At 38.3% G+C, this 113,768-nt stretch carries 123 protein-coding genes, 1 tRNA gene and 1 pseudogene (2 of these 125 only partly in view); 50 read left to right on the top strand and 75 right to left on the bottom strand.

Annotation, left to right across the window (positions count from 1 at the left end; translation table 11 throughout):
- Together hisH and rsmD are read left to right on the top strand one after the other, a co-directional pair.
- A protein-coding gene (gene hisH, locus SOI84_RS02325) for an imidazole glycerol phosphate synthase subunit HisH (protein WP_414153607.1) crosses the window boundary here: on the top strand, positions 1-231 show its final stretch. 405 nt of this gene lie to the left of the window's left edge; the window shows 231 of its 636 coding nt (coding positions 406-636); its start codon lies beyond the left edge, outside the window; its stop codon occupies positions 229-231.
- A pseudogene (rsmD, locus tag SOI84_RS02320) lies at positions 198-788 on the top strand (16S rRNA (guanine(966)-N(2))-methyltransferase RsmD); the annotation flags it as partial. The gene hisH and the pseudogene rsmD, both read left to right, overlap by 34 nt.
- Before the next feature lie 10 nt (positions 789-798).
- On the opposite strand, the gene petG reads toward rsmD, so the two are convergent.
- Positions 799-912, bottom strand: a complete 114-nt coding sequence (petG, locus tag SOI84_RS02315; RefSeq protein WP_320674804.1) for a cytochrome b6-f complex subunit V — start codon at positions 910-912, stop codon at positions 799-801.
- A gap of 56 nt (positions 913-968) precedes the next feature.
- Between petG and SOI84_RS02310 the strand changes: the two genes are divergently transcribed.
- The 11 genes from SOI84_RS02310 to SOI84_RS02260 all read left to right on the top strand — a co-directional run bounded on the left by SOI84_RS02310 (position 969) and on the right by SOI84_RS02260 (position 10,935).
- Entirely contained in the window at positions 969-1,358 is a 390-nt protein-coding gene (locus tag SOI84_RS02310; protein WP_320674802.1) for a cytochrome c, read from the top strand.
- 9 nt (positions 1,359-1,367) lie between these two features.
- On the top strand, positions 1,368-2,102 hold the full coding sequence (locus SOI84_RS02305) for an RNA methyltransferase (protein WP_320674801.1): 735 nt from the start codon (positions 1,368-1,370) through the stop codon (positions 2,100-2,102).
- A 97-nt stretch (positions 2,103-2,199) separates the two neighbouring features.
- Entirely contained in the window at positions 2,200-3,231 is a 1,032-nt protein-coding gene (locus SOI84_RS02300; protein WP_320674800.1) for a serine hydrolase, read from the top strand.
- 748 nt (positions 3,232-3,979) lie between these two features.
- Positions 3,980-5,068 (top strand): magnesium chelatase ATPase subunit I, encoded by a 1,089-nt coding sequence (gene bchI, locus SOI84_RS02295; RefSeq protein WP_320674799.1) that lies wholly within the window; start codon positions 3,980-3,982, stop codon positions 5,066-5,068.
- Positions 5,069-5,072: 4 nt separating this feature from the next.
- Complete coding sequence (ruvC, locus tag SOI84_RS02290) at positions 5,073-5,537, top strand: crossover junction endodeoxyribonuclease RuvC (RefSeq protein ID WP_320674798.1); 465 nt, start codon at positions 5,073-5,075, stop codon at positions 5,535-5,537.
- Positions 5,534-6,118: a 5-formyltetrahydrofolate cyclo-ligase gene (locus SOI84_RS02285; RefSeq protein WP_320674796.1), complete on the top strand. Its 585-nt coding sequence runs from the start codon at positions 5,534-5,536 to the stop codon at positions 6,116-6,118. The genes ruvC and SOI84_RS02285 overlap by 4 nt, the downstream gene beginning before the upstream one ends.
- Complete coding sequence (locus SOI84_RS02280; RefSeq protein ID WP_320674795.1) at positions 6,115-6,567, top strand: SufE family protein; 453 nt, start codon at positions 6,115-6,117, stop codon at positions 6,565-6,567. Before SOI84_RS02285 ends, SOI84_RS02280 begins: the two co-directional genes overlap by 4 nt.
- 55 nt (positions 6,568-6,622) lie before the next feature.
- Entirely contained in the window at positions 6,623-7,939 is a 1,317-nt protein-coding gene (locus SOI84_RS02275; protein ID WP_320674794.1) for a homoserine dehydrogenase, read from the top strand.
- Between the two features lie 112 nt (positions 7,940-8,051).
- Positions 8,052-8,294, top strand: a complete 243-nt coding sequence (locus SOI84_RS02270; RefSeq protein ID WP_320674793.1) for a hypothetical protein — start codon at positions 8,052-8,054, stop codon at positions 8,292-8,294.
- 56 nt (positions 8,295-8,350) lie between these two features.
- Positions 8,351-9,913 (top strand): ABC transporter substrate-binding protein, encoded by a 1,563-nt coding sequence (locus tag SOI84_RS02265; protein WP_320674792.1) that lies wholly within the window; start codon positions 8,351-8,353, stop codon positions 9,911-9,913.
- A gap of 2 nt (positions 9,914-9,915) precedes the next feature.
- Complete coding sequence (locus SOI84_RS02260; RefSeq protein ID WP_320674791.1) at positions 9,916-10,935, top strand: ABC transporter permease; 1,020 nt, start codon at positions 9,916-9,918, stop codon at positions 10,933-10,935.
- Here the strand turns inward: SOI84_RS02260 and SOI84_RS02255 are convergent.
- The gene (locus tag SOI84_RS02255; protein WP_320674790.1) at positions 10,925-12,520 is read right to left on the bottom strand and encodes an alpha/beta hydrolase; all 1,596 of its coding nucleotides are present in this window, start codon (positions 12,518-12,520) and stop codon (positions 10,925-10,927) included. The genes SOI84_RS02260 and SOI84_RS02255 overlap by 11 nt on opposite strands.
- On the opposite strand from SOI84_RS02255, the gene SOI84_RS02250 reads away from it, so the two are divergent.
- A complete protein-coding gene (locus SOI84_RS02250; protein WP_320674789.1) occupies positions 12,514-13,749 on the top strand; it encodes an MFS transporter in 1,236 nt (411 codons plus the stop codon). The two genes, SOI84_RS02255 and SOI84_RS02250, sit on opposite strands and share 7 nt — an antisense overlap.
- 26 nt (positions 13,750-13,775) lie before the next feature.
- On the opposite strand, the gene SOI84_RS02245 is transcribed toward SOI84_RS02250, so the two are convergent.
- Positions 13,776-14,159 (bottom strand): DUF2834 domain-containing protein, encoded by a 384-nt coding sequence (locus SOI84_RS02245; RefSeq protein ID WP_320674788.1) that lies wholly within the window; start codon positions 14,157-14,159, stop codon positions 13,776-13,778.
- Between the two features lie 486 nt (positions 14,160-14,645).
- On the opposite strand from SOI84_RS02245, the gene SOI84_RS02240 reads away from it, so the two are divergent.
- Positions 14,646-14,825, top strand: coding sequence for a hypothetical protein (locus SOI84_RS02240; RefSeq protein ID WP_320674787.1), 180 nt, complete (start codon positions 14,646-14,648; stop codon positions 14,823-14,825).
- A gap of 139 nt (positions 14,826-14,964) precedes the next feature.
- Here the strand turns inward: SOI84_RS02240 and SOI84_RS02235 are convergent, their stop codons facing one another.
- The 4 genes from SOI84_RS02235 to SOI84_RS02220 all read right to left on the bottom strand — a co-directional run bounded on the left by SOI84_RS02235 (position 14,965) and on the right by SOI84_RS02220 (position 18,267).
- The gene (locus tag SOI84_RS02235; protein WP_320674786.1) at positions 14,965-15,528 is read right to left on the bottom strand and encodes a pentapeptide repeat-containing protein; all 564 of its coding nucleotides are present in this window, start codon (positions 15,526-15,528) and stop codon (positions 14,965-14,967) included.
- Positions 15,529-15,686: 158 nt separating this feature from the next.
- Positions 15,687-16,091: a hypothetical protein gene (locus tag SOI84_RS02230; RefSeq protein WP_320674785.1), complete on the bottom strand. Its 405-nt coding sequence runs from the start codon at positions 16,089-16,091 to the stop codon at positions 15,687-15,689.
- A 475-nt stretch (positions 16,092-16,566) separates the two neighbouring features.
- The gene (locus SOI84_RS02225) at positions 16,567-16,890 is read right to left on the bottom strand and encodes a hypothetical protein (RefSeq protein ID WP_320674784.1); all 324 of its coding nucleotides are present in this window, start codon (positions 16,888-16,890) and stop codon (positions 16,567-16,569) included.
- 189 nt (positions 16,891-17,079) lie between these two features.
- The gene (locus tag SOI84_RS02220) at positions 17,080-18,267 is read right to left on the bottom strand and encodes a glycosyl transferase (RefSeq protein ID WP_320674783.1); all 1,188 of its coding nucleotides are present in this window, start codon (positions 18,265-18,267) and stop codon (positions 17,080-17,082) included.
- 77 nt (positions 18,268-18,344) lie between these two features.
- Between SOI84_RS02220 and SOI84_RS02215 the strand changes: the two genes are divergently transcribed.
- The 4 genes from SOI84_RS02215 (at position 18,345) to SOI84_RS02200 (ending at position 22,192) form a co-directional block, all read left to right on the top strand.
- The gene (locus SOI84_RS02215) at positions 18,345-20,093 is read left to right on the top strand and encodes an alpha-amylase family glycosyl hydrolase (protein WP_320674782.1); all 1,749 of its coding nucleotides are present in this window, start codon (positions 18,345-18,347) and stop codon (positions 20,091-20,093) included.
- Complete coding sequence (locus SOI84_RS02210) at positions 20,090-20,887, top strand: HAD-IIB family hydrolase (RefSeq protein ID WP_320674781.1); 798 nt, start codon at positions 20,090-20,092, stop codon at positions 20,885-20,887. Before SOI84_RS02215 ends, SOI84_RS02210 begins: the two co-directional genes overlap by 4 nt.
- A gap of 14 nt (positions 20,888-20,901) precedes the next feature.
- Entirely contained in the window at positions 20,902-21,900 is a 999-nt protein-coding gene (locus SOI84_RS02205; RefSeq protein ID WP_320674780.1) for a uridine kinase, read from the top strand.
- 112 nt (positions 21,901-22,012) lie between these two features.
- The gene (locus SOI84_RS02200) at positions 22,013-22,192 is read left to right on the top strand and encodes a hypothetical protein (RefSeq protein WP_320674779.1); all 180 of its coding nucleotides are present in this window, start codon (positions 22,013-22,015) and stop codon (positions 22,190-22,192) included.
- Positions 22,193-22,244: 52 nt separating this feature from the next.
- Here the strand turns inward: SOI84_RS02200 and SOI84_RS02195 are convergent, their stop codons facing one another.
- From SOI84_RS02195 to SOI84_RS02165, 7 genes are all read right to left on the bottom strand, one after another.
- Positions 22,245-22,457 (bottom strand): hypothetical protein, encoded by a 213-nt coding sequence (locus SOI84_RS02195; protein WP_320674778.1) that lies wholly within the window; start codon positions 22,455-22,457, stop codon positions 22,245-22,247.
- 176 nt (positions 22,458-22,633) lie between these two features.
- Positions 22,634-22,792: a hypothetical protein gene (locus SOI84_RS02190; RefSeq protein WP_320674777.1), complete on the bottom strand. Its 159-nt coding sequence runs from the start codon at positions 22,790-22,792 to the stop codon at positions 22,634-22,636.
- Between the two features lie 94 nt (positions 22,793-22,886).
- Positions 22,887-23,072, bottom strand: a complete 186-nt coding sequence (locus SOI84_RS02185) for a hypothetical protein (protein WP_320674776.1) — start codon at positions 23,070-23,072, stop codon at positions 22,887-22,889.
- Between the two features lie 309 nt (positions 23,073-23,381).
- A complete protein-coding gene (locus SOI84_RS02180) occupies positions 23,382-23,543 on the bottom strand; it encodes a hypothetical protein (protein WP_320674775.1) in 162 nt (53 codons plus the stop codon).
- Between the two features lie 381 nt (positions 23,544-23,924).
- Entirely contained in the window at positions 23,925-24,275 is a 351-nt protein-coding gene (locus SOI84_RS02175; RefSeq protein ID WP_320674774.1) for a hypothetical protein, read from the bottom strand.
- A 172-nt stretch (positions 24,276-24,447) separates the two neighbouring features.
- Positions 24,448-24,630, bottom strand: coding sequence for a hypothetical protein (locus SOI84_RS02170; RefSeq protein WP_320674773.1), 183 nt, complete (start codon positions 24,628-24,630; stop codon positions 24,448-24,450).
- Between the two features lie 749 nt (positions 24,631-25,379).
- Positions 25,380-26,468: a chlorophyll a/b binding light-harvesting protein gene (locus SOI84_RS02165; RefSeq protein ID WP_320674771.1), complete on the bottom strand. Its 1,089-nt coding sequence runs from the start codon at positions 26,466-26,468 to the stop codon at positions 25,380-25,382.
- A 456-nt stretch (positions 26,469-26,924) separates the two neighbouring features.
- Between SOI84_RS02165 and SOI84_RS02160 the strand changes: the two genes are divergently transcribed.
- On the top strand, positions 26,925-27,155 hold the full coding sequence (locus SOI84_RS02160; protein ID WP_320674770.1) for a hypothetical protein: 231 nt from the start codon (positions 26,925-26,927) through the stop codon (positions 27,153-27,155).
- A gap of 136 nt (positions 27,156-27,291) precedes the next feature.
- On the opposite strand, the gene SOI84_RS02155 is transcribed toward SOI84_RS02160, so the two are convergent.
- The 3 genes from SOI84_RS02155 to SOI84_RS02145 all read right to left on the bottom strand — a co-directional run bounded on the left by SOI84_RS02155 (position 27,292) and on the right by SOI84_RS02145 (position 30,980).
- Positions 27,292-28,377 (bottom strand): chlorophyll a/b binding light-harvesting protein, encoded by a 1,086-nt coding sequence (locus SOI84_RS02155; RefSeq protein WP_320674769.1) that lies wholly within the window; start codon positions 28,375-28,377, stop codon positions 27,292-27,294.
- A gap of 231 nt (positions 28,378-28,608) precedes the next feature.
- Entirely contained in the window at positions 28,609-29,661 is a 1,053-nt protein-coding gene (locus tag SOI84_RS02150) for a chlorophyll a/b binding light-harvesting protein (protein ID WP_320674768.1), read from the bottom strand.
- A gap of 269 nt (positions 29,662-29,930) precedes the next feature.
- On the bottom strand, positions 29,931-30,980 hold the full coding sequence (locus SOI84_RS02145) for a chlorophyll a/b binding light-harvesting protein (RefSeq protein WP_320674767.1): 1,050 nt from the start codon (positions 30,978-30,980) through the stop codon (positions 29,931-29,933).
- A gap of 362 nt (positions 30,981-31,342) precedes the next feature.
- Here SOI84_RS02145 and SOI84_RS02140 point away from each other — a divergent pair, with 362 nt between their 5' ends.
- The gene (locus tag SOI84_RS02140) at positions 31,343-31,540 is read left to right on the top strand and encodes a hypothetical protein (protein WP_320674766.1); all 198 of its coding nucleotides are present in this window, start codon (positions 31,343-31,345) and stop codon (positions 31,538-31,540) included.
- A 111-nt stretch (positions 31,541-31,651) separates the two neighbouring features.
- Here the strand turns inward: SOI84_RS02140 and SOI84_RS02135 are convergent, their stop codons facing one another.
- The 9 genes from SOI84_RS02135 to ychF all read right to left on the bottom strand — a co-directional run bounded on the left by SOI84_RS02135 (position 31,652) and on the right by ychF (position 39,943).
- A complete protein-coding gene (locus SOI84_RS02135) occupies positions 31,652-32,074 on the bottom strand; it encodes a DUF1824 family protein (protein ID WP_320674765.1) in 423 nt (140 codons plus the stop codon).
- A 373-nt stretch (positions 32,075-32,447) separates the two neighbouring features.
- Positions 32,448-34,358, bottom strand: a complete 1,911-nt coding sequence (locus tag SOI84_RS02130; RefSeq protein WP_320674764.1) for a sugar phosphate nucleotidyltransferase — start codon at positions 34,356-34,358, stop codon at positions 32,448-32,450.
- 133 nt (positions 34,359-34,491) lie between these two features.
- A complete protein-coding gene (locus SOI84_RS02125; protein ID WP_320674763.1) occupies positions 34,492-35,526 on the bottom strand; it encodes a WavE lipopolysaccharide synthesis family protein in 1,035 nt (344 codons plus the stop codon).
- Positions 35,527-35,624: 98 nt separating this feature from the next.
- Entirely contained in the window at positions 35,625-36,575 is a 951-nt protein-coding gene (locus SOI84_RS02120) for a glycosyltransferase family 2 protein (protein ID WP_320674762.1), read from the bottom strand.
- 181 nt (positions 36,576-36,756) lie between these two features.
- Positions 36,757-36,921, bottom strand: coding sequence for a hypothetical protein (locus SOI84_RS02115; RefSeq protein ID WP_320674761.1), 165 nt, complete (start codon positions 36,919-36,921; stop codon positions 36,757-36,759).
- Between the two features lie 134 nt (positions 36,922-37,055).
- The gene (locus SOI84_RS02110; RefSeq protein ID WP_320674760.1) at positions 37,056-37,379 is read right to left on the bottom strand and encodes a hypothetical protein; all 324 of its coding nucleotides are present in this window, start codon (positions 37,377-37,379) and stop codon (positions 37,056-37,058) included.
- Between the two features lie 533 nt (positions 37,380-37,912).
- A complete protein-coding gene (locus SOI84_RS02105) occupies positions 37,913-38,143 on the bottom strand; it encodes a cytochrome oxidase (protein WP_320674759.1) in 231 nt (76 codons plus the stop codon).
- A 124-nt stretch (positions 38,144-38,267) separates the two neighbouring features.
- The gene (locus tag SOI84_RS02100) at positions 38,268-38,543 is read right to left on the bottom strand and encodes an RNA-binding protein (RefSeq protein WP_320674758.1); all 276 of its coding nucleotides are present in this window, start codon (positions 38,541-38,543) and stop codon (positions 38,268-38,270) included.
- 308 nt (positions 38,544-38,851) lie between these two features.
- Positions 38,852-39,943, bottom strand: a complete 1,092-nt coding sequence (ychF, locus tag SOI84_RS02095; RefSeq protein ID WP_320674757.1) for a redox-regulated ATPase YchF — start codon at positions 39,941-39,943, stop codon at positions 38,852-38,854.
- A gap of 156 nt (positions 39,944-40,099) precedes the next feature.
- Between ychF and SOI84_RS02090 the strand changes: the two genes are divergently transcribed.
- The 3 genes from SOI84_RS02090 to cysS are packed head-to-tail and all read left to right on the top strand — an operon-like array spanning position 40,100 to position 45,776.
- Positions 40,100-41,239, top strand: a complete 1,140-nt coding sequence (locus SOI84_RS02090) for an efflux RND transporter periplasmic adaptor subunit (protein ID WP_320674756.1) — start codon at positions 40,100-40,102, stop codon at positions 41,237-41,239.
- A 19-nt stretch (positions 41,240-41,258) separates the two neighbouring features.
- Positions 41,259-44,225 (top strand): DNA polymerase I, encoded by a 2,967-nt coding sequence (polA, locus tag SOI84_RS02085; RefSeq protein ID WP_320674755.1) that lies wholly within the window; start codon positions 41,259-41,261, stop codon positions 44,223-44,225.
- 12 nt (positions 44,226-44,237) lie between these two features.
- The gene (cysS, locus tag SOI84_RS02080; protein WP_320674754.1) at positions 44,238-45,776 is read left to right on the top strand and encodes a cysteine--tRNA ligase; all 1,539 of its coding nucleotides are present in this window, start codon (positions 44,238-44,240) and stop codon (positions 45,774-45,776) included.
- Positions 45,777-45,790: 14 nt separating this feature from the next.
- Here the strand turns inward: cysS and SOI84_RS02075 are convergent, their stop codons facing one another.
- Positions 45,791-47,116, bottom strand: a complete 1,326-nt coding sequence (locus tag SOI84_RS02075; RefSeq protein ID WP_320674753.1) for a sodium-dependent transporter — start codon at positions 47,114-47,116, stop codon at positions 45,791-45,793.
- 93 nt (positions 47,117-47,209) lie between these two features.
- Here SOI84_RS02075 and SOI84_RS02070 point away from each other — a divergent pair, with 93 nt between their 5' ends.
- A complete protein-coding gene (locus SOI84_RS02070; protein WP_320674752.1) occupies positions 47,210-48,448 on the top strand; it encodes a 1-deoxy-D-xylulose-5-phosphate reductoisomerase in 1,239 nt (412 codons plus the stop codon).
- 117 nt (positions 48,449-48,565) lie between these two features.
- Here SOI84_RS02070 and SOI84_RS02065 read toward each other — a convergent pair whose 3' ends face one another.
- Genes SOI84_RS02065 through SOI84_RS02050 form a run of 4 tightly spaced genes read right to left on the bottom strand, consistent with a single transcriptional unit; the run spans position 48,566 to position 52,536 of the window.
- Positions 48,566-49,669, bottom strand: coding sequence for an alpha/beta hydrolase (locus SOI84_RS02065; protein WP_320674750.1), 1,104 nt, complete (start codon positions 49,667-49,669; stop codon positions 48,566-48,568).
- Positions 49,653-51,095 carry an NAD(P)(+) transhydrogenase (Re/Si-specific) subunit beta gene (locus SOI84_RS02060; protein ID WP_320674749.1) on the bottom strand — a complete coding sequence of 481 codons (1,443 nt, stop codon included), beginning with the start codon at positions 51,093-51,095 and terminating at the stop codon, positions 49,653-49,655. The genes SOI84_RS02065 and SOI84_RS02060 overlap by 17 nt, the downstream gene beginning before the upstream one ends.
- Positions 51,092-51,397 carry an NAD(P) transhydrogenase subunit alpha gene (locus tag SOI84_RS02055; RefSeq protein ID WP_320674748.1) on the bottom strand — a complete coding sequence of 102 codons (306 nt, stop codon included), beginning with the start codon at positions 51,395-51,397 and terminating at the stop codon, positions 51,092-51,094. Before SOI84_RS02055 ends, SOI84_RS02060 begins: the two co-directional genes overlap by 4 nt.
- 5 nt (positions 51,398-51,402) lie before the next feature.
- Positions 51,403-52,536 (bottom strand): Re/Si-specific NAD(P)(+) transhydrogenase subunit alpha, encoded by a 1,134-nt coding sequence (locus tag SOI84_RS02050; RefSeq protein ID WP_320674747.1) that lies wholly within the window; start codon positions 52,534-52,536, stop codon positions 51,403-51,405.
- 123 nt (positions 52,537-52,659) lie between these two features.
- On the opposite strand from SOI84_RS02050, the gene SOI84_RS02045 reads away from it, so the two are divergent.
- On the top strand, positions 52,660-53,238 hold the full coding sequence (locus tag SOI84_RS02045; RefSeq protein WP_320674746.1) for an EF-1 guanine nucleotide exchange domain-containing protein: 579 nt from the start codon (positions 52,660-52,662) through the stop codon (positions 53,236-53,238).
- Between the two features lie 4 nt (positions 53,239-53,242).
- Here SOI84_RS02045 and SOI84_RS02040 read toward each other — a convergent pair whose 3' ends face one another.
- Positions 53,243-53,419, bottom strand: a complete 177-nt coding sequence (locus SOI84_RS02040; RefSeq protein ID WP_320674745.1) for a hypothetical protein — start codon at positions 53,417-53,419, stop codon at positions 53,243-53,245.
- A gap of 181 nt (positions 53,420-53,600) precedes the next feature.
- Here SOI84_RS02040 and SOI84_RS02035 point away from each other — a divergent pair, with 181 nt between their 5' ends.
- Together SOI84_RS02035 and SOI84_RS02030 are read left to right on the top strand one after the other, a co-directional pair.
- Positions 53,601-54,962, top strand: coding sequence for a DEAD/DEAH box helicase (locus SOI84_RS02035; RefSeq protein ID WP_414153615.1), 1,362 nt, complete (start codon positions 53,601-53,603; stop codon positions 54,960-54,962).
- A 100-nt stretch (positions 54,963-55,062) separates the two neighbouring features.
- Positions 55,063-55,305 carry a hypothetical protein gene (locus SOI84_RS02030; protein ID WP_320674744.1) on the top strand — a complete coding sequence of 81 codons (243 nt, stop codon included), beginning with the start codon at positions 55,063-55,065 and terminating at the stop codon, positions 55,303-55,305.
- Positions 55,306-55,497: 192 nt separating this feature from the next.
- On the opposite strand, the gene infA is transcribed toward SOI84_RS02030, so the two are convergent.
- The 4 genes from infA to petM form a co-directional block, all read right to left on the bottom strand.
- On the bottom strand, positions 55,498-55,767 hold the full coding sequence (gene infA, locus SOI84_RS02025) for a translation initiation factor IF-1 (RefSeq protein WP_320674743.1): 270 nt from the start codon (positions 55,765-55,767) through the stop codon (positions 55,498-55,500).
- 159 nt (positions 55,768-55,926) lie between these two features.
- Positions 55,927-56,142: a hypothetical protein gene (locus SOI84_RS02020; protein ID WP_320674742.1), complete on the bottom strand. Its 216-nt coding sequence runs from the start codon at positions 56,140-56,142 to the stop codon at positions 55,927-55,929.
- A 65-nt stretch (positions 56,143-56,207) separates the two neighbouring features.
- Positions 56,208-57,170, bottom strand: a complete 963-nt coding sequence (locus SOI84_RS02015) for an NAD(P)H-binding protein (RefSeq protein ID WP_320675323.1) — start codon at positions 57,168-57,170, stop codon at positions 56,208-56,210.
- 54 nt (positions 57,171-57,224) lie between these two features.
- Positions 57,225-57,323, bottom strand: coding sequence for a cytochrome b6-f complex subunit PetM (gene petM, locus SOI84_RS02010; RefSeq protein ID WP_320674741.1), 99 nt, complete (start codon positions 57,321-57,323; stop codon positions 57,225-57,227).
- Positions 57,324-57,668: 345 nt separating this feature from the next.
- On the opposite strand from petM, the gene SOI84_RS02005 reads away from it, so the two are divergent.
- Positions 57,669-58,625 carry an alpha/beta fold hydrolase gene (locus tag SOI84_RS02005; RefSeq protein WP_320674740.1) on the top strand — a complete coding sequence of 319 codons (957 nt, stop codon included), beginning with the start codon at positions 57,669-57,671 and terminating at the stop codon, positions 58,623-58,625.
- The gene (gene ilvN, locus SOI84_RS02000; RefSeq protein ID WP_320674739.1) at positions 58,622-59,152 is read left to right on the top strand and encodes an acetolactate synthase small subunit; all 531 of its coding nucleotides are present in this window, start codon (positions 58,622-58,624) and stop codon (positions 59,150-59,152) included. Before SOI84_RS02005 ends, ilvN begins: the two co-directional genes overlap by 4 nt.
- Before the next feature lie 36 nt (positions 59,153-59,188).
- Here the strand turns inward: ilvN and SOI84_RS01995 are convergent, their stop codons facing one another.
- On the bottom strand, positions 59,189-59,890 hold the full coding sequence (locus tag SOI84_RS01995) for a peptidylprolyl isomerase (RefSeq protein WP_320674738.1): 702 nt from the start codon (positions 59,888-59,890) through the stop codon (positions 59,189-59,191).
- A complete protein-coding gene (locus SOI84_RS01990; protein ID WP_414153606.1) occupies positions 59,890-60,414 on the bottom strand; it encodes a photosystem I assembly protein Ycf4 in 525 nt (174 codons plus the stop codon). Before SOI84_RS01990 ends, SOI84_RS01995 begins: the two co-directional genes overlap by 1 nt.
- A 234-nt stretch (positions 60,415-60,648) precedes the next feature.
- On the opposite strand from SOI84_RS01990, the gene psbD reads away from it, so the two are divergent.
- Together psbD and psbC are read left to right on the top strand one after the other, a co-directional pair.
- Positions 60,649-61,704 carry a photosystem II D2 protein (photosystem q(a) protein) gene (psbD, locus tag SOI84_RS01985; RefSeq protein WP_320674737.1) on the top strand — a complete coding sequence of 352 codons (1,056 nt, stop codon included), beginning with the start codon at positions 60,649-60,651 and terminating at the stop codon, positions 61,702-61,704.
- Complete coding sequence (psbC, locus tag SOI84_RS01980; protein ID WP_320674736.1) at positions 61,688-63,076, top strand: photosystem II reaction center protein CP43; 1,389 nt, start codon at positions 61,688-61,690, stop codon at positions 63,074-63,076. Before psbD ends, psbC begins: the two co-directional genes overlap by 17 nt.
- A 135-nt stretch (positions 63,077-63,211) precedes the next feature.
- On the opposite strand, the gene SOI84_RS01975 is transcribed toward psbC, so the two are convergent.
- On the bottom strand, positions 63,212-63,829 hold the full coding sequence (locus SOI84_RS01975; RefSeq protein ID WP_320674735.1) for a nucleoside triphosphate pyrophosphatase: 618 nt from the start codon (positions 63,827-63,829) through the stop codon (positions 63,212-63,214).
- Positions 63,830-63,873: 44 nt separating this feature from the next.
- On the opposite strand from SOI84_RS01975, the gene SOI84_RS09995 reads away from it, so the two are divergent.
- The 3 genes from SOI84_RS09995 to SOI84_RS01965 are packed head-to-tail and all read left to right on the top strand — an operon-like array spanning position 63,874 to position 66,032.
- The gene (locus tag SOI84_RS09995) at positions 63,874-64,272 is read left to right on the top strand and encodes an Npun_F0494 family protein (RefSeq protein WP_414153605.1); all 399 of its coding nucleotides are present in this window, start codon (positions 63,874-63,876) and stop codon (positions 64,270-64,272) included.
- Positions 64,273-65,787 carry a cobyric acid synthase gene (locus SOI84_RS01970; RefSeq protein WP_320674734.1) on the top strand — a complete coding sequence of 505 codons (1,515 nt, stop codon included), beginning with the start codon at positions 64,273-64,275 and terminating at the stop codon, positions 65,785-65,787. It abuts the gene before it with no gap.
- On the top strand, positions 65,787-66,032 hold the full coding sequence (locus SOI84_RS01965; RefSeq protein WP_320674733.1) for a 2Fe-2S iron-sulfur cluster binding domain-containing protein: 246 nt from the start codon (positions 65,787-65,789) through the stop codon (positions 66,030-66,032). Before SOI84_RS01970 ends, SOI84_RS01965 begins: the two co-directional genes overlap by 1 nt.
- Positions 66,033-66,535: 503 nt before the next feature.
- Here the strand turns inward: SOI84_RS01965 and SOI84_RS01960 are convergent.
- The 5 genes from SOI84_RS01960 to SOI84_RS01940 all read right to left on the bottom strand — a co-directional run bounded on the left by SOI84_RS01960 (position 66,536) and on the right by SOI84_RS01940 (position 72,253).
- Positions 66,536-67,291: an MBL fold metallo-hydrolase gene (locus SOI84_RS01960; RefSeq protein ID WP_320674732.1), complete on the bottom strand. Its 756-nt coding sequence runs from the start codon at positions 67,289-67,291 to the stop codon at positions 66,536-66,538.
- Positions 67,292-68,132: 841 nt separating this feature from the next.
- Positions 68,133-68,849, bottom strand: a complete 717-nt coding sequence (locus tag SOI84_RS01955) for an SDR family NAD(P)-dependent oxidoreductase (RefSeq protein ID WP_320674731.1) — start codon at positions 68,847-68,849, stop codon at positions 68,133-68,135.
- A gap of 81 nt (positions 68,850-68,930) precedes the next feature.
- On the bottom strand, positions 68,931-70,208 hold the full coding sequence (gene crtL / locus SOI84_RS01950; RefSeq protein WP_320674729.1) for a lycopene beta cyclase: 1,278 nt from the start codon (positions 70,206-70,208) through the stop codon (positions 68,931-68,933).
- A 334-nt stretch (positions 70,209-70,542) separates the two neighbouring features.
- The gene (locus tag SOI84_RS01945; protein ID WP_320674728.1) at positions 70,543-71,082 is read right to left on the bottom strand and encodes a hypothetical protein; all 540 of its coding nucleotides are present in this window, start codon (positions 71,080-71,082) and stop codon (positions 70,543-70,545) included.
- Between the two features lie 202 nt (positions 71,083-71,284).
- Positions 71,285-72,253 carry a hypothetical protein gene (locus SOI84_RS01940; RefSeq protein ID WP_320674727.1) on the bottom strand — a complete coding sequence of 323 codons (969 nt, stop codon included), beginning with the start codon at positions 72,251-72,253 and terminating at the stop codon, positions 71,285-71,287.
- A 269-nt stretch (positions 72,254-72,522) separates the two neighbouring features.
- Here SOI84_RS01940 and SOI84_RS01935 point away from each other — a divergent pair, with 269 nt between their 5' ends.
- On the top strand, positions 72,523-72,759 hold the full coding sequence (locus SOI84_RS01935) for a hypothetical protein (RefSeq protein WP_320674726.1): 237 nt from the start codon (positions 72,523-72,525) through the stop codon (positions 72,757-72,759).
- Between the two features lie 7 nt (positions 72,760-72,766).
- Here the strand turns inward: SOI84_RS01935 and SOI84_RS01930 are convergent, their stop codons facing one another.
- The 3 genes from SOI84_RS01930 to SOI84_RS01920 form a co-directional block, all read right to left on the bottom strand.
- Positions 72,767-72,961, bottom strand: a complete 195-nt coding sequence (locus tag SOI84_RS01930; RefSeq protein WP_320674725.1) for a hypothetical protein — start codon at positions 72,959-72,961, stop codon at positions 72,767-72,769.
- A 293-nt stretch (positions 72,962-73,254) separates the two neighbouring features.
- Complete coding sequence (locus SOI84_RS01925) at positions 73,255-73,611, bottom strand: helix-hairpin-helix domain-containing protein (protein WP_320674724.1); 357 nt, start codon at positions 73,609-73,611, stop codon at positions 73,255-73,257.
- A gap of 440 nt (positions 73,612-74,051) precedes the next feature.
- The gene (locus SOI84_RS01920) at positions 74,052-74,468 is read right to left on the bottom strand and encodes a hypothetical protein (protein ID WP_320674723.1); all 417 of its coding nucleotides are present in this window, start codon (positions 74,466-74,468) and stop codon (positions 74,052-74,054) included.
- A gap of 167 nt (positions 74,469-74,635) precedes the next feature.
- Between SOI84_RS01920 and SOI84_RS01915 the strand changes: the two genes are divergently transcribed.
- Entirely contained in the window at positions 74,636-75,070 is a 435-nt protein-coding gene (locus SOI84_RS01915; protein ID WP_320674722.1) for a hypothetical protein, read from the top strand.
- 1,129 nt (positions 75,071-76,199) lie between these two features.
- Here the strand turns inward: SOI84_RS01915 and SOI84_RS01910 are convergent.
- From SOI84_RS01910 to clpS, 3 genes are all read right to left on the bottom strand, one after another.
- Positions 76,200-76,460, bottom strand: coding sequence for a hypothetical protein (locus tag SOI84_RS01910; protein ID WP_320674721.1), 261 nt, complete (start codon positions 76,458-76,460; stop codon positions 76,200-76,202).
- A gap of 382 nt (positions 76,461-76,842) precedes the next feature.
- Positions 76,843-77,070: a DUF2103 domain-containing protein gene (locus SOI84_RS01905; protein ID WP_320675320.1), complete on the bottom strand. Its 228-nt coding sequence runs from the start codon at positions 77,068-77,070 to the stop codon at positions 76,843-76,845.
- A 452-nt stretch (positions 77,071-77,522) separates the two neighbouring features.
- Positions 77,523-77,819, bottom strand: a complete 297-nt coding sequence (clpS, locus tag SOI84_RS01900) for an ATP-dependent Clp protease adapter ClpS (RefSeq protein WP_320674720.1) — start codon at positions 77,817-77,819, stop codon at positions 77,523-77,525.
- A gap of 64 nt (positions 77,820-77,883) precedes the next feature.
- On the opposite strand from clpS, the gene petN reads away from it, so the two are divergent.
- Positions 77,884-77,985, top strand: coding sequence for a cytochrome b6-f complex subunit PetN (gene petN / locus SOI84_RS01895; protein ID WP_320674719.1), 102 nt, complete (start codon positions 77,884-77,886; stop codon positions 77,983-77,985).
- A 188-nt stretch (positions 77,986-78,173) separates the two neighbouring features.
- Here the strand turns inward: petN and psb29 are convergent, their stop codons facing one another.
- Positions 78,174-78,830 (bottom strand): photosystem II biogenesis protein Psp29, encoded by a 657-nt coding sequence (psb29, locus tag SOI84_RS01890; RefSeq protein WP_320674718.1) that lies wholly within the window; start codon positions 78,828-78,830, stop codon positions 78,174-78,176.
- A 79-nt stretch (positions 78,831-78,909) separates the two neighbouring features.
- Here psb29 and clpP point away from each other — a divergent pair, with 79 nt between their 5' ends.
- A complete protein-coding gene (gene clpP / locus SOI84_RS01885; RefSeq protein WP_320674716.1) occupies positions 78,910-79,503 on the top strand; it encodes an ATP-dependent Clp endopeptidase proteolytic subunit ClpP in 594 nt (197 codons plus the stop codon).
- Between the two features lie 31 nt (positions 79,504-79,534).
- Here clpP and ftsH read toward each other — a convergent pair whose 3' ends face one another.
- The 3 genes from ftsH to pyk all read right to left on the bottom strand — a co-directional run bounded on the left by ftsH (position 79,535) and on the right by pyk (position 84,584).
- Positions 79,535-81,445, bottom strand: coding sequence for an ATP-dependent zinc metalloprotease FtsH (gene ftsH / locus SOI84_RS01880; RefSeq protein ID WP_320674715.1), 1,911 nt, complete (start codon positions 81,443-81,445; stop codon positions 79,535-79,537).
- A 121-nt stretch (positions 81,446-81,566) separates the two neighbouring features.
- Positions 81,567-82,796, bottom strand: a complete 1,230-nt coding sequence (locus SOI84_RS01875) for an ABC transporter permease (protein ID WP_320674714.1) — start codon at positions 82,794-82,796, stop codon at positions 81,567-81,569.
- A gap of 9 nt (positions 82,797-82,805) precedes the next feature.
- Positions 82,806-84,584 (bottom strand): pyruvate kinase, encoded by a 1,779-nt coding sequence (gene pyk, locus SOI84_RS01870; RefSeq protein WP_320674713.1) that lies wholly within the window; start codon positions 84,582-84,584, stop codon positions 82,806-82,808.
- Between the two features lie 66 nt (positions 84,585-84,650).
- Here pyk and SOI84_RS01865 point away from each other — a divergent pair, with 66 nt between their 5' ends.
- Positions 84,651-84,980 carry a nucleoside triphosphate pyrophosphohydrolase family protein gene (locus SOI84_RS01865; protein ID WP_320674712.1) on the top strand — a complete coding sequence of 110 codons (330 nt, stop codon included), beginning with the start codon at positions 84,651-84,653 and terminating at the stop codon, positions 84,978-84,980.
- Between the two features lie 90 nt (positions 84,981-85,070).
- On the opposite strand, the gene SOI84_RS01860 is transcribed toward SOI84_RS01865, so the two are convergent.
- Genes SOI84_RS01860 through ilvA form a run of 3 tightly spaced genes read right to left on the bottom strand, consistent with a single transcriptional unit; the run spans position 85,071 to position 87,508 of the window.
- Positions 85,071-85,370 (bottom strand): YggT family protein, encoded by a 300-nt coding sequence (locus SOI84_RS01860; RefSeq protein ID WP_320674711.1) that lies wholly within the window; start codon positions 85,368-85,370, stop codon positions 85,071-85,073.
- Between the two features lie 25 nt (positions 85,371-85,395).
- A complete protein-coding gene (scpB, locus tag SOI84_RS01855) occupies positions 85,396-85,926 on the bottom strand; it encodes an SMC-Scp complex subunit ScpB (protein WP_320674710.1) in 531 nt (176 codons plus the stop codon).
- A gap of 43 nt (positions 85,927-85,969) precedes the next feature.
- On the bottom strand, positions 85,970-87,508 hold the full coding sequence (ilvA, locus tag SOI84_RS01850; RefSeq protein ID WP_320674709.1) for a threonine ammonia-lyase, biosynthetic: 1,539 nt from the start codon (positions 87,506-87,508) through the stop codon (positions 85,970-85,972).
- 120 nt (positions 87,509-87,628) lie between these two features.
- On the opposite strand from ilvA, the gene dxs reads away from it, so the two are divergent.
- Positions 87,629-89,575, top strand: coding sequence for a 1-deoxy-D-xylulose-5-phosphate synthase (dxs, locus tag SOI84_RS01845; RefSeq protein WP_320674708.1), 1,947 nt, complete (start codon positions 87,629-87,631; stop codon positions 89,573-89,575).
- A gap of 181 nt (positions 89,576-89,756) precedes the next feature.
- On the opposite strand, the gene psaK is transcribed toward dxs, so the two are convergent.
- The 3 genes from psaK to SOI84_RS01830 form a co-directional block, all read right to left on the bottom strand.
- Positions 89,757-90,023 carry a photosystem I reaction center subunit PsaK gene (gene psaK, locus SOI84_RS01840; RefSeq protein WP_320674707.1) on the bottom strand — a complete coding sequence of 89 codons (267 nt, stop codon included), beginning with the start codon at positions 90,021-90,023 and terminating at the stop codon, positions 89,757-89,759.
- A gap of 67 nt (positions 90,024-90,090) precedes the next feature.
- Positions 90,091-90,429 (bottom strand): DUF3593 domain-containing protein, encoded by a 339-nt coding sequence (locus SOI84_RS01835; RefSeq protein WP_320674706.1) that lies wholly within the window; start codon positions 90,427-90,429, stop codon positions 90,091-90,093.
- Positions 90,426-90,737 (bottom strand): DUF2499 domain-containing protein, encoded by a 312-nt coding sequence (locus SOI84_RS01830; protein ID WP_320674705.1) that lies wholly within the window; start codon positions 90,735-90,737, stop codon positions 90,426-90,428. Before SOI84_RS01830 ends, SOI84_RS01835 begins: the two co-directional genes overlap by 4 nt.
- 36 nt (positions 90,738-90,773) lie before the next feature.
- Here SOI84_RS01830 and csaB point away from each other — a divergent pair, with 36 nt between their 5' ends.
- Complete coding sequence (gene csaB / locus SOI84_RS01825) at positions 90,774-91,880, top strand: polysaccharide pyruvyl transferase CsaB (protein WP_320674704.1); 1,107 nt, start codon at positions 90,774-90,776, stop codon at positions 91,878-91,880.
- Between the two features lie 26 nt (positions 91,881-91,906).
- Here the strand turns inward: csaB and SOI84_RS01820 are convergent, their stop codons facing one another.
- Together SOI84_RS01820 and SOI84_RS01815 are read right to left on the bottom strand one after the other, a co-directional pair.
- Positions 91,907-92,881 carry an ABC transporter ATP-binding protein gene (locus SOI84_RS01820; protein ID WP_320674703.1) on the bottom strand — a complete coding sequence of 325 codons (975 nt, stop codon included), beginning with the start codon at positions 92,879-92,881 and terminating at the stop codon, positions 91,907-91,909.
- Positions 92,878-93,411, bottom strand: a complete 534-nt coding sequence (locus SOI84_RS01815; protein WP_414153614.1) for a carbohydrate ABC transporter permease — start codon at positions 93,409-93,411, stop codon at positions 92,878-92,880. The genes SOI84_RS01820 and SOI84_RS01815 overlap by 4 nt, the downstream gene beginning before the upstream one ends.
- On the opposite strand from SOI84_RS01815, the gene SOI84_RS01810 reads away from it, so the two are divergent.
- Positions 93,320-93,550, top strand: coding sequence for a hypothetical protein (locus tag SOI84_RS01810; RefSeq protein WP_320675494.1), 231 nt, complete (start codon positions 93,320-93,322; stop codon positions 93,548-93,550). The genes SOI84_RS01815 and SOI84_RS01810 overlap by 92 nt on opposite strands.
- A 142-nt stretch (positions 93,551-93,692) precedes the next feature.
- Here the strand turns inward: SOI84_RS01810 and SOI84_RS01805 are convergent, their stop codons facing one another.
- From SOI84_RS01805 to SOI84_RS01770, 8 genes are all read right to left on the bottom strand, one after another.
- The gene (locus SOI84_RS01805) at positions 93,693-94,556 is read right to left on the bottom strand and encodes a sugar ABC transporter permease (RefSeq protein WP_320674702.1); all 864 of its coding nucleotides are present in this window, start codon (positions 94,554-94,556) and stop codon (positions 93,693-93,695) included.
- Positions 94,553-95,824: an ABC transporter substrate-binding protein gene (locus SOI84_RS01800; RefSeq protein WP_320674700.1), complete on the bottom strand. Its 1,272-nt coding sequence runs from the start codon at positions 95,822-95,824 to the stop codon at positions 94,553-94,555. Before SOI84_RS01800 ends, SOI84_RS01805 begins: the two co-directional genes overlap by 4 nt.
- A gap of 8 nt (positions 95,825-95,832) precedes the next feature.
- Positions 95,833-97,323 (bottom strand): glucosylglycerol-phosphate synthase, encoded by a 1,491-nt coding sequence (gene ggpS / locus SOI84_RS01795; RefSeq protein ID WP_320674698.1) that lies wholly within the window; start codon positions 97,321-97,323, stop codon positions 95,833-95,835.
- A 198-nt stretch (positions 97,324-97,521) separates the two neighbouring features.
- Positions 97,522-97,758, bottom strand: coding sequence for a 50S ribosomal protein L28 (gene rpmB / locus SOI84_RS01790; RefSeq protein WP_320674697.1), 237 nt, complete (start codon positions 97,756-97,758; stop codon positions 97,522-97,524).
- Positions 97,759-97,803: 45 nt separating this feature from the next.
- Entirely contained in the window at positions 97,804-99,690 is a 1,887-nt protein-coding gene (htpG, locus tag SOI84_RS01785) for a molecular chaperone HtpG (RefSeq protein ID WP_320674696.1), read from the bottom strand.
- Positions 99,691-99,774: 84 nt separating this feature from the next.
- Complete coding sequence (locus SOI84_RS01780; RefSeq protein WP_320674695.1) at positions 99,775-100,005, bottom strand: indolepyruvate ferredoxin oxidoreductase subunit alpha; 231 nt, start codon at positions 100,003-100,005, stop codon at positions 99,775-99,777.
- A gap of 22 nt (positions 100,006-100,027) precedes the next feature.
- Positions 100,028-101,206, bottom strand: coding sequence for an ATP phosphoribosyltransferase regulatory subunit (locus tag SOI84_RS01775; protein ID WP_320674694.1), 1,179 nt, complete (start codon positions 101,204-101,206; stop codon positions 100,028-100,030).
- 33 nt (positions 101,207-101,239) lie between these two features.
- Complete coding sequence (locus tag SOI84_RS01770) at positions 101,240-102,115, bottom strand: inositol monophosphatase family protein (protein WP_320674693.1); 876 nt, start codon at positions 102,113-102,115, stop codon at positions 101,240-101,242.
- Between the two features lie 212 nt (positions 102,116-102,327).
- Here SOI84_RS01770 and SOI84_RS01765 point away from each other — a divergent pair.
- Positions 102,328-102,414: transfer RNA gene (locus tag SOI84_RS01765), tRNA-Ser, on the top strand.
- Between the two features lie 77 nt (positions 102,415-102,491).
- On the opposite strand, the gene pstB is transcribed toward SOI84_RS01765, so the two are convergent.
- Genes pstB through pstC form a run of 3 tightly spaced genes read right to left on the bottom strand, consistent with a single transcriptional unit; the run spans position 102,492 to position 105,219 of the window.
- Positions 102,492-103,313, bottom strand: a complete 822-nt coding sequence (gene pstB, locus SOI84_RS01760; RefSeq protein WP_320674692.1) for a phosphate ABC transporter ATP-binding protein PstB — start codon at positions 103,311-103,313, stop codon at positions 102,492-102,494.
- A 41-nt stretch (positions 103,314-103,354) separates the two neighbouring features.
- Positions 103,355-104,266 (bottom strand): phosphate ABC transporter permease PstA, encoded by a 912-nt coding sequence (pstA, locus tag SOI84_RS01755; protein WP_320674691.1) that lies wholly within the window; start codon positions 104,264-104,266, stop codon positions 103,355-103,357.
- 2 nt (positions 104,267-104,268) lie between these two features.
- Positions 104,269-105,219 carry a phosphate ABC transporter permease subunit PstC gene (gene pstC, locus SOI84_RS01750; RefSeq protein ID WP_320674690.1) on the bottom strand — a complete coding sequence of 317 codons (951 nt, stop codon included), beginning with the start codon at positions 105,217-105,219 and terminating at the stop codon, positions 104,269-104,271.
- Positions 105,220-105,361: 142 nt separating this feature from the next.
- Here pstC and dnaK point away from each other — a divergent pair, with 142 nt between their 5' ends.
- From dnaK to SOI84_RS01725, 5 genes are all read left to right on the top strand, one after another.
- Entirely contained in the window at positions 105,362-107,362 is a 2,001-nt protein-coding gene (gene dnaK, locus SOI84_RS01745) for a molecular chaperone DnaK (RefSeq protein ID WP_320674689.1), read from the top strand.
- Entirely contained in the window at positions 107,346-108,275 is a 930-nt protein-coding gene (locus tag SOI84_RS01740) for a DnaJ domain-containing protein (RefSeq protein ID WP_320675318.1), read from the top strand. Before dnaK ends, SOI84_RS01740 begins: the two co-directional genes overlap by 17 nt.
- A gap of 49 nt (positions 108,276-108,324) precedes the next feature.
- Positions 108,325-108,717, top strand: a complete 393-nt coding sequence (locus SOI84_RS01735; RefSeq protein WP_320674688.1) for a DUF3110 domain-containing protein — start codon at positions 108,325-108,327, stop codon at positions 108,715-108,717.
- A gap of 1 nt (position 108,718) precedes the next feature.
- The gene (gene murQ, locus SOI84_RS01730; protein WP_320674687.1) at positions 108,719-109,681 is read left to right on the top strand and encodes an N-acetylmuramic acid 6-phosphate etherase; all 963 of its coding nucleotides are present in this window, start codon (positions 108,719-108,721) and stop codon (positions 109,679-109,681) included.
- 132 nt (positions 109,682-109,813) lie between these two features.
- Positions 109,814-110,239 carry a peptidylprolyl isomerase gene (locus SOI84_RS01725; protein WP_320675317.1) on the top strand — a complete coding sequence of 142 codons (426 nt, stop codon included), beginning with the start codon at positions 109,814-109,816 and terminating at the stop codon, positions 110,237-110,239.
- Between the two features lie 25 nt (positions 110,240-110,264).
- Here SOI84_RS01725 and ribBA read toward each other — a convergent pair whose 3' ends face one another.
- The gene (gene ribBA / locus SOI84_RS01720) at positions 110,265-111,992 is read right to left on the bottom strand and encodes a bifunctional 3,4-dihydroxy-2-butanone-4-phosphate synthase/GTP cyclohydrolase II (protein ID WP_320674685.1); all 1,728 of its coding nucleotides are present in this window, start codon (positions 111,990-111,992) and stop codon (positions 110,265-110,267) included.
- A gap of 39 nt (positions 111,993-112,031) precedes the next feature.
- Between ribBA and argC the strand changes: the two genes are divergently transcribed.
- Positions 112,032-113,138, top strand: a complete 1,107-nt coding sequence (gene argC, locus SOI84_RS01715; RefSeq protein ID WP_320674684.1) for an N-acetyl-gamma-glutamyl-phosphate reductase — start codon at positions 112,032-112,034, stop codon at positions 113,136-113,138.
- A 2-nt stretch (positions 113,139-113,140) separates the two neighbouring features.
- Here argC and purN read toward each other — a convergent pair whose 3' ends face one another.
- Positions 113,141-113,768, bottom strand: partial view of a phosphoribosylglycinamide formyltransferase gene (purN, locus tag SOI84_RS01710; protein WP_320674683.1) — the 3' portion only. It continues 2 nt past the right edge of the window; only the last 628 of its 630 coding nucleotides appear in the window; only part of the start codon is in view: it crosses the right edge, with 1 base visible at position 113,768; its stop codon occupies positions 113,141-113,143.

Genomic DNA, 113,768 nt, shown 5'->3' with positions numbered 1-113,768 from the left:
GAAGGGTCACAAGATTGGATGTATTTTGTACATTCATATGCAGCATTTCCTTCGATTGATCGCGATATTGCTGCAACAACATGCTTTGGACAGAGAAAAGTAACTGCTGTTGTATGGAAGAAGCGCTTGGGGGCCTGTCAATTTCACCCTGAGAAGTCTTCTCTTGCTGGACAGGGTCTCTTGGCCAACTGGTTGAATTGGTTGGATTTAGGGGCTCCTGCTTGGGATTAAAAGGCTATTTAAGAATTTCTGGTGGTAGAAAGCTGCTTAGCCCTGTAGGGGTTGGTACTAGGCCTACAACAGGTCGAGTTAGGGAGGCGGTTATGAATTTAATAGCCGGGAGGCTAAGAGGGGCTATATGGCTAGATCTCTGTAGTGGAAGTGGCGCTGTGAGTTGTGAAGCTATGCAGCGCGGGGCGAAATATGTTGTAGCAGTAGAAAAAAATGTAAAAGTTGCAAAAATCTGTAAGTCAAATCTTTTAGCTACGCAGTCTGGATTAAATCCTCGGCCAGAAGTTGAATGTATTTGTGGTGAGGTCTTGAAATGGCTCAGTAGGAACCCTCAACAAAATTTAGCCGTTGAAACTAAGCAAAAATTTTTTTTTGATTTTGTGTATATAGATCCTCCATACGGATCTGATCTGTATTTTCCTGTATTAAGAAGTCTGTTGAAGGGCTATTGGATAAATAGAGACTCTGTTGTCCTTTGTGAGTACTCTTCTGATCTAGATATGGAAATACCAAGCCCTTGGGTTTTAGTTGATAGAAGGCAGTATGGAGATTCTTCTTTACTTCTGGTTAGCCCACCAGAGAACTATCTCGACGATACTGATTCCAGGCCGCTACGAACAGACCTAGAAGAGTAACGGGTATTAACCCTAGAACTATGCCGCAAAGAAGAGGTTCGATCATGATTTCACGTTTTAGTGGCCGATCAAGCAGAATTGTTTGATGCACATTAATTTATCGTGCCGGGCCCGATTTCAGTAGATCAACCAAAAATCACTAGAGGCATCGGTCTCGTAAGAGCTCTTGTTGTGCTTGCCTCAATCACATGCCTAATTTTGGTTTTTTGGTTTTTACTTATTTCACAGAAAGATCCATATGTGAATGCCGTCCTGGAGATTGAAGGATCAAAAAGAAATGGCGCAAAGCTATATAGGATGAATTGTGCAGGTTGTCACGGTATACAGGCTCAAGGGCTTGTAGGCCCAAGCCTTAACGAAGTGGCGGCTTTACGAACTGATTCTGAACTCATTAAACAAGTTGTGAGTGGTAGGACCCCCCCTATGCCAAGTTTTGAATTAGAGGAGGAGACTATGGCTGATTTGTTGGCTTATCTCCATTCTTTGTCTTGAGTTGGATTCGTGAATGAAAATATAAAAATTGTTTTAGTTGAGCCAGCTGGGGAGATAAATGTTGGCAGCGTTGCAAGGCTTTGTTCCAATTTTGGCCTTAACGAAATTCGTTTTGTTTCTCCTCGTTGCAATGTCGTTTCTACCCAGGCAAAGAGGATGGCCCTAAAGGGAGCAGCTTTGCTCGAAAAATCAAGAAGTTTCTATTCATTGCTTGATGCGGTTTCTGATTGCACAAGAGTAGTCGCAACATGTGCACGTATTGATCATGGGGAGATTCCTCTTGAGGGCCCTTCAAGAGCCCTCCCTTGGTTGCTAGATGGTGTTGATAATGGTTCCGTTGCAATTGTGTTTGGCAGAGAAGATCGAGGCCTTAGCAATGATGAGTTACTTCTAGCGCAAAGAGTTTTAAAGCTGGAAATGAATTCCGAATACCCATCTTTGAATCTTTCGCATGCTGTAGCTATAGCTTTATATGAATTACAAAGGTTTCAATTTGATTTTGCTTCTCATAGCGAGAAGTCTTTTAAAAATATCCTTGCTACACCTCTTCAGTTAGGAGATTGTCTCGAGGATGCTGAAAAGCTGTTGATCGATGTTGGATTTCTTCTTGAACATACTTCTAAAGCGAGAATGTCCAAGGTTAGAGCTCTTTTGAATCGGTCGGAAGTAAGGCCTGAAGAAGTTTCTCTTATTAGAGGAATGATTCGGCAACTTCGCTGGGCTTTAAATAGCTCTCGCTCTTAACCTCAGGTGGCTCTTTAGGAGATTTTGGCTTTTGACTAGAAGTGGCTCTACCTCGACTCCTAAAAATTGGGTATTTTTTTTGAGGTCAACTATAAGATTGGCCATTCTTGGAATTGGGTTTGGTCTAGTTATAGGAAGCGCAATAAAAATGCTAAGGCCATCTTCTGTTAGGGATTTTGAGCTTAAAAATGTGTTTAACAAAGGGGTTGATTCTAGTGATTCTTTGATTTCTCGAATAAGAAAATCCTCCAACAAAAATCAAAGCTACAAATTAGAGTTAGGAAGTTTTAACCCTAAAACTGAAGTTATTGAATTGAGTTCCCGTTGGGCTTCTATAGCAAAACAGCATCCCGATCTAATAGTGAGTGCATATATGCTTATTTTGGATGATGGAAGATACGCAAAATATAATCCAGATATTGAATTACCTGCAGCCAGTTCAATTAAGACAGCAGTTCTTATTGCATTACTTCAACAAGTTGAAACAGGGAAGATTAGATGGAATGAACTGCTTGAATTAAAGGAAGATGTGATTGCGGGTGGAGCAGGTTGGATGGCTCTTAAACCAATAGGGACAGTATTTCCGGTTCATGATACTGCGACAGAAATGATTAGGGTAAGTGATAATACTGCAACAAACCTCTTAATTAAGAGGATTGGTGGCCTAGATTTTTTAAATGCTAATTTTAAAGCTTTAGGATTAAAATCTACAATTATAAATAATTTCCTTCCTGATTTATCAGGAACAAATATTACAAGTGCGAGAGATCTAGCAATGGCTATTGCACTTGTAGATACTGGTAAGGTTCTAGGCACTAGAGCAAGGGACCTTTTTAGAGAAGTAATGAGCACATCTGTGAGCAATCGTTTGATCCCTGCAGGCTTACTTAAAGGCCTTGGAGTTAATGAGGAAGACCCAGATAAGACTCTGCTAATAAAGGGTTATCGTGTCTATAATAAAACAGGAGATATAGGAATTGCATACGCTGATGCAGGTTTAATAGAGCTTCCTGATGGAAGGAGGGCAGTCGCAGGGTTTTTAGTTAAGGGTCCTTTTAATGACCCTAGATCAAGGGAAATGATTAGAGATTTAGTTGCTTCAATGATCCCAACGCTTGTGAGGTTATAATCTTCTCATGAAAAACATTTTTATTAGCGCCTAAAATTATTTTGTAATCTATTTCTGTGTCTAGATGCCCATCTAAAGCTAATCATTTTTAGATAAATGAGTATGGTTCTTAACTCTTATTACTGAATAGAAATAGTCAGTTTTGATGATTTATTTATGTATATAATTTTAGCTAATTGACAGACTGTTGTATAGCGAGAATGAATGATTGAACCTTTTCTCTTTAAGTATTTTTGTTGATTTGTGCAATCTTTCTCTTTTCGTGTGAGATTCTTTCAGTGACCTTCATTTGCAATACTTTTGCCTCTTCTTCTGGAAAATTCTCACGAGCTATTTAACTTTTACGGTGGAAAATTGTTTTGTTGGTTCAATTGCTTGTTTTCTTTTCACATGAAATAAAAATCAAAAAAAACAAAATCTAAAAATTTTTCGTTTTTTTTTGTATCAGGCATACCAAATACATCTGCTGTTTTTTTTGCGAATGCACTCCTTCAGACTTGCTTCATGGCATGTATGAGTGAAGAATTGGCTGATCTGTTTAGCTGCCCATGTTCCTAAGGCCCATTGTGCTGCAGTGACTCTCCGCTTTTGTTTGGCTGGTTTATTTTTGCTTTGTGGTTTTTTTTTGTTCGGGCTAAAAGTTTTTCTAGGAACTATCTCGTATTTTTTCTTGAACGTTTTATTGTTTACAGGATCGCCTGGGGCCCAAGCTTGTGAAACAATCCCTTATGAACATAGAAGTTAGACCGTGAGTTCATCTAGGAAGAGAAGGGTCTTCCCCTTTACAGCTGTTATAGGGCAAGAAGAGATGAAATTAGCTCTTTTGCTCAATGTCATCGACCCACGAATTGGAGGGGTCATGATTATGGGAGATAGGGGTACTGGGAAATCCACAACAATTAGAGCCTTAGCAGATCTCCTGCCAGGTATAAAAGTTGTTGCTGGCGACCCATACAACAGTTCCCCAACAGATCCTGATTTGCAGAGTAGTGATGTTCAGCAAAGACTGGATAATGGAGAACAGCTTCCAGTGGAGCAAAGCCAGGTACCAATGGTTGATTTGCCGCTCGGAGCAACAGAAGATCGACTATGCGGAACTATTGATATTGAAAAAGCACTGAGTGAAGGTGTCAGAGCCTTTGAACCTGGTTTGCTTGCAAAGGCGAATAGGGGATTGCTCTATGTGGATGAGGTGAACCTTCTAGATGATCATCTTGTTGATGTACTTTTGGACTCCGCAGCTTCTGGTTGGAATACTGTTGAACGAGAGGGCGTTTCAGTGCGACATCCCGCCCGGTTTGTCTTAATTGGTTCAGGTAATCCAGAGGAGGGAGAATTAAGGCCACAACTTTTAGACCGTTTCGGGATGAGTGTCGAAGTAAGAACTGTTCGAGAAGCCCAATTACGTGTCCAGGTTGTTGACCAGCGGACTGCTTTCGATGCTGACCCTGATAGTTTCGTGAATGCTGTCAACTCAGATCAGGAGGCTTTGCAGAGAAGAGTCGTTGATGCGCAGGAAAGGCTGGATAATGTCAAAGTAGATGACGATCTTCGCTTGAGAATATCTTCTGTATGTGGTGAGTTAGACGTAGATGGTTTAAGGGGCGATATTGTTACAAATAGGGCAGCTAGGGCGCTTGCTGCTTTTGAAGGTAGGACGGAAGTTTCTGAAGAGGATGTGGCTAGAGTTGTTTCTTGTTCTTTACGCCATCGCCTTAGAAAAGATCCCTTAGAGCAGGTTGACTCTGGTGATCGGGTCGTAAAGGTTTTCTGTAAGGTTTTTGAGAGAAGCGAAGACGCAGATCGATCTGATTTTGAACTTGCCTTAGCGAGCTGATTCCTTGAGAATAATTGGCATTGATCCAGGCTTGGCGCGTGTTGGCTATGGGGTGGTTGATGTAGATAGTCAACAGATGAATATGCTTGATTGCGGAATAATATGTACTGATTCTTCTCATCAAGAGGGAGACAGATTGGTAGAAATAGCTAGAGATCTTCGAAAGTTAATTCGAATTTGGGAGCCAGAGCTCGCTTCCGTTGAGAAGTTCTTTTTTTATCGTTCAAGCACCACCATTAGTGTTGTTCAGGCTAGGGGAGTTTTGATGATGACCTTGGCTAGGTTTTCAATACCTATTGTTGAGTTTCCACCCATGCAAGTGAAACTTGCTCTTACAGGATCTGGAAAAGCTGACAAGAACGAAGTTCTTGACTCGGTAATGCGGGAATTAAAACTAATTAATCCTCCCAGGCCAGACGATGCTGGAGATGCACTTGCAATTGCTTTGACAGCATGGTTTCAGCGATGACTCCAAACCTCACTATTAAAGAACAAAAGAGAAGGTTTTTTCTTAATCTTCGAAAAGATGAGAATGTGGTTACTCAGAAATTAATTTTTCAGGAAGTATCAAAGTATTTAAATCACTTTTTAAGTTATCAGAATTCCGATGGATATATAGGAATTTATTGGCCATTAAGTGGAGAGATTGATTTGCGATCGTTATCTAAATGTTTAAATTTCTCCTTGGCGCTTCCAGCTTCAGATCTTGATGGTGGTCTTTCTTATCATCCTTGGAAAGACTTTCCCCTTGGCAAAGATGTCTACGGGATTCCTGCTCCGATTCACTTACCTAGTCTTTCAGCTAAAGATCTCAAGCTTCTTCTCGTCCCAGCTTTGTCTATAGATAAAGCTGGGATAAGGTTGGGATATGGAGCTGGCTGTTTTGATCGTCTGAGAAGTATTGATCCTTGGCGATCAATTCCAGCCCTTGTTGTCTTGCCACAGGCTTGCGTATCATCCAATCTATTGCCGTGTGATTCCTGGGACGTGCCTTTTAATGGTTGGATTAGTGAAACAGGGATCACTTTTTGCTCATCAAAGAACAGATGAATCAAGACTCAAATGCCACCTTCAAGAGCTTTGGTAGCAAAGCCTTAGACGAGATGGTCTCTAAATTGCAAAGGACCATGGATCCGAAGAGGAAATATGAGTATGTTTTATGGCTTTCAAAGAAACTTCCTGGATTTGACCCTGAGAGGTTCCCTAAATCAGTAAGGGTTAAAGGGTGTGTTTCACAAGTTCATATTTATGCCGAACTTATCAATGAAAAACTTCAGTGGTATGGATATTCAGATGCCCTTATAACAAGAGGTCTGCTTGCTTTATTGATTAATGGTTTATCTGGGTTGTCGCCAGAAGAGGTTTTAGCAATAGATCCAGGCTTCATAGCTGAGACTGGTTTACAGGTCAGTCTTACGCCATCACGAGCGAATGGTTTTATGAATATTCTTTTAACTATGAAGAGTCTTGCTAATGATATTAAGACTGCTCAAGCTTAAGGCCCCTCGAGTTCATAAAGTTGTGAACCTGCTAACAGTTCAGTAAAGCTTAGTTATGAATAAAAGAATTGGCATAGGACTGCTTGGTCTAGGCACAGTTGGCACTGGTGTCATGAACATCATGAGGAATGCTGCCGGGAGGCATCCTCTTGTTCATCAGTTGGACCTGGTTCGTGTAGCGGTAAGAGATTTAAAACGGGAAAGAAATGTTGAGGTTTCTCCTCTTTTACTCACGAGCAATCCCCAAGATGTTGTTGACGACCCAGCTGTTGAAATAGTTGTGGAGGTGATGGGGGGAATTGAACCAGCAAGACAATTAATTTTGAGATCAATTGCTGCAGGGAAATCTGTTGTAACGGCCAATAAGGCTGTTATTGCAAGACATGGTGAAGAGATTGCAATTGCAGCATCTAAATCAGGTGTTTATGTCCTAATTGAGGCAGCTGTAGGTGGGGGGATACCGATTATTGAGCCATTAAAACAATCTCTAGGAGCTAATCGCATTGATCGAGTTAGCGGAATTATTAATGGGACAACTAATTACATACTTAGTCGAATGACAAAAGAGGGAGTTCCTTATCCCAAAGTCCTAAAAGAAGCTCAGCAACTTGGCTTTGCTGAAGCTGATCCTGCTTCAGATGTTGAAGGCCTTGATGCTGCTGATAAGATCTCTATTCTTAGTCGATTGGCTTTTGGAGGACTAATAGATCGTGAGGCTATTCCTACTAGAGGAATCAGCGATTTAAAAGCACTTGATATTGACTATGCTAAACAACTTGGCTATTGCGTAAAACTGCTTGCCGTATCTGAACGTTTTGACAAAGATACTATTCTTGAAAAGTCTTTATCACTCGGTGTTCGTGTTCAACCTACCCTTATCCCAATAGATCATCCATTGGCTGGGGTGAATGATGTGAATAACGCGATACTCGTAGAAGGTGATCCTATTGGAGAGGTTATGTTTTATGGCCCTGGTGCTGGTTCCGGGCCTACTGCTTCAGCTGTTGTTGCTGACATATTAAATATTGCGGGTATTAGTCAGGTTGCTGCAAGGAGAGGTTCAGTTGACCCTCTCCTTGCAGCGGCTAGTTGGCGTAAATGTCATTTGGTGGACCCCAAAAAAATTGTTCAAAGAAATTATGTGCGTCTTAGAGCAGTAGATACTCCTGGTGTTATTGGATCTATAGGAACTTGCTTTGGGAAGGAGGGTGTCTCTATTCAATCAATTGTTCAATTTGATGTGTCTGAAGGTAATGCGGAAATTGTTGTTATAACTCATGCGGTGAGCCATGGTCAGATGACGGATGCTCTGATTGCTATTCAAGCGCTGCCTGAAGTAAAAGGAATTTCAGCTCATTTGGGATGTCTTTAAAGGTTAAGACAAGTTTTTCTGGTCTTTTCTTTAAAAGAGTTGCTATATGTGTAATGGAGATAAGTTTGCAGATGCTGACTTCTCCTGGCCGGCGTTCAAAGAGAACGTTTTTATGATGCCAAAAGTACAACAATTCTCCTTACTCGGAATACAACCTGTTATGGATCTCCATCAGGGCGACTGTGTGCAACTCACAACTAGTGACGACTTGTTTCAAGTGATTGGTGTAGATGATCATCACAACCGATGTTGGCTAAGGAGATGGCCATTACTACCTAAAGGTTCTCCTGTCTTTGAAGTGTCAATGAAGCATATATCAACTTCAAGAACTTTCTCTAAGCTATCCATTAATTAAGTCTATTTGTTTCTTTGACTAGTAAGAAATTCACTTGTTTCAGTTCAAACACATTTTTGAGTTCTTTTATAGCTTATTTTTTATTACTCATAAATTTATTTTTATTTTCTTCATGCAAACCTGACAAGGTTAACTCACGTATTGTTGTAGCTAGTGCAGGTAAAATAACATCTTTAGACCCAGCACAGGCAAGTACTTTTGATGTACTTCAGCTTCTAAGTGGCTTGGGTGACACGCTTTATAAATTTGATCAAAATGGTTCTTTAATCCCGCGCTTGGCATCGGAATTACCAATTTTTAGTGATTTAGGCAAGACAATTACGATTCCACTTCGTAAGGATATTTATTTTCACGACGGCACACCTTTTAATTCTTATGCAATGGCATTTACCTTTAGGAGGTTTATGCGTATTGGCAGGTTGAATTACCTGATAGGAGGAAGAATATCTTCAATTGAAACTCCTTCACCTTACTTAATACGTTTAAGGCTTACAAGAGCTTCAAGTTCAATTGAGGGATTGCTTACATCAATAAACCTTACTCCTGTTTCTCCGACTGCTTATTCTGACCATCAAAATAAATTCCTTAATGATCGCTTCATAGGAACTGGCCCGTATAAATTAACTAGATTTAATAGGCAACAGCAAAGGTTGGATCCTTTTCACTTGTATTGGGGTAAACCTGCTCAAAATAAGGGCATTGATTTTATTAAACTCAGCAATTCAACTGCTCTTTTTGGTGCGATGAAGAGTGGAGAGATAGATGTACTTTTATCAAATGCTTTAGATGAGGATCAGCATCTGGCATTACACAAGATGTCATTAAATGGAAACTTACGAGAAGGTTTGGGTAGAGCTCTTGAAATTGGGTACATTACTTTTAGAAGTAACATTGAGCCTTTAAGTAATCCAATCATTAGGACTGCCCTTTCCTATAGCTTAGATAGGAAACTTATAGTAGATAGGGTTAGTTATGGTTTAAGGAAGCCTTTAAGGTCTTTGCTTCCTCCAACTTTAAAGTCTATTGAAGATAGTCCTTGGCCAAGTTATAATCCAGTAAAAGCATATTCGCTATTTAAGAGTGTTGGTTATTGTGATGATAAAAAGCTAACTATTCCTTTTACTTTTCGCTCAAATGTTCCTGCCGACAAGCTTCTTGCCTTGACATGGAAGGAGCAAATTGATAGAGACCTTTCTGACTGTCTCAAACTTACATTGCAGGGTGTTGAATCTATTACTGTTTACAAGCAACTTGGCCAAGGGGCTTTTGATGCTGTAATGCTTGACTGGCGAGGCTCTTATCCAGGCATTGAGGCGTATTTAACGCCTTTGTTAAGTTGTAGCAAGTTCAGAGACTCATACTGTGAGGAGGGAGAAGCCGCTATTAGTGGAAGCTTTTGGTCTTCTTTCGGATTAGAGGAAAGTTTGCAACTTAGTGATAAAACAGTTGGAGATCAACGTAAAGAGCTTTTGAACTCTGTCGAAAGAATGGCAGCAAAGGGTGGTGCTTATTTGCCGGTTTGGCTAGTCACCCCAAAAGCATGGGCACAGAGTCGTTTAGCTGTCCCTGAATTTGATGGAAGTGGACAACTTTTGCTTGAGCGACTTAGGGAACATTGATTATGACTAAAGACAGATCACTTCTTCGTTATTGCTTATCAAGGTTGGCTCTTGCACCTGTGATGCTTTGGTTGGTTTCATCAATAGTCTTTTTACTTTTAAGGGTTGCCCCAGGAGATCCTGTAGATGCAGTTCTTGGTATTCGTGCCACAGCTTCTGCTCGTGACGCTCTTAGGGCCCAACTTGGTTTAGACCAATCTCTTTGGCATCAATACGTTCACTTTCTAAGAGGTTTATTACATGGTGATTTGGGCCAAGCATTGATCAACCAAGAACCTGTATCAAAGATTATTTACTCTTCTTTACCTGCAAGCATTGAGCTTGCCTTTTTTGCCTTGCTTTTTGCAATCTTTTTGGGTTTTTCAGTTGGCTTTAGCGCTGTAGCTAAACCTGATCAAAAGATAGATCTTATGGGTCGCTTTTATGGGATAGGAACGTATGCTTTGCCTCCATTTTGGGCGGCGATGATGGTCCAACTTCTCTTTGCGGTAATTTTGGGCTGGCTGCCTGTGGGAGGTCGCTTCCCTCCATCATTGTTGATGCCTGAAGGGACAGGATTTCTTGTTTTAGACAGTATTCGTGCAGGTGACCCTATCGCTCTTCAAGGTGCATTAAGGCATTTGTTGTTACCTGCCGGAACTCTTGGGGTATTACTTAGCGGCATTTTTAGCCGAGCATTGAGGCTGAATCTTTCTAGATCTTTGAACTCTGATTATGTAGAAGCTGCTAGAAGTAGAGGACTTAGAGAGAGACGGGTAATTGTTAGACACGCACTTCCAAATGCTTTGCTCCCAGTTCTTACGATTATGGGAATTACCATTGCTTCATTAATAGGTGGTGCATTACTTATAGAGCTAACTTTCTCTTGGCCTGGTATAGCATTGAGACTTCAGGAAGCAATATCTCAGAGAGACTATCCCGTTGTACAGGGAATAGTTGTTGTTGTCGCAGCCCTAGTTGTCTTTGTAAGTGTTGTAGTTGATTTGTTGGTTGCAGCTATAGACCCACGAATTAATTACTGATACTTAGTAGGTTCCGAACAGCCGATTGGCTTAGACGATGCATTCGAATATCACCCATTTTTTTGTGAAAAGAATCTTCTGATTTTGTTGGTTTTTTATTTTCTAAAAACTCAATAAAATTAGCAATTTCTTGAGCTAATAGACGTTGAACTTGTAGAGGTTTTATTCCAACTAGATCTTCCCCAAATCTAAAAAGATCTTCAGAATCTGATTTGAGTGTATTTTTTTCAACTCTTATTGGAGAAAAATGGCTAGCACCTTCTATTATAACGACTCGACTATTTTTATTTATAGGGGTTGCAAGTAATAACCCTAGTTGTTCACTTAGTGGTGGGGTTATCAGATCTAGTGTCCCTCCAGCAATTAGGACAGGAACATTTATTGATGCATCACCATTTTTAGGCCATAGCAAGCTGCCAAAGCTGTTTAGAGCAACGATTGCTTTAAGATCTGAGATCTTTTCTCTATTATTTATATCCACATCATTTAATTGGCATTGCAAGAGTTGTGAGAGATTGGTTAGAGATAAATCTTCAAGTGCTTTTTTGCATCGTCTTTCTAATCCAGGAATAGGAGTTGCACCTCCAGCTATGAAAGCTGTTAGTGCACCAAGAGAATGCCCCATGAGCACCAACTTTTCTTTCCGTATTTTCAACGCACCTGTTTTTTTAGCTAATAGGACTGCCTTTAGATCCTCCATCCTTTCTGGAATAACCTCAGCTCCAGGCGCAGCCTCCCTGCCCTCAAGTAACGCTTTCACAGCTTTACTGTCACTACCAGGGTGTTCAAGAACGACGACAGACCATCCTTTTTGATTTAGATATCTAGCCAGCCATCTAAAATGATTTTGGCTACCGCCCAGTCCTGGCATTAGAAGAACCCAACTTTCTCTCTCTTGATTGCTATTAGAGGAATTCCAGACTTCCAAGACTAAAGGATTAGAGCGATGCTTAACTTCTAAAGAGATCAATTCTTGTTTTAGGCTCTTAGAAGAATTACCGATAGCCTGATTCTTTTCTAAAAATTGCGAAGAGGGGAGTCTGCTAAGAGCAGCAGAAAGCCTTTGTTGACTTTTTAATTGAAGTCTCCATCTATTTGCTATTTGAAATAGAGCATCTAAATCCAAACGGATATTTACTGCTGGTAAAGCTTCTAGAAGATCTAGGGTGCTTACTTCTGTTTGTCTTTCGAGCAATCTTTCTAGAGTTTCGAATAATTTGCTACCACTGCTGTCCATATCAACCAATAATAAGTCACTTACTTCGTCTAAAAGTTGCTGCCCCGCCCAACTTCTCAGCATTTGTCTTCCCATGCTGAGTTCCTTTAACAAGGGCGCTTTGAGGATTTTTATAAGGCCTTCACGGTTTTCTGGCTCTAGCAAATTTAGCCAATTGGCTAATTCAGAATTGTTTTTTTTTAGACGTCCCCATTCTGTTAATTCTTTAATTGAAACTGGGATAACTGTTCCATCGATGACGACTTCCAGTTGATCAGCCGCCTCTAACTTTGAAATGGGTGCCCAAGAGAGCAGCAGACTGCTAAATAGTAATAGCGCGATTCTTTTTGTTGATTTCCTTAGTGTCAAAGCTGAATCCAGGGAGATGGTGGGGCCAGTTTCCAGTAACTCTTCAGTTGGTGACCAGAATCCGTTTTTTGGCCTCTTTAGGGGCTGGTGGAGTTATTTATTTAACTCCAATGGCTTTTAATAAGATTGGTTTTAATGCTACCCAAGTAGGAATTGGTATTGCCATTGCGGCGTTAATTGGAACATTTACAAGGTTGCTAAGTGGTTTTCTCCTTGATCGTAGAGTTTCATGCTCCTTGTTAGTAAGTACGGCTTGTTTTCTGACAATATTTGCTGATTTATCGCTTTTTAGAGCCAATAGCTTTAATACATACTTATTTGGGCAAGTCTTGATAGGTGCTTCTGCAGGTATTTATTGGCCAGCTGCTGAGTTAGCAGTCCCATTTGGATGTGGGGAGTTTCCTTCTAGGCGTGGCTATGCCCTAGTAAGAAGTTCAGATGCTTTAGGAATGAGTCTAGGAGCTTTGTTTGGAACCATTACTGCAGCAGTAGGTTATATCCGTCTCGTCTACTTGTTTGATACTTTTTGCATGATTATCTTATTAAATTTATTGAGGAAAAGTTCATTATTAAAGCCTTATGACCAAAATAATGACTCTGCGATATCAGTCTCAAAGTTAACAAATAATATGGTAAAATATCCCTTTTTTATTGAGCTTATTCCCATTTTAATAGTTAGTCTTATCGCTACTGGAATCTTTGCCATGCTCCAGAGTGCTTTACCTCTTGATATGGTTCGAGGTGGTCTTGAAAGGCCTCCTCTCTCTGAAGCTACAAGTGGATCAATTATTACAATGCAACTTTGCCTATTAGTTTTTTTGCAGTGGCCAGTAGGCAGATGGCTTGCAGATAGAACAATAAGATTTGGATTACTACTTAGCCTTCTCAATTTAGGTTCGGGCTGCTACCTTCTTGCCTATTCGGCGACCATAAAAAATGGTGTATTAATAATCTTTGGGGCTCAAATATTTTTTTCTATTGGATTGGCAGCATTTCTACCTACCGCAACCCAGGCAGTTATTGACATAACACCTTTTAATAAAAGAGGCCTAGCATTGGCACTATTCTCGCAATGCTTTGCCTTTACAGCATTGATTGCTCCTTTGATTACTGGTTGGTTCCTTGACACTAACTCACATGCCTATGATTTATGGCTTTTAATGGCAGCATTATGCATACTTTTGATCCCTATCCTTCGTTTAGTAAGACCATTGAGAAGTGCTAATTGACTTTAAATAAACAAGACATAATGATCTTATTGATTTTCACTCTGATCTGTAACGCTTCCTTGTCTTAGTGACTCCATCTCTAAAAGCCGTCGTTCTCTAAGGAAGAGAAATAATGGAGCTGCGAATGCAAATGCTATTGTAAACATAGTTAAAAAGACGATCCATAGATTCCTCATCTGAAGCCTTTTGCTTTCATTTAATATCCAAATTGTTATTGCAGATGCACCTATAAGTAGGTCACTTGTTAGAGATCTAGAGGCAGCATTTTCGTTTGCCATCCTAAAAAAAAGTAAAACATCAAAACCTGGTCCATGTTCACTTATGAAATCTATATTTGCTTGCATTGTGAAAAATGCGCCAAGACAAGCAAGTAATAAGTAGACCAGACTTAAATAGTTTCTAGAGCTCATCAAAGTTTTCATCAATAATTAAATTCTAGTGTACTTTGTGTGGCTTTTCATCCTTAATTATGCATTAATATTTTTGTCTTTGTCTAGAAGAGGATTAGGTTTTTCACATTGGAAATGATTTGGACTGTTAATATTTAATTCTAGGGAGCCCTGAACAGTCGTATATTTTAATTAAGTTGTGAATTAGGAAGTTTATTGAGGGAGATAACATTAAGAAATTGATTTTCCTCCTATAGAGGGCTATATTGAAGTGAATTTAAAATCAACAAGTCAATAATGACACTAACCTCTATTTTGATATATTCTTGCGTCCCTTTTGTCGTCTTGACCCTTTATATGGGTACAAAAAATGGCTACTATAACAGTGAGAATTACGAAGGCGATGGTTGTGCTCATGATGTCAAGAGGTAAAGTCTTAATTCCTCTTGCCTTACTTGCAAGACCTCCGTTGTCTAAAAGCTTCTGTAGTTCACTAAGTTGGTCCTCATGTCACGCTCTCTTACTGGTATAGAATTGCTTGAATTCCTTAAGAGGAATACGGAAATGACAAGAAAAGACCAAGCCCTTGAGGCTGGCTATGGAACCCTTTTAGACTTTGTAAATGCAATAGCACAAGCTAATAAACTTAATCCAGACTTTTGGAATAATAACGACGGATTTCTATAGTTGTATATTACTCAGTAAGTATACATGTCAATATTATCTAGCTAAAAATAATCATATTTATATATCTTTACTATTAGAAATGAAACCTACATTGTAAGATAATTTTAATACCTCAAAGTACTACTAAGCCTAAATAATATTATTCAGTAGGCAAAGCTGGTTTATATCCACCAGCAACATCTCCACATTCAAGACTGTCGATTGTGGCGACACCCGTTTTAGGATTGGTTCCGGTTGCTTGTAGGCATAGATTCTTTTGATCATCGCTATCGAGGACTGCAAAAGTAAAGTCTGCTCCTTCTATTTGAGCACCTGCAAAACTACTTCCAGATGCGATCATGTTAGTTAAAATTGCATTTCTTAGGTCTGTCTTTTGAAAATTAACTCGATCGGCAAGTGTGTCCGTGAGATTTATTCCATTTAAATTTGATCCTTTTAGGTCTGCCAAAGTAAGTACTGTGCCCTGTAGGTCTACATCGCTGAAATCTGCGTCCCTAGCAACTGCACCAGCTATAGAGGATTTATGTAAATCTTGCCCGTGAAAGTCTCCACCAGTGATATTAGAGCGTACATAGTTTGGTACTTCTTCACCCTCTTGAAGCACAGCTAACAACGGATCTGCAAAAGGAAGAACTAATAAAAATATTGCAGAAAAGGTTATTATTTGAATGAAGATTCTTTTTGTTAATCGCGTAAAAGGCATGATGCGATGATTTGTGCTTATTGTTTACAGTACAGATATAATAACATTTTTCAAAGGAAAAACATTGTCAAAAGCAACCTAGGGAAATATGTTAATTCTAGGATGTAAAAATAAAAGACATGGGTTAGTTAGTTTAATAATTTTAGTTGTTGTTACTTTTACCTAGAGAAGTACCACCAGGTTGCAAGTGGAACTATCGTCGCAATAACTAGACAACCTACTACCCAGGCGATAGCTGTGCTCTTTTTTGTTGCCTGATTCCTCATCACATTGAAGTTTGGATCTGTAATCTCCCCCTCGATGACGTTTAAGGGTGGAGCTTTGCTTCCTACTGCTCCAATATCCATAAAGAGAAATTGGTGATATCCCATTGACCCTATAGAAGTGGTGGATTTGCCGAAATTGTTTTTATGAGCAAAAGGTTGATTAGGGCCTGCTATGGCTTGATTCTCAGCAAAGGCAGCTGGAGAAAGGACTAATAAGCACATCACTGTGCAAAGCACATTCAAAAGGGTTCTAGTGATCTTCACGGAAACAGAAACATATTTACCAATATCACCCATCCTCAGCCATTAAGTCCAGAAATTCCCTTTTCGGTTAAATATCTAAAAGCTCACCTCTTCCAAAGAGTAATTAAGAACAATGGGGTGATTTGCTGATTGAACCGTAAATTGATAAACACATGGTAGTTGTTATAGTATAAGATTAGTTAATAGCTACAAGGTGTGGGCAATAGATTTTTGTAGCATTTAAGTTGTAACTATAATTTGGTTTTGTAAGTTGAGAATGTGCAAGGTTATTTGATTTAAGAGTTGGAATTTTCACTTTCGTTGATGTTTTCGTCAGATGAAGATTGGATGAACTGAACCTCAAATTGGACTAGAAGTCCAATAATGATTAGCAAAACGCCTAGTAGTGGCCAGTAGGATGTCAAACTGAATTTCTTTCAACCTTTTAGAACTACATCATACCAAGAATACTCAGTTGTCCAATTCCATGTTTTTAAATATTTGGATCTCTACTTAAAACTTCTTTCTTTTAAAACAAGCTTTCTTGCTCCAGCAATTCCCTAATTTTTTTGGTTTTCAGACCAGCTTCGGATGCAGTAGTAATCGCGATGATAAGAAGACCGTAGAAACCTAAATTTTCAAATCGACCTGGAAGTGGGTCCGAGGGATCATTTCCTAGTTGGATCAGAAAACTAAGAAAAAGCCATAAAATTGTCAATGCTATTGTAATCCAATAAGCTTTCCAACGTCGCTGGTACATATAGCCAGCGCCAAGTCCAGGCAAGATGTTTAAGAAAAAGGCTACCCAACCAGATGAGGAGGCAAGGATTTCATTCTCCGTAGTTTTTTTCACTTCTTTCTTGAATACAAATAATTTTATTTATGAAGGCTAGCATTGTTTATAAATTAGTACTACTTGTATGAATAAATTTTATTATTCTTCTATTCATATAAAACCTCTTAAGTAAATATTCGGCTTTTTATCTTGAGACTTGAGTTAGTTTTTTGATGGAGTCAATAATGGTTTCCTCCTATTTTTTACCTATATTTTTCCTGCTATAGCAAGATCCTCTTGAAGCCTATTTTCACGATCTAATACTTTCGACCAGGAGGGTAGTTGTTCTGACGATGGAGAACTCATGAAATCGTTCATTGCTGGCTTTAAAAGTGAAGCAAACTTCTGAACAGCAAGCTCCTCCTCATGCCTGTTATATGGAAGATGATTTATTAAGGAGTCAACTCCGAACTGCTTAACTCTATCTTCACCAAGACGTTTATATAGCACTTCAAGAGTTGATAATTGGGGCCCAATTAGTGTTTTCCCTTCATGCTCCATGAGTCCTCTTAGGATACTTGCGAATATTTCAGAGCACATTTTTTGCAAGCCCTGATTTGGTTTATCACCAATATCTTTATGTTTGTGATCAAATATTCCTAAATCGACTTGAGCAATTCGAGTTGTTGACACATGTCTATAAACCTCAGATAAAAGGCCCATTTCGAGTCCCCAATCACAGGGGATCCTTAGATTCATGGCTAAACTTTTTGAGAAGGCAAATTCACCGGCTAGGGGGTATCTAAAGGCTTGGAGGTATTGAAGGTACGGAAGAGTTCCAAATATTTTCTCTAGTGCATTTAATAATGGCCCGACAAATAATCTTGTAGCTCTTCCTTGTAGAGCATTTGTATCAAGAGATATACGGCTATAAAAAGCTTTTACATATGAGACTCCATCAGAACCGTTAAGTAATGGACTTAACATCCTTGCGGGATAGGAAGGACTAAAGGTGCGAATATCAGCATCAAACAATGCAATTACATCAGACGTAACACTGGCTATACCAATGCCCTGCCAAACGGCCCACCCTTTACCTGGTTTTCCATATACTGATAAACCATTTTTTTCATGAGCTTTTAGGAGTTCTATGACTGCAGGAGAATCTGTCCATTGAATATGTACAGGGTATGGCAACTCACTAAAGAAATTATCTGCTTGCTTTACCTCGCTTTCTGAATTTGCCGACAGAGCTATTACTAACCTGTCTAGACCTTCAAGTTCTAAAAGTACATCTTTTATCAGAGTCAGGGCAGGCCTCTTGAATTCACTGAAAATACAAGGAATTAGGAGGGAGGTAGGCCGCTTCTTCAAACTGCTCCGTAATTCTTTAAGGGAATCTTGGTAAATACCGTAGTGATGGATTGTTGTGATCAGGCCCTGTTGAAAGTCCATTTGGTGTTGAGTGCAACAGAATTATGTGTATATGTCAATTGTTTGGACAGAATAGTAGAGGATGTGTGGAAATTGAAGTGTCAAATCAATTAGTCCGGTTGAAGGGATTGATCGAAGAGATCTATAAAAACCAATCTGACGTAGATATGGAATTAATTTGGTCACAAATGATGCAAATTCTTGAATCGAATTCATTAATTGTTGATGATAAGGCAAATTCAACAGATCAAATTTGGGACTCTTCCACTGCAGTTTTAATAACGTACCCAGACCCTTTCGTTGATTCTGATGCTCCATCATTGAGATTATTAGCAAATATAATTAATTCAAAAATTGAAAATTTGGCATCAGTCACACATGTCTTACCTTTCTTAAAGGCAACTAGTGATGGAGGATTTGCTCCATCAAGTCATGAAGAATTAAATGCCAGGTTTGGTAACTGGAGTGACTTGGGATTCCTTGGAGAGGAACGGATGCTCATGGCCGACCTTGTTCTAAACCATGTTTCATCTTCACATCCTTGGGTGGATCAATTCAGAAAAGATGAAGGTCCTGGAAAATCTTATATTCTTTCACCTTCCTTATTAGGTGATTGGTCAAATGTTGTTAGGCCAAGGAACTCTTCATTGTTTTCAACTATTTCAACAATTAAGGGCCCTTTTCCTGTTTGGACAACGTTTAGCCCAGATCAGATAGACCTAAATTGGCAAGATCCATTTCTTTTAATTGAATTTCTAAAGCTTATTGTTCGTTATGCAAACTTTGGAGTTAAATGGATCAGACTTGATGCTGTAGGGTTTATTTGGAAAGAATCAGGTACTAAATGCATACATTTAGATCAAGCCCATCAATTAGTCCAGATTTTCAGGGTTTTTATAGAAATACTTCTCCCTAGATCTGTTTTAGTTACTGAGACGAATGTACCACAAGATGAAAACTTATCTTATCTGGATTCTGGGTTGGAAGCAAATATTGCATATAATTTTCCGTTGCCACCTTTAATACTTGAAGCTCTTATGAGTAGGCGAACTGATTTGATAAATAATATGATTAATGAATGGCCAAAACTTCCTGCAAATACAACCCTTCTAAATTTCACAGCTTGTCATGATGGTGTTGGATTGAGGCCTCTTTATGGAATTATGGATGATAGTAGATTAAAGGAATTGTTGATAGCTTGTGAGAAACGTGGAGGTATGATAAGCCATAGATCAACAGTTAATGGACAAGATGAGCCGTATGAGATAAATATAAGTTGGTGGAGTGCGATGTCGGATACTGAGGGTAATGATTCCAATACGCAACTGCTTCGATTTTTATTAAGTCAGCTTTTAGTTATGTCATTAAAAGGAGTTCCAGCATTTTATTTCCAAGCATTATTAGCATCAGAAAATGATATCTCTACATTCCGAAGAACAGGACAAAGACGAGACCTTAACCGTAGAAAATTTCCTGTAAATAAGTTAATAGAATCTTTGCAGACTGAAAGCTCCATACAATCATTGATTTTAGAAAATCTCAAGACCGCCATGTTGATAAGGTCAAAGACCCCAGCTTTTCACCCTGACTCTTCTATGCAATGTCTAAGCTTAAATAGAAATGATTTAGTTATAGTAAGTAGAGGTAAAGACCACGAGAAAGTCATTGCTGTGCATAACTTTACAGAACACGAAGTGACTATTAACATAACAAGTCTCTGCTTGTCTCATAATCTCAGAGCCTCATCCTTTTGGAAAGATATACTTAGTGGCAATGAATACTTTGAGGCTTTAATTAATATAGATCCCTATTCGGTTGCCTGGTTAAAAGGTAGTATTAACTCATGACAATCATTAAAAACTGGTGGGTCGTAACCGATCTGGATGGAACTTTAATGGACCATCAATATGATTTATCACCAGCACTCGAAACTTTGAGATGGCTTCAAGAATCTGGAGTTCCAGTAATTCCCTGTACAAGTAAGACAGCAGCCGAAGTTGAGCAATTTAGGTCTATATATGGATTAAAGGATCCATATATAGTTGAAAATGGTGGAGCAGTATATGGTCAAGAACCTGATACTAATAGTACTTGGAATTTACCACTCGGATTACGGTATGAGGAACTTAGACCAATTTTAGATGATCTTTCTAGATTAATAGGTTATAACCTATTGTCCTTTAAGGATTTATCTGCAGTTGAAGTGGAGGAGATAACCGGATTGACGGGAAAGTCTATTACTCTTGCACAAGAGCGTTTGTGGAGTGTCCCTTTTCTAACTCCTCCTAGAGAGTTTTCATTAAAATTAGAAAAATTAACGCCTAAATTCAATGTAGCAATTCTAAAAGGCAATAGAATGAGTCATTTAATAAGTAATAAAACTAATAAAGGTAAAGCATTAAATTCACTTAAAGAGTATTTAAAACAGCCTGAAGTAAAAGTTTTTGCATTAGGTGATTCTCCTAATGATAAAGACCTTTTAGACGCAGCAGATGTATCGATAGTTGTTCCTGGTTTAAATGGTATTGATCCCTATTATATAAATGAGATATCTAGTGGTCGTTTTTCTTCAGCCCTTGAACCTCACGCTACGGGATGGGCTTTATCGGTGAGAAAGTTTTTTTCTGAAACTTCTTCTTAAAATGGACAGAACTGATGATTGGTTCAATTTCAAATCCATTTCAACCATATGAGAATGAGATCAACTTCCCTTTAGCTGATCTTCAACAGCTTATTAGTACCTTTAGTCCGCTAGAGATTAATAAATGGGCTGAATTTTGGCTTCAGAGAGGAGCTGATTATTTTATATATAATTATTGGCCAGAAGGAACTAGAGCGGACTGGTTCTGGGGAGTAGGTCTACCTCTTCTTTCAGAAGTAGAATCTCTAATTAGCTTTAATGATCAGCCTCTACTCCTTGGCTTATCTGGACTACCAGGCTGCGGAAAGAGCAGTTTTGGTAAATGGTTAGAGAGAGCAGCAAAAGCTTTTAAACTTCCTTTAAGGGTAGTTTCTCTTGACGACTTTTATTTACCCTCACCACGCTTGGACCTTGCAATGGAAGGTAATCCTTGGGGAGTTCCTAGGGGATTACCCGGAAGTCATGACTTAGACGTACTTGAAGAAACTCTTTATAAGTTCTTAAATAAAGGAATCTTATCCTGCCCCAGATTTGATAAATCACTAAGGGATGGCCTTGGAGATAGAAGTGGTTGGTCTTTGTCCAGACCCAAAATCCTTCTTCTAGAAGGTTGGTTTTTAGGTTCTGAAAACACCAATACCCTAGATTTTGATATAGATGATAACGCTTCTGAATGTAATGAATTTATCCAAAGAGAGACAGATTATAGAGGTACTGTTCAAAACTCTCTCAAAAAATACCAATCGATTTGGAAAAGACTTTCTCTTATATGGCATCTTAAAGCACTAGATATAGATTACACAGCTAAATGGAAAAGACAGCAGGAAGATCATCTTCTAAGAACTAAAGGTGCCTCATTACAAGGAGACTCACTTGAAAAATTTATCAGAATGATACAGCGATCGATACCACATCAGAATTTAATGAAAATCAATGCTGATGTCGTTGCTCACCTAGATATTGATCGACGTATTAAATGGGTGGGTAGAAGTTGCGATGAGCGATTCGACTAAGATCTAGAACTATTTCTTATGTCTAGGCTAGGTGAATTAAATATTATTATTTTTTAACTTTAATTGCACTTCACTCTTTTAAATACCACCCTATAGAAAATAGTACTTTCTTATGGCGTTACGAATGCTTACTAATCAGACACGTCAGAAACTTCAAGAAATTCTTTCACGTTTAGAGTTGGGAGACTCTGTAACTCTTGAAGAAAGGATACAGCTTAACAAGTATTCTTTACATATCCCTTTTATTGCAGGAAAGTTGGCACAGGCACTTAGGAAACGTGATAGTCATTAATTAAATTACCTTTTTAAAGGAGAGGAGTCCCGTCTCCCAAAAATATATTGATCTAATCACCACCACCATTACAACTCCAAACTTTGCTAGATAGCCCTTGTGTGTTTATACCGTTAACCTTAAATGTTCTCTCTATGCATTCATTCTGACTTCTTGACCATTTAGCAATAGGGATAAGAGATGTAGAAATTATCACTAGGCTTACAGTGCTTACAACTGCCAGAACAGGGTAGGCATGGGCCCTAATCATTTCTCTTGGGGTCATTTTCAAGTTTGATTTAATTATAAATTACAGCTTTTTACTTGATCGTGGAGGTATTTCGGGAATTTAGTTTTGAATTCTAAATATTCTATTTAATACTTCCTTTATATTGATAAACGTTTAAAGGGGTAATCATATAAAGATAAAAAGTTTTTAATCATCAATTATAGTGGCTTAGCTTAGTCCTTATTCTTCTTGAAATAATTAGCAATTAACCCATATAGGGCTCCTAACATCCATGATCCAAAAAGTATTGCAAGTACAACCAATGCTATTGAAAGGGTTGACGCTCCGGCATCATTTGGACCATAGTGAATAGCATTATCAAAATAATCCATAGATAATAAGGATTGATCAGTGAGGGGAGAAGTCGATAAGGAGTTAAGTGAATAAAAGAAATCTAATTTAGTTTAGTTACATCCTTTTTATAGTTTAATGACCACACCAAAGAGCACATGTAGTAGTGACTACAGCAATAAGAAGGCCTCCCCATTTTATGGGCTTTTGTGGTGAATTAAATGTTGTTCCTACAAGTATCGCCGCAAGATTGACAACAATTAGCTGGTCTGTCGTGGGGGAAATACCAAGAAATCCGGATCCAGTAGCTAGTAGGTTCATTGGTGTGATTAAAACCTCTTTTACTATAGATCTATTTGACAGTGATTGCCATTTGTGCTATTTGAAGTAATAAAATGCAATTTCTATGTTTTCTATAATCATTAAAAAGGAATTAATTACTTTTTAGTCGGAGCTCTAAAAATGAACACGGTAAATATATTAATTGTTTTTAGTATTCAAAAAGATTTTTCATTAATTAAAAAATATACGAATTGTATGAGTATAAATTCACAGATAAGTAACAAATTAAATTGGTATGAAAAAACAGGTTCGGCTTAATTATTGTTCTAAAATTTCTTTTTGTTGATTTTAGGCGCTTTGCACAATTTCTTCTTTTCTAAGGGATCTGAGGTATCTTTTGCGCTGACCGCTTCCTTCTATGTCAACATGCCAACCACAAGCTAGCCTGTGGTCTTTTTCTTCAAAGCTTGTGGAGGATGCAAGCTTGACGATCTTTTTTTTCTTTTCCATAACTTATTTAAGCATTTTTTGATGCCATTTGCCAGTTTCTAATATGCACTATAAATCTATTTCATAAAAAATTGCTGTCTTACTAACGCAAAAGCAAGTTTTTCATTTCAGATGGTTCCTTTTCCCGAAGAGTATTCTTCAAAGTAATTGTTAGAAGAGTTTGGTGAATTGATCCATTCTTCTTTGCTAGAGGTGATCTCGATATCCATCACTAAAGAATCCTAAAAGCTCTAGATTTGATTTAAGAAAATCTTGCCTAAGTTCATATTTGCTTTGAGCTAGCTTTAATTTCATTGGCCAATGCACTCATTTAGGCTCGTATTCTTTGCCTTTGGGTTGCTTTCCCCTGCCATTTGACCTTGTTTTTGATCATTATGAGATTTAGAAGCCGGTTAACATCCCTACGATAAATAGTAGTGCTATTACCAATCCACCACCAATATAACGGAGGTTTGCAGAGTTCTTGTCCTGTTGGTAGCGGGGCACTCCATCTCCCACTTGCACTAATGCGCCACCATCTTTATACCAGATCCAATCACGAATAGGAGCTGTCTTGATAAGGTCCGCTTTTGTTAGGTCAAGTTCAAGCTTCTCCGATGCACTCAGAAGTACATTTATCATTGCTTCTGAGTCAGAACAGCGAGAAAGCGCCTCGTTTGTTTGCTCAACCCCATCGAGTGACTGGACTAGAATTTTGACTTTTTGTGGAACTGTAAGTTCTTCAGTATTCACAATGACCTCTTAAGAGCTTTTTCTATTAACCAAGATATTCCAATTTTAATAGAAAGTTTGAGAATCTTCAAAACTTTCTACCTATAATGATTTCGGTGTTTGTATTCTTTTCTTCGTTCAACTTCTTTGACTCGAAGGACTAATAGGCAAAAAGTGCGATGGCACTTTTCAGTCAACCCGCTATGACTTGAGAAGACCATTTTAATTTAATTGTAATGAAGCTCCATAGAATTGTTTTTCTGCCAATTCTTCTTTCTTTTAGTGCTTGTTCAAGTATTGATAGTCCACCAAGTTCTGACTCCCCATCAAATGAGACCACGCAAGAATCTAAGTTGCGCTCTAGTGTGAATCGCATTGAGAAGGAATTCCAGAAGGGGGATACTAAGAACGCATGTAAATTGCAGGTTTCTCTATCAAAAGATTTTGCTAATTATAGTGAGGTTTCTCCTGAATTAATTAAAGCTCTAAAACGATTTGAGATTAAATGTGGTAATAAACTCTTTTCTATTGATAATTTCTAAGCTAGAAATCTTTCTTTGTAAGGCTACAAAAAAATATTTTTATGAGCTTTCCTAACCATAAGAGCTATTTCGTTGCTAATAATAGATATATTCACGGATATTAAAATGGGCAATTACAATTCTATTATCCCTGAGAATGACCAGAAAATTTCCTTTAATAGGTGGAAGGTGATTTGGCCTACTTTTATTATTGTCTTAACTGGCTTTATACTTGTCATCTTCCAGCTAGTTAAAAATTCTTGAGGATTTCTAAGTATAAAAATGATGCTTTTATTAAGTCTGTTTTAAGCTATGAAATCTTTTTCCCAGATAGATTTAGGCTCCTTTCTCTTGTCAATTGCTGTTGCCATTGGCTTCTTTGCCTTTATTGTTTTGATCATAAGGTCTATTGAGATCCCAATCAGAATCTACCTAGATAAGAGGAAGCAGAGACAAGTAAGTGAGTTGTTAGAAAAGAAAAACGAAGAAAATGGTTCTAATATTTAAATTATTTCTAACCAAGAGAAAGGGGCCTTGACATATAGACAAGACCCCTTTTCCCTAAGTTTAAATTCCCACTTTTAGTTGTGGTGAATTTAAAGGATCAGCCGTTTAGAGTAACAGAACTGCTGTCAGCGTTTTGTATGGCTTGAGGAATGCGTTTGAAGTCAAATCCTAAAGCACGAACTGCATGCCACAAGTGACCTTGAATAAAGAAGAATCCAAGATAGTAGTGAACATTTGTCAGCCATGCACGTGAAGTGTGGCCAAGTGGTGCACCGTCAATTGAAGGTACCGTATCAATCCAATAAGGAGAGATCCCAAACTTCAGAGTCAATGTCTCTCCATACCAAGCTTCTGGGTAGACCGTGGTGTTAGTAGCACACCAGAAAGCAGCAACAATAGCCATCCAGCCAATACCAGCTAGAGACCAAGAGAGAACGGCTTCTGCAGAAAGTACATTAGAACCTTTGAATTCTGTATATTCTCCTATTTGCTTGGTAGCAATGTGGAATGCACCACCACCCAATTGGAAGAATGCCAAGAAAACATGACCACCCATTACATCTTCAAGACTGTCAATGCTTAGGAAGTCAAATTGATGATTCCAGATTTGAGTTAGGTCAACGTTGTAATTGACTTGGCGAACAGCTTCAATCGCAGGATCATAGATTCCATGGACTCTTGCCCATTCCACGAACCAAATATTTGCAATGCCGAAGAAAAGCAAATGGTGACCAAGGATGAAGGTCTGGTTATTTGGGTTGTCCCATTCAAGCTTGTAACGAGCAGCTTGGCGATGCTCTGGCCTGTCAGGTCCAAAAAGTCCTGAGCTGTTCTGCGTATCCTCGCTGAAAATCAGTGAGTGCAATAGTCCTGCGCTTGCATAGACCATTGAGCAGATCAAGTGGAAAACAGCTACGAAGGTAACGCTTGCACCTGTCCATACGCCAGCTTCGTCGAACCCGATGCCGAGAGATGCTAAATGAGGCAAGAAGATCAACCCTTGATGGCCCATTGGCAATGAAGGGTCAAAACGAGCTAGTTCAAATAAGGTGATAGCACCAGCATTGAAAGCAATCAATCCTGTGTGTGCAACATGCGAGCCAATGAATCGGCTTGACTTGTTGGTTACTACAGAATTACCAACCCACCACCCATAGGTGGGGTTTGGATTTCCATAGGACTGCATGATTTTTAGTAGGGTAAGAGCAAAATAACCCACGAACCTTACAATCAGCTGAATTCATATGGTCGGAATAGTTAAAGGTCTTTATTTAGCAAGATTTGCTTTCTACCTTCTCCCAGGAAATTCTTCTCCTAGATCCCTGTGATGACTTGGATTTAGCGGTCAGAATGCCAATTGGTTGTTTTTAAGCTTTTTTCTATATATATATGACTTGAGCATGATTGGTTGAATCTTTAAAAGACTTTCTGATCAGTTTGAGTTCAATGAAACCCTTGATTGAGGAAAAAGACTCCTTGGAAAGGACTTTGCCGATGGCTGTAACCTGTCAAACATTCAATCGATCTTGTCTTTTCGATTAGGCCAGGAGGTTCTTTTCGTGGATCTCAACTCTTTTCGTTAAGACCGAACCTTTTTTTGCTGGTTTGTATGGGATCATTCCTCTAGAAAAATAAAGTTTGGATGCAGCGCTCAAATTTGACAATCTCCTTCTTGGCTTTTCTTTTTATTTGGTCTATATGGTCAATATGGAGTGGGTTGCAGCCGGTATTGTCCGGTGATCAGTTGGCTTTGTTGTTTTTATTGCTCCCAATATCAGTCCTTTTATTAGCATTCTCTTTCTTCGATGACGAAGATGATGATGATTTTGGAGGCGGGATAATGCAACCTGTTTTACAAAAAATAAATTCTTAATTAGTTTTTTCTCTATCTGTTTGTTGTAAACAAATTATGCCATAAAAAAAAGGCCTCATTGAACATGAGGCCTTTTTTTTTATGGTACAACTTCTGATTATGTTCAAATAAGATACTAATCAGAAGATGGTTTCACTTAATTGCTAATGGTGAATGTTTTGTCTTCCTCGTTTCCAACTGCACTTCGAAGTTTGTTGAAGTCGAAGCCTAGTGCACGAAGAGCATGCCAGAAATGTCCTTGTAGGAAGAAGAATCCAAGGTAGTAATGGACATTTGTAAGAGCAGCACGTGTGCTATGACCTAGAAAGGCAGTCCCGTCAGAAAGGTCCCCCGTGTCAATCCAATATGGGGAAACAGAAAACTTCAGTTGAAGTGGTTCTCCATACCAGGCTTCTGGGTAGACAGTGGTGTTAGTTGCGCACCAGAAGGCGGCAACAATTGCCATCCAGCCAATACCAGCAAGTGACCAGGAAAGTACAGCCTCTGCAGATAGCAAGTCTGCACCTTTGAACTTACTGTAAGTTCCAAGACGTTTCTTTTCCCATGGTGTAGATCCCGCTATCACATGGAATGCGCCACCGGTGATCTCTGCAAAGCCTAAGAAAGCATGGCCTCCCATTACATCCTCAAGACTGTCAATGCTTAGGAAGTCGAATTGACGTTGCCAAATCATTGAAAGATCAAGGTTGTAATTGACTTGCCTAACAGCACCTAGTGCTGGGTCATAAATTCCATGAATCCTGGCCCATTCGACAAACCAAACACAAGCGACACCAAAAAAGATTAAATGGTGTCCAAGGATGAAGGTTTGGTTATCAGGGTTGTTCCATTCCAGTTTGAACTTCTGAGCTTGAATGACATTGCTGTCCTCCACCTTTTCGTCAAAAAGAACACCATGTAATAGACCGCCAGCTCCATAGACCATGGAGAAAACCAGGTGAACAATGGCAATAGATGCAACACCTACCCCTGTCCAAACACCAGCGTCGTCGAAGCCAATACCGACAGAAGCTAAATGAGCAAGGAATAATGAGCTCTGATGCCCCATGGGCACAGATGGGTCAAAGCGTGCAAGCTCCCAAAGGGTGCTTCCACCAGCCGCAAAAGCGATCAATCCAGTATGACCTACATGTGAGGCAATGAATCGGCCTGAGCGGTTGGTGACCACAGAATTACCAGCCCACCACCCGTAGGAGACGTCTGGATTTCCATAGGTCTGCATGATTTTTAAGTGATAAAAGCAAGATATCCTCCAAACCCTACAAGCTGCTCAATTGATATGGACCGAATAGTTAAAGGTCTTTATTTAGTTGTAAATCTAGGGTGCTGAAATTATGGGGTAAAAAAAAACCTCGTCATTATTGACGAGGTTTAGATGTCTTTTGATTGGATTACAGCTTTGGGTAAATTTAGTTTGAAACCAGAAAGCTGATAATCAAGTCATTCAGTTCCCTTAAAGGGTTCTTTCTGCACCAAAAGGACCATTCCTATCTAATAGACGTGTGAAGTCGAAGCCCATAGCACGAAGGGCATGCCACAGGTGACCTTGAATAGCAAAGAAGCCTAGTCCATAGTGGATATTCACAATTGCCATCCTGGTGGTGTGTCCGAAGAATGCTCCATCAGTTAGGTCAACAGTATCTAGCCAGAAGGGAGCAATTGTGAAGTTAAGGGCCAAAGGCTCTCCATACCACTCAACTGGGTAAACAGTTGTGTTTGTTGAAGCCCAGAATGCTGCAACGATAGCCATCCAGCCAATCCCTGCGAGGGACCAAGAAAGAATAGCTTCAGCTGATAGCAAATTGGATCCTTTGAATTCGGTGTATTCACCAATCTGTTTGGTAGCAATGTGGAAAGCACCACCACCTATTTCAAAAAATGCCAGGAAGGCATGGCCCCCCATGACATCCTCGAGGCTATCAATTGCAAGAAAATCAAACTGATGGTTCCAAATCTGTGTTAAATCAAGGTTGTAATTGACTTGACGAATAGCTCCAATGGCTGGGTCGTAAATGCCATGTACTCGTGCCCATTCAACAAACCAGATACAAGCAACACCCATAAAAATCAAGTGGTGTCCAAGAATGAAAGTTTGGTTATCAGGGTTGTCCCATTCCAACTTAAACTTTTGGGCTTGGAGAATCTCCTCGTCCTCAGTCTTTTCCTCAAAATAAACACCATGTAATAGACCACCAGCTCCATAGACCATGGAGAAAACAAGGTGAAGAATGGCGATAGTGGCAACCCCTGCTCCTGTCCAGACACCAGCGTCGTCGAAGCCAATGCCAATTGAAGCTAAATGAGCTATGAATATTGAGCTTTGATGACCCATGGGTATAGATGGGTCATAAGCAGCGAGCTCAGAAAGGGTTGCTGCACCAGCAGCAAAGGCGATCAATCCTGTATGGCCAGCGTGAGCGGCAATGAATCGGCCTGACCGATTGGTGACATAAGAATTTGCAGCCCACCACCCGTAGGTTGGGTTTGGATTGCCATAGGTCTGCATAGTTAGGAGCGCAAGACGTAAATACTAATACGACATTACAATCAAATTGGCTTTAAGTGACAGGCAGTTCAACAACCGTGACGCCTTTGTGACATCAATTTTGTAAATCCAGTTAGGTGCAAAGTGCCTAAACCACTAGTGAAAAAAATTTATTTTGTACAAATGGATAATTTTTTACTAAAAAAAAGCCTCGTCATATGACGAGGCTTTTAAAAGCATCATGGCTTTTTCTACAGTTCTTTAAATTAAGAACCTAAGCAGGTTTGTACTTAATTAAGTGATGGCTCTTTACCTAGAGGTCCAAATTTCTGATCCAAAGTTCTCTTGAAATCAAATCCCATTGCACGAAGTGCATGGAATAAATGACCTTGGATATAGAAGAAACCTAGGTAATAGTGGATGTTTACCAACCAAGCACGGGATGTGTGGGCTCCATCAGCAAGTTCAACCGTATCGATCCAATAAGGGGAGATGCCGAACTTCAAGGCAAGTGGTTCGCCGTACCAAGCTTCGGGATAAACAGTTGTGTTGGTTGCACACCAGAAAGCAGCAACAATAGCCATCCAGCCAATACCAGCAAGAGACCAAGAAAGAACTGCTTCAGCTGAGAGCAATTTAGATCCTTTGAAACTGGTGTATTCACCAATTTGCTTGGTAGCAATATGAAATGCACCACCACCTATTTCAAAGAATGCCAAAAAGACATGGCCGCCCATTACATCTTCAAGGCTGTCGATGGATAGGAAATCAAATTGATGATTCCAGATTTGAGTTAGGTCAACGTTGTAATTGACTTGACGAACAGCTCCCAGCGCTGGGTCATAGATGCCATGGACCCTGGCCCATTCAACAAACCAAATACATGCAACACCCATGAAAATCAAATGGTGCCCGAGGATGAAGGTTTGGTTGTCAGGGTTGTCCCATTCCAACTTAAATTTTCTGGCTTGAATAAGCTCAGATTCCTGCATATCTCCTGGGAAAAGAAGTGAGTGCATAAGTCCACCTCCCCCATAAACCATGGAGAAAACAAGGTGAACTATGCCAATTGTGGCAACACCAGCCCCTGTCCAAACACCAGCTTCGTCAAATCCAATACCAATGGAGGCAAGATGAGGAAGCACAATTAAAGGTTGATGACCCATGGGTACAGAGGGGTCAAAGCGAGAAAGCTCAAAAAGGGTAAAAGCACCTGCCCAGAAAGCTATCAAGCCTGTGTGAGCAGCATGCGCAGCAATAAATTTGCCTGAGCGATTTGTTACCCCTGAATTACCAGCCCACCACCCGTAGGTGACGTCTGGATTTCCATAGGTCTGCATGAATTAAGAGATCGGGTTCAGTAATCCGTTAAAAATACTACAAGTTGCTCAATTTATATGCTCGGAATAGTTAGAGGTCTTTATTTAGATCTTTTCTCTCGGGGCTTGGGGCTTCATTAAATCGGCAAATTTCCTTGATGGTTGGTTTAGACCCTAGAGGCCCTGCAGGCAATTTCTTGTCATCAGGTCTATTGGTTTTAAAGGGTTTCGGTCAAAAGAATGACTTGTTTTGTTGAACTGGATTCGAGAGTGTTTCCCTCGAATCAGTTTTCAAGATGCAACAGAGGGACTACTAGTGAGCTCTTCTGGTCTATAAATGCTTGATTCTCATTTCATATGGCGAAACCACGCCTTTTTTATTGATGATTGATTTATCCCACATCATTGATTTTGCTACTCAACTGCCGCACCCATCTGACCTTGGGTTGATCAAGCCTTCAGGGGGCTTGAATGTTGCTGCAGCACTCTGTGGATTGGGCGCGTTTTTTGGAGCATCTCAATTCTTTTGGTATTCAGATGACACAAAGAGAGTAGATCCTTGGGCTAAAAGGGATAGTTGAGTCCAAATAAAGCTGAAATTATTTCCAGCCTTGAAGATCTCCTTTTTGAACCAATTCACCAAATAAAAAAAAGCAAGGCTAAACCCTTGCTTTTTTTTATTTGGTGATCATTTAATTAATCTTATTTTGGTGACCAACCTCTTTGAAGAAATTCAAAGGAAAAGGACCAAAAGTATTTACACCATTCGTATATTCCTCTTTTTGGCAAGTTATTAACACACCTTCCCCTAAACCATATTCTACTCGTAAGTAAATATCACGAGTCTTTTGATTTGCCTTTAGAAAAACGGGTCCGTCTTTATTTGGCTTTTCAAGTATTTTCATTTCCTCCCAGGAAAAGTATTTTTCAATTTCTCTAAGGACAGAAATGGCAATTTCTGATGAAGGGGACATTATTCCTACTGTGAACCAATCTGACTCGTCCATGTTTTTGCATAGCTCCTTAATAAGACTCTCGCATTGAGATGCATCAAGTGTTGGAGCGGAACGAAAATGGTTTAGATCCTCAAGTGAACTAACCTCAATAGATTCCATTTAATTTTTCATGCTATTTACATTCTAATAGACATTTCTTTTTATATTGGGAAATTTTAGAGAAACTCAAAACTAGTTTTTAATGGAAACTTATAAGGTCAATATAATTAGTTTGGTAATGTGTCCCTGATTTAGATTCTTTGCCTTATATCTATAAAGATAAGCATAGACTTTTTCCCGTGTTAGGATTTGATCAAATTTCTTGCATGCTTTCATTGATATCAAATGCAGATTATTTTTAATATTTATTATGTTAGAAAGTGAGCTCTCTAATATAAAAATGCTGGAATCGAGTTAATTCTAAGCTAAAACTTAAAGTATAGGTCTTCCTTTTTCAAATATTGAGTTCTTAAAAAAAAATCTTTTAAAGGTTTTAAACTTTGCTACCAATTGAGACTGCCAGGTCCCAAATTAACTGCTTATGTTTCTCCCCCTCATCAAAGAAAGATATGGTTTTTGCTATTAGACAAGCAGTAATGGAATTTATTATTGAAAGACTATAGCCATTTTGGGTAAGATAATTAATAAGATATTCTCTTAGTTCAAGGAGATATGAATCGTTGATTTGATTATCATTAATAATAAAATCATAGCCATGTAAGGATTGTAGTAATTTACAATAATCTGTTAATCTATCCCCGTTTGTTGTCAGTTGACCAGCTATATTCCCTTTCATATCAAGAAAGCAGAATTCTGAGTCGAGAGTTAACATTGTATTACTAAACCAAGGGTCTCCCAGGACAACTCCCGCAATCGAGAGATCAGTTGAGTGTAGGTATTCCATAATCTTTGAGTCAATCTTCTCAATCAAATCTGTCTTATCAGTGAAGGGATAATCTTTTTCATTTACGATTCTTCGTTTTAACTTACCCATATAATTTTCATATAAATCATTTGCCTCAATTTCAATAGGGACATTGTAATTATGTATTTCCTCTAAAGCAATAATAAGTCTTTCTAGGTGTTTAATGCTTAGAAGCTCATCAGATAAAACTTGATAAAGCATTGAACCATTGACATAGCCTAAATGTAGTGTTGTTGATACGGCATCTTTTGTGTTCCCAAGATATCTTGGGAAATATTTTTCTAATTTAGTATCATTTATCTGTTCATAGAAAAATACTTCCCCTTCCATTGATTGATTAGGACCTATTTTAGTAACTATTTCATTGTCAATATAGAGAGAGTTAAATTTATTAGTAGGATTAATTATAGGTTTCTTTAAATGTGAGAAACCGATTGACTTCTGTATATTAATGAAAGGATTATGGGACTTGTCATCTATATAAATATCAGCACTTGGCTTGCCAAAGTAGATCTCATCAAATGGTATCTTTAAATCTTCTAAGACGTTGAAGGTATGAGCGGCAACCCTTTTTAATGCAGCCCCGCTATTTTGTTGTGCAGTCTTCATCCCACGAGCGGTATGAATTATTATGCAATGTCCTTGTTCATGTAACCTTCGAAGTAAATCTACAATTTCCTCAATAGCTTTTATATCGCTGTATGTTTCGCCAGGCACTCTATAATTAAGTAATGTATTATCTAAGTCAAAGCAAATGCGCAGTTTTTTAAATGGAACTTCATGGATATTGCATGCAATATCATCAGGTGTGCCAAGGCATATGGCTGAATTTACTTTAAAACCATGTATCGACTCCACTCCTTCATCAAGGATGCTTTTATAAATAGTAGACATAAATAACTCTTCATCCAGCTTTTCTGTTATTAATCTTTTTGCCTGATTCATAAAAAAAGATTTTGATTTAAATGCGTAAATGCCGGCTGCATAATCTCTGCTGACTTGATTCTTTTCATGGATTCCTATGATCTTATTTTCCTTGATATCTAAAAAGCAATAAGGATAGGATCTTGTCGGGTCATCAATAGTTAAATAGCCTATTGAATTAGAGGCATCTTCTGGAAGGTTAATGCCATTATAAATGGTATCATTATCATAAAATATGATTTGATCTTCGTCTTTAATATGGTCAAGCTTTGTTAGACCAAGGTAGGCTGTTTCAACGGGACCCCTTGTAGGCCTATCTATATATTTAAATATAATTTCTTTATCCGTTAGATGATGAATCAACTTGTCAAATTGTAGGCGTTTAAGATGATTAGCTGAAATTAAACTAATTCTTTGAGAGGGGACACTAGGAAGAACATGCTGAATCAGTGGCACTCCAAGTATTAACAACAAGGGTTTTGGCATTGTCAATTCATCTTGTAGTCTCGATCCAGTTCCACCACATAGAACAATATGATGGGTAGTAGCATCCATTTTTATTCCTTCCTTAGATAAAGGCTAGTTATTCATACATATTACTTGCGGACATAGCGTTGTATATATACTCAGTTGAATAATTATCAGAATTCTTAGATATGAGGTGTTTAGTGAGCTTTATCCTGGTTTTTCATGATAAGGGAAAATCTAACACTTCTTCACAGGGTGACAAAAGACTTTCTCTTATCAAATTCCAGTCAGAGTTGCTTATTTGCCTATGCTGGATACCTTTTTGGGGGTTTATCCAACGATCTTCAATATGGCTATATTTTGGCCAAAGAAAATCTAGGGAATTACTATCTACTACAATGAATCTTTTTCTAAGTACATCCCAGTAATGTTCTAATGTCCATTTAGGATCTTCACCATTTCGTGCTAGGAATTCGGTAGTGAAATATGCCTCACTTATGTTTTGTTTAGACCATTCTCTCTGTGTTCTTAATGGTTTACTATAATCATCAGGACTAAACTTTCTGTCATCATATTTTGTATTCCAAAAATTAAACACGTCTTCTGTTAATCCAAATAAAAACATGTCACTAATACTATATAGCCTGTACAAGAATGTATTGAAACTAAGAATGGCTAGCCGATTAATTTGCCGATCGCTAATATTGTTATTTGTTTTGTAGTCATAAGAATTTTGAATTAATTTAAGGGATCTAAGTATATTATCTGCATAGAATCTTTGATCAGTTCTTGTCGTAAGTGTATATTTAATGCCAATTTCTCTAATTAAATGTAGTCCGTTCATGTTCCCAATTATTTGTAGATTATTTGTCCCATAACCACGTATAGGCACTTTAAATTTTGAAGTAACTGTTTTAATATCAAGCTTTGAAAGAATTTCCTCGATTCCATTAATGCAGTGATCCCAAGTTGACAATATAATAGGAGTATTTGGGTAACACTTTCTATAGAATTCAAGAGTTTTTATCGTGAAGTCATCTTCCTTCACGATTAACCCCCTCATTAGGATTGCCACATCATCTGTATTATCAATAATGCTGCCTAAACTAGTTTTGGGATCTTTAGACCTGTACCTTTCTGTTATGTAAATGTCCTTTAACCTTGACCTTAGATAAATATATCTCAAGACTCTAACTAACTTTTCACTTAATTGATGTGAAATAGGAATATTTACTATTTTATTTAGGAAGTTCACTAATAACATTTTTAAAACGAGGAAAGCTTATCAAGTTATTTTATGATAAATAAATGCTTTTTTGTTATAGTATCTTGAAAGTTGATATCTAACTCAATCTAATTTATTAGGCCATGTCTTCTTTTATTGATGAAATTAAATACTTTATACGGAAGAAATTTAATTAAAATATATATGAGGATAGATTTTCCTGTTCCATCTAAAATTGGGTTTAAGCTTTCTATTGCCATCTTCTTATCATTTTTGCTCCAATTGATTAGTGCCTCATGAGTTTTTATTTGCCTTTTAATACACTGTAGTTCTTGCTTGTAATCTATTTCAAAGTTTTCATAGTTCAAGGCAAGCTTTTTTAAAAAGATTCTTTTTTCGTATGGGAATAGCTCGGGATTTTTCCATGTAAGGCTGTTGCTATGAACTCTCCATTTTGCAAGAACTTCGTCTATATAATCTACTGAGCAATTAAAACACAATCGAATAAAAAGGTCATATTCCTCAATAACATTGAAGCTGCTATCAAATGCATATCTCATGTTGTTTAACATTGAAGCGCGAATTATTGCTGTTGGGAGTGGGATAAAATACGAGGTTAAAAGTTTTCGAAAGACTCTTCCTCTGTAAGGTTTGAATCGTTTAAAGGCTCTAGTGCCATTTATATCACCCTTTTTATTAAAGAACTGTGCATCACTTATCACAATTCCAACAGTGTTATCCTTAAATAGTGGTAATTGTTTTTCCAATTTATTTGGTAGCCAAATATCATCACAATCTAAGAAAGCAATAAAGTCCCCAGTAGCTTTTTCGAGGGCAAGATTTCTTGCTTCCCCTAGCCTGGTATATGCGGGGCTATGAAAGTATCTAAACTTCTTATTTTTGTAGGATTTAACTATTGCCGCACTATTGTCTTCTGAACAGTTATCCCAAAAAATAAGTTCCCAATTTTGATAACTTTGCGATATTAGACTGTCTAATGAATCCAGTAGGTAACTTCCCCCGTTATGACAATTCATGATAACACTTACATGGGGTTCAAATGAGTTATTTCCTAACATGATCTTTAGTTATTATAGTTAGATTTGGTACTCATAGAAATTACTAGATTTGCTTATACATTAAATAAGAACTCCATCAAATCATACTATAACTGTGATTAGAAGCAAAATTTGAGGCTAGACCTATGTTAGACTAGTTCTAGAAGAGTCAGAACAAGGTTGATAATAAGCCATTGCTGTATCAATCTTTTCTAACGATTCCCAAATTGCTCTTTTTCTTGTCGTCTTTCATCTCTTCCCTGATTTTGTTGTAGAAAGCGAACTCTTCTGGCTCATCTGAACCAAGCCCATATCCCATTGCCGCTGCTAGATATATTTTGTGTTTCCTATGTGCACTAAGAGCCATTAGTAATGTGGTGGCTTTGACTCTTCAGGAGGGAAGTAAGTACGATCTTCTTGATCATAGTCTATATCCCGGAGGATTTCTTCTACCTCTTCATTGCTTATTTCATCAAAACTTCTTTCAAGCTTTCCCTAAGTTTAGGCATCCTCCTTTGAAATCACTTCAGCATCAATCACATCTTTCATGTCAACAAATTCAATGGTTTTCTTATCTATCCAGTTATTAATTCTCACTACAAGAGGTTGAGATGCTTTGTAGACAATAACTACAGTTGGAAGAAGACTAATAACTCCCAGTATTGGGTTTTTAAAAAGAAAGCGACCAGCTTTCGCGTTAAAAAGAATAATCAATACCGATGGAATTAAAACACTCACGGTCCTCTTAAGAGCTTCCAGCCACCCAACACGAGCAACCCATAGGATAGAAGCTATACCAGAGACGTATAAAATTAGGTAAGTCATAAAAATATTATAGAAATAAATCTCTCTACAGTTGTAGATGAAATTTAGTTGCACTCTAACAAATGAATAAACAGTTTGTTTATAAAATATTGAAATTGGTCAATCTTTTACTTCATCTATTTCTAAGTAAGAATATCTTTATAGCCATTATCTGAGCAGCGAATATGGCCCAGATCTCTCTAGCAATTTATTTCCACGGTCACCTTTTTGGAATTCTTGAGTAGCGAGTACGTCCGTACACATTAAACAAGCACTCGATACTATCCAGTATTTGCTAGGCGGGTAACCCTGTCAGAGAAGGTTAAGCTAAAGTTAGACAAGGTTGGATAGATGTTAGACAAGTCTTTTTACAGTAGCAGCCATTATTAAAGAAGGAGATCGAATGCTGTCCAGAAGCTGCATGTGGCGTTTTCTATCACTGCATGGGGGTTAAATAGATCGGCATATAGCGTTAGAGAGAATCAGACTTTTCTGTTGGAATTTTAGCTTTACTTTAACTCCTAACTTCCTACAATTTCTATCTATGCTTTAATTTACTTTTGTAACTTATATCCAAATTCAATGAGTTGATGATAAGTGAGATCTGTTTGCAATAAATTAAGTGAAAGATTTCTCTCTTTATTTTTTTGAATATTAAACTTTCCTCTTTCATTTTTGCTCTTTTGGATAGTTACGGAGTCTTTACCCTTCTTTAATATCCATGGTTCTTCTTGATAGTTTTCATCTTCTATTGTTAAGTTCCAGGGTGCCTTATGTTTATCCATAATTTTTGAGGTTAGAAGAGAACTGGGAACTGATTTATTTGTAAGTTTATGCTAGGCATTTTGATTAAATGCTCTCTTACTTCTATGGATTTATAGTCTTAGCAGAACCTATTATTTTGATTGGTTACCAACGATTTCCACCACCACCTCTCGAATCTCTGCGAGGCTCTGCTTTATTTACTCGAATCGAACGACCCATCCACTCGACATTTTGGAGGTCGTCAATTGCTTTCTTCTCATCCTCTTCATTTGTCATCTCAACAAAAGCAAAGCCTCTCTTCCTCCCAGTCTCCCTATCTAGGGGGATATTGCAGCTTTTAACTTCTCCATAGCTGCTAATTAGACCAGTGATATCTTCCTTCTCGGAGTCAAAAGAGAGGTTTCCAATAAAAATAGTCATTCCTAGAAGGACCTGTTAGAGAGAATTTTATGGTCCTAAAGTTATTCGTTTTATCGCTTAAGTTAATTAACTCAAGGTTTAAGACTAAAACAAGTTGGATCAATTCAATAATTATAACCCCTCAGCCCCACTGTTTGACACCTTGATCAGTTGGTCTATGGATTTAATCCAATCTTTGTAGTTAAGAATTCGTCCACGACTGTCAGGTATCTCCTTCTTATTAAGAATGTCAGGTAATCGGAGGGGGGGGGCAGAAAGTTAGACCAATCGCTGGTATAACCTTGAAATCCCTTGCTATAACTGGATACTCACACATTAAATAAGAACTCCATTACATCCCCTTCATCTACTTCATATTCCTTGCCTTCGCTCCTCAACCAGCCCTTATTTCTTGCCTGGGAATAGGAACCTGCTTCTATAAGCTTTTTGTAATTTATCGTTTGGGCTCGTATAAACCCTCTCTTAAAGTCTGTGTGAATTACACCTGCCGCTTCAGGTGCTTTCATTCCCTTTTTTATTGTCCATGCTCTTGTTTCTTTTTCTCCGGTAGTAAAATAAGTACGTAAACCTAGTAACGTATATGTTGCTTTAATGAGACTTTCGAGACCACCTTCTTTTACTCCAAGCCCTTCTAGATAGTCTAAACGTTCTTTTTCACCAAGCTCAACCAATTCAGACTCAACTTGTGCAGAAATTCTAATGCTTTTAGCAAGCTCTGCTTTCGCCATTTCTTCGAGGGCTTTGCTGTAATTATTGCCTTTTGCTAAATCATCTTCAGAAAGGTTCTTTGCGTAAATAATTGGCTTTTCGGTTAGTAAGCCAAGTGGCTTAATAAGGTCCCTTTCTTCAATACTTAAGTTTACACTTCTAGCCGCTTTACCATTCTCTATAGCTGATAAGACCTTCTTCAGTACCTCATCTTCTTTTATTGCTTCTTTATTTGTTTTTGCTGATTTTTTAATCCTATCCCTTCTTTTCTCAATTTGCGAAAGATCAGAGAAACCAAGTTCGAGATTTATTACTTCTGCATCTCTTGTGGGATCAACCGAGCCTGTCACGTGTATCACATCATCATTGTCAAAGCATCTGACTACATGGATGATTGCATCAACTTCTCTAATATTGGCTAGAAATTTGTTTCCTAGGCCTTCTCCCTTGCTAGCCCCTTTGACAAGACCAGCTATATCAACAAATTCGATTCTTGTTGGGATTACTTCTTTGCTATGGCTAAGTGCAGAAAGTTTTTCAAGTCGTGTATCTGGAACAGATACAACACCAGTATTGGGTTCAATTGTGCAAAAAGGAAAATTTGCTGCCTGTGCTTGGGCATTTGCTACAAGAGCATTAAATAAAGTAGATTTACCAACATTCGGTAGTCCAACAATACCTGCTTTTAACATGGCTCTAGTCCCTGAGTCACTTCGCCTTTTGGTTATTTATCTTTGAAACCACCATAGAGGTAACTTGTTCTATTTAAAGGTAATGGATACATTATAGGATGATCAAATTCTATGGTGGGATTGATCCACTACAGGACTACAAAGCTAATTGGCCCAATGGCCAGATCAAAAAACGTTTTGCAACCTAAAAAGATCATTAGAAGCATAACCTCTGAGGTTGGTAGGTATAGCTCGCCTCCAAGAAGGAAAAAAATCCTGAGCATATCTGCATCATTATTGGTTTTTTCAATATTTGCTTTCTTCGCTAGGCAGGGTGTCCAGATATTCAAAGGAGGCAAGGATCTTACTGATTTCACTGTTGCTGCTGAGACCGGATCTCTTCCAGGGGTCATCACCGCCAGTGGCGAATTTCAAGCTGAGAAGAGCGTGAATGTAAGTCCAGACAAGCAAGGTATTTTAAGTGTTATTTACGTAAAAGAGGGTGACCGTGTCAAGGAGGGGGATGTTTTAGCGGAAATGAAACCCGGTGATTTTCAATATCGACTTGAGGAACTTAGGGCAAATTTTGAGACCAATAAACTTTCATATCAACGAAGAAACAAGTTGTTTAATGAAGGTGCAATAAGTGCTGAAGAAAATGATGACTATCGAAATCGGTTCCTAACAAGCAAGGCAAGACTTCAGCAACGAGAAATTGAAGGAGACGAATTATTTGTTAAGGCACCTTTTGAAGGGATCGTTACTGCTAGATACGCTGAGCCTGGTGCCTTCGTTACCCCCACTACAAGAGCATCTTCTAGTGCGGGATCTAGTAGCAGTTCAATACTTGAGCTTTCACAGGGACTTGAGATTTCCGCAAAAGTCCCTGAGAGTGATATTGGTCGTATTCTTATTGGTCAAAGGGCATCTGTTCGAGTAGATGCTTTTCCAGATAAACGTTTTAGTGCAGCGGTTGTTGAAATAGCCCCAAGGGCGGAGAAGAAAGATAATGTGACCTCTTTTGAGGTGAAACTCTCTTTAGAGGACCCAATCGATACTTTTCGTATTGGCATGACAGTGGATGTAGGCTTTCAGACAGGGTCAACGGCTAAAAGTACCTTGGTCCCAACGGTCGCTATAGTCACGGAGAATGGCCAGCCAGGTTTGCTTATAGTTGGAAGTGACTCCCAACCTAGTTTTCAAAAAGTAGAATTAGGGACAAGTAGTGGAAGTAAGACAGTTATTATAAGTGGTATTAAACCTGGAGACCTAGTCTTTATTGACCTACCCCCATGGGCTAATCGTAAAAGAGATTAGTTAAAAGAAAGAATGTTTTATGTCAGCTACAAAAAGAAGAAAACTTTTATTAGTTGATGGGCACTCTCTAGCCTTTAGAAGTTTCTATGCATTTGCAAAAGGTGGAGAAGGAGGACTCTCAACTAAAGAAGGTAAGCCTACAAGTGTGACTTTTGGGTTCCTAAAATCACTTCTGGAAAATTGTAAATCCATTAGCCCTGAGGCCGTGACAATTGCCTTTGATACGGCTGAACCAACATTTAGACATAAGGCCGACTCAAATTATAAAGCCAATAGAGACGTTGCTCCTGATATCTTCTTCGAGGATTTGAATCAGCTCAAATTAATTTTGAACGATAAGTTGAAACTACCATTATGTGTTGCCCCAGGATTTGAGGCGGATGATGTTTTAGGCACACTCGCTAACAAGGCTGTTTTAGCGGGCTGGGAAGTCTTTATTCTTTCTGGCGATAGGGACTTGTTTCAGTTGGTTGATGATCAAAAAGGTATATCTGTTCTCTATATGGGAGGAGGTAGGTATTCAAGTAGTAGTGACCCTTTATTAATTAAAGAGTCCGGTGTAGTCGAAAAACTTGGAGTAGCACCTTCCAAGGTTGTTGAACTGAAAGCTTTAACTGGTGATTCGTCTGACAATATTCCTGGAGTGAAAGGAGTGGGTCCTAAGACTGCTATAAATTTACTTAAGGAGAATGGAGATTTAGATACTATATATAATGTTTTGGATGGGTTAATTAAAGAGGGCAAACCAACAGCAAAAATTGGCTCAATAAAGGGAGCGCTGATTTCAAAGTTAATTAATGACAAGGAAAATGCCTACTTGTCAAAATATCTAGCGAAAATATTAATTGACGTACCACTAGAGTACGATGATATAATTCCACTTAAGTCAGTCGACAAACAAGCCCTTTCAGTTTCATTAGAGGAGCTTGAACTCTCAAGTTTGGTTAGGCAAGTCCCAGGATTTTGCGCAGCTTTTTCGGAAGGAGGCTATCTACATAATAGTAAGATTACTAAAAATGAGGATAATAATTTATCTAAACCTATAGACCAAAGTCTTGTCTCAGAGGATAATTCTCTGCCTACGACCTCAATTCCAATAATTAAACCAATAATTATCAAAGAGATTAATCAATTGAAGAGAATTGCTAAGAATTTAATTCAATTTAGATCAATTGAAAAGATTGTTTCTATTGATACAGAAACAACTGATCTTAACCCTTTCCAAGCAGAGTTGATAGGAATAGGTTTGTGCTGGGGAGAAGGGGCAGGGGATCTTGCATATATTCCTCTTGGTCACAAGGCAGATCTTCAATTAGATTCCTCAGAGGATAATCAACAATTAAAGTTAGAGGACGTGCTGAAATTATTAAATCCTTGGTTCACAAGTGAAGAGAATCCAAAAGTACTTCAAAATGCGAAATACGACAGACTGGTTTTATTGAGACATGGCATTGATTTAAAGGGAGTTGTTTTGGATACTTTAATTGCAGATTATGTGTTAAATCCCACATCAAAACATAGCTTAGAATTTATGTCTAAGAAGTATTTTGATTATAAACCCACCTCGTTTAATGATTTAGTTAAGAAGGGCTCTACATTCGCAGATCTCTCTATTGAGAATGCAAGCCTTTATTGCGGAATGGATGTTTATTTGACTCGTAAATTATCCTTTCTGCTTTTAAGGGAAATGGAGCTTAGAGGACCTAAGTTTCTAAAACTTTATAATGAGATTGAAGGACCTTTGGAGATAGTTTTGTCATTTATGGAAGCTACAGGTATAACGATAGATATTCCATATTTGAGAAAACTATCAACAGAGTTTCTAGATAGTCTGAAACTAATTGAAAAGCAAGTTTGTGAGCTTGCTGGTGGTGAATTTAACTTATCTTCTCCGAAGCAACTTGCCGAGTTGTTATTTGAACAGTTGAAACTTGATCGTAAAAAGTCAAGAAGGACTAAGACAGGTTGGAGTACAGATGCAAGGGTTCTTGAAAAACTTCAAAATGATCATGATGTTATTCCTTTATTGATTCAGCATAGAACAATTAATAAATTATTGACAACATATGTTGACGCACTTCCTGAATTAGTAGAGTCTGAGACAGGACGTGTTCATACTGACTTTAATCAAGCTGTTACAGCAACAGGAAGGCTAAGCAGTAGCAATCCAAATTTACAGAATATTCCTATTCGTACAGAGTTTAGTAGGCGAATAAGAGAAGCCTTTCTTCCTCAAGATGGATGGAAACTTTTGAGTGCAGACTATTCGCAAATTGAACTTCGTATACTTGCACACTTGTCAGGGGAAGAAGTTCTTTTAGAAGCTTATCAAAATGGAGATGATGTTCATTCTTTGACAGCACGAATTCTTCTAGAAAAGGAATTAATATCAGATGAAGATAGGCGATTAGGAAAAACAATCAACTTTGGCGTTATTTATGGCATGGGAACTCAAAGATTGGCACGTTCAACCGGGTTAAGTAATATAGATGCCAAGAACTTTCTAGATAAGTTTCACAAGCGATACAAGAAAGTTTTTTCATACCTTGAATATCAAGAGCGACTTGCGTTGACCAGAGGTTATGTTGAGACCATTATGGGTAGAAGGCGTCCTTTTAGCTTTGATAGGAATGGACTTGGACGTCTTCTTGGAAAAGATCCTTACGAAATTGATTTGATTTCTGCGAGGAGAGCAGGGATGGAGGCTCAACAGTTAAGGGCAGCGGCGAATGCTCCTATACAAGGATCTAGCGCTGACATCATTAAGGTTGCGATGATAGACCTTCATGAAGTACTTCTTCGATCCTCGTTACCAGCCCGCATGTTGTTACAGGTCCACGATGAATTAGTCTTGGAGGTTCATTCTTCTGTTTTGAATGAGGTTCAAGAGTTAGTCGTACAAACTATGGAAAAAGCCGTTAAACTTTCAGTACCTTTGCTTGTGGAGACAGGTATAGGTAGAAACTGGATGGAGACCAAAAAGTAACAATTATTTGTCATGCCTAAACTTAATAAGACTCAAAATCTAAAAGAAGATCCTTTATGGCTAACTAATACACTTACAAGAAAAAAGGAAATATTTAGGCCTTTAAAACCTGGTAAGGTTAGTATTTATTGTTGCGGTGTTACTGTATACGACTTATGTCATCTAGGTCATGCTAGAAGTTATATTGCTTGGGATGTTCTTCGAAGATATTTAATTTGGATTGGTTATGAGGTCGTTTTTGTTCAAAACTTCACAGATATAGACGATAAAATATTAAATAAGGCAGCTGATGAGGGCATTTCTATGGAAGAAGTCAGCGATAGAAACATAAGATCTTTTCATGAAGATATGGATGAATTAGGTATTATGCGCCCTGATAGAATGCCACGAGCAACAAAATGTCTTGACTCTATTAGAGAGTTGATAGCTGACTTGGAATTAAAGGGTGTTGCTTATTCAGTTGAAGGAGATGTTTACTTTTCAGTCCCTAAACATATTAATTATGGTCAATTAAGCGGAAGAGATCTTAGTGCTCAGCAAATTAATGCTGAGGGCAGAGTAGCCAAAAGTGAGGAGCATAGAAAACGTAGTTCATTTGATTTTGCCTTATGGAAGTCGGCAAAGTCTGGAGAACCCAGTTACCCTTCTCCCTGGGGTGATGGCCGACCAGGCTGGCATATTGAATGTTCTGCAATGGTCCTAGAAGAACTTGGGGAAAGCATAGATATACATTTAGGCGGAGCGGATTTAGTTTTTCCGCATCACGAGAATGAGATCGCTCAGTCTGAGGCTTCTACTGGTAAGCAGCTAGCTCGTTATTGGCTTCATAACGGAATGGTTAATGTGTCTGGTCAGAAGATGAGTAAATCTTTGGGGAATTTCACAACAATACGTTCATTACTTAAGTCAGGTGTCTCTGCGATGACATTACGAATGTTTGTTTTACAGGCACATTACCGAAAGCCGGTTGACTTCAATGAAAAATCTATTGAAGCAGCTTCTTTTGGTTGGAGAGGCCTTAATTCTGCTTTGAATCTAGGTCTTGTATATGACAATTTGCTTGATTGGTCTAAATACAAATCTTCAAAACCAGAAGTCTCTGAAAATAGTAACCTTGAGTGCAATATAAGTTTGCTTGATATACGTCATCGCTTTATTCAATTTATGAATGATGATATAAATACATCTGGTGCACTTTCAGTCCTTTTTGAACTTGCGAGACCACTGCGTTCGTTGGCTAATCAATTACAAAGGGGTGTAAGATTTTCTTGCCCTGAGGATGAAAGCTATCAAACTTTTTTACGCTGGAAATTACTTCTTGAATTTGCTCAGGTTCTTGGTCTTCAGCCTGAAAAGGAGAATGACAAGTTGTCATTTAATGAACTCGGTATAGACTTAGATTATATTGATAGTTCAATTGAAGAAAGAAGATATGCGAAATCTAAAGGGGATTTTGAAAAAGCAGATCATATACGTGATGAGCTTTCTAGAATGGGTATAGAATTGCTTGATAAGCCAGGTGGAGATACTGAATGGATTAAAAAGAATTAAAATTTAATCTATGTTCACCAACTGTATATTAGATCATAAATACTTACTATTAATCCAAAGCAAATAACCGGCGGAGAAATCCATCTTAGCATAAATTTTAAACTTGTTCTTATAGGCTTAGACGTATTACAGTTGCTTAAATCTAAATCAAATTTACGTGGGAATATCCACCCTAAAAGAATTGTCAAAAGTAAACCTCCAAAAACTAATAGAATTCCACCAAAAATTGCATCCATTCTTCCTAGAGTTTTTAGATCAAGAGCAGCAGGTAGGCCAGTAATGAATATTAGGAAACTCGAGACCCATACAGATTTAGATCTCTTCCAGCCCAGTTTGTCAATTAGTGAAGCTACAGGTACTTCTAATAATGAGATTGAAGATGTTAAAGCTGCTATATAAGCTAAAAAGAAGAACAATATTGCAACTATTTGACCTGTTACACCTAGAGAAGAAAGTCCTGTTGGTAAAGAAATGAAAAGGGTTCCAACTGTTGAACTTGTAACGACATCTTTAAGTCCAAAACTCATTACAACCGGGAACGTAATCATTCCCGCAAGTAGTCCGACTGATGTGTCCATACCTACCACTGCAATAGCTTCTCTAGGAATTTTATTTTGGCTATCTAGATATGCTGAATAAGCAAGAATGCAACCTATTCCAGTCCCAATAGAAAAGAATGCTTGTGTGAATGCATTCCGTACCGTAGTTGGATTTAGTAATTCTTGAATATCCCATCTAAGAAGAAAAGTCTTATACCCTTCCATAGCTCCTGGAAGAGTTGCCGCCCATAAAGCAAGTACTGCTAATAAGAAAAATAGTAATGGCATGCACCATCGTGTAAGCCTTTCAATGCCACCCTTTATTCCTGCAGCTACTACTGAACCTGTAAGAAATAAACTTAAGACTTGCCCCAAAAGTACGCTTTTTCCTGTACTTAGACCTTGAAAGAATTTTTCAGCTGAGGGCATGTCAACTGGCAGTCCAAAAAAGATTGAATGAATAAGCGTGTGCGCTGTCCACCCCATAAGTACTGCATAGAAAGAAAGTATTCCGCATGAGGCCACAACAAATAAAAAACCCATAGGCTTCCATCGTTCATTTGCAAAGCTCACTGGAGCGAGGAGAGGACTTTTGCCGGTGCTCCTTCCTAAAACCATCTCTGCAACAAGTACTGGCAAGCAGACCAAGCAGACAATAATTATGTAAAGAAGCAAAAATGCTGCACCACCTCCTTGTGAGGCTCTATAAGCAAAGCCCCATAGATTGCCAAGGCCAACAGCGCTCCCTGCGGCTGCAAGAGCAAAGCCCATTCCTGAACGCCATTTTTCTTTTACGGCCATAACTTTTCTTGCTTTTTTTCAGTTTTAATATGAGTTTAATCTTTCAAGATCCAACCTTTTGATGTGAGACTAGGTTTATCTGCTTGAAAAAGAGTGAAAGCTATAAGCGTTTTAGGGTCGACGGGCTCAATCGGCACCCAGACCCTAGAAATTGTAGAAGAGTTTCCAGAACAGTTTAGGGTTGTAGCTCTAAGCGCAGGTCGAAACCTCTCTCTTTTTACTGAGCAAATCAAACGGCATCAACCTGAAGCGATTGCATTGGCTGATGAAAGCCTTTTGCCAGAGATCAGTGAAAGGTTAACTCAAGTGAGTTTAGAAGACTCAAGCTTTAAAATCCCAAAAATTTTTGGTGGACCTTCTGGTATTGAGGTTGTTGCTTCATGGGATCACTCGGATTTGGTCGTAACTGGAATTGTTGGTTGTGCTGGTCTTCTTCCAACTCTTGCTGCAATAAAAGCAGGAAAAGACCTTGCTTTGGCGAATAAAGAAACTCTTATTGCTGCTGGGCCTGTTGTCTTACCGGAATTAAAGAAGAGTGGGAGTCGTTTGTTGCCTGCTGATTCTGAGCATTCGGCTATTTTTCAATGTCTTCAAGGAACTCCTTGGGCGGAAAATGCTCGACTTTCAACAGGAGTGCCTACTCCAGGGCTGCGACGAATTCTTTTGACAGCCTCAGGAGGCGCATTCCGCGATTGGTCCGCCAAGGATCTCGAGAAGGCAACAGTTTCTGATGCAACCAGTCACCCAAATTGGAGTATGGGAAGAAAAATCACAGTAGATTCTGCAACTCTTATGAATAAAGGTCTAGAGGTGATTGAAGCGCATTATTTGTTTGGAATTGATTATGACCAGATTGAAATTGTTATTCATCCTCAAAGCATTATTCACTCAATGATTGAACTTTCAGATACTTCAGTCTTAGCGCAATTAGGATGGCCTGATATGAAATTGCCCATTCTTTACTGCTTGAGTTGGCCTTGTAGGTTTGAGACCCCTTGGAGCCGGTTAAATCTTGCTGAAGTAGGTGAACTGTCATTTAAGGCTCCTGACACGAAAAAATATCCTTGTATGGAACTAGCCTTTACAGCTGGTAGGACTGGAGGAACAATGCCAGCAGTATTGAATGCATCTAATGAAGAAGCTGTATCACAGTTTCTTCAAGAAAAGATTCACTTTCTAGATATCCCCCAAATTATTGAGGTTGTCTGCGATCTACATAGGCAAGACTTAGTAAAAGAACCCTCTTTAGCTGACGTACTTAATGTTGACAAATGGTCGCGGATGAAAGTACAAGAAATTGTGAAGAAAGGTACTACTAGAATGAAAATTTAAAGGGTTATATAATCAATCTAGTTAAGATTATTCAGCAGCTTTTAGAATGCTTGTTAAATTTAATTTCGTAGATCTTAGAAATAATTTGTTTCTTTATCGCTATTTGACCGGAAATATTTAATATGTAAGGTAGTCGAACCATCTCTTCACAATTTGATCACCCCAGCAACCATTAATGCCGTGAAATCCATTGTGACCGCCAAGCTTGCTTAAAATTACTCTAATATTATTATCATTTATGTTTAAATTTCTTTCAGCTAATAGCTTTGCCGACTCTGAAGGTACCCATGGGTCGTCTTCAGATTGTAAAAACAAAGTCTGGGGGATATTTGGGTTGTTAAGTATTAGATCTTTTAAAGGTGATGCCGCCCGGTAATAGTTATCTACACTCTTGTACCCCCACCTAGGAGCAGTAATTATTGAATCAAAGGATTTGATACTTTTGTTGGTAATTTTTCCTTTAAACTCATTTTCTAATGCTTCTTTTTCATCTATACTAAGACCAGTCTTGTCAGCAAGAGTTTGTTGAACAAGACGTCTTAAAAGCCAATTCTGGTAAAACTTATTTCTTGGTCTTTCTATTGATTTACTGCATATACTTAAATCAAGAGGGCTGCTAGTGCAAGCCAACCCATCAAGAGCTTGAATACCAGAGTTATCCTTTATTTTGAGGCAAGCATTAAGAAGTATCGTACCGCCAAGTGATATGCCTGCACCAAATAAAGGCAATGGCTTCTCTTTAATTAGATAATCATTGCCAATCTCTTTACATAGATTCCTCGCTACTTTCAAGACAGGCTCTATATCACTATTGCACTCTGCAGCATATGATCCTGGTGAAAGATCTCTTCCAGGGTAAGCACCCCTTAGATTTAGTCGTAATGTAGCGAATCCAGCTTTTTGAAGAGTGAGACTCATTCTGCGTAATCCCTGACGCCTTGTAGATCCACCAAGCCCATGAATCATTAAGATAAGGGCCTTTAGTTTTTTGCCACTTGGCATGTCAAGTATGGCCAGTAACTTGCCTGAACTTTCCTTCCTGTTAGGCATTTCTGGGACATCTATTTCAATCTTTTTGCCATTTTCAAAAGGTAAATCTTCTTTATAGAAAGTATCTCTGAGTGTTTGTAAGTCACCACCTATCCATGGAAATTTTTGTCTAAATTCCTCTTGGAAAAGTAATTCTTCCTCTTTATTTTTAATATTAATTTTTTCTGCCAACACCAAGTTCTTTTAATTCCACAAGAAGATCACCAAGTACTTTCTTGGCATCCCCAAAAACCATCGATGTATTAGAGAGTTCAAATAGATCATTTTTTATACCTGAATATCCAGCACTCATACCTCTTTTAATAACAAATACGGTTCTTGCCTCTTGTACATCTAGCACAGGCATTCCATATAGTGGAGAGCTTTTGTCAGTTTTTGCTTGTGGATTAACTACATCATTTGCCCCTAAAACAATTACTACATCTGTTGCAGGGAATTCAGGATTAATAACATCCATTTCCTTTAGTTGCTCATATGGAATATCTGCTTCTGCTAAAAGCACATTCATATGTCCTGGCATGCGACCGGCAACTGGATGAATCGCATAAGTCACATCAATCCCACCAGACTCCATTGCTCTAGTTACTTCTCGCAAGGTGTGTTGGGCTTGCGCAACGGCTAGTCCATAACCTGGAACGATAATTACTCTTTCTGCGGCTTCTATTGTTAATGCACACTCTTCAACGCTACAGCTTGTAATGTTGGAGTATTCCCCAGCAGAGGAGGGGCCTGAGTTTGCTCCTGAGCCTAGTGCTCCTCCAAATAGTACTGATATTAATGAGCGATTCATACCATCGCACATAACTTTGGTAAGTATTAGTCCTGCTGCACCTACCATTGCACCAGCTACTATTAATATTTGACTACCTACTACGAATCCTGCTGCAGCTGCAGCAACTCCAGAATAACTATTTAATAGGGATATAACTACAGGCATATCTGCTCCTCCTATTGGCAAGGTGACTCCTATCCCCAATAATGTTGAACTAATTACAAGTAGCCAAAGTCCATTATTACTATTCCTGATCAGCTCAATAGCGGCAACTAGGGAGATTACAGCAAGAATAATATTAATTAGATGTCGTAAATTACTTTGTGTCCATTTGGGGGTTGATAGCCAACCTTGTAGCTTGGCCATCGCAACTATTGAACCACTAAATGTAATTGACCCTACAAAAATAGATGTAATTATTGAAAGTATTTCTATGACTCCATTGCCACTCTCTATATTGGGATCTGTGATTGGAAATAATGAAACTCCCAAAGCCACAAGTAGTGAGGACATACCACCACAACCATTGAATAAGGCAACGGTTTCTGGCATAGAAGTCATAGGTACCTTCTGAGCTATTACAACTCCAAAAATCCCTCCTAAGGAAGTCCCTATTGCTATCCATATTAATGCTGAAGTGGTAATAGATTGATTAGAGAATGAGACAATAAACACACCAATAACCGAGAGGAGAATAGCTATTGCGGCAAGCCTATTCGCTTCTCTTGCGGTCCTAACTTTTGACAATCCTTTAATGCCTAAGGACAGTAAAAGTACAGCTGATAAATCAATAGCATATTTGATTATATTTGTATTAATGCTCATTTCCTATTCCCCTTTCGTGTCGTTTTTCTGCTGAACATTGCAAGCATTCTATCTGTAACCAAGAAACCTCCTACAACATTAAATAAGGCAAAACCCAGGGCTAGTGATCCTATGATCTGTAGTGGTAACTGATCACCAGACTTTATTACTAATGTAAGAGCGGCGATGATTGTGATTCCAGAAATTGCATTTGCTCCACTCATTAATGGTGTATGTAGAGTGGGTGGTACTTTGCCTATGAGTTCTAATCCAAGAAGACTACCTAGAAGTAGTACCCAAAGAGCTTCACTTAAAAAGGACATTTAGATTAATTCTCCTTGATTAATGAGTCTGGGCAACGAATCTCTCCATTTAGGCAGATCAGCGATGCATCAATAAGCTCGTCTTCGGTATTTAAATCAATGTTTCCTTCTTTAATCATTGGTCCTAAGAGGGATAAAAGGTTTCTTGAGTAAAGAGTACTTGCATGGTTAGGCACACTACAAGGGAGATCTGATGCTCCAATAAGCTTCACTCCGTTTCGTTCAACTATTTGACTTGGAATAGTCCCGGAACAATTTCCTCCTTGAGCTACTGCTAGATCAACCACAACGGAGCCAGGCCTCATCCTTTCCAGCATTTCATTGCTTATAAGTTTTGGTGCTTTTTTTCCCGGAACCTGAGCTGTACATATTGCCAAGTCAGCTTCCGATAATTGGTCAGAAAGCTTTTGACGTTGTGCTTCAAGGAATTTTTCTGAGGCTTCCTTTGCATATCCACCACTTTCGGATGGCTTTTGATCTAGCTCTGGAGGCTCTATAAATTTTGCCCCGAGCGATTCAACCTGTTCTTTTACAGCAGGTCTTATGTCACTAACGAAAACCACTGCACCAAGACGTTTTGCAGTTGCAATAGCTTGTAACCCAGCGACACCCGCCCCTAGTACAACAACCTTTGCTGGCTGGACTGTACCTGCGGCAGTCATCAACATTGGTAAATATCTGTCGAGATTTGAAGCCCCTATTAATACTGATTTATAGCCCGCAATATTTGCTTGAGATGAAAGTGCATCTGCAGATTGAGCTCTGCTTATTCTTGGAAGGAGTTCTAGTGCGAGAGCAGAAAGTTGATTTGCTTGAAGACTTTCAAATAATTCCTTGTTTCCATAAGGCGATAAAAGACCAACAATTATGCAACCATTTTTTACTTTTCTGAGCGAGTTCTTATTGGGTCTCTGAACACAAAGCAAAATATCAGCGCTTGCCCAAGATGTTTGATCTTCCTGACTTAGGATTTCTGCACCTGCTGCTTCATAGGATTCATCTGAGAATCCTGACAATATTCCTGCCCCTTTTTCTATAAGTACAGAGCACTCGAGGGCTACAAATTTTTTTGTTGTTTCAGGAGTTGCAGCAACACGAGTCTCGCCAGCAGCTGTTTCTGAAGGGATTAGTATTCTCACTAAGAGAAAATTCGCTTACTCAGCGAGATTAGGGTTCGTGAGCCAAATCAGGCAACTTTTATAAAGAACCTTCCCAGACTTCAATCTTTTAGCTAGTAAGTAATAAGGAACTTTTTTTTATTTATGGGACTTAAAGCTATTGAGTGTCCTGATGGCGTCTGCCACAGCCATCATGGCGGTCATGCAGTTGAGCGATCCATCATGGAAAATAACCTTAAAGGACATGGTCGAGAGTGGTGCGAGCGATTGGCAGAAAGAATTTATGAAATGTCAATTGATACGTTTTCTCAAACGGTCATGCCAAGTCTTCATTCTTCCGGCTGGCAGAAGAGGCATCTTGATTGGGAATTTAAATTTAATCAAAAAGGTTCTGAGCCAGATGAAGCTTTAGTAGAGGGCATTATTAATGCCACTGAGAGTTTCCTCCGCAGCAGCGAAGTTCATAGGCTTTTTATACAAGAGCTTGTGCAAGGAACTTTTGATGAAGCGACTGAAGATACTCTTCGCTCCAAAGCTGTTAAAAAGCTTGTTGAGGATGAGTTAGTCGTTTTTCTGCAGTCTCAAAAAGAGGACTTGCTAGATCGTGTTGCCAATGAGTTAATCAATTCTTCAAATGGAAGTTTTGAAACAGCTCGAAAAGCAGCTTCCGAGGGCTTAGAGGAGGTTGAGCGTTTACTTCTAAATCACAGTGAGGCTCTATAGCCAATCAAACTATTGGAGTGATTTCTAATTCAATGGCAATAGCGTATCTTTCTTCCCCACGATGACGCTGAAGCCGAGCTCTCATTATTAAGGGGTCTATATCGCAATCAATTAAATAAATCCTTTCTAGTACCTCTCGTCTTTTGAGAGGTGAGTCTTTATTTGGGTTTTTCTTTCCCATGACACATCATCTGATGGTTTATGGATATTCACCCATTATTTTCAGAATAAGGATGCCAGCATGGAAAAGAATAGTTAGAAAGGCCTAACTTCATTTCAGGCCAATTTCTTATCATTCATTTGATCTTCATGCTTTTGATGAAAAGCCTTCTGTTAGGCCAAGAGCTTGGCAGCAACACCTTATTCAACTTTTACGACGTCGCCTGACAATTAAAAAAGGCGTAGACAATGATGTTTTAGTCCATGCTGGCCCAGGGGCTGGGAAAACCCTTGGTGCTTTGATGGGTTTTAAGAAGATGAAGGAAGAAGGAAGACTTAGTAAATCCTTGGTTTTCTCTCATAGAAAAACCATCAAAAGACAGTGGTTTCAAGCAGCCTCATTAGTTGGCCTTAAATTTATTGATTGGGAGGATGATCTCAAAGAAGGAAAATCATTCGAAAATACAGATGGTCTTTTAGTGACTTATCAAAGTGCTTCAAGGAATTATTTGGCTTTATTTGATTACATAAGAAATTTTAATTCTGATGGATTGATAGCTATTGCTGATGAGGCACATCATTTAGGCGTTAATCCTGAGGAACCAGATGGTCCTGTTTGGGGGAGAACTTTTTTGGAATTAACCAAAAACTTTAAATTGCGTTTGGGACTTACTGGTACGCCTTTTAGAGCAGATAACTTGGCTTTTTGCTCAGGCAAGAGAGTTTGTATTCAGTTCGGAGAAGAAATGGTTGAACAAATTACACCTGATCTATGCGTTGAACCTAAAGAACTTATTCAATCAGGAGATGTAAGGCCCCTTGAATTTAGATTTCAGGATGGGTGCGTAAAACATCGTAAAGAGGGAAGCTCTCAAACAGAATTTTCTGCTTTATCAGCTGAGACCAGAGAACAGTGGCGTGCTAGAAATCTTCGCCGAGCTATAAAACTATCTGACTCGAGCAGTATTGCATTACAGATCATAATTCGAGCAAAATCACGACTTAATAAGGTCAGAATTAGGCACTGCAATGCTGCAGGCCTTGTTATTGCAAAGGATATTGACCATGCGATTTCAATATCTAATTTCTTGAAAGAGCAGGGGGATGAAGTTGATCTGGTGCATTCTCAGGAACTTAATGCTTGTGAGAAACTTGCTCGTTTCCAAAACGGAAAAGCGGATTGGTTGGTAAGTGTTGATATGTGCTCAGAAGGGTTTGATGCGCCACGAATACGTGTTGTTGCATATCTAACAACGGTAGTTACAAAAACTAGATTTTTACAGGGAGTAACAAGGGCAGTAAGAATGTCTTCAGAGAGATCCTCATTGGAATTGATTCCGCGAGAGCCCTCCTATATTTTTTCTCCAGCAGACCCTCTTTTGATTGGTTTCGCTAGAAATTGGTCAATTACCAATCCTTATCTTATTAAAGGTTTTGAGCGGTTTGATATAGAGAATTTCAATAATGCTAATTCATCGTCTTTGTCACTTCCACTTGAAGCAGTCCATGATGCTGCAGGGGCAATGATCAAGTTGAGACGTGCTGAACTTCCGGGATTTTTGTAGCTTAATGTCTTTATGTGTAGATAAAAATTAGATTATTTGGAAGAAATCTCGCTTTTCTCCCCATGAGCTAGCAATGTAGGGCGCAAATGGGGACAACATTATGGATGCTTCACTCAAACGCCGCATAAGTGTTTCTACCTTTTGGGCTTCAACAAGGGTTGGAGTTTTAGATAGCTTTGAGCAATATGAGGACAGTTATGCCGTTACTCAAGAATTTCGTGAGTGGATTACTTGCATTGGAGATCAACCAGACTTACTAAGTGTAAATGCTCTTAAAGTTCCAGATTTTTCCAAGTTTCAACTTGATCAGCAAGATGATGCTGACGAAATGTTAGAAATTTGATTCTTATATTTATTAAATTTCACTAGGTGCTATTTATTTATATGGATTATTTCTATTAAGTCAGTTTGAAACCAATATCACCATCTCAGCTTACTAGACGAAGCTTTAATCAAATTTGATTTAATTCCACCACCAATATCTTTACTCAAGATGAAAGAGTAAGAAATAGAAGTTTATTCATTGGATAAATGCCTATCTTCTCCTAGGACCACCAGGCCTATTACCACCAGCTCTGCCACCAGGGCCTCCTGAGTTCCTCTCTCTATAGGTGATCCTTCCTCTTGTTAGATCGTAGGGACTTATCTCAACGAGGACTTTGTCACCTGCAAGCAACTTAATGCGGAATTTGGTTAACTTGCCTGCTGCACGACATAAGCACTTATGTCCTTCAGGCTGCTCGAGTGTGACCAGATAGAAACCGTTTCCTTGCTCTTTCTCTATCACTCCCGCTGTTTCAATCATTTCCTCAATTCCAAGTTAATTACATTTTCTAGTTTAGGGACTGCTCTGCATGTATTCCACTCTAAATAAATCCTTATCAAGAAGAGCAATGCTTTTTCCGATAATCGTTTTTCAAAAACACCTTAGTTTGGCTAATCATCCTAGGCATCTCTTGTGTAATCAGCCAATGACTTCCTGCAGCTCTTTTACTGTTTGCCATTGACCAAAGTAGTAGTTTGCCTTGGCTCGTTTTTCTGGATTTTCAATACCATCAAATGCATCAAAGCCAATATTTTTCCAAAGATCATGCCCACACTCTTTGTTTAGCTCTGATGACGCTTCCTTGGCAAGATTCTCCAGACGCCGAGTGAGATTTTTTATTTGTGCTATAGACACGAATTCAAGATTTCAGGTGCACCTTAATAGTACAAACAAACTAATGAAATGCAAGCCTTTGAGTTTTAAAAGGGGAGCTTCTTTTTGGTTTCTTTGTCAAGGTCTGCTTCCATTTCTCGCAATCTCTTGATGATCATTTCGTAGTACTCAGATATATAGCTTTCAAGAGTTGTTGTTTTGTTTGGGTCCAAATCAAAGTCCTTATAGGTTTGCTCCATTGGAGCATCAAGCTTGATACCTCCCCCAGTAACTTCTGCAAAAGCAAGTCTTTCAGCTACATGGACAGTTGGTTCAAAAAATGAGACAAGGTTTTGAGCTATACCAATTAGGAATGGTGAGACGCGGATTGTTTTGGCAGTTTTACCACTAGCTTCTTCACACAATTTTATTATCTGTTCTGGATTCCATGCTTTAGGTCCTACTACAGGATATGTTTTTCGAATTGTTCCTTTGTTTACAAGAGCTGATACAGCAAAGCGTGCCATGTCTTGGGTATTCATGTAAGCGATTTTTGTTGGCGTTCCGCTTATCCAGACCGTTTGACTATCTAGTATTGGTATAGCAAATTGTCCAATTACTCCCTGCATAAAAGCTGCACCTTGAAGGATGGTGTAGTCGAGAGTTGAATTTTCTAATAGTCTTTCTGTGCAATATTTAATATCCATTAGAGGAACTTCTCTATGTTTTTCGGCGGAAAGCAGAGACAGAAAAATTACTCGTTTTACATTTGCTTTCTCGCAGGCTCTATATAAATTTAGCTTTCCATCCCAGTCAGTCTCATAGACGCTATTCGGGTCGTCAGGTCTACTTGTCGAAGCATCAATAACTGCATCTATGTCTTCCAATGCATAGTTGATTCCATCTTTCTCAAGCAAATCTCCTTGGGTGATTTCACAGCCCCATTCCTGTAGGAAGGCGGCTTTGCGAGGTGTACGAACCATACAGCGAACCTTATGGCCCGCATCACTTGCACTTTTGGAGATTTGCCTTCCAAGTGTGCCGGTTCCACCAATAACCAGAACCTGCATAGAAATTGTCATTACAACCGAGGAGCTTAATAGGAGCTATGCAAAACCGCGAAATCAATCACCCTGAAGCTTTAGTAGTAATGCACCTCCAGCTAGTCCTAAGGGTATGAGAACCCAAAATACAGCTGCAATTCCAAAGATCTCTGTAGCCATTTTTTTTTTAAGTTCCTTTTATACTATTTAAGACCCTAATGGACTGGTTTTTCTCTATGCGTCCAGCTTTTTTACAGGAGTAGTGGTTTTGATTAATATAGTTGGATTGCCGATTCCTTGATTTCCTAAGCATTTACTTGGGAACTAATGATTTTTAAGGTGAGATTTGTTTATTTTGCTGTTTTAACGGCCTTAAAGCCCAAAAGGACTTCTTTGATTTGTAGTTCTTTTCTAGATATCCTTAGAAATTTACTCACATGACTAATTATCATTCGTCATGTGAGTAAACCTTATTAGGGCATAGTTGCTTTAGTGCGAATTGATTCATCGTCACTCTTTAATCCTATGCAAGGAAACTCCAGTTGGGGAGAGTTTCATTTATGGAATTGGCGTGGTTTTAGATGTCATTGGAGAGTTCTTGGGACGTCTAATAAAAGGCCCATGCTTTTGTTGCATGGCTTTGGTGCAAGCAGTGCTCACTGGAGAAAAAACGCAGTTTTTTTTGCTAATTGTGGCTACAGGGTCTTTGCTCTCGATCTAATTGGTTTTGGAAAATCTGATCAACCGTCTATCCAAAAATCCTTGAAAGGGTTGGATAATGAAATTTGGGGTATGCAGGTTTGTGCGTTTCTAAGAGAAATTGTTCAGACAGATGTAAATGGTAAAGCCGTTTTGATAGGCAACTCCCTAGGGGGTTTAGTTGCTCTGACTGCAAATGTCAGAGAACCTGAATCTGTAGCGGCTGTCGTGGCAGCTCCTCTTCCAGATCCAGCTTTAATGGGAAATCAAATTGAAATAAGGTCTCAGCTTCTTCGTTTTCTAAAGGAAAAAATTATCCGAATTTTCTTCTTTTTGCTTCCAATAGAACTTATTTTGCCTCTCATTACAAGAACCTTTCTAATAAAAAAGGCCCTTCAGGCTGCTTATGTTTGCAAGGTTGGCCATGATAAGGAGCTTCTTAGTATCGTGACTGATTCAGCCCAGAGATCATCAGCAGCTGGTTCTCTACGTGCAATGTGCGTTGGGATGAGTTTGCGCTCTAATTCGTCCACAGCCCCTGAATTAATAAGGGATTTAGAAAAAATGTCAGGAAGGACCCCGTTCTTATTGATCTGGGGAAGACAAGATCGTTTTGTCCCTTTCAACGTTGGTAACTACATAAGGAAAAAACATCCTTGGATTAATTTTTCCGTAATGGAAACCACTGGCCATTGCCCACATGATGAAGCTTCCGATAGCTTTAATGAGATTGTGTCGAGGTGGTTGGACCTAAATTTCAAGAAACAAGAGAAAACCTTATGAAGCACACTCTTTCAGTGCTGGTGGAGGATGAATCCGGCGCACTTAGCAGGATCGCAGGACTTTTTGCACGTCGAGGATTCAATATCGATAGTCTGGCTGTTGGCCTGGCTGAAGCTCCTGGCCGGTCCCGGTTAACGATGGTTGTAGATGGAGATGACCACACTCTCCAACAGATGACTAAACAACTGGACAAATTAGTTAATGTTCTGCAGGTTTTAGATCTCTCGACCATTCCTGCTGTGGAGAGAGAATTAATGCTTTTAAAAGTTAGTGCACCCCCTCAAAAGAGGAGTGCAATATTTGATTTGGTTCAAGTTTTTCGAGCTAAAGTTGTTGATGTTGCAGATGAAGCCTTAACTCTTGAAGTTGTTGGTGACCCTGGAAAACTTGTTGCATTAGAAAAATTATTAGCCCCATATGGGATTTTGGAAATAGCCCGTACAGGAAAAGTAGCTCTTGAAAGAGCCTCAGGTGTCAACACAGAGATGTTAAAGGTTTCTCCTAGCCTCGGAAGGCTTCCTACTTAAACTTTAGTAGATACATTCTAAATTAGAATTATTCCTCTATTTAGGTGATATTCTTATAGTTTCTATAATGTCGCCCTCATTAATCTTGTTAACAACATTCATTCCTTCTATTACTTTTCCAAATACAGAATATCTACCATCTAGTTCAGGTAGATTTCTTAGTGCTATATAGAATTGTGCACTAGCAGAGTTGTGAGCTTGAGATCTTGCCATTGCAATAGAACCTTTTTTATGTGGAAGAGAAAGGTTTTGTAGATCTTTAGTATCCTTAATCGGTTTTCCGTATCTTGGGTAACGTTCACTTTTTAGTTTGAATTCCAGAGGAATATATCTGAACTCACCCGTATTCTGGTCAATAAAGTTACCTTTCCCGTAATCAGATTTAGGTGTATTTGGGTCATTTGAAGATGGATCCCCACCTTGAATAACAAACTCCGTAGGATATTTGACTACTCTATGAAATACCGTTTTATCGTAGATTTCATGAGTTAATAGATCTAGGAAGTTGCCTGCTGTAACAGGAGCATTAGCGCCATCAATTTCAACCTTTATTATCCCCTTGCTAGTAACAATTTGTATGTTTACGCGGCTATTTATGCAACTAAAATTTCTAGATTTGCATATTTCCTGAATTGATGATTGATTTGGCTGACTGCAGCCTGATAAAAGTTGTAAGATCATACTGAAAAATATTGAAAATAATCCGCTTGACACGACTCTTGAATGTAATGAAGTCATCAGCCTTCTAGGTTTACTTCTAAGAATTTGGCTAGCTCAGCTCCTTCTTTTTCTAATTCAATTAACGGCTGGGGACTTCCTGCTCTTGAAATTGGTAAGTCTTTTCGTCCTTTGATTCTTAACGAGATTTTTCTTCTTGGGTTTAGACCTTCCTTTACCTCTAGCTTTACTGCTGTTACATCTTTAATAGGAATATCTATGGAGATATTTCTAAAAATACCTCTTCTGGTTATCGTTATAAGACCAGTATTTTTGTCAAATTTGTTTAGCCCGCTTCCAAAGTCTATGGATATCAAGGCCCAAAGGTAAATTCCTAGTAGTAGTGCAGCTGCCCCATATAAACCCATTATCAATCCTTGTGGAATGAATAAAAGAGTTGAGGGATGACTTAAGGGGAGAAGGTCTCTGCCTAGGTAGCTTGAGGTTGAGGCAAGGACAAAACCTGTCCCCCCTAGCAGCAATAGCACTCCAATTACGATATTTGAGGGCTTTCTTGAACCGCGGATTTTTTGCTCTAGATCCATTTTTGATTCATTTTCGTTAATTGAACTTAGTGCCTAGCTGTTTTGTAGCTTTTTTAATTTAAGGCTCTTTTCCCCCTGATAAAGGGCTTTTTGGCGAAAACTGACGCAACCTAAAATTTCAATACCACTACAAGGGGTTTCAGCTCATCATGTTTTTTCCCCAAATCACCCTTATACATTGTTAATCTCTCCTGGTATCCAACAGCTTGTGTTTCACCCGCACCGATTTCTCCTATGACGATCGCTGTAGGAAGCGCACCACAAAGAGGATGGTTCGACGTCCTCGATGACTGGTTAAAGCGCGACCGTTTTGTATTTGTTGGCTGGTCCGGCCTTCTGCTTTTCCCAACGGCCTATTTGGCTATAGGCGGATGGTTTGTCGGCACTACATTTGTTACTTCCTGGTACACCCATGGTGTAGCCAGCTCTTACCTTGAAGGTTGCAATTTCCTTACCGCCGCTGTTAGCACCCCAGCAGATGCAATGGGGCACAGCCTTTTATTACTTTGGGGACCTGAGGCCCAGGGTGATTTTGTTCGTTGGTTCCAACTTGGCGGACTTTGGAACTTTGTAGCTCTGCATGGTGTTTTCTCACTAATTGGCTTCATGCTCAGGCAATTTGAGATTGCCAAATTGGTTGGGATTCGCCCTTACAACGCTCTAGCTTTCTCAGCTCCAATTGCAGTCTTCCTTGCCTGCTTCTTGATCTATCCACTGGGACAGCACAGCTGGTTCTTTGCTCCATCTTTTGGAGTAGCAGCAATTTTCCGTTTCATCCTTTTCATTCAAGGATTCCATAACTGGACACTAAATCCTTTCCATATGATGGGTGTAGCTGGAATTCTTGGAGGTGCACTTCTTTGTGCAATTCATGGAGCAACCGTTCAAAACACCCTTTATGAGGATGGTAATCAGAGCACTACTTTCAGAGCTTTTGATCCAACCCAAGAAGAAGAGACCTATTCAATGGTTACAGCAAACCGTTTTTGGAGTCAGATTTTCGGAATCGCCTTCTCAAACAAGCGCTGGCTTCATTTCTTCATGCTTTTCGTGCCTGTCATGGGCATGTGGGCACCATCCATTGGAATTGTTGGTCTTGCTTTAAACCTTCGTGCATATGACTTCGTCAGCCAGGAAATCCGAGCTGCTGAAGATCCTGAGTTTGAGACTTTTTACACCAAAAACGTCTTACTAAATGAGGGTATGCGTGCATGGATGTCTTCTGTGGACCAGCCTCACGAAAACTTTGTATTCCCAGAGGAGGTATTGCCACGTGGAAACGCCCTCTAAACCAACACTCTTCAATCTCGAAAATGCGAGTTTTGAAGAATCAGGCTATGCCTGGTATGTAGGTAATGCCCGACTTATTAACCTTTCAGGTCGGCTCTTAGGTGCTCATATTGCTCATACAGGCCTAATGGTCTTTTGGGCCGGAGCAATGCTCCTTTATGAGGTTAGCCATTTCACCTTTGATAAGCCTATGTGGGAGCAGGGTTTAATCCTTATGCCTCACGTTGCAACCTTTGGCTATGGTATTGGTCAAGGTGGTGAAGTAGTAGATGTTTATCCATTTTTTGCAGCAGGTGTAGTTCACTTAGTTGCATCAGCTGTATTGGGTCTTGGAGGAATCTTCCATGCTCTTTATGGCCCTGCAAGATTAGAAGAAGTATCTCCTTTCTTTTCTCAGGATTGGCGCGACAAGGATCAGATGTCCAGGATCCTTGGACGACATCTTTGTGTACTTGGCTTGGGATCACTTCTATTTTCAGTCAATTGGATTTTCCTTGGTGGCGCCTATGACACATGGGCACCAGGAGGAGGAGCTGTTCGTTTGATCTCTAATCCAACATTGAATCCAATTAAGCTTCATTATTGGCTTTCCAATACCCCATGGGGTGGTGGTGGCTGGATTGTTGGAGTTAACTCAATGGAGGATATTGTTGGAGGACACGTATGGCTCGCAATTGGTCAGTTGATAGGTGGACATTTCCATATGAATGTTAAGCCCTCTGGTTGGGCTAGAAGAGCATTCATTTGGAATGGCGAGGCTTTGTTGAGTTACGCCCTTGGCGGACTTTGCGTTGCCAGCTTTGTCGCCTCGACATTCATCTGGTTTAACAACACTGCATATCCTTCTGAGTTCTACGGCCCTACAAACGCTGAAGCTTCTCAAGCTCAAAGCTTTACCTTCCTTGTTAGAGACCAAAGAATCGGTGCAAACATCGGTTCAACAATGGGTCCAACTGGATTGGGTAAATACCTAATGAGGTCTCCTACTGGGGAAGTCATTTTTGGTGGAGAAACTATGCGCTTCTGGGATTTCCGTGGTCCTTGGTTAGAACCTTTGCGTGGTCCTAACGGCTTGAGCTTGGATAAACTCCAAAACGATATTCAGCCTTGGCAAATACGCCGAGCTGCAGAATATATGACTCATGCTCCTAACGCTTCAATTAACTCTGTAGGCGGCATTATTACAGAGCCAAACGCTGTTAACTTCGTTAATTTGCGTCAATGGCTTGCTTCAGCTCATTTCTTCCTTGGTTGGTTTACTTTTATTGGCCACCTATGGCATGCAGGTAGAGCTAGAGCAGCAGCTGCTGGTTTTGAGAAAGGTATTGATCGTAAGACTGAACCAGTTTTAGCAATGCCAGATTTAGATTGATATATGTATCTTTAAAGATGCTTTATGTCAATAAAAAAGCCTTGCCTTTATAGGCAGGGCTTTTTTATTGACAATTAAAATCAGGATTTAGTTATTAACTCTTTTCTTATTCTTAAGAAGAAAAATAATGAAGGGTTAATCATAATGAATTATATAGTTTCCTCTTAGCCAAGGTAGGCTTAATCCAATTACATTGCTATAACAACCTTCTATTCGTTTTATAAAGCAGCCTGCCTCCCCTTCTATGGCGAAACCTCCTGCACAATTCATAGGCTCACCAGTTTTTATATATTTAACTATTTCCTTTTTACTAATTTCACCAAAATAAATTTTTGTACTAACAATACCTGTTATTAATTTTTTGTTGTTGGTATCAAGCCCTTTTCTTGGCTTAGACAGTAAAAGGGCATGTCCTGTATGAAGTATTCCAATATTAGAAGACATTCCTAACCATCTTTTTAAAGCTTCAGCCTCATTTTTTGGTTTACCATAAATTCGACCATTCAATTCAAACATTGAATCGCAGCCTAGAATTGCATTGTAAATACAAGGTTTAAAATTTTCCTCATTAGAAGAGTCGAGAATTTTTTTGGCGCCTTTAGCTTTGGCTTTAGCAAGTTTTATAACTAATTCTCTAGGGTCTTCAGCGTGAAAATTATTTTCATTTACTCCACTCTTGACTATCATATGGTCGATATTTGAGGCTTTCAAAAGCTTGTGCCTTGGAATAGATTCTGAAGCAAGGATCAACATTTACGTTTTTGCCTAATATTATTGGTTGACAATAAACATTTGATTTGCAAAATTCTACCTTGCTAAACAAGACGCAGTTTTATAACCCGAGGAGTGTTTCTAGGGCTGTAGTGACCATTAGGAGTCTTCCCTTTAATTCCATTTTTTACACGCATGCTTGTGAGAGGGGATTAAATGCAATTTGCGTTTTCTCCCAAAGGACTCTTTATTGTCAGGCTGGATCAAGATGGTATAAGAGCTCAAGTGCTGTTGAAAGAGCCTTTAGATGGATGATCAAGATTGGAATTATGAGGCGGGAAGTGGATGGTCAAGGTATTACCAGTCAAATTAGAATTACACCTTTAGGAAGATTCTTACTCGAAAGATACCCTTCATTAACTGCTGAAAGAGCTTCTACGTTGGAGTTTTTTTGCAATTGGATAAGGTTGTATTGGCTAAATTAGATGATTAAATCACTCAGTAAACCACCGGTAATGGTCTTTGGGACCAGCAGTGGATCAGGTAAATCTTTAATAGTTGCTGCTATATGCAGGGTCCTTTTAAGGAGAGGAGAGTTTCCAATTCCTTTTAAAGGACAAAATATGAGTAATAACGCATGGGTTGATAAGGATGGAGGTGAAATGGCCTATTCACAGGCTTTTCAGGCTTGGGCTGCGGGAGTGCTTCCTGAATGCTCTATGAACCCAGTTTTGCTTAAGCCACGAGGAGACCACACCAGTGAGGTGATTCATCTTGGTAAGACTGTTGGGATAGCAAATGCCGAAACTTACTATGAGGATTGGTTTTTACCAGGATGGAGGTCTATACAAAGAGGTATTAACCAATTAGTCAGAAAGTATAATAATTCTCGCATTATTCTTGAGGGCGCTGGAAGTCCTGTTGAGGTAAACCTAAAAAGAAGAGATTTAACCAACCTTAGATTGGCGCAGTATCTAAAAGCACAATGTATATTAGTTTCTGATATCGAAAGGGGTGGTGTTTTTGCTCAAATAATTGGCACCCTAGACCTTCTAAGCCCTTCAGAAAGAAAGTTAATTAAGGGAATTATAATTAATAAGTTTCGTGGCCGAATAGAACTTTTTGAAGATGGCCGGAGATGGCTTGAGGCTAAAACAGGATTACCAGTTATTGGTGTATTACCATGGCTAAATGAACTTTTTCCTGCCGAAGATTCATTAGACCTCATAAATAGGTCTAATAACAATTGGGATTATGATATTGAAGTTGTTGTGATACGCCTTAAATCTATTAGTAACTTTTCAGATTTTGATCCTTTAGAGGCTGAACCTACGATTAAACTTAAATGGGTTGAGCCAGGCAAATCCATTGGAAATCCTGATGTAGTTGTAATACCCGGTAGCAAGCAAACTATTTCAGATTTAATGGAACTTAAGAATTCTTCTAGTTTTGAGGAGATAAATAATTATGTTGAAGGGGGGGGCAATATATTTGGGATATGTGGGGGGCTCCAGATGTTAGGCAATAGATTAAGTGATCCTGCTAATGTAGAAAACTCGAATTTCAGATTTAAAAAAGAATCTCTATCAGGATTTGGGTTTCTTCCTATAAACACTTTGTTTGACGAAGTAAAGAAATTAGAAAGAAGAGAAACCCTTTCAAATTGGCCAGTAAAAACAACAGTTTCAGGCTTTGAAATGCACCGTGGCAAGTCTTCATTTATAAATATTCCGAGAGAAATTGAATTTATGTTTGAGGACCCATCTCTTGGCCTTGTTTTGGAAAATAAGGGTGGTGGTGTTATCTCGGGAACATACATGCATGGTATATTTGATAATGGCACTTGGAGAAGAACATGGATTAATACTATTAGAATGAGGAAAGGTTTGGCTGATTTAAATATTGATCTACCTCATTATTCAAAGCAAAGAGAAGCACTAATTGATTTTCTCGCGGACGCTTTTGAAAGACATATTCACTTGGGAAAGGCTATATCCTGATGAAGAATGAATTGTTAAAGGTGATATGGCCTGATGGGAAGATTAGTTATGAGGAAATAGGATCTTCCTGGCTCGAAGTCGCTTCTAGAAGAAACATCGAAATTCCCACTGGCTGCTTGGGTGGTAGTTGTGGAACATGTGAGATTGAGGTTAATGGAGAGGTTATAAGAGCTTGTATTAGTACAATCGAGAAAAGTAAAAATACTCCTTTACATGTTTCATTTGTAGATGACCCTTATTGGTAAATAGAAATTAAATTTAAATGGTTTGATGATTTATTAAAGGTAGAAGCCTATTAAAAAAGATGTTAAAGATATTAATACTCCATAAGATTAGTAAGAGACTAAATAGTCTTTTCAAACCATTCTCCTTTGTCCTGATAATTATTTTCCTTATCTGAGACAACCTGCATAAAGTAAATAGAAAACCTACAATAACACTAGTTGCTTTACCAATTATTAATGTATAAGTGATTTCGTTGAGTATTTGTGCAACCAGAAGTATAAGATATGAATTTAAGGGTTCTCTAAAGGGATGCTTTTTGTTGTTTTCAATCCTAATCACAACCGGCAGAATCAAACCGATAAGAAGAAATAATGGGAAATAGTATTTTGGTAGAGGATTTAGAGAAATAATTTTGTCAAGCGCGATTTCCAAAGGAAACAGGATTCCGATAGTAAAACTAACAAAAAGAATGCAGCTAAGTATAATTGAAGTTTTCAATGATTCTGAAACTAAATTATTGGTACTAGATTTTACTTCCATGATTATTATTAATTAGGTATTTTACCCCAGGGATTGGATTTATTATACGACAAGTAGAACTTAAGTATCCCTCCACTTCTTTAAGACTACCCTCTGAGGAAATAAACTTACTTAAAATACCCCCAAAAGAAATATTTCCTCCAGTTGTGCTTGCAAGTATCATAGTTGGACTAAATAAATCTATGATCTTTGGTAAAACGTCTTTGCCATGAATAATTTTACCTATAATCGGAATATATAAATTGAGCACGGGTGTAATAACAACATCAACTTTTGCTGATTCTAGTTTTCGATCAAGATAGCCGTGAGGTTCTATATAAAAACTAATCTCATTACATTTCAACATATAGCCATTTTCAATAATAGGTACTGGAGCTCCAGATGTAGCTTCTATTTCTAGTCCTTTTAAAATTATATTATCGCCTGGACTTAATGCATTGATATCATTGAAGCCAATTTTTTTTAGTTTTTTTATGCAGCTAGGTGGACATACTACAGTAGTATTTTTATCTATCTTAGATAATGTAGGTTCATGGGCGTGGTCTTGAAGTGATTGCGTTAAAAGGATAAGATCAATATTCTTTGGGATTTCCCAATCTTTCTCTTGCTTGCCATAAAAGAGCCATTTGCCTGGAGGAAATATCAACAACCCTATCAACCAAGGATCGATAAGGACTCTCCTAGTTCCGATTACCAGTAGCCATCCGTTTGAGCCGTAATACTTTGCAGAAGATTTCATGGCCTAATTTCTTTTCAGACTTACTTTCTATTCTTACAGACAAAGATTGCAGAACCGGGGTTCTTTTCCGATTTGATTTCTTGGTTAGGAAGAGATCCTTTCTGTCAGTTAAGTGAATTTGCAATAAACTTGCTTTTTCGGCAAACATTGTCTTAATGGGTAATAAGAGTTGCCTTCTAAGCAATCAGACTGAAACCTTTTTTATGGTTAGAATTTCATGAATTTCACCAATTATTTACATTTCTTGTCTCCCTTACAAGAGAATCTTAGCAGAATATATTCAATGACTTCTGGCATACTTACTGTGATAATTTCAATATGGCTATTCAATTTTATAGCTGGCCTAATTCACAAAACATATTCTACGGGTAAGGCTTTTGGTGATTTCTATAGAAGTTATATACATAATTATCTTAGGAAAATTTATAAAAGCTTAACTTCCATATTTACCAAGAAACAATTTTCTTTAGGTAAAAGCAATAATATATTTACGGCATTAAGATAACATTTAAGAGATGAAGACTACATAGAGCTAACGATCAAAATCTAAGTGCTTCTTTATCCAAATCTTTTCACTTTCTACTTGCTGCGCTCTTATGTGAATACAATGTTCACATAAGCATGGAATATTGCTGCTTATGTTGGACAAGTCACATGTTTTTTTTCGCTCTGAAATCATAATCTCCTAGATTTTGAAGCAAGTAACATAAGAATAAGACCATATATAAGGTCTATTTACAAGGCCCCTAGTACTTGATTGAGTTTAAGATAATATGTAATTTCTTTACCATTAATAATGGTATTACCTCTTTGTTTACTTGAATCCTAACTCATCTTTTATTTATTTTTCTAAGTTGCAGTTGATTTTAATTTCAAATGGTACTGAGCTATTAGGTAGTTTAAGTAAACTAGCGCATATTTCCCCAATGTCTTCTGGTTGAGTCATGTCCTTTTTGCTGATATTCAAAACATCATTAGCCATGTCTGTATTTACCCAGCCTGGACAGAGTGCGGTAATACGCAAACCATATTCCCATCCCTCATTTCTTACTGTTTCGCAAAGGCCCATAAGCGCAAACTTGCTTACCGTGTAACCAGCAAGTTTCCCCTTAGACCTTTTACCACTCATTGAAGAAATAACAATTATTCGGCTATTATTAGATTTAATTATTTCACTCCACCCTGCCCGCATTAAATACCACGGACCCATAAGGTTGACTTGTAATAATTTACTTATTTCATTTTCAACACTTTCTGAAAAAATTAATGGCGTATCCTTAAATATCCCTGCACAAATTATTATAGTATCAACCCCTTTTAGTTTATCAACCGAGTACTTTACCCAGCTTTCAGCAGTACTTTTATGTTCAGCATTATATTTGTGTAAGTAAACTCTTTGCTTTTCATCCTCATTTAGATTCGCTATCATCTCATTACATTTATCAAGTCCTCTCACACCGAGGCTGAGGTGATGACCCTCCTTAATAAGCCTGAGGGCAATGCTTTTGCCAATTCCCCTAGTGGCGCCACTTATCATTACTTTTCTCGGTTTCATCATTTATAATATGCTTACAACATCATAGTTTATTTACTATTTAACTTGTTTATATCTTCTCGATGATTATTTGTCATTTTATTACTAATATCTTTTAAGAAAATTCCACAATAGATTAAACTCTCTTCCTTTCATTATCATTAAGCCCCACCTTACATTCCATGTAGCGATTATAAACATTTTAACCATTGCCTTTATCAGTTCATTGACATCAAGTTTATTAGTGAGAAATCCATACCACTGTTCCGTTGGAAGTGTAAAGAAACCTTTAAAGAAGTCTCTTAGTTGATCCTCAGAAAATCTCATCAATTTCTCCAGCCCGAACTTATAGAGTGCCTGCTTTCTAACCATTTCAGCTGGCCATAATTCGTTCCAGGCTGCTTTAGATATTTCGTGGGGTGTGGCTTCTAAATTATTCATTTTATCCGCAATTATTTTTGCCACACCTGGGGCTCTTCTAAGCAAGCCGCCAAACATGTAACCAGAAGCAGGATGCACCATGCTTGCTGCCCCACCAAATCCAAAAATACCTTGATTCATATTGGGTAGGGGCATATTCATCGGAAGATATATGCCTAATTCTTCATGCTCCAAATCGGTAATTTCAAGGCCTCTACTTTTTAATCTCATTGAAAGTCTTTTACGCAGGGTTTCAAGTTCTACCGGTGGTGAAAGTCCTAAAGAAGTTTCTTCCAGAAAGTAACTTCCACCTCCCATATCCATTGCATAAAGGAATGTTGGGGGTTCTTCTCTTTCCTTGTTACTTAAATGGTTACATCTATAATCCATAAGGACAAACTGACCGCTCTCCACGGGAGGAGAATTAAACTTACCCACTACTCCATAACAAGTTTGGATTGCTATATCTCCTTCTGATTTGTTTTTGATAAAAACTGGATCATAGCCGCTAGCATCTATAACTAGCCTTGCTTTTAGTGTGAAGCCCTCTCTGGTTTTGATAGTTGTATGCTTATCACCTACTAATGCATCTTTAGCGTGTCCTTTATGCCAAACCAAATTATACTCTTCACATTGATTTAACCAATATTCCTGCAGTTTAATTTTATTAAATAACCCATATTCAATATTATGTTCTGTAGCATTATTATGCTGCGAATTTTTCTGATTAGAACCTTCTCCGAAATAACTTACTGTGTTCCTCCATCTGTGTTCCAGAAGATGTTCCATTCCTAATTCATCCACCTCCTTTCCCCATATACCATAGGTATATGGCCATGGTTCATTAGGTTCTTTATTTGAAAGACCGTGTACCTTTACTCCTTCTTTACAGAGTGCTGTTGCTATTGCAAGAGCACTAGGCCCGGAGCCTATTACCAAAGCATCTGGGGATGCATCATTCATTTGGCGTAGGACTGAGTAAATGAGAGATGTGCAGAGAGAGTAGAGATTTTCTCTGGACTTCTCAAACTCATTGCTTGGACTTGAGTCTCATCTGTCACAAAAGCAACCTCATTGAACAGCACTCCTCGAGATTAACGCGACAAACCCCTAAGATTCGGTTTCTAAGACATTGTTGTTACTTTCTGCTTTTTCAAGCCGCTTTAATAAACCTCTTTCCCTCGTAGTTAGACAGTAAAACACGCTACAAATAGAGATTCGTCAGCATTTTGATGTGTGGAGGGAGTAAAGATTACAAAATTTCTAATTTTAATTTCTCTTCTAAATTCTATTTTAATTACATTGCTGTTAATTCAGCCTTTTTAACCCATTCAGGATGTATGTTTAGTTCGTCAATGAATTGATCAATCTTGGAGTCAAATATTTCAATGTCTGGGCATGCATGAATTATAATAATATCTCCTTCATCATTGAAGTTATACTCTCCCGCTAAAGGCTTGTGCCAACTTTCGTCAGGCTTTTGTGCAAGATAACCTAAACCTTCAATATCTTTCTGAAAACTGGCCTTAAGTGTAATATGAAGCATGTTTTTCTCATCTAATTTGCCGTCATACATTTCATAAAATTCCTCCCAGGAGTTTTCAGTTATCTCAATATTATTCTTGTCTACAGTATTTTGAAGGTAGATATCTACTATCTTAGATTTAATATCATCAGGCCAACATAACAATGATTCTTTAAAAAGAGTGTTATGTATATTATCCTTTAGAATATGTGAAAGTTGTACTTCATCAGAAAAATAGATTATCGAATTTAAATTCTTATCAAAGTAGGAAACTTTTTCTGATAAAATTCTTTCAGCCTCATCTGAAAGCATAGCAAGTAATGATAAGTCTAGATTTTTAATACTAGCATCAATTTGAACTAATACAATTAATTGTCACCAAGGTAAAGTTAAATTTATAATCAATTGTTGAATTAAGTGATTAATAGACTAACTGTCATAGATTCATTTAATTATTGAATATCCACACGTCAGGATATTTCATATAATTTACTATTATCTAAAATGAGTCGAATCAACTTACATCTATAACTGAATCAAAGGCATCTAAATTTAAGCCATAAAGTCTATAGATTAAATTTATAGAAGAGCTAATTTTTTTTGTAAGCTGTATTTGATCTTCCACATTGTGGTTATCTTTATAAAGTCTGCACAGTTTTTCTATTATGTCATTTTCAAATTCATTTCTTGAGAATATAAACTTTTTATTGTTAATATAATCAGCAATTTCTCTCGACCCTAATCTAATTGTCAAAATTTCAATACTTCTATCAAGTCTCTTGATAGAAGCTAATTCATCATGATCTGGCAATGGTATCAGGGGGATTGGATATCCTAACTCTATCGAATCTTTAAGTAGGTCATTAGAAAGAGTATTTATCGCGTCCCCACTTTTACTTTGATCTTCAAGTGACCCTCTTATAAATTTTAAAATCCTTTCTCGTATATTTAATGGCATTCTTAATAAAGTTCTTATCGATGATTTAATAACCGTAGCATCAACATATAATGAATCTATACGATCGATTAATTCATTCCATGGATTAACCTCATTATTATTCTGGGAATTATAATTCTCAGAATCCTTTATAAACTCTAGGATTTTGCTTGAGTCTAGCTTAGCGTCATTCCAACGGATTGAACATCCTTTTATTAATGCTATTTCTGGGAGATGTGATTCAAATAAATCAAGAGAAGTTTTGGTTAATGGAGAGCCTGGTTTGTTACTTCCCGATTTAGGTGTTTTTTCTTTGACTATGTTATTTGTTTTTTCAATGAGGGTTGATGAATTAATTAGATCAGATTTCCCGGTTAGATTAGAGGAATCAATGCTAATAGAGCCATTCCTTACCTGCTTAAGTTCTGGTGCCTGTGAACCATGGTCACAGTATCTACATATCTCACTATTTTGTTTGAAGAGATTTAATGAAAGAGACCTAGCACATTGGCTACATTTTCTTGTTTCTGGTGGTGGAATATTCATAATTTTGGTACAACTTAAGATATTTTTACAAGATTTTTACAGTTGTGCATCTTCTACTAGTAATATTGTCATAGTTCCTTAGTCCTTTAGTGCCTTTAATACTCCTAGTATAAACTTACGTGGTTGCTTATACTAATTTATCCTTTACTCTTTCTCAGTAAATGGTTTCAAAACAATGATAACCCTACAAACTTCGACTTGTTTACAGTATTGTTGTTATACCTTTTAGATTACTCATGCCTAAACGAAGAAGGAAACTTTCACGTGAGATGGAACATGAAATTAAGCTAGCCTTAAAAAGAATTGAGTTTATCACTGCAGTTATCAATGATATTGAGGACGAAGAAATTCAAGCAGAATATAGCTCTGCCTTTGAAAATATTAAAAATTCGTTGATAATACTCTCCGTTGAATATGATAATAATGGATTTACTGATGTCTCAGAAAATGCCTTGACCGTTTATCAGAAGCTTTTGTCCCAATTTGAAAATGACTTTGAATTATAATAAACCTTCACCATATAATTATGACTATGGCTATTACACAAACAAGTAAAATAAATAATTGATTTTGTTTTACCCATCTACCATTTAATTTGTTTTTTTTGGTTCTCTGAAGACAGTTAATGCATATTCCATTAATTATTAATTTAGCTAGTTGATCTTCACTTGTACTTACAAGCTCAGCTCTACATATTTTACATCGCATGCCGCTTCTCATATAATTACCATTAGTTAAATGGGGTCGGTGATTTTGATTAACTAATCATCATCTCTTCCAAATTTTAGTAATTTTATAGAACTAATAGCTACAGCCCCAAAGGTTAGGCTAGCCAATCCTACTAATATTGCTATAGTAATAGGTGAGATGTCTATCTCTCCGAAGGCAACGAGCATATATTTATAAGACATGCTTCTATAGTCAATTGTTCTTAATTATACATTACCTTTAAGTTAATTCCATTTTACTTGCTTTATAAATTTTTTAGATTGAGCCAATCGTTAATTCTCGTTTTTTATTCTTTTTAGAACCGTTCGGCCAATGCCCTTTATTTGAATAAGATCGTTACTTGGGGCCGATAGAACATCTGAAGCAGTCTTATAACCTGCGTTTAACAACAAGTCTGCCACCTTAGGACCAACCCCAGGAAGAGTCATAAGGTCATCAGTTTTATAATTCGGAGATTTCTCCTTCTCCTCTTTATTTTCAGGTATAGGTTTTGACTCAATTGCAGATGCCAAATTTTGCTTGGGTTGCAATTGGGATTTATTCAATGCGATTACATCACTTATATCCCTATGACTTAAGGGTTTTGTTTGAAAGCTGATTCGTTTGAGGACCTTAGACAGGAGATTCACGTATGTATCTAATCTTTTATAATTCTGCCACTCTCTTTGAAAATTTGCCAGTCAAAATTATGCCAATGGACGTTGATATTCTTTATACTTAATTAGCAGCTGTTTTGAAAGGTGAATTCTATCTCCGTTGATTTTTAGACTTCCTTCTAGTTTTAACTACTTTTTGATAGGTTTTTGGGGCTAATTTATTCCTTGTTTCCCTCCAGGGGATTACCTCTATTTCTACAGGGTTCATTACTGGAGGAAGATTATTCTGGACAATTTTAAACGTTTTCCTGGTATGAATACTTTGATTAGGTATATATCTTTTGACATTAAGGTCTATCTGGCTACTTAGCTCAGTGCAAGCAGTCATTAGTATTGGAGCTAAAATTAATAGCAATGTCTCTCGCCCATAATTTACCAAATATAGGGTATATCAACTCAATCTCAAGCTTATATTAAAATTCAGACTTTTTTAAAGGATATTTTGTGCGCTTAGCCTGCACTATGCGTTGTTCGTTAGGTATGCCAAGTAATCCTATCAATTTTTTTAGTCTTTCACTATATTTGTAAGTATAACTATTTTCGGATGATCTTCCCAAAGGAACATAACCCAGGTCTTTCAAAGTTAGGTACATGTAATCAAGCTCGTTCAACTTTGCTGGTTTACAGAAAATAACTACATTCCTGTTCTCTTCTTTGGATTTTATTTTTTCCATATTTTTAACATACCCCGTTTTAATTATTAAATCGTTTTCTCTATAAGCAACATAAATAAAGCCACTAGCCTCCTTTGTTGCTAATAACGATAAGTCTACACATGTGCTTACTGTCAAGGGAGTGAGTGAGCGCGCAAACTTTTTCTCAATGTCCATCAGTAATTCTTTATTAACTCAATGATATCAAAAGATATCAGGAACGCAATAGTTAATAGATTTCCTTTTCGGCTATTAGTATGCTATTGTTTGTTCTAAAGAAACTACATCCTAAACTATTGCAAACACTAGACTCTCAAATCAACATTAGGATTTCGACTATTACTATGCAGCTCATTTCGGAGCTTAGAAAAAAAACTAGTAAATTTTCTACAATCAACTTCCTTGGAACTTCCTACCCTGGAACTATTCTTTCTAAATCTGACACAACATTAACCCGCTTTTTATTAGAAACCTCATTAAGGGCTTTCAGAATAGACCTCGAGAATGAAATCCTTATAAAAGAACTTGTTAACTTGCTTACTCAAGAAGCCAGTCTTGAATCAATGCAAAATTATATTTCCTCTAAAAGTCAGTTGTCTCACGAATTACAACTTACATTGATAGCAATAGCCTACCGTAGGCATCTTGCCACTAATAAAAATGATAAAAACTGCATTGATGACGAATCAATGTATCGCCTTCATAGATTAAAGACCCAGTACAACTTTGCGAAAGATGAAGTGCCAGAGCTTTTAAGTAAACTTGCTAAACCTAAATAATGTTTTCTTGCTGCTTTCGCTAGCTCTTTAGTTTTCTATTGTTGCCATTTCGTAAATAGCTGCGGTAACCCTCATCCCCCCAATAGTCATCAATGAAAAAAGTTATGCTCATCAGACCTACAGTGGCTACAAAAAAGGCACCAATGATTAATAAAATCAAGTCAAAGTGTGGAAACTTTGAATATATGGATGAAAGAAATAACACTTTCATTTAATTTAATTTAATTTAATTTAATTATAGCTCCTTAAAACGTTTTTGTAAGTAGAACAACAAAATACTTAATCTTAATTTTATTCAACGCTTGTATTCATAAAGATTATCCGCAATCTTTTGATACCATCATGTTTGTAGCCTTTCTTCTGAATTGAGCTAATCTAAATTCAGTCCCATTTTCACTATGCTTAGTTATGTTGAGCAGTTACCCTACATATATGGTACAGGTAGATTGTTGACGATTTCAATCTCTACCAGCCTTTTTTTTTCATTTATTTTCATTTTTTTAGTGCGTAGAAAGATTTTTGATTGGAAAACCCATCAGGTTTCGATTCTCCCCCTAGCTAACTTTTTTACTTTAATTAGCTGGAGCTTCACTTTACTTTCCATATCCAGCATCTTTGCATTGGTTCTTTTTACCTACGACTTTTCCTTTCATAACTCTTTGATATCGGCTTCTTCTATAATTATTTCGTCTGGTGTTATGATGTGGTTCTTAATTGCCAATCTTCTACAACAACTTCAAAATAATACTGCTAGAGACTTAGATCAACTTTAGGTCCTAATTTCAACAATTTATAATTGCTAGCCTCTAGCTCACTGATTTGATATATAATTAAAGATAATTTTAGTTGGGAACATTGAAAAACTATTTTTTAGCTGCTTTACTTGTTTCCATACTATTTCTTTATTCTCTTGACTATTTTACTAAATATAAATCTGCTTTTGAAGCTGATCAGGCTTGCCATTTTACCCTAAAAACCAACCCAAATTCCAATCTATATGGATGTGACCACGATCTAGAGACCAGACAATGGATATTATTTTCTAGGGAAAGTCAAGAATCAATCGCAGAAGTTCAAAGAAGATTCCGCTACTAAATTAGGTTAACTCTTTTGAGGCTAATAATTTTCTCTAGGCTGCGATGTCTGGAATTTTAGCATCTCTAGATTTCCATGCTCTCATCTGTTCCTTACACCAATTCAGGTGGTAAATGATTTCTCCTTTTTCAGGCGGTGTTTCGTTGGATAGAATTTCATTGTCTATGTGACTAATTCTTTTCCAATGAGTTCCCTTTTGCAAAAAACCTAGTTCAGCCCACCTTTTTAAGGTTTCTTGGTTTATCCCTAGCTCTTTACTGAGCTTGTAGCCTGAAAGCCAATTAGTTTTGACCATCCTTTGGTTTCAATTACCCTTTGATAGCTTACTTTTGCTTTCCACGCACCCATTGACCCGGTTTAAACAAATTTTATTTTCTGTCGTTAGCAATCCCTGATATTGCTCTCTTTGAATTTATCCAATTAATAAGCAAACTTCTTAGGATCTTATCTATATCTGATTATATCCGTTAATAACTTTCCTTTGATAAATAAAAACCTTCTTATCTCCACCCCTTAATCTTTATTATTTGGTTTTCTTCAACTTTCACTTTCTTCTAAACAAATATTGTTTAATCTTCTTTATTCTACTTGTCAAAGTTTCACCTTAAGTATTTTAGGGTTCTGTTTTTTCCGCCCTGAATCCATTTTTAACAACCTCTATATGACCATGTATACCCCTACTTATTTAAGATCTTATTAATATATTCTTTTAAGCAAGTACTGTCTTTATGCGTTACTAAAAATATTTCCTGCGTTTTTCTACCCTTTCTTGCTATCAGTTTGTATCCTCCGATGGTCCTCGTCGTCACTCTTAAAACAAGACTTTCGCACCTGCCTTTACCTGTACCGATTACTCCTGGTGTAACTGTTTTGATTCCCTCCATTTCTGCAAGGGTTCTTAGCACTGGGATCAACCCTTCGATATAAGTACTGTGAGTGATTACTAATCTGCCCAAAGTTTTAATGGCTTTATGGCCAGGGTTAGTGGATTTGGCTACGACAATAATGGAATGGTTAGTTAGTTAAATATGCTTTGTTCAGTTAATCTCCTGTCTGAGATAGTAAGCGAACCTTTGGATCAAGCTTTTGGAAGTGGGCATAGGCTTCTAAGTATAGAGTTGCAGGGTTCTGCAGTGCAGGGACTTGCCTAATTCCTGGCTGTGTAGATCTTTTTCATTTTAGTACAAAACAAAGGTATTTCATTCTTTCAGAAGCGCTTTCGATTATTTATAATTTTTCTGTGGCGGCAGATCCATAAGTTGGTACCTTAATCATTTAAATCCAGAAATTGGTTCTTTAATAAAAAAAATATGATGCAAATTTTTAATTTTAATGATCTTTATAAGCGGGTCGAAAATCAGCACCTTTCAAGAGGTGCCATCGTTAGCCCTTCTATTGAAAGCTGTTGATGGTAGAGCTCAGCCTGTTCTAATTGGCCACACCAAACTTCAGCTGCTCCTTCTTTGTCTACCTCCTTTGCAAGCTCCCAAGCCCTTTCTTCCTTCATTCCAGGGATGATTTTGACTAGACATTTCACTACATGTTCAAACGTATTTACGTCATCATCCAGAACAATGACTCTAGCCTCGGGGTATTTTTTCGTTGTCCTCTGCCTTTCAAGTAGAGAAGAGGAGCTTGACTTTGAATAAGTCATCACTTTGAGGGCAAAAACGTGTAACCTGGTAAAAGCTTATATTCAAAACCCCAGAACTAAAATTATGTTGTTTACATTTGCTTGGGCCTCACTAGCTTTTGTTTTTACCTTTTCGATAGCCATGGTTGTCTGGGGGAGAAATGGCGATGGCTCAATTGATTTCTGATTTTCCACAAATTCTAAAATTAGTCACCTTAAATGACTACTTGCAAATTTCAGCCCTTTGTTTGCTAATCTTTGTAACTATATCAGTAGCTTATTTGTCATTAATAAACAGACGTGACAAGGGGCGTGAAAAAAAAAGTAATTAATATTAATTAGGAATTTAATCTATTAACAAATGTTCCTTGTTTTTTATTTATCACCTTTTAGAGGGGAGTCTTCTTCTTTCTTTGGATTAGAGCCTTCCTTTTTTTTCTTTTCTGTTAAAGAAGTTTCCCGTATTAATTCTATTGCTTGACTAATTCTTTCAATATTCGAACTGTAAACCTTTAGGTCTTTCTCTACTCTTTCAACTGGTAGGCCAATTGATTTAGAAATCACAATGCTTTCCTTTAATGCCTCGTCTTTGTTCTCTGTTGTTTGCGTCTTCATTACAAGCTCGTAAACTCCGACTGCCATTAACCTGCAATAGTATGTATTTGCTTGGGAATGATTGTTTGAATCTACAAGCAATATTTTTAGGTCATCTATATTTTTTGCACTTTCATGCGTAGTATGTTTACTTGCTTGAACTTTTATTTTTGAGGGCTCAAAACCACTACTTTTACATAATGAATCAAAAAGAAGCGGTAAATGCTCAGTGGGCTTATATCCAATTGTAAATCTTGAAAAGACCTCTTTTATTCCGATTGAGAATAATAGGTTTTGTTGAAATTTTTTTTGGTGACTTAAGAGATGTAGTTCAACTAGCAATTCATCCACCATACGTCTGTAAAGGGGTGGAATGACGTGCGGGAATGACTTTAAGAATGCACGCTTACTGTCTTCAATGGTTTGTCTTTCGTTCATTTTCTATCTCGAATCGGCATTAAATTACTTTAGCTTTTTAGATGTTCCTACTAAGATAGGGGAAAAGGAGCTTTTGAGCATGATCCCGATAGTTATAGAGGAGTCGGGCCGTGGAGAAAGAGCATTTGACATCTATTCCAGGCTTCTAAGAGAAAGAATCGTATTTTTAGGAGAGCCTGTTACGAGTGACTCTGCGAACCGAATAGTTGCCCAGTTGCTATTTTTGGAGGCAGAGGATCCAGAAAAGGATATTTTCTTGTATATCAACTCTCCAGGAGGTTCAGTTTACGATGGATTAGGTATTTTCGATACGATGCAGCATGTCAAGCCAGATGTTCATACTGTTTGCGTAGGATTGGCTGCAAGTATGGGAGCTTTTCTGTTGTGTTCTGGTACTAAGGGGAAAAGAAGTTCCCTGCAACACTCAAGAATAATGATTCATCAGCCTCTTGGCGGAGCTCGTGGACAAGCAAGTGATATAAGGATCCAAGCTGATGAAATTCTTTATCTAAAAGGTAGATTGAATCAAGAACTATCTACGCGGACTGGTCAACCTTTGTCACGTATAGAAGATGATACAGATAGAGATTTCTTTATGTCTCCAGTGGAAGCCATGGATTATGGAATAATTGATAGTGTTTTAGATAAAAAACCAGTTCATTCAGTTAGCTAACTTTTATACATATTTCCCTTTTGGTTTTAACTTAAAGAATTGGTGTAGTCCTTTCTTTCTCTGGAATTGAACTATATTTAGATACAACATCAATAAGTTCTTCACCATTCATTGTTTCTTTTTCTATAAGTAAATCAACCAGGTTATCCATTGCTTCCCGGTTCTTCCTGAGAATGGATAAGGTGTCTTTATAGCAACTCTTTACCATTTCTCTAACTTTTTCATCAATTTGACGAGATATTGCATCAGATATATCATTTCTGGTCATTAAATCTCTTCCTAGGAACACTTCTTGGTTTCCATTCTCAAGAGAAACAGGACCTAAATCACTCATCCCAAAGCGAGTAACCATTTGCCTTGCCAAGGAGGCAACTTGTTGTATATCTCCTCCTGCTCCAGTGGTGACTTCAGAATGTCCAAATACAATATCTTCGGCAGCTCTTCCTCCAAGTGCTCCCATTATTCTTGCTTTTAACTGAGCCTTACTAACTAAGGATTGTTCGTCATCGGGTGAAAACCATGTCAGCCCTTTCGCTTGACCTCTAGGTATAAGAGTTACTTTTTGAACAGGATCATGTTCCTTTACAAGCGTTCCTATTAAAGCGTGACCAACTTCGTGATAAGCAATAAGCCTTTTGCTTCTTCCATCAGTTAGAGGCTGGCCCTCCATGCCAGCAATTATTCTGTCAACTGCATCATCTATTTCATGAAGGCTTATAGCAGTTTTCTTTCTACGAGCAGTAAGTATTGCTGCTTCATTTAGTAGGTTTGCTAGATCTGCTCCAGTAAAGCCGGGTGTTCTCCTGGCAACACTTGATAATGAAAGGTTTTCTTCTAACTTTTTATTTCGTGAATGCACTTTAAGTATAGAAAGCCTGCCTTTTATATCTGGTGCATCAACTGAGACCTGTCTGTCAAACCTTCCAGGCCTCATCAATGCTGAGTCCAGAACATCGGGCCTATTAGTTGCCGCAATAATAATAATCCCACTATTACCTTCGAACCCATCCATTTCTGTAAGTAATTGATTAAGGGTTTGTTCTCTCTCGTCGTTCCCACCTCCTATTCCAGCGCCTCTTTGGCGACCTACTGCATCTATTTCATCAATAAATATTAGGCAAGGATTGTTTTCTTTAGCTCTTTTAAATAAATCACGTACTCGGCTCGCTCCTACTCCAACAAACATCTCTACAAACTCTGAGCCAGATAGCGAGAAGAATGGGACTCCGGCTTCTCCTGCTATAGCCTTTGCAAGAAGGGTTTTCCCTGTGCCAGGAGGACCTATTAAAAGCACCCCTTTAGGGATTTGTGCACCAATTGAAGTGAACCTTTCAGGTTGCTTTAGAAAGGTAACTACTTCTTGAAGATCTTGTTTTGCCTCGGATACACCTGCGACATCGTCAAATTTCACTCCAGTTTCCGCTTCCATTGCGAACCTTGCCTTTGTTTTCCCAAACTGCATAGCCTGTCCAGGCCCTCCTTGCATGGAGTTTGATCTGCGAGCAAGAAGTATTAGACCACCAATTAATAAAAGTGGGAATAATAAATTCCCAAACACTCCTAAGGCTGGTGGGGCTTTTCTTTGAGGGTGGATATCAAAACTAATTCCCTCATTCTTCAAGGTGTTGATCAGTTCAGGAGCTAGACCTGGTAGATCAACTCTTATTTTTTGAACTCTGTTGTCTAGATCAGGTTCTACTGCTTCAACCACAGCATTTTTACCACCGTCATATATATCTACTGAGGTAACCCTTCCAGCTTCTACATAATCTAGGAATCTTCCATAACTCATTCTCGCAACAGCAGCATTTCTAGGAGCTGAAACCGTCCTTTCTGAATCGACAGTGTTCGGGTTTGCGCCACCTATAACCTGCCATGCGAGCAAAGACGCCATGAAGACTGGCAAGAACCATAGAAGAAGCAAACGCCAGCGCTGATTCATTTTTAATTAAAAAGTCTTTTTAAGTCTTTATACTCTAGTGACATGGACTTCGTCTTGTTGAGGTTTTAAGGTTTTTAGTTTAAGTCTGGAGCTGAATTTTCTTTTAGAGTTGCTTTTTGGATTAGAGACTTCTTAAGGCAACTATAGGGTCAAGTTTGGCGGCTCTTCTGGCAGGGACTACTCCGAAAAACAAACCTATTCCACCTGACAGACTCACCGTCGCCATAACTGTCACTGCACTAATGGTTGCAGGCAGAGGTGTAATTGTAGAAACACCTGCTATTGCAAGTATTCCTACTGTCGTACCAACTACTCCTCCAAGACTTGCCAAAATCAAAGATTCAACAAGAAATTGAATTAAGACATCTGCGCTTCTGGCTCCAAGAGCTTTTCTTAACCCAATCTCTTCAGTTCTTTCACTAACTGCTACTAACATAATATTCATAATCCCTATACCACCAACAATCAGTGAAACGCCCCCAATAGCAGCTAGCATAAAAGTTAACCCTCCGGTAATAGTACTAACTATTTTCAAAGCATCCTTTTGAGACCTAACTGCGAAATCATCATCTCTTAAAATTTTATGTCTTTGCCTTAAAAGATTTGTTATTTGAAACTTTGCTGCTCTAGTACTTTTTTCATTTTTAGCTTCAACACTTATAAAGCTTAGACTGATTCCATAGGTTGGATCTCTCCCTTTGACTCTGCTCACCATTGTTGATAAAGGTATATATGCATTTTCGTCTTGATTATTTCCAAATACAGCTCCCTTTGGCTCCATTACACCAATAACCTCAAATGATTGATCTTTTATTCGAATTACTTTTCCAATTGGATTCTCAAACTTAAATAACTTCCTTCTCAGATCAGGTCCTATAACAGCAACACTTTTTGCACTTTTCATGTCTTGACTACTAATAAACCTTCCACTTGCAACTTCAAAACTTCTAACAGGTAGGAAGTCAGGAGTTATTCCTGAGATTGAGCTTGATGTACTCCTAGAACCTGCTTGTATAACTTCACTTGATGTAATTTGTGGAGCCACACGTTTGACACTTGGAACCTGTTTTTGTATTGCTTTGGCATCTTCAAGAACTAAGTTTCGAGGAAAGGCAACTCCTCTCCTTCTAGTGTCATTATTACCAGGAACAACAAATAGTACATTGGCACCCAGATTGCTTAATTGTCCTTCGGCAAGGTTCTGAGCACCTCTACCAACCCCAACCAACGTAATTACAGAGGCATTTCCTATAACAATTCCTAACATTGTTAGTAAGCTTCTTAGCCTATTTGCTCTTAAGGTAGAGACAGCCATACCAACTGTTTCTGAAAGGCTTAATTTGCTTTGCATATCAGTTAGTTATTCCCCTAAGCCAATTCCAATGTCTGGATCTTGATTTCTATGAATAAGACCTTGTTCTATTTCTAGAGTGATGAATTCATTGCTTTTAAGTTGATTCACAGCACCTTTTACCCCAAGAATAATTGGAATTCCTAATTGTTTTGAAATACGAACAACATTACTTTCTTCATCCTCATCTTCTGTTATTACTGCTGATGATTCCTTAATCTCCTCAGTAAGATCATTATCAGTTTTTGGTGTTACTAAAATATACTCTTTCCCTTTTTTTTCTGTGGATTCGGATTCTAAATAGATTTTGACTTTTCCTTTAATGTTGCCCATGCCAATGCCTTTTCCAGTTGGCAAGTTAGGCCTAACAATCTCTACTTTTAAAAGGTTTGTAGACCCACTTACTCCTTCAAGTGTTCCAGCAGTCTGAACAGCTATATCACCATCTTTAAGTAAACCTAATTTCCTTGCAATTCCCATCGCGAGATTAAAAGTTTTAGAAGAGCTCTTCTGTGTGGCAATTAGTAAAGGTGTAACGCCCCAGACAATCTGAAGTCTTCGTGCGACTTCGGCTTCATTTGTAATAGCTAGTATTGGTGTTGGCGGTCTAAACTTACTAACATTGTGGGCGGTAGCACCACTTTTTGTTAAAGGTAAGATTGCAGCTGCATTTAATTGACTAGCGATGCTACTGACTGCCGCACTAATTGCATTTGGAATAGTGCATTCTAGATAACTATCTAGAGCTCTTTGGGGGTAGTCCCGCTCAATTCGCATTGCTATTGTTGCCATTGTGGCTACTGCTTCTACTGGGTATTCCCCAACAGCAGTTTCATTAGAAAGCATTACTGCATCAGTTCCATCAAGAATCGCATTTGCAACATCACTAACCTCAGCTCTTGTTGGTCTTGGACATGAGGCCATTGAGTCAAGCATTTGAGTGGCCGTGATTATCGGAATCCCCAAACTATTTGCTTTGCGAATAAGATCTTTTTGAAGTAAAGGCACTTCCTCTGCAGGCATTTCTACTCCTAAATCTCCTCTTGCAACCATTACACCGTCACATAAGGGGAGAATCGCATCAATTTGGTCTATTGCTTCGAATTTCTCAACTTTTGCAATAACCGGTGTTGAATGACCCTGTGAATGGATCAATTTTTTTATTTCCTTCATATCAGAGGGGTTTCGTACAAAGCTAAGAGCTATCCAATCAACACCTTGATTTAATCCAAAACTTAGATCTTCTTTGTCCTTAGTTGTTAAGGCTCTAACAGAAAGTTGAACATCTGGAAAATTTACGCCTTTGTTGTTGGAAAGAACACCTCCAACAGTTACTAAGCACTTTAGTTTTTGCTCTTTTGTTAGGACCTTTTCTACTTTCATTTCGACTCTGCCATCATCAAGAAGTATTCGGCTTCCAACAGTCACTTCATTTGCAAGCTTTTCGTAGGTAACTGTTGCTATATCGTGATTACACTCTACTTTTTTTGATGTCAGTGTAAATATGTCACCTTTGTTGAGGCTAATTGGGCCATCTTTAAATCTACCAAGTCGGATTTTGGGCCCCTGCAAATCCTGAAGTATTCCTATGTGAACACCAAGCTCGTCAGAGGCACGACGAATGGTCTTTATCCTTTTTGCATGTTCATTGTGGTCTCCATGAGAGAAATTTAGACGAAATGTTGTTGCACCAGCTCGTATTAATTCCTTTATCCGTTCTGGCTCCTCAGTCGCTGGACCAATTGTGGCAACAATCTTAGTTCTGCGAGCTAGATCGAAATTTGCCATTGTGGGTAAATGTTTCACCTCGAAAATACTATCTAAGCCTCATCATTATTCTCTTCTATCAGCGACATGGAACTAAATCATTATCAGGAGCAGGCCAGGACAACAGCGCTTTATCCAAATGTTGGAGAAAACCCCATTTATCCAACGCTTGGTCTAACTGGTGAATCAGGTGAGGTCGCTGACAAGGTTAAGAAGGTGATTCGAGATAAAGGGGGAGTTTTTGATGAGAGTTCTTCTGAAGCTATCATGCTAGAGCTAGGTGATGTGCTTTGGTATGTGGCACAACTTTCAAGTGAGTTAGGGTTTTCCCTCGAGCATGTTGCAAAAGCTAATTTAGCTAAATTAGCCAGTAGGGCAGATAGGGGACGTTTAGGAGGTGAAGGCGACAAGAGGTGAAATTTATAAATTTCGAGATATTGCTAATTGATTTTATAAATTAATTAATCAATTTTTAGAATTCTAGATGGTTAATTAACAATATTTCTGTTATCCAAAATAACCATTTGTTCCACTTAGGAAAGCAATACTTGCACTGAATAAAAGACGTTGCATCAGACTTAAAGCAATAAATGCAAGTATTGCAGATAAGTCGAGACCTCCTATTGGTGGGATAATTCCTCTAAAGGAATTTAAATATGGATCCGTAATCGAGCTTACTGTACTTAATACAGGGTTGCTCCAATCTAGGTTTGGGAACCAACTAAGAAGAACACGAACGATTAGAACTAAAGAGTAAATCTCAAGTGTTTGGGCAAGTACCTGAAGAAATGTAGCAATGATTTCCATTGTAAAAGTCGGTTAGGGTTGAACTCTATGCTGCTTTTTGGGATTCTGCTGCATTTAATTCTGGAATGACAGAAAAGGTTCTATGAAATTTTTCTGAAAGGGTTATCCAATAAGACCTACCCTCACTTTGTCGTTTTCGCTCAATGAAATTTTGTTCACGTAATTCTTTTATATGGTCATAGGCTCCTGAACCTCTTAATTCAACCAGGTCAGATTGAAGAATTCTTTTCTTTAGTGCGATGGTTGCAAGAGTTCTAAGGGTGGCAGTTGAAAGATCAACAGGCAAAAGATTTTGAACTAGACCACCTAGTCCTGGACGTAACTGAAGGCTATAACTTCTATTAGTTTCTAGGATTTCAAGCGCTGTATCTCTTTGTGCATAGCATGCCATTAGTGTTAGCAATGCTTCTTCTACGGAACTTTCTGTTTCACCAGATAGTTCAGCTAATTCTTTAGCGCTAGTTGGCTTTCCTTTTAAGTAAAGGATCGCTTCTATACGAGCTTGAAGTGAGACTCTTGCGTCTTCACTAAAGGTGGTGGTTGGTTGGTTGGCCATATTTGGGCCAAATTAGCGATATATCAAGTTACCGCGATAACAACTACTGTGCACCTAGAAAGAGGCGATATGCAGAATTGTTTGTTTCTTCGAAACTTGGATAACCCAGCGAATCAACGAAATCAAACCAATACTTTATTTCTTTTTCTCTAACAAGGACTCCAACAACTATTCTCCCAACGTCTGCTCCATGATTTCTATAGTGAAAAATGCTAATACTCCATCCCTTGTGAAGGTTGCTAACAAACTTCATCAATGCGCCAGGACGTTCTGGAAATTCAAATCTGTACAAGAGCTCCTTAAAACCATCTTCAGATAATTTTTTCGCTGAAGATGGTAGTCGGCCTCCGACCATGTGCCGAAGGTGTGATTTTGAGAGCTCGTCTTTTGTGAGATCAAGGCAAGGGAACCCTCCCACCTCTAGTTTGTTGACCAATTCGACCCTGTCTTCAGTCCCAAGGACTTCTATTCCTATAAATATTTGTGCTTTTGCTCCATCAGACATTCTGTAGCTGAATTCTGTGAGACTTCTTTCCCCAAGAGTTTCACAAAGGTTTTTTAGGCTTCCTGCTTTTTCCGGGATTTCAACAGCAAACATTGCTTCCCTTTCTTCTCCTAATTCAGCTCTCTCCGCAACAAATCTCAGACGATCAAAATTCATATTGGCCCCACAGGCCACTGCTATAAGGGTTTTCTCCTGCATATTGCGATTGTTCACATCAGCCTTTAAACCTGCAATTGCTAATGCACCTGCAGGCTCGAGGATTGAACGTGTGTCTTCAAAGACATCCTTAATCGCAGCACAAATTTCATCTGTTGAAACTGTCACCATTCTGTCGACATATTTTTGTGCGAGAGCGAAGGTTTGTTCCCCTACTTTTTTAACAGCCACACCATCAGCAAATAAACCGACTGTATTTAGCTCCACTCGTTTGTTTTGTTTTAGGGATTGGGTCATAGCATTAGCATCTATTGGTTCAACTCCTATCACTTCAACTTGAGGCCAGAGTCTTTTTACATAAGCTGAGATTCCACCTATTAGTCCTCCTCCTCCAACTGCAACGTAAATTGCATCAGGTGGTATGTGGCATTGTCTAAGAATCTCCATAGCAATGGTTCCTTGTCCTGCTATGACTTCTGGATCATCAAAGGGATGGATAAATGTAAGACCATCTTTGATGCTCCTTCGAAGAGCTTCTTTATAGGCTTCGTCATATGTTTCTCCATGCAAAATCACCTCTGCATTTAGCAACTCAACGGCTTGGACCTTTACTGCAGGCGTGGTTATGGGCATAACTATTACAGCTCTACATTTAAGCTTTGAAGCGCTCAGGGCTACTCCTTGTGCATGGTTTCCTGCACTAGAGGCAATTACACCTATCTTTAATTCTTCAGCACTTAACTGTGCCATTTTGTTATAGGCGCCACGAAGTTTGAAAGAAAAGACTGGTTGGAGGTCTTCACGCTTGAACCAAATTTGATTTTTTAGGCGGGTGCTGAGATTTTTGGCAAAGTCCAAGGGGGTTTCCTTTGCTACGTCATATACGCGAGCACGCAGAATTTTTTTTAAGTAATCTTCCATAAGCTCTATTTTGGCAAGTTTTCGGTCTTTTCATTAACAACGTTCCATGGACTAAGGCCAGTTTTTTGATCATTCATGAACAGGAGGCTTTAGATTGAATAGGTTGATTGTTAGTTCGGCATGCGTCTTAGCGAGTTAACACATCCAAATCAATTACATGGACTCAGCACAGCTGAGCTTGAAGATGTTGCTTGTCAGATTCGAGAACGACATTTACAAGTCGTGTCTACCAGTGGTGGCCATTTAGGTCCAGGCCTGGGTGTTGTTGAATTAACAATTGCGTTGTATCAAACACTTGACCTCGATAAGGACAAAGTTGTTTGGGATGTTGGTCATCAGGCTTATCCCCATAAACTTCTTACAGGTCGTTTTGAACGATTTGATTCTCTACGTCAACAGCATGGTGTTGCGGGATATCTTAAAAGAACTGAAAGTAGCTTTGACCATTTTGGGGCGGGTCATGCCAGCACTTCAATCTCAGCAGCCCTAGGGATGGCTCTAGCTAGGGAAAGAAGGGGGGAGTCTTTTAAATGTGTAGCAGTGATTGGTGATGGTGCTTTGACTGGGGGAATGGCTCTTGAGGCGATAAATCACGCTGGCCACTTACCTAAGACACCCTTTTTAGTTGTTTTAAACGATAATGACATGTCTATATCTCCCCCTGTGGGAGCTTTGTCAACTTATTTAAATCGCATCAGACATAGTCCTCCTCTGCAATTTCTCACTGACAGTGTTGAGGAAAGTGTTAAAAACCTTCCTTTTATGGGTGGTGAACTTCCGGAAGATCTCAAATCCCTAAAAGGCAGCATGAGAAGGTTGGCAGTTCCAAAGATGGGAGCTGTTTTTGAAGAGTTAGGTTTCACTTATATGGGTCCAATTGACGGTCATGACATTAGTCTCATGATTCGAACGTTTGATGCTGCCCATAAGGTAGGTGGGCCTGTATTGGTTCATGTTTGCACTACTAAAGGGAAGGGCTATCCATATGCCGAAGCTGATCAAGTTGGTTATCACGCTCAATCAGCTTTTGACTTGACAACTGGTAAGTCAGTTCCTTCTAAGACTCCTAAACCCCCAAGCTATAGCAAGGTCTTTGGACAGACTCTTGTGAAACTTTGCCAAGCAGACCCAACTATTGTTGGGATTACAGCAGCTATGGCAACTGGGACAGGGTTAGATCTTCTTCAAAAGGCTGTACCTGATCAATATTTGGATGTTGGAATTGCAGAGCAACATGCTGTCACTCTTGCTGGAGGGATGGCATGTGAGGGATTAAAGCCAGTAGTTGCTATCTACAGTACTTTTTTGCAACGAGCATATGATCAGTTGATTCATGATATTGGCATTCAAAATTTGCCGGTAACGTTTGTATTAGATAGAGCAGGAATTGTAGGTGCAGATGGTCCAACTCACCAAGGTCAATATGATATTAGTTATTTAAGAGCTGTCCCTAACTTTACCGTTATGGCACCTAAGGATGAAGCCGAATTACAAAGAATGTTAGTTACTTGTATTCAGCATAAAGGACCATCTGCTTTACGTATTCCGCGTGGATCAGGAGAAGGTGTACCTATTATGGAAGAGGGAATTGAACCCTTACAAATTGGCAAGGGAGAAGTCTTATCGAAAGGTGAAAATATATTAATAGTGGCATATGGTTCAATGGTTTCTCCTGCAACTAAAACTGCAGAACTTCTTCTTAAAGAAGGCTTTTCTTCCACTTTAATTAATGCAAGGTTTTTGAGGCCATTAGATCAATCGTTGATCCATCCAATTGCAAGAAGAATCGGGAAATTAGTCACCATTGAAGAGGGTGCAATTGCTGGCGGATTCGGTGCAGCAGTTGTTGAGTCCCTTGTCGATCAAAATATACTTATACCCACTTTGAGAATTGCTATTCCAGATAAGCTTGTTGATCATGCCAGCCCTCAGCAAAGCAAAGAAGATCTAGGCCTAACTCCAACACAAATGTGTGAGAAGATCATGAGCTTTTTTGATTTAAACCCTGGCCCAGAGTTAATCAAGAATGAAAGTATAAAAGAGCAATTTGAAAAGAATATAAATTAAATTTCTGAATAATAGGATCTTGAAAGAAAGCTAAAGATTTTTCACACAAAAACAGTAGAGAGCTGCTTTTGCCAGCTCTCTACTGTTTTGACCATTGAGGTAGACGATAAGGGATACCTCTTGGCTGATTTTGCTGGACCCTTACTAATAGAAGGGGTAAGCGAAATTAGCTTTTAGTCCCTTAGAGAACTCCTCTTGATGCAAGACCCAATATGGTTCCTATTCCTAAAACATGTCCTAGGCAGTTAGCCGCAACTACTGATGCGTGACTCATACCACCAAAATACTGTGAATTAGGGATTTGAAAGCCTTCATTTGGTTGAGCGATGTTGGCCCTTGCGATGGCATAAGCAAGCACGTTGCAGGCGATCATAACCACCGCCACTTTGGGAGACCATGAAAATGTGGCAGGGGCAGCTGCTGCAGCAGCTAATAGGTTTGTCATCATGTAGACCATGTAAGCACCATATTATTTTCCTTGATTGTTCCCTTTTTGGGAACTTTTATCATTCCTCTTAAGAGTTATTCACCAGATTTTTTTTGCCAATTCCCAAAAAGCCAAGTGCTATCAACGCATCGCTTAATGTTAAGAATGCTTCAGCAGCTCCATGCAGCGGGTCAATGTTTGTCAGCTCTTCCCCATAGCTAACGCTCGCAATAATTGCAAAAACTATTGTCATGGCAACAAATAAAAGCGTCAACCGGAATCCCCAGAGTGAGATTGGAGGGATTTCTTTGCTTTTTGCAGCCCAGTAAAGGAATCCGAGGTAGGGGATTAATGAAAGGACAAAAAAGGGGCTTGGGTCAACGCCTCCTAGATAGGCAAGTAATGCGTCAAAATCAGGGAGTTTCATGATGGTTGACTTTGTTTGTTTTTTGTCCTGACAAGATTCCAAGCTGCTGCTGCAAGGCAAAAGTTTCCTACAACTGTTAATCCAGATTGGAGAACTACTAAACCTTTTAAGGAAGATGCATTGTCATAAATGTGCCAGGTAATAGCGGCCATCGCACTGGCTAGGTTTGGCAACATGGCTAGTGCTAACCACTTCATGTTGGGCTTGTTGTTTTGAATGCTCCATCGCAAAATTAGTACGATCGCAAGAATCCATTCGAATAAGGTCGTGACGTGTATCCACCACGTGCCAAGAGAGAGAGCGTGCAAGTGATTAGATCGATAGCTATAGCTTAGGGAGTCGTAATGGTGCAAAACATTCCTGAACCCCAAACCTTTTTGTTGCCATTAAAGGCTAGGCCTTCATCGGTACTTTTATGCGGATATTACGGAGAGCGGAATTTAGGTGATGATTTGTTATTGGAGATTTTGATAAATTCGATAGACAATCGTGTGAATTTATTAATTACTACAAATCAACACTTTATGCCTGTTGATCTTTCAAGGAATGTCAAATATGTCAATCGAAGAAATCCAATTGCTGTTTTTAATAGTATAAATAATGTTGATACATTAATACTTGGTGGTGGCAATCTCTTACAGGACAAAACTAGTTATAGGAGTCTTCTATACTATCTAGCAGTTATATTCTATGCAAAATTTAGGGGAGTTAAGATAATCCTATGGGCACAGGGTCTTGGACCCTTGCAAAGGAGAATAAGTGTTTTCCTAGTCCAAAAGGCGATTTGTTGTGCCTCTAGTATAAGCTTGCGCGATCAAAAATCCTTTGAATTATATAAATCATGGAATATAAATATACCTGTTATTTGTGCACCAGATCCTACTTGGCAATTGCCTAGAAAGGAGTGGATAGGTGGCGAGTCAATAGTTATATGTTGGCGTCCAACAAATGTAATAGATAATTATAAATGGAAAAAATTATTTATAGCACTTGACTATTTTCAAACTCATCTTAATAGACCTGTCGTATGGATGTCCTTTGATAGGAAAATGGATGAGCCATTCTTTAACTATCTATGTCAACATGAATTAATTCCAAAAAGACTTTTTACTAAGACTATTACTTTAAATGCTACTTCATTCGATAAAGCAACATGTTGTTTTCAGAAGGCTACTATTGTTTTGCCAATGAGATTACATGCATACATTTTAGCAAAACTTTGCGGAGCTCCAACATGTGCTTTAAGCTATGATCCTAAGGTTTCAGCTGCCTCTGCATATTTAAATTCAAACTGCATAGATTTAGAAGCTTCTTTTGATGTTGATCAACTCATCAAGGTTTGGCATGAGACTCTTTCAATTCCAACTGATATAGAAGGAGTAAATCACTTAGCATTGAAGTCTTTATCACATAATTATTTTTTAGAAGATAAGCTTTTTTCTAGTATATAGATGCTAATATTATGGAAAAATTTAAATTATTGTTCAACACTTTTACCTGTAGAAATGTCAAAATGATGTTCTTTATCTTTATCCCATGTTATTTGTATATTTTCTGGGATGGATTCATCTTTTTCACATAACATTCTAATTATGCCCTTAGGTGATTTCAAAAGTAGAATCTGATTTTTACCGTGCCATTCATTAGCAATAATTTTGCACGGAATTCCTGTTTTTGAAAAGAATATGTCTTCTGGTCGAATAGCACTAACAATATTGTTAGTGCTATTTATCGTGTTTATCTTTGGACTGCCAATGAATGATGCTACAAATAATGTAGATGGTTTTGTGTAGATTTCTTTTGGAGTCCCTGTTTGTTCAATGGATCCATTATTTAGTATCGAAATCCTGTTGGCTAAAGCCATTGCCTCATGTTGGTCGTGGGTTACATAAACAACAGGCTTATTTCTATTTTGCATAAGACTTCTTAGCTCAGGTCTGAGATCTTCACGGAGCTGTGCGTCTAAGTTACTCATTGGTTCATCAAGTAGGTACACAGAAGGATCTCTTAAAAGGGCTCTTGCCAGTGCAACTCTCTGACGTTGCCCGCCAGATAATTTTGATGGAAGTTGTTCTACATGTTCTTCTAATTTCATAATAGAAAGCATTGTCGAAACCCTTGTCTGAATCTGTTTCCTGCTTATTCCACGGATTCGAAGACCAAGTGATAAATTTTCTTTGACTGATAGGTGGGGAAATAAAGCATAACTTTGAAATACCATTGCAACCCCTCTATTCACAGGAGGTTCCATAGTTACATTTTTATTGTCAATATAAATATCGCCTTCGTTGGGCTTATCTAGTCCAGCTATAACTCTTAGTGTACTGCTTTTGCCGCATCCGCTGGGTCCTAGAAGTGCCATAATCTCACCATCATTAACACTTAGGCAGACATTCCTAAGAATCCATTTGTTGTTCAGTTTTTCTCCAACATTATTAAGATGTAGTGTCATCCCTTTACAGCTCCTTGCGTTAGGCCATTTACTATTTGGCTTTGAAAAATCATTACTATAATTAATAATGGAATTGAACCAAGTACAGTTGCTGCTGCAAAGGCACCATAGGGAACAGAGTATAGAGATGAGCCGGCTAATCTGGCTATTGCTACCGGAAGAGTTATTGAATCTTGGTTACTAAGCCAAGTTAATGCTATTGGGTATTCATTCCATGAAAATATAAAGACAAGAATTGATGTGCTCGATAAGGCAGGTTTTATAAGAGGTAATAAAACATATTTTATTATTTGAAATCGAGATAAACCTTCTATAACTGATGCTTCTTCTAGTTCCTTTGGAATATCTTTAAATGCTGAGGATAAAAGTAAAATTGCCAAAGGCATAGACAATGCGCTGTATGGAAGACTAAGTAGGTAAAGATTATTTCCTATATTCATGCCTCTTGCAAATTCGAGTAACGCAAGGAATAGCAGAACATACGGAAATAGAGCCGCAATTAATACGAATAACTTTGATAGACTACCTATCCTTTTAGGTAATCTACTTAATGAATACGAGGCTGGTATTGCTATTGAGATTGTTAAAAGTGTAGTTAATATGCCAAGAATAGTACTATTGAAGATGTACTTTGTGAATGGGATGTCATTGGTTAGTATTTGCTTATAATTCTCTAGAGTCCACCTATGGATGTTAGTCGAGAATGGTGCTACTAAAATTTCTGGTGTACAGAATGAAGTGTAAAATTGCCATAGAAGAGGTAATAAGGTCCATGTCAACAGCATAAAGATAAATATATTTTTGGGTCTTTTCATGAATTATACCTTAGTAAAATATTTATATTTCTAAGTAATAGCCAAGATAATAAACATGAGATTATTAGAAGTAAAAAGCTTGCAAGCATAATTGTAGAGCTATAACCAAAATCTAAGAAACGCATGGCATTGAGATATGCATATAATGCTAAACTTTCTGTAGTTCCGGCTGGGCCACCTCCCGTCATTACTTGAATCAACTCAAATACACCATATGCTTGTGCCATTCGAAAAATAATGCTTATTAGAATATATGGTTTTAATAAAGGTATAGTAATGTTGAACAAAGCGTTAATTGGTTTCCCACCTTCTATGTAAAAAGCCTCGTAGAGATCTTTTGGTATAGTTTGCAAACCTGCTAAAATTATCAAAGCAACAAATGGTGTTGTTTTCCAACAGTCTGCAATTACTGTAGAAATCCAAGAAAACGATGGGTTTGAAAGAATGTTAGATTCCCCAAGTGATAAAAGTCCTGTTATTTGATCAATTGGCCCATAAGGTGTATTGAAAATCCACCTCCAGCCAAGTGCCATTACTGTTGTAGGAAGTGCCCAAGGTAAAATAGTTAATGATCTTACAACTCCCCTACCTTTCCATTCTTGATTAATCAATAGCGCAATGGCCAGTGCAAGTAGTACTTCAATAGTGACTGATATAAATGCAAATCTTGTTGTTTGTATAGCATCTTGCCAAAACCGTTGGTCATTTATGAGACGTACCCAATTGGCTCCATTATTGCTAACAGGTATTAAAGAAGTTACGACTGAGGCTGAATGCATACTCATCCAGCTATAGCGTATTATTGGCAACCAATATACTAGAAATATTAATATAAAAGCTGGCAAGACTAGGAATATCATTCTATTCTAATTCCTGCAGATGAGAGTATCCTTTCTGTACTTTTTGTTGCTTCACTCATCTCTGATTCAATATCTACCTCTTCAGTTATTATAGAACTAAGATGCCTTTGTAAGACATCACTTATCTGCGCATAAACAGGGGTCATTGGCCTAGGTTTACTATTTCGTAAAGCTTGTCTTAATTTGACTAGTATTGGCTTAATTGCAAGAAGTTGTTTGTCTTCAAAAACTTCTTTAGTAGTAGGAGTATAACCATAGTTTAAAAATAAATATTTCTGTGAAGAATTTGATGATAAGAATTTGATAAGTTGTGCTGCTTTGTCCTTATTTGGACTCGATGAGATAATTGAGAATCCCCAACTTCCCAATGTTGGAGATGGTTGATAATTATTTAATGAAACCATAGTTGTTATACCTACCTTTCCTTTAACCTTGCTTGTGTCTTTTTGTAATTCCTTCCATGCATATGGCCAGTTACGCATAAATGCCGCGTCACCATTCTTGAAAACTTGAAGGGCTTCGGGTTCGGAGAAGTTTGTTACTGCCTTAGGGGATAAACCCTCCTTAAGAAGGCTTTTTAACCATTTTATTGATGATATTGTGTTTTTATTATTTAGAGCTACAACACCCTCCTTGGATATCCAATCACCACCAAAACCTTTTGCAATTTCTAAAAAGACGCAACTTAGTCCTTCGTATTGCCTACCTTGCCATACGTATCCATACTTTATTTGTTTATTCACTTTAAGTCTCTTACTAATGTTAGTTAAGTCAAGTGGAGTTTTAGGTGGTTTGCTCATTAAATCTTTTCTCCAATATAACAAGCCAATATCTGCAACAAATGGCCATCTATACAAATTACCTTTATAAATATTGCCTTGCTCCGCTCCCTTTTCGAGTTTATCAAATTGAGTTTTATCAAACCATGGTGCTAGGTTTTCTAGCCAACCTGCTTCTGCATACTTAGGTAACCATGTCACATCTATTAAAAGAGCATCATATGGACTTTTTTCAAGTAATAAACTGCTAATTGCCAAGTCTGAAACAGATTCAGTCTCTCTAGGCCCCCTTGTAACAACTACCTTTATAGAATCCTTATTAATAGTATTAAACTGTTTGATAAGCTCTCTTGTAGAGTCTTCAAATGGTGCTGGCATAAGCACATTCAAGTATGTTTTGTTTAATTCTTTAGTGTCTGAACAGGAATATGTAAATGGCAATATCAAAATCGAGCTAATTAATCTCCATATGCTGCTTTTTTTTGTCATTTATCTCTTTAATTTGTGTCTCCGCCTATTGATTCCAACTGTTCTTTTGCCCAGTCATTTACTGTGTATGAATAGACTGCCTTCACCATGGTCTCCATTCTTTCCCGCTGCTCATTGTCTTTCATATTAATAGCTTCTTCAATAGCTTCATCCATTCTTCTATGTGAATAGGGGTTTGTTAGAACTGCACCGTTTAAAAGAACTGATGCGCCAGTGAATTCTGAAAGAACTAATACCCCGTCTTGACCTTTGCGAGCAGCAGCATATTCTTTTGCTACAAGATTTAGCCCATCTCTTAATGGTGTTATCCAGCAGATATCAGCTTGAGTGAACCATGCAACCATTTCCTCATATGGAATTCTGAGAGTTGAAAGTCGGATTGGAACCCAATCGATCAAACTAAACTTACCATTTATTCTGCCAGCCATTTCTTCGATTGATCTTTGAGTTTCCTCATAGATTTTCATGCCACTTGCTGCTGAAACGCATGCCAACATCAGAACCACTTTCCCATGCAAATCTTGTCGCCTTGTTAGAAGTCTTTCATAGGCAAGTAAAAGTTCTTCATTTCCTTTCGTATAATCAACCCTACTGGCAGAAAGTATTAACTTACGACGCTTTTTTGTCCCTTGCTTTATCTTGTCTGTATGAACTTTAAGCTCTTTGCCTTTAATAATATCTTCGATTACATCAGGAGATGTTCCTACCGGAGATGATAACAATTGAATTCTTCTTCCTGCATGTTCTAGCCATGGTGTTACCGATGGTTCAGTAAGAGCACTACCTACGGCAATGAATTTTTCATTTACAGCTACTTTGGGACCACGCTTTGCTCCTACCAGACAGTTTGCTGCTCTTGCGAAATTCTCAGCATACCTTGGGATATGAAACCCAACCATGTCACAAGAAAGTAAACTCTCAATTATTTGTCTTCTCCATGGAAGGATTGCAAAGACGTCGTTTCCAGGAAATGGAGTATGGTGAAAAAATGCGATATTAAGGTCTGGTCTCATTGATCTAATTAGACCCGGTGCAAGCCATAAGTTGTAGTCATGAATCCATACCTTTGCCCCCTTAGATGCTTCTAAACAAGCAGCATTTGCAAACCTCTGATTTACCTCTTCAAATATTTTCCAGTCAGCGTTATTTACGTCAAAATAGGTTGGAAAGGTATGTAGTATGGGCCAGAAACATTCCTTTGAAGTTACATGATAAAAACTTGATACTTCATTTTTTGCTAGTGGTATTCTTCTCAAAATGAAATTTGAGGGTGATTTCATCTCTAAACGTTCATCCTCTTCTAGCTCAGTAGACAAAACTTCTCTCCAGGCTATCCATGTACCATCATCTCTATTTCTGAATAAATTTCTTAGGGTTGGAATGATTCCATTTGGGCTCTTTTGATCTAACCAGACCCTTTTACCATTAGCATCTTTCCCTTCTTCGAAAGGTGTTCGATGATATAACAGAACAAAATTACTTTTACCAAGAGTATTCATATATAAGGCTCTTTTGTTAATCCGGATATAATAACATTAACATTTTAGTTGATGATAATGCATGTAATATTGTTTTGCTCAGTTAAAATTAACATATTAAAATTAGAATTTTAATATTGCGAAGATCTTGTAGAAACTAAATGCTTTGCGTTGATTTTATTAAAGAAATTAATAAAAATGTTTTGTGAAGGGCTTTGACTAGAATTTACTTAGGTCAATTCCTAAAGTTTTGGCATAAGGGCCCAGGCCTTTTTTCTGGATGGTTTTTAGGGCTCTTGTAGTTACTCTTAGCTTTACCCACTTATTACCTTCTGCCCACCAAAGTCGTCTCTGTTGAAGATTTGCTTGTTGAAGTTTCTTTGTTCTGATATGAGAATGGCTCACTGCCATACCATTGTTAGCGCGTGTTCCTGTTAGTTGGCAAACCCTAGACATATTCAAATTCCTTCAGGTATCTCTTACCAGAGTAGTACATCATGGTTATTGTGCCTTATCAACCAATTGCCCCATAAGCTGGGCTGATCTGTTTTGGAATCCTGCTAGTTCCTCTGGCTCAAGCCCTCCGACACTTAATTTGGCCATATCGTATAAATGGATAGCAATATCCCTGGAAATAGAAGTCGTAGGGGACGATTCTCCTGTTCCGACAAGAACCCCTCCAGAATGTAGCTTCATTAAGCCTTTTACTAGAGAATGATTTTGATTGATCAACAGCACGTGATGTTCAGGCAATCCAGGAAGGCGTTGTTCAATAAGGGCTCCCATGTCATTTATTCTTCTCATTTGTTCTGGTAGGAGAATCATTGCTGGTGGTGCTTCTTCTCCTCTAAGGGCCTGGACTTGAACAGTGATTTTTTCATCGCTCAAAGCATCTTTTACGAGTGTCTTAATCTTTTCAGATTCAGTTTCTCCATCTTTATCGGCCAGTTCGGATTTGTCTTCGGTTAGTTCTCCTGATAAACCAGAGTCAACTCTTTCGAACTTGACGTCATTATTTTTTGTCTCTAGCCAAGGAATATATTGAGCATCAATTACTGTCTCTGCTTTTAAAACTTCAATTCCTTGTTCTTTCCAAAGACTTATAGCATTTCTCTGTGAAATCTCATCAGTGCAGTATATAACTTTCTTTTCGTTCCCTTCCTTTATGCGATCTAGGTAACCTGAAAGTGTTGTGTATGACTTACCATTTTTTGAAATAAGTGTAACATCTTCCTTATCGGAAGATGTTGTTCCGAATAAAACATATTCACTAATCTGTTCTGCAAATTTTTCATCTTCCATTATCCCTATTTTTATAAATGGACCTATTGTTTCCCAGGCTTCGGCGTAAAACTCTGGTTCACTATCTTTTATTGATTTAATTTTATCCGAAACTTTCTTAGCAACAAAACCTCCAATTGACCTAACCCTTCTATCTGTCTGTAGAGCACTCCTGCTTACATTAAGGGGAATATCTGGTGAATCAATTACTCCCCTTAAAGGTAGTAAGTAACGAGGTACTACCTCTTTTATGGAGTCGCTAACAAAGACTTGGTTACAATAAAGATTTATTTCTCCAGACTCCCAATCAGCTCTGCCTGTTGTTCTCGGAAAAAATAAAATACCCTGTAAAGTATACGGATAGTCTGTTTTTAGATGTACCCAAAGTAGGGGATCACCTTGATATGGATATAAATACCTGTATAGGTCAATATAATCTTGATCTTTCATTTCTTTTGGGCTTTTCCGCCAAGGAGCAGTCATTTTATTGATCATCTCACCTTCTAATAAAATCTCGACTGGCATGAAATCACAATATTTTTTTATTAGTGTTTTTATTCTTGTAGGTTCTAGATATTCAGTTTCATCTTCCATTATGTGAAGGACAACTTCTGTGCCAATTTCTTCTTTATCAGTTTCTTCTAAAGTAAAGTTTGGCGTCCCATCACAAGACCACTTTACCGCTTTGCTTTTATCTATGGCTGATAATGATACTAATTCTACTTTTTTTGCGACCATAAAAGACGAATAAAAGCCAAGACCAAAATGTCCTATGATGTTATCTTCATTTTTTGAATATTTCTGAAGGAACTCTTCTGCACTTGAGAATGCTACCTGGTTTATATATCTTTTTACTTCTTCGGATGTCATTCCAATACCATTATCTGAAATAGTTATAGTTTTTCTTTCCCTATCAATGCTTATGGCTATTTGATCTTTGTCGGCATCACTGCAGTCACCGGAAACAGACGCCATTCGCCGCTTGCTAATTGCATCAACGCTATTGCTAACAAGCTCTCTTAGGAAAATTTCATGATCAGAATAAACTGCCTTTTTAATTATGGGAAAAATATTTTCAGTATGGATTTCGATTTTTCCTTCTTCCATGAACCCATTGATGTGATTTTTGTAAGGTTAGTATTGCTTCGGGAAATTATTAAAGGCCAAATGGTTGGGGTCTCCGTACCACCGTTACTCTCTGGGAGTTCTTTGAAGTTCTGAACGCTCTTCCTCTATAACAGCGCCTTCCACCGGACAAACCTTCAAGCATATGCCGCAATCTATACAGGTTTCGAAATCTATCCACCAATAGTTGGTACCTTTAGCGTTCTTTGTTTCGCCCTGCTTAATGCAGGCAACCGGACATGCTGTTGCGCAATCTGCAACTCCTTCACATTGGTCGGTAACAATAGTATGAGGCATTTGTAAGTTTTGAATTTATAAACTAGCCATTTAACCAGTTTAAATTTTTACATCCTCTTAATAAGAGGAGTTTTTGGGCGCTATCAAGATCAGGACAACGTTCAAGCTCGAGAACAGCTGTTATACCTTTTCCATGCAATTCCCTTTGTTGAATTAGTGCGTCTTCTAGACTTTTTCTTGGACCATACGCGATCAACGTTCTTGAATTATTCACCTGGTTTTGTTTAGAACTTGTTATTTGTTCTCTTATCGCATCTATTGCAAAACTAAACCCTACTCCAGCAGCCTCTTCTTTGTTCCCTCCACAGTTAGCAACAAGCGCATCATATCTTCCTCCCCTTGCTATTACTACTGGTGAGGACTTCCCTTGACAAATTAATTGAAATACTAGTCCATTATACAATTCAAAATGAGGCTGAAATGTTGGATCTAGCTGTAACTCGATACCTTGTAATTTTGAGATTGGTTCCATCTGTTTAAATAGCCTTAGTAAATCTTTAATTATTGGTTCTTCACCAAAGATATCCTTTAGTCGAGTTAGCACATTATTTGCGGTACCTCTAGTCTGAATGATTTTGATTAATTTTTCTTGATGTGCGGAATGCAAATTAAGTTGTTCCAATCCAACTCTATCGAAATCAATCAAATAGTTTTTTATTTCCTCTTTAAGCTTACCCCTGTAAGGATTAAGAATTAACTCCATAAGGCCTGTATGCCCAATTAAGAGAGTGGTCTTGTGGTGCGCGTTAATTTTCAGTGTTGATAACGATTCAATAAGTAGTGAAATCAATTCTAATTCAGCTTCAATATGTTTGACACCAAATAATTCAACACCACTTTGCAGATTCTCCTCAATGCATAATCCACCCTCTGCTCCTACTTTACTTTGAAAGATTGTTCCAGTAGCCCATAGTCTAAGCGGCCTAGGCCTGTTTGATAACCTCGTGCATGCCGCTCTGGCTATTGATGCAGTCATCTCAGGTCTAAGGCCTAAAGGAACTTCTGCTACAAGTTTGACTATTTCTTCACTTGAAATCCCACCTCCAGCGGTCAAGGTATCAAGCCTTTCTATTCGTGGAGGAGAAACTTCTTCATACCCCCAAAGGCGATAAACCTCAGCAAGGAGAGTAGTGATTTCTTGATTTTTTTCTACTTGCTGAGGAATCAGATCCTTAGCTCCAGCTGCTGGTTGAAGAGCCATCCCGTGTGTTAATGGTGGTTATAAGGAATCCGCTTAATTATATTTTGCTGTGCCATATGTTACCTCGGGCAGGGGTTGTACTTTCTTTAGTTCATTTAATAGTGGTTCCTTTAAGCTAGGGGTGCAAGCGAATACCCTCCCGTTTGTTAGGTCAAAACCTCCGCCCTTATAGTCACATATTTTGCAACCTGCCAATTCAGCTATAGGTATTCCGGCTGCAACATCCCATGCTGATAGTCCTCTTTCCCAATAGCCGTCTATTTTTCCGCAGGCAACATATGCCAAGTCAACGCTCGCAGCGCCTGCTCTTCGTACGCCTTGCGTTCTATGAGTTAACCAACAGAATTCGGCATAATTATTGTCTTTGATCTTTACTCTGTCATAGGCGAAACCTGTAACTAATAACGAATCTTGAAGTGAGTTGGTTTTAGAAGCAAAAATTTTCTCCCCATTACAAAACGCTCCGACTCCAGGTATACCCCAAAAGTTTTCTCGTAGAGCAGGAGCAGAAATGGCTCCAAGTAATGGAACTTTTTTCCAAACTAATCCAATTGAAGTAGAAAAGAATGGATAACCGTGTGCATAATTCGTTGTGCCGTCGAGTGGATCAATACACCATGTTAATGAGTCAGAATTTCCAATATATCCACTTTCTTCGGCCAGGATTGAGATTTCAGGACATTCTTTTCTGAGATATTGAATTACAGCTTGCTCGGATTCTAGATCAGCACTTGTAACAAGGTTTCCCCCAGAGCCTTTACTTTTAACATCTCTAATCTTTCCATATTTACTCATTAGAACTTTACTGCCTATTTTGGATGCCTCTAATGAGACTTTTCCTAGTTCTTTTAAATCACTTGAATCTAGGTTGGCATCTTTTGAAGCTATTTCACAAAGTAATTGATTCATCAAGATGCAGCTAATTTTCTCATTACATTGAGTATAGCGCTTTTAGCTGATCTTTTGTTTGTATTAATATTAGGATATTTTTGAATAGTTTCAGGAATCTATATTTATCAACCAGCTATAAAGAATAGATTATAAACGAGAAGATTTTTTATTGTAAAGATGAGTAAAATTGACAATAGCCTGCTATGTTCTAATAAGATACCACCATGCCTGGAGAGATGGCCGAGTGGTCGAAGGCGCAGCACTGGAAATGCTGTATAGGGGCAACTCTATCGAGGGTTCGAATCCCTCTCTCTCCGTTTATCTAAAAAATTAAGCCAATTTAACGGCTTCAATTTTATCTTTTTTATCTTTCTATCATATGTTTCTTATGCATTTATCCAAAATGACCAGAAACATAGTCTTTTGTTGTTTTCTGATTAGGTGAATTAAATATTTTTTCAGTGTCGTTAAACTCAACAAGATAACCAACCTTCCCAGAACCACCTTTCTGCATCTCTGCATTAAAAAAAGCTGTTTTGTCGCTTACTCGTAATGCCTGTTGCATATTATGAGTGACAATAACGATGGTATATCGTTTTTTTAATTCATGTATCGTTTCTTCGATTTTTAGGGTGGAGATAGGATCTAGTGCAGAACATGGCTCATCCATAAGTATTACCTCAGGTTGGATTGCGATTGTTCTTGCAATGCATAGTCTTTGTTGTTGACCTCCTGACAAAGAATATCCACTTTGATTTAACTTGTCCTTGCATTCATCCCAAACTGCTGCTTGTTTTAGTGAGGTTTCAACCAATTCATTCATGTCACCTTTGTAGCCATTTATTCTGGCCCCAAAGGCTATATTCTCAAAAATACTTTTTGGGAATGGATTTGGTTGTTGGAAAACCATACCTATTCTTCTTCTGACCTCAACAGGATCAATACCTGGCTTGTAGATATCTGTACCATTGAAGAGAACTCTGCCTTTTAATGAACACCCATCTATTAGATCGTTCATACGGTTAAGTGATCTAAGTACAGTTGATTTACCACAACCTGAAGGCCCAATTAAGGCTGTTACTCTGTCTTTTGGTATCTGAAAAAAGATGTTTTTAACTGCTTCAAGTGAACCATAACTTATAGTAACATTCTCTAACGAAATAGTATTAGAATTTTCTTCTTTTGTCTTTGTCACTGGCTTTGATGTAGGAATCATCTTTATTTAAAGTGTTGTTTTAGGGTGTATTTTAAGGGTGTTCATTTTGGTGTGAATCTTCCTAATAACCTTGCTAATATATTCATTGTCAGAAGCATTAATACAAGTACAAATGATGCGGCCCATGCAAGTTCGTTTTGAGCTTGGTAAGGCTCCAAAGCAAAGTTATAAATTAAAACCGATAAAGATGCTATTGGCTCTAAAAGTGTTGAAGGTCCGGAGGACCAGTAGAAAGAGAATAAAGCAGTGAAAATTAATGGCGCTGTTTCGCCAGCTGCTCGAGCAATTGCAAGAACTATTCCAGTTGCAATTGGTGTGATTGCAGCTGGTAAGGTTATCCTTGTAATTGTGGTGAATTGACATGCTCCTACAGCATAGGCACCTTTTCTAAGCCCATCAGGAACAAGTTTCAGGCCTTCCTCAGTAGTTTTAATTATTGTTGGTAGCATTAAAATTGAAAGAGATAACCCACCAGCAAGTGCACTAAAGTTTGACCCTAAGATAATCTTGCTCGATACGATCGATCCATATACACATATACCCGCAATTATAGAGGGAATACCAGCAAGTATATTTGTCCCAAACCTAATAAACTTAGAAAAATTGCTTTTCTGTGAGTACTCGGCAAGGTATATCCCTCCACCAATGCCTATAGGTACGGCTATAGATGCCCCGATCAATGTGACTATTAAAGTTCCAATTATTGCATTCCCAATGCCTCCAGAAGTTATGTCGTCGCCTGGCGGCTCTGGTAATTGAGTGAATAACCCAATGCTTATCTGTGTGCCTCCTTTTACCATAATATAAATTAAAATAATTATCAATGGAGATATGGTTAATAGTGCAGAGATGGCAGATGTTATCGTTAGAGATTTATTTATAATATTTCTTAAATTACCATGCTTGTAAGTTAAGGACATTGGATCTTGGTTTGTAGATGTTTTTATGTTCATCTTTAGTATTTAAGACTTAGTCTTCTTACAATCATTTGTGCTAAAATATTCACTATTAGAGTCAATATCATAAGTATTAGAGCAGCAAACATTAGAGATGAAACTTGACTACCATCGGCTTCTCCAAATTGATTGGCAAGCATTGCTGCAATAGTATTCCCTGGCGAGAAGAGAGACCAGTTAAAGTTATTTGAATTTCCGATTATCATTGTTACTGCCATTGTCTCACCCATTGCTCTTCCCAATGCAAGTAAAACCCCTCCGGCAATTCCAGAGATTGCTGCAGGAAGAATTATATTAATTATTGCTGACCATCTTGTTGCGCCAACACCATAAGCACCCTCTCTTAAATTCTTCGGAACTTGGTTTAGTGAATCTCTCGCTATAGATGTGATAATTGGCATTATCATTATCACTAGAATTATTATTGCTGGAGCGATTCCTGGACCCATTGGCTCTGTGCTAAAGAAAGGTAACCAAGAAAAGTAGATGTTTAGATAAATAAGTAATGGCCTTATAAATGGCTCCATAACAAATATTGCCCATAAGCCAAGCACAACCGATGGAATTGCAGCTAATAATTCCACCATTAGTCCTATTAGATATCTGATTTTTTGAGGAATTATGTCTTCAGTAATGAATATCGCAGTGCTGATACTTAATGGTACCGCTATACACAATGCAAGCAGTGAGGTTACAAGGGTGCCATAGATTGCAGTGAAGGCACCATACTTATCACTAACTGGATTCCATTCAGATGTATATAGGAACTCTATTCCGTACTTTCCTATCGATTCTAATGACCCCCAAAAAACAACAATGAATATCCCAGTAAGTAAAACTGCTACCAACGAAGCAAGAAAAATAGCCAGATTCCTAAAGCTTATGTCTCTCAGCCTTTCCGAGGTTGGTCTTTGCCTAAGACTGAAGAGTTCAGCTACAGATTCCGGCATAGCGATACCTGTCACTACATAGACGTTATTCCTAATTACACCCTTGTCACCATTAATAGCCTTTTTGCTTGGAAAACGACACTAGGCAATGACTTGAGAATATATTTAAACAAGTTAGGGTTGGAATTCAGTTCAAACAGCCATGGGGCGGATAGTAGGAATTGATCTTGGAACCACTAACTCCGTTTTGGGAGTTCTAGAGGCAGGTCGTCCTCAAGTCATTGCTAATGCTGAAGGCTGTAGAACTACACCATCGGTGGTCGGTTATACCAAGGATTCAGAACTTTTAGTCGGACAGTTGGCTCGTAGACAGTTGGTGCTTAGCCCTAAAAACACTTTTTCGAATTTGAAACGCTTTGTCGGACGTTCATGGGATGAGCTAGAAGAAAATAGCCTGAATGTTCCTTATACCGTAAGAGCTAACGCGAATGGAAATGTCAGGGTTACATGTCCTTCTACAGAAAGAGAATACGCCCCTGAAGAATTAGTGGCCTGCATTCTGAGAAAACTTATAGATGATGCTGAAACGTTCTTAGGAGAGCCTGTAGAGGCTGCTGTGATTACGGTTCCTGCCTACTTCAATGATTCACAAAGGCAAGCCACTCGAGATGCTGGTCGATTAGCTGGAATAACCGTAGAACGCATTCTTAATGAGCCCACAGCGGCTGCACTGGCATATGGTTTTGATCGGTCTGCAAAGAAAAAGGTTTTAGTCTTTGATCTTGGGGGAGGCACCTTTGATGTCTCCCTGATGTCAATCGCAAATGGGGTTTTTGATGTAAAGGCAACTTGTGGTGACACACAGCTTGGAGGAAATGATTTTGATCAGAGAATTGTTGATTGGCTTTCTGATGATTTCCAAAAAAAATATTCCATTGACCTTCGACGCGATAGACAAGCACTTCAACGTTTAACAGAAGCTGCCGAAAAGGCCAAACAAGAGCTCTCAGGAGTAAAAAGCACGCCAATTTCTCTACCTTTTATTGCAACGGGATCAGGCTCTGAGGGCCCTCTTCATATAGAAACGACTCTAGATAGGCCTACTTTTGAATCACTTTGCCCTGATTTGTTAGATCGTTTACTACTACCAGTCCAAACAGCAATTAATGACTCAGGTTGGGACCCCAGGGATGTTGATGATGTTGTTCTAGTAGGGGGGTGTACACGAATGCCAATGATTCAACAACTAGTCAGAACAATGATTCCTAAAACACCTTCCCAAACAGTTAACCCAGATGAAGTTGTAGCAATCGGGGCAGCTGTTCAAGCAGGAATCTTAACGGGTGAATTACGTGATTTACTGCTGAATGACGTAACTCCACTTTCTTTAGGGCTTGAAACTGTTGGAGGTTTAATGAAAGTTCTTATACCAAGAAATACCCCAATACCTGTTCGACAGGCTGACGTTTTTAGCACATCAGAAGCCAATCAGTCTTCTGTTGAGATACATGTTTGGCAGGGTGAAAGACAATTGGCCTCTGATAACAAATCATTAGGTAGATTTAAGTTGTCAGGCATTCCTCCAGCACCCCGAGGCGTTCCTCAAGTACAGGTGGCTTTTGATATTGATTCAAATGGTTTATTAGAAGTTAGCGCCACTGACAGAACAACAGGTAGAAAACAATCAGTTAGTATCCAAGGTGGTTCCACACTTGATGAAGATGAGATAAAACAAATTCTGGCGGATGCTTCTGCTAAGGCAGATGAAGATAGAAAGCGTAGAGCTAGTATTGATAGAAGAAATAGTGCACTCACTCTTGTTGCTCAAGCAGAACGTAGACTTCGAGATTCAGCTCTAGAACTTGGTCCTTATGGAGCAGAGCGACAGCAGCGAGCTGTTGAAATGGCTTTAAGAGATGTACAAGATGAACTAGAAAATGATGATCCACAAGAACTCGAGTTTTTAGTTGCTGGATTACAAGAAGCTCTTTTTGGGTTAAATCGTCGTTTGACTGCCGAAAGACGTAATGACTCGAATCCATTGCAGGGAATTCGCAACACTTTTGGTTCACTTAAAGATGAACTTTTCTCAGATGATTATTGGGACGACGATCCTTGGGATAATCAATCATCACTTAATGAGTCGAGACGAAACCCTCGAAGAAGGAATGTAGATCAATGGGATGATGACTTCTACCGCTAACCCAGATTATTGGGCTTTATTAGGTTTATCTCCTGATAGTGACCAAAAAGAATTGAAGCTAGCTTTTAGGAGAGAGGCTAGAAAATGGCATCCTGATTTAAATGGGAATGATAGGAATGCTGAAGAACGGTTTAAGTTAGTAAATGAGGCTTATGCTGTTTTAAGTGACCCTCGAAAAAGAAAAGCTTGGGAGGGTTCCAATAAAACAAGAGAAGAAAATGAGAGTCCATTTACTGAAGGATTCCCTACTTTTGAGGAATACTTATCATTAGTTTTAGGCTCCGAAGAGCAATTCCCTTTAGATAAAGAATACCAAATAATTGAAGAAGAAGAAGATTTTAAACAAGAAGACGACGTCTCAAATGTTCGGGATTGGCCTGCTAAAGCTTCACCTCCACCGCCACCAGTCCAGGCTTTCCAAGACTTAGAAACTTTAGTCTCTCTTTCTCCTGAACAAGGACTTCATGGCACAACAGTTCAAATCGAATTAGACGAAGGAACCTTGATAGAAGTAGATACACCCCCTATGGCTGGTGATGGATGGAGATTGAGACTCGCCGGAGTTGCACCTGGTGGTCGTGATCATTTCTTACAACTTCGAATCCAGACCGATGAAGGGCTTCGTGTTGATGGGTTGAGAATTCTTTATCGTTTAGAACTTTTGCCTGCTGACGCTGTATTGGGATGTGCAGCAGAGGTGCCGACGATTCACGGTCAAGTAACACTTCAGGTCCCCCCAGGCTCTTCAAGTGGACGTCTATTACGTCTTCGTGGACGAGGGCTTGAAATGGATGGGCTTAAGGGAGATCAACTTGTTGAAATAGTTGTTGTAATTCCTTCTGAATTAGGAGACTCTGAAAGAGCTCTTTATGAAAGATTGCAGGAACTTTCTGTTGATCCGGAGCTATTTTAAAAAATATCTCCTGATTGATGACAGAATTACTAAACCCTTCAACAAGTCAATGCGTGTACATGTTTTGCTTTACGATTCAGGCAAAGAAAGTGAGGGCATTCATTCTTTAGAACTTTCAGGTCAAGTTATCGTGTTGATGTTTGAGAATCCTGAGGATGCTGAAAGATACAGTGGCCTTTTAGCTGCGCAAGATTTTCCAACCCCTACTGTTGAGGAAATTGACCGAGAAGAAATAGAGGCCTTTTGCGTAAAAGCAGGATACGAAACTCGTTTTGTAGAAACTGGCTTTGTACCAAAAACTGAAGAAGAAAGATTATTATTATCCCCTCCTATTAAGAATAAGGATGTTGTTAATTGGCAAGAGAAAGTTAGTAATAATGGCGAATCTGAGAATGAATCTAATCTTGATTCAATCCGTCAACGTTTAGAAGGTCTTTTATAGTATGGCTCGTAGCAAGAAAAGACTTTCTTTTAATATTAACGACTCATTGACTGATAGGGGTTACCTGCCAACTGAACAAACTAATATATTAAGTAGTGGAATTGATCAGCTTTCTACTAACCAGTTGGTAAACCTCTTTTCTGAGGAGGATAAAAAACCACAAATTGCGGTGAAAGGAGCATCATTCGAAATCTCAGAGGCCATTGATAAAATTATTCCCAGAATAAGTAAAGGCGGCAAAATTTTTTATATTGGAGCTGGAACATCAGGAAGGTTAGGTGTTTTAGATGCAGCTGAATGTCCTCCAACCTTTTGTACTCCTCCAGAACTTGTACAAGGTGTTATAGCAGGAGGATATGACGCCTTGTTTTCTAGTGCAGAAAGAATTGAAGATGATTTGAATGCTGGCCAAATTGATTTACAAACCCGCGGTTTTTCTAAGAAAGATTCGTTGATTGGCATAATGGCCGGTGGAACAACTCCCTATGTTCATGGGGCTTTATCTTTTGGAAAGGAGATCTCAGCATTAACAATTGCCATATCATGTGTACCAAAGGATGTTGTTTTTATTCCTTGCGATGTTGATATACGTTTAGTTACCGGACCTGAGTTGTTAGCAGGTTCAACAAGGCTTAAGGCAGCAACAGCAACCAAAATGGCACTGAATATTATTTCAACCTCTGTTATGATTAGGCTTGGCAAGGTTTATGGTAATAGAATGATTGATTTAAGTATTAGTAATACTAAATTGCTTGATCGTTCATTGAGAATACTAAAAGAATTAGTTCAACTTGAGAGGGCAGATGCATTTCAATTGTTGGAAAGATGTGATGGTTCTGTAAAGCTCTCTTTACTAGTACACACCTCAAAATTATCCGTAGAGGAGTGTAGGAATTTGCTGAAATTAAATGCTAATAACTTACGACAAACCTTGGCTGCATTAGGACTACCTCAGCTAAATTAAAATCCTTTTCTCAATAAGCTTATTTATGCAACTGTCATATTAAGCAAATATTTAGTTCTATTTCACATTTTATTCCTTATAGAATATAATGTGAAATAAATCTGCCTTTTTTCAAACGTGACAACTGTTATTATGGAAACGGACGCTGGCGTAATTGAATTAGACTTGTTTGAGTCTGATGCTCCAAAAACAGTAGCTAATTTTCTTAAGTTAGTGAATGAAGGTTTTTACAATGGCTTAGCTTTCCATCGTGTAATTGATGGTTTTATGGCACAAGGAGGCTGTCCAAATACTAGGGTCGGCGCAAAAGGCACCCCAGGGACTGGTGGACCTGGATATACAATTGATTGCGAGATTAACTCACACAAGCATCAACCTGGCTCGCTTTCAATGGCTCATGCAGGTAAGAATACTGGTGGAAGTCAATTCTTTTTAGTACATCAATCACAGCCACACCTTGACGGAGTACATACAGTATTTGGTGAAACTAAGGATTTAGAAGTTGTTCTTTCTTTAAAGAATGGAACTAGAATCATTAAGACATCTGTTAGAAGTTAGAATACAGTTGAATAATACCTTGAATTTAATTTTTATCCCACTTAATCAATAATGGCCTTGATTTTGATTCAATTTCTCGTGACAAGTTAATCACATTGCTTTTATTTATAGTATTTAGCTTAAGTGCTTTTCCCCCTAGACTTACAGAAGGGTGTAGAACCTGATCTATATTATCTGTAAGGAAAAGCGATATACGATTTGTTTCCTTAATGTCTGCAAGGAAATTTATAATCTTCATAGTACTTATCACGCATGAATCATCCTCAGTTGCCTTTCTTTGGTTACATTTGACTCTCCATAGAAAGGTAGGGTTCTCAAGGATTGCTTCTAGCCTAGATGAATGCTCTGTAATCAGGTTGATGTTCTGATTTAAAGATTTTGATTCAGCTTTTGACCTAAATAACATGATATTTTCCTGTTCATTTAGTAGATCCCATGCAAGATAAATATAATTAACTTCTTCGACTCTGTCTTGTTGGTTACTATCTATAAGGTGACCTAACTTGTCTCTTTTCACGGCAAGATAAGCTTTGTTATGATCCCCAGGGCAAATTACAAGAGGAATTCTTTTTTCCACTTGTAATCCATAACCTCCTAATCCAGCAATTTTTCTTGGATTATTTGTTAATAACTTTAATCTGTGAATACCTAAATCAGTAAGTATCTGGGCACCTACACCATAGTTTCTTAAGTCAGCTGGAAAGCCTAACCTCTCATTTGCCTCTACTGTGTCTAGCCCACCATCCTGAAGACTATATGCTTTGAGCTTATTTAATAGACCTATACCTCTACCTTCCTGCCTTAGGTATACAACTACACCTTCACCCTCTTGTTCAATTCTTGCTAGTGCAGCTTCTAACTGAGGTCTGCAATCGCATCGTAATGAACCAAATGCATCTCCAGTTAGGCATTCAGAATGCATTCGTACAAGAACTGGTTCTTTTAATTTTCTTGGGTTGCCTTTTACTAAAGCAACATGTTCAGATCCATCAAGATTGTTTTTGTAACCTATGGCTTGAAATCCACCGAACAATGTTGGTAATGTAGCATTAGCTTTTCTAATCACAAATCTTTCATTTTCTAACCTATACCTTATTAAATCAGCAATACTAATTAATTTTAATCCCCATTTTTTTGAGTAATCATAAAGTTCTGGGAGCCTTGCCATAGAACCATCTTGATTCTGTATTTCACAGATAACTCCCGCGGGAACTAAACCGGCCATTTGGGATAGATCCACAGCGGCCTCTGTATGCCCTGCCCTTTTTAATACTCCACCTTTACGTGCCTTTAATGGAAATACATGCCCAGGTCTTCTAAGATCTCTCGGATTCGTTGCCGGGTTGATAGCGACTTGAATTGTTCGAGCTCTATCTTCTGCAGATATTCCAGTAGATACTCCATTCTCTGGGCCTGCATCGATGCTTACTGTAAATGCTGTTTCATTTGCGTCTGTATTCCTATCAACCATAAGAGGTAGGTCTAGAGCATCAAGACGTTCCCCTTCCATTGAAAGACAGATTAGGCCTCTCGCTTGAGTTGCCATAAAATTTATCTGTTCGGGAGTGGCAAACTGAGCTGCACATATCAAATCACCTTCATTTTCTCTTCTTTCATCATCTACAACAACAACAGACTCGCCATTTCGAATGGCCGCTAAGCCATCAGAAATTGGGTCAAATTGGATTTCTCCGCTTCGATGACTAGGCTTAGTATTGTTCAGGCTTGTTGATGCGGGATTTTCTTCAATCATTATCGTTGCAAGTACGATTGACTGGTAATAAAAACACTTATGGATAAGAAACCTCTTATACCCGCAACCGGATCAAATATGAAAGCACAGAAGCGAGTAGCGGTAATTGGGGCATCCGGATATGGAGGGCTCCAGACAATAAGATTATTGCAGGATCATCCAAAGTTTAGGGTAAGTTTTTTGGGTGGAAAGCGTAGTTCTGGAAAATCTTGGAATCAATTTTTTCCATTTCTGCCTTTGGATGAACATTTAACAATTCAAGACCCTAATCCCCAAAAGATTGCTGAAGCTGCGGATTATGCAGTTTTAAGTCTTCCGAACGGAGAATCCTCACAACTTGTGCCAAAACTTCTTGAACACAAAATACGGGTTGTTGATCTATCTGCAGATTTCCGTTACCGATCTCTAGAACAATGGTCACAAGTTTATGCTCATGAATCTTCGAGGCTGCACCGTAATGATCCTGTTCTTTGTAAAGAGGCTGTTTATGGCTTAGCTGAATGGAAGGAAGAGGAAATATCACATGCAAATCTTGTTGCAGCACCAGGCTGTTTTCCTACTGCAAGTTTATTGCCTTTACTCCCTTTTTTAAAACAGGGATTGATTGAAGAGGAAGGAATCATTATTGATGCAAAAACTGGCACTTCCGGTGGTGGAAGGGCCCCAAAGGAAACCTTTTTACTAGCCGAAGCTTCAGAGTCAATTTCACCCTACGGCGTTGTAGGGCATAGACACACATCCGAAATAGAACAATTAGCAAGTGAGATTGCTGGTCATACAATTCAAGTTCAATTCACACCACACTTGGTTCCTATGGTCAGAGGCTTGTTGGCAACAGTTTATGGAAGGTTGAGAGATCCTGGTTTAACAGCTGAAGACTGTACAACTGTTTTAGAAGCTATCTATCGTGATCATAAAACTATCAATGTGCTACCTGTTGGTACATATCCAGCTACAAAGTGGGTGAAAAATACAAACAAAGCATTTTTATCAGTCCAGGTTGAACCACGTACAAGCCGTTTAATACTTATGTGTGTCGTTGATAACCTCGTTAAAGGTCAGGCTGGACAGGGGGTGCAATGCTTGAATATTATGGACGGACTACCGGCAAATATGGGTCTTCCAAATACTACTTTTTATCCATAGAACTATTTGCTTCTAAGATTTCTACCTGCCAATGAAATTGAATATGGAAGAAGAATGTGCTCTTGAGTTTGGATTTTAGCTGTTAATGAATCATGATTGTCATTCTCATTAACAGTCACTGCTGCCTGGCCTATAATTTCACCCGAATCAACTTCATTTGACACATAATGAACTGTGCAGCCACTAATCTTTACAGAGTTATCTAATGCTTGTTGGACAGCCTTTAGTCCTTTAAAGCTTGGTAAAAGGGATGGGTGTATATTAATTAATCTTTTGTTAAAAGCATCAATAAGTCTTTTAGTGACGACTCTCATCCACCCTGCCATTACTATTAGTTCAATATCTAGATTTTTCAGATGCTTTATAATTTCTTCGTCAAATTCCTCCCGGGTATTGTAATTTCTATGATCAATTGTAATGATAGGAACATTATGTGAGTATGCTTTTTCCACTGCTGGACAATTTGGATTGTTAACAATCAATGCTTTTATACATGCGTTAAGTTCATTTTTATATATCGATTCTGCTATTGCTTCAAAATTACTACCTTTTCCTGACGCCATGATTGCTATTCTTAGAGGTGGATTAAATCGATAACCAGCATAGTCAGATGGATATATAATTGAGTTC

This window comes from Prochlorococcus sp. MIT 1341 (genome assembly GCF_034092415.1).
Taxonomy (GTDB): Bacteria; Cyanobacteriota; Cyanobacteriia; order PCC-6307; family Cyanobiaceae; genus AG-363-P08.
Note: the sequence above shows the minus strand (reverse complement) of the source record. Positions and strands in the feature narration are given on the sequence as shown.

Excerpts from the sequence above, each read along its gene's own strand:
- petG (WP_320674804.1), bottom strand. The coding sequence starts at position 912 with ATGATCGAACCTCTTCTTTGCGGCATAGTTCTAGGGTTAATACCCGTT.
- SOI84_RS02285 (WP_320674796.1), top strand. The coding sequence starts at position 5,534 with ATGACTCCAAACCTCACTATTAAAGAACAAAAGAGAAGGTTTTTTCTT.
- SOI84_RS02280 (WP_320674795.1), top strand. The coding sequence starts at position 6,115 with ATGAATCAAGACTCAAATGCCACCTTCAAGAGCTTTGGTAGCAAAGCC.
- SOI84_RS02275 (WP_320674794.1), top strand. The coding sequence starts at position 6,623 with ATGAATAAAAGAATTGGCATAGGACTGCTTGGTCTAGGCACAGTTGGC.
- SOI84_RS02270 (WP_320674793.1), top strand. The coding sequence starts at position 8,052 with ATGATGCCAAAAGTACAACAATTCTCCTTACTCGGAATACAACCTGTT.
- SOI84_RS02260 (WP_320674791.1), top strand. The coding sequence starts at position 9,916 with ATGACTAAAGACAGATCACTTCTTCGTTATTGCTTATCAAGGTTGGCT.
- SOI84_RS02245 (WP_320674788.1), bottom strand. The coding sequence starts at position 14,159 with ATGAGCTCTAGAAACTATTTAAGTCTGGTCTACTTATTACTTGCTTGT.
- SOI84_RS02240 (WP_320674787.1), top strand. The coding sequence starts at position 14,646 with ATGTCACGCTCTCTTACTGGTATAGAATTGCTTGAATTCCTTAAGAGG.
- SOI84_RS02235 (WP_320674786.1), bottom strand. The coding sequence starts at position 15,528 with ATGCCTTTTACGCGATTAACAAAAAGAATCTTCATTCAAATAATAACC.
- SOI84_RS02230 (WP_320674785.1), bottom strand. The coding sequence starts at position 16,091 with ATGGGTGATATTGGTAAATATGTTTCTGTTTCCGTGAAGATCACTAGA.
- SOI84_RS02220 (WP_320674783.1), bottom strand. The coding sequence starts at position 18,267 with ATGGACTTTCAACAGGGCCTGATCACAACAATCCATCACTACGGTATT.
- SOI84_RS02210 (WP_320674781.1), top strand. The coding sequence starts at position 20,090 with ATGACAATCATTAAAAACTGGTGGGTCGTAACCGATCTGGATGGAACT.
- SOI84_RS02205 (WP_320674780.1), top strand. The coding sequence starts at position 20,902 with ATGATTGGTTCAATTTCAAATCCATTTCAACCATATGAGAATGAGATC.
- SOI84_RS02200 (WP_320674779.1), top strand. The coding sequence starts at position 22,013 with ATGGCGTTACGAATGCTTACTAATCAGACACGTCAGAAACTTCAAGAA.
- SOI84_RS02195 (WP_320674778.1), bottom strand. The coding sequence starts at position 22,457 with ATGACCCCAAGAGAAATGATTAGGGCCCATGCCTACCCTGTTCTGGCA.
- SOI84_RS02190 (WP_320674777.1), bottom strand. The coding sequence starts at position 22,792 with ATGGATTATTTTGATAATGCTATTCACTATGGTCCAAATGATGCCGGA.
- SOI84_RS02185 (WP_320674776.1), bottom strand. The coding sequence starts at position 23,072 with ATGAACCTACTAGCTACTGGATCCGGATTTCTTGGTATTTCCCCCACG.
- SOI84_RS02180 (WP_320674775.1), bottom strand. The coding sequence starts at position 23,543 with ATGGAAAAGAAAAAAAAGATCGTCAAGCTTGCATCCTCCACAAGCTTT.
- SOI84_RS02170 (WP_320674773.1), bottom strand. The coding sequence starts at position 24,630 with ATGCGATTCACACTAGAGCGCAACTTAGATTCTTGCGTGGTCTCATTT.
- SOI84_RS02165 (WP_320674771.1), bottom strand. The coding sequence starts at position 26,468 with ATGCAGTCCTATGGAAATCCAAACCCCACCTATGGGTGGTGGGTTGGT.
- SOI84_RS02160 (WP_320674770.1), top strand. The coding sequence starts at position 26,925 with ATGCAGCGCTCAAATTTGACAATCTCCTTCTTGGCTTTTCTTTTTATT.
- SOI84_RS02155 (WP_320674769.1), bottom strand. The coding sequence starts at position 28,377 with ATGCAGACCTATGGAAATCCAGACGTCTCCTACGGGTGGTGGGCTGGT.
- SOI84_RS02150 (WP_320674768.1), bottom strand. The coding sequence starts at position 29,661 with ATGCAGACCTATGGCAATCCAAACCCAACCTACGGGTGGTGGGCTGCA.
- SOI84_RS02145 (WP_320674767.1), bottom strand. The coding sequence starts at position 30,980 with ATGCAGACCTATGGAAATCCAGACGTCACCTACGGGTGGTGGGCTGGT.
- SOI84_RS02140 (WP_320674766.1), top strand. The coding sequence starts at position 31,343 with ATGATTGATTTATCCCACATCATTGATTTTGCTACTCAACTGCCGCAC.
- SOI84_RS02135 (WP_320674765.1), bottom strand. The coding sequence starts at position 32,074 with ATGGAATCTATTGAGGTTAGTTCACTTGAGGATCTAAACCATTTTCGT.
- SOI84_RS02130 (WP_320674764.1), bottom strand. The coding sequence starts at position 34,358 with ATGGATGCTACTACCCATCATATTGTTCTATGTGGTGGAACTGGATCG.
- SOI84_RS02120 (WP_320674762.1), bottom strand. The coding sequence starts at position 36,575 with ATGTTAGGAAATAACTCATTTGAACCCCATGTAAGTGTTATCATGAAT.
- SOI84_RS02115 (WP_320674761.1), bottom strand. The coding sequence starts at position 36,921 with ATGGCTCTTAGTGCACATAGGAAACACAAAATATATCTAGCAGCGGCA.
- SOI84_RS02110 (WP_320674760.1), bottom strand. The coding sequence starts at position 37,379 with ATGACTTACCTAATTTTATACGTCTCTGGTATAGCTTCTATCCTATGG.
- SOI84_RS02105 (WP_320674759.1), bottom strand. The coding sequence starts at position 38,143 with ATGGATAAACATAAGGCACCCTGGAACTTAACAATAGAAGATGAAAAC.
- SOI84_RS02100 (WP_320674758.1), bottom strand. The coding sequence starts at position 38,543 with ATGACTATTTTTATTGGAAACCTCTCTTTTGACTCCGAGAAGGAAGAT.
- ychF (WP_320674757.1), bottom strand. The coding sequence starts at position 39,943 with ATGTTAAAAGCAGGTATTGTTGGACTACCGAATGTTGGTAAATCTACT.
- SOI84_RS02090 (WP_320674756.1), top strand. The coding sequence starts at position 40,100 with ATGGCCAGATCAAAAAACGTTTTGCAACCTAAAAAGATCATTAGAAGC.
- polA (WP_320674755.1), top strand. The coding sequence starts at position 41,259 with ATGTCAGCTACAAAAAGAAGAAAACTTTTATTAGTTGATGGGCACTCT.
- cysS (WP_320674754.1), top strand. The coding sequence starts at position 44,238 with ATGCCTAAACTTAATAAGACTCAAAATCTAAAAGAAGATCCTTTATGG.
- SOI84_RS02075 (WP_320674753.1), bottom strand. The coding sequence starts at position 47,116 with ATGGCCGTAAAAGAAAAATGGCGTTCAGGAATGGGCTTTGCTCTTGCA.
- SOI84_RS02060 (WP_320674749.1), bottom strand. The coding sequence starts at position 51,095 with ATGAGCATTAATACAAATATAATCAAATATGCTATTGATTTATCAGCT.
- SOI84_RS02055 (WP_320674748.1), bottom strand. The coding sequence starts at position 51,397 with ATGTCCTTTTTAAGTGAAGCTCTTTGGGTACTACTTCTAGGTAGTCTT.
- SOI84_RS02045 (WP_320674746.1), top strand. The coding sequence starts at position 52,660 with ATGGGACTTAAAGCTATTGAGTGTCCTGATGGCGTCTGCCACAGCCAT.
- SOI84_RS02040 (WP_320674745.1), bottom strand. The coding sequence starts at position 53,419 with ATGGGAAAGAAAAACCCAAATAAAGACTCACCTCTCAAAAGACGAGAG.
- SOI84_RS02030 (WP_320674744.1), top strand. The coding sequence starts at position 55,063 with ATGGATGCTTCACTCAAACGCCGCATAAGTGTTTCTACCTTTTGGGCT.
- infA (WP_320674743.1), bottom strand. The coding sequence starts at position 55,767 with ATGATTGAAACAGCGGGAGTGATAGAGAAAGAGCAAGGAAACGGTTTC.
- SOI84_RS02015 (WP_320675323.1), bottom strand. The coding sequence starts at position 57,170 with ATGCAGGTTCTGGTTATTGGTGGAACCGGCACACTTGGAAGGCAAATC.
- petM (WP_320674741.1), bottom strand. The coding sequence starts at position 57,323 with ATGGCTACAGAGATCTTTGGAATTGCAGCTGTATTTTGGGTTCTCATA.
- SOI84_RS02005 (WP_320674740.1), top strand. The coding sequence starts at position 57,669 with ATGCAAGGAAACTCCAGTTGGGGAGAGTTTCATTTATGGAATTGGCGT.
- ilvN (WP_320674739.1), top strand. The coding sequence starts at position 58,622 with ATGAAGCACACTCTTTCAGTGCTGGTGGAGGATGAATCCGGCGCACTT.
- SOI84_RS01995 (WP_320674738.1), bottom strand. The coding sequence starts at position 59,890 with ATGACTTCATTACATTCAAGAGTCGTGTCAAGCGGATTATTTTCAATA.
- SOI84_RS01990 (WP_414153606.1), bottom strand. The coding sequence starts at position 60,414 with ATGGATCTAGAGCAAAAAATCCGCGGTTCAAGAAAGCCCTCAAATATC.
- psbD (WP_320674737.1), top strand. The coding sequence starts at position 60,649 with ATGACGATCGCTGTAGGAAGCGCACCACAAAGAGGATGGTTCGACGTC.
- SOI84_RS01975 (WP_320674735.1), bottom strand. The coding sequence starts at position 63,829 with ATGTTGATCCTTGCTTCAGAATCTATTCCAAGGCACAAGCTTTTGAAA.
- SOI84_RS01970 (WP_320674734.1), top strand. The coding sequence starts at position 64,273 with ATGATTAAATCACTCAGTAAACCACCGGTAATGGTCTTTGGGACCAGC.
- SOI84_RS01965 (WP_320674733.1), top strand. The coding sequence starts at position 65,787 with ATGAAGAATGAATTGTTAAAGGTGATATGGCCTGATGGGAAGATTAGT.
- SOI84_RS01960 (WP_320674732.1), bottom strand. The coding sequence starts at position 67,291 with ATGAAATCTTCTGCAAAGTATTACGGCTCAAACGGATGGCTACTGGTA.
- SOI84_RS01955 (WP_320674731.1), bottom strand. The coding sequence starts at position 68,849 with ATGATGAAACCGAGAAAAGTAATGATAAGTGGCGCCACTAGGGGAATT.
- crtL (WP_320674729.1), bottom strand. The coding sequence starts at position 70,208 with ATGAATGATGCATCCCCAGATGCTTTGGTAATAGGCTCCGGGCCTAGT.
- SOI84_RS01945 (WP_320674728.1), bottom strand. The coding sequence starts at position 71,082 with ATGCTTTCAGATGAGGCTGAAAGAATTTTATCAGAAAAAGTTTCCTAC.
- SOI84_RS01940 (WP_320674727.1), bottom strand. The coding sequence starts at position 72,253 with ATGAATATTCCACCACCAGAAACAAGAAAATGTAGCCAATGTGCTAGG.
- SOI84_RS01935 (WP_320674726.1), top strand. The coding sequence starts at position 72,523 with ATGGAACATGAAATTAAGCTAGCCTTAAAAAGAATTGAGTTTATCACT.
- SOI84_RS01930 (WP_320674725.1), bottom strand. The coding sequence starts at position 72,961 with ATGCGATGTAAAATATGTAGAGCTGAGCTTGTAAGTACAAGTGAAGAT.
- SOI84_RS01920 (WP_320674723.1), bottom strand. The coding sequence starts at position 74,468 with ATGGACATTGAGAAAAAGTTTGCGCGCTCACTCACTCCCTTGACAGTA.
- SOI84_RS01915 (WP_320674722.1), top strand. The coding sequence starts at position 74,636 with ATGCAGCTCATTTCGGAGCTTAGAAAAAAAACTAGTAAATTTTCTACA.
- SOI84_RS01910 (WP_320674721.1), bottom strand. The coding sequence starts at position 76,460 with ATGGTCAAAACTAATTGGCTTTCAGGCTACAAGCTCAGTAAAGAGCTA.
- clpS (WP_320674720.1), bottom strand. The coding sequence starts at position 77,819 with ATGACTTATTCAAAGTCAAGCTCCTCTTCTCTACTTGAAAGGCAGAGG.
- petN (WP_320674719.1), top strand. The coding sequence starts at position 77,884 with ATGTTGTTTACATTTGCTTGGGCCTCACTAGCTTTTGTTTTTACCTTT.
- psb29 (WP_320674718.1), bottom strand. The coding sequence starts at position 78,830 with ATGAACGAAAGACAAACCATTGAAGACAGTAAGCGTGCATTCTTAAAG.
- clpP (WP_320674716.1), top strand. The coding sequence starts at position 78,910 with ATGATCCCGATAGTTATAGAGGAGTCGGGCCGTGGAGAAAGAGCATTT.
- ftsH (WP_320674715.1), bottom strand. The coding sequence starts at position 81,445 with ATGAATCAGCGCTGGCGTTTGCTTCTTCTATGGTTCTTGCCAGTCTTC.
- SOI84_RS01875 (WP_320674714.1), bottom strand. The coding sequence starts at position 82,796 with ATGCAAAGCAAATTAAGCCTTTCAGAAACAGTTGGTATGGCTGTCTCT.
- pyk (WP_320674713.1), bottom strand. The coding sequence starts at position 84,584 with ATGGCAAATTTCGATCTAGCTCGCAGAACTAAGATTGTTGCCACAATT.
- SOI84_RS01865 (WP_320674712.1), top strand. The coding sequence starts at position 84,651 with ATGGAACTAAATCATTATCAGGAGCAGGCCAGGACAACAGCGCTTTAT.
- SOI84_RS01860 (WP_320674711.1), bottom strand. The coding sequence starts at position 85,370 with ATGGAAATCATTGCTACATTTCTTCAGGTACTTGCCCAAACACTTGAG.
- scpB (WP_320674710.1), bottom strand. The coding sequence starts at position 85,926 with ATGGCCAACCAACCAACCACCACCTTTAGTGAAGACGCAAGAGTCTCA.
- ilvA (WP_320674709.1), bottom strand. The coding sequence starts at position 87,508 with ATGGAAGATTACTTAAAAAAAATTCTGCGTGCTCGCGTATATGACGTA.
- dxs (WP_320674708.1), top strand. The coding sequence starts at position 87,629 with ATGCGTCTTAGCGAGTTAACACATCCAAATCAATTACATGGACTCAGC.
- psaK (WP_320674707.1), bottom strand. The coding sequence starts at position 90,023 with ATGATGACAAACCTATTAGCTGCTGCAGCAGCTGCCCCTGCCACATTT.
- SOI84_RS01835 (WP_320674706.1), bottom strand. The coding sequence starts at position 90,429 with ATGAAACTCCCTGATTTTGACGCATTACTTGCCTATCTAGGAGGCGTT.
- csaB (WP_320674704.1), top strand. The coding sequence starts at position 90,774 with ATGGTGCAAAACATTCCTGAACCCCAAACCTTTTTGTTGCCATTAAAG.
- SOI84_RS01820 (WP_320674703.1), bottom strand. The coding sequence starts at position 92,881 with ATGACACTACATCTTAATAATGTTGGAGAAAAACTGAACAACAAATGG.
- SOI84_RS01810 (WP_320675494.1), top strand. The coding sequence starts at position 93,320 with ATGCCTCTTGCAAATTCGAGTAACGCAAGGAATAGCAGAACATACGGA.
- SOI84_RS01805 (WP_320674702.1), bottom strand. The coding sequence starts at position 94,556 with ATGATATTCCTAGTCTTGCCAGCTTTTATATTAATATTTCTAGTATAT.
- SOI84_RS01800 (WP_320674700.1), bottom strand. The coding sequence starts at position 95,824 with ATGACAAAAAAAAGCAGCATATGGAGATTAATTAGCTCGATTTTGATA.
- ggpS (WP_320674698.1), bottom strand. The coding sequence starts at position 97,323 with ATGAATACTCTTGGTAAAAGTAATTTTGTTCTGTTATATCATCGAACA.
- rpmB (WP_320674697.1), bottom strand. The coding sequence starts at position 97,758 with ATGTCTAGGGTTTGCCAACTAACAGGAACACGCGCTAACAATGGTATG.
- htpG (WP_320674696.1), bottom strand. The coding sequence starts at position 99,690 with ATGGAAGAAGGAAAAATCGAAATCCATACTGAAAATATTTTTCCCATA.
- SOI84_RS01780 (WP_320674695.1), bottom strand. The coding sequence starts at position 100,005 with ATGCCTCATACTATTGTTACCGACCAATGTGAAGGAGTTGCAGATTGC.
- SOI84_RS01775 (WP_320674694.1), bottom strand. The coding sequence starts at position 101,206 with ATGGCTCTTCAACCAGCAGCTGGAGCTAAGGATCTGATTCCTCAGCAA.
- SOI84_RS01770 (WP_320674693.1), bottom strand. The coding sequence starts at position 102,115 with ATGAATCAATTACTTTGTGAAATAGCTTCAAAAGATGCCAACCTAGAT.
- pstB (WP_320674692.1), bottom strand. The coding sequence starts at position 103,313 with ATGATTCCTACATCAAAGCCAGTGACAAAGACAAAAGAAGAAAATTCT.
- pstA (WP_320674691.1), bottom strand. The coding sequence starts at position 104,266 with ATGAACATAAAAACATCTACAAACCAAGATCCAATGTCCTTAACTTAC.
- pstC (WP_320674690.1), bottom strand. The coding sequence starts at position 105,219 with ATGCCGGAATCTGTAGCTGAACTCTTCAGTCTTAGGCAAAGACCAACC.
- dnaK (WP_320674689.1), top strand. The coding sequence starts at position 105,362 with ATGGGGCGGATAGTAGGAATTGATCTTGGAACCACTAACTCCGTTTTG.
- SOI84_RS01740 (WP_320675318.1), top strand. The coding sequence starts at position 107,346 with ATGACTTCTACCGCTAACCCAGATTATTGGGCTTTATTAGGTTTATCT.
- SOI84_RS01735 (WP_320674688.1), top strand. The coding sequence starts at position 108,325 with ATGCGTGTACATGTTTTGCTTTACGATTCAGGCAAAGAAAGTGAGGGC.
- murQ (WP_320674687.1), top strand. The coding sequence starts at position 108,719 with ATGGCTCGTAGCAAGAAAAGACTTTCTTTTAATATTAACGACTCATTG.
- SOI84_RS01725 (WP_320675317.1), top strand. The coding sequence starts at position 109,814 with ATGGAAACGGACGCTGGCGTAATTGAATTAGACTTGTTTGAGTCTGAT.
- ribBA (WP_320674685.1), bottom strand. The coding sequence starts at position 111,992 with ATGATTGAAGAAAATCCCGCATCAACAAGCCTGAACAATACTAAGCCT.
- argC (WP_320674684.1), top strand. The coding sequence starts at position 112,032 with ATGGATAAGAAACCTCTTATACCCGCAACCGGATCAAATATGAAAGCA.